The sequence below is a fragment of the Kocuria sp. GQ42 genome (assembly GCF_059758435.1).
In genome coordinates, this window is the sequence record NZ_JCAXEN010000002.1 from 281,224 (window position 1) to 396,566 (window position 115,343).

Sequence of the window (115,343 nt, forward strand, 5' to 3'; positions counted from 1 at the left end):
GACCTGGTCCCCAGTGGGATAAGCGCGGTATCTGTAACGCTTGAACACACTCAAACCATAGGCAGGGCCTCAGACATCTTTAATGCTGTATCGATAGCCCGGAGGACGCCTGAAGCTGCCGACGGGCTGAGCGTGCCCTACCGATGACCGACCGTCCCGATGACCGCCCGTCATCTCGCCGCGAACTGAGGAGGGGCGCCGCTACTGCTCGAGCTTTCGGACTACCCGGGCGCTCACCCGTTCACAGGAGCACTGATGGACGACAGCACCCAGTTCAACTGTTTCGGCGTGGAGGACATACAGGCTTGGCGCGAGCGTCGAACCGCCGTGGGCGTGCGCTTCGTGCAGGAGCCGACCGTGACGGGCCCGGTTACCACCGGGGTGCTCGACGACATCTGCGGCAACCTGATCCAGATCGCCCACCCGAACGACCCGGCGGCGGCCGAACAGTAGGTGCGGCGCAGTCCGCACAACGACGAAGGGGCGCCTCAGGCAGGAGGCGCCCCTTCGTCGTTCGAGCCGTCGTTCGGCCCGGGTCAGTGCCCCGTCGACGTGGACCCGGTGGAGGAGCCGGACCGGCCCCAGGCCTCAAGTCCGAAGGTCTCGTGCTCGGCAGAGCCCGGGACATCCGGCTGTTCGGCGGGCTTCGGCGCGGGTGCCGCATCCTCCGCCGACGGAGCCGTGGGCTCCTGCTGCGTCCGCGGCGTGGCCAGCGGCTGGGACTCAGCGGGCTCCGCTCGCAGCTCGGTGCCCCATGGCTGGTGCTTGCCGACCGGTGCGGGGACAACCGGCTGCGCGCCGGTCTTTGGCGCCGCCTTCTCGTCCGAGTTCGCGTAATAGGATTTGCCATAGTATCCGTAATAGCCGGCGTCCGCGCCGGTGGTGGGCACTCGGTTGAGCACCACGCCCAGCACGTTGCCGCGGACCTGGTGCAGGTTCTCCAGGGCCTTGGACAGCTCGTCCGTGGTGGTCTTCTGCGCGGTGGCCACGATCAGCGCACCGTCGGCGGAGGCCGTGAGCAGTGCGGCGTCGGTGACCGGCAGCAGCGGGGGAGCGTCCACCAGGACCAGGGCGTCCTCGGCGAGGGTCTCGAGCATGGTGTGCATGGCCTTCGAGGACAGCAGCTCCGTGGGGTTCGGTGCGGTCTTCCCAGCGCCGAGCACCTGCAGGTTGGGGAACGTGTCGTAGGTCTGGAGGACCTCCTCCACCTGCACCTGACCGGTCAGCACGTCGGTGACGCCCACGCCGGCCACGAGGCCGAAGAGGTCGGTCATCACTGGGCGGCGGAGATCGCCGTCCACGACGACGACGTTGCGCCCGGTCGAGGCGATGGCCACCGCCAGGTTCGCCGTGATCGAGGACTTGCCCTCACCCGGCAGGGACGAGGTCACCACGATCATCTTCGGCGGGTTGTCCACGGAGACGAAGCTGAGGTTGGTGCGCAGCTCGCGCAGGGCCTCGGCGAACTCGTGGTGGCCGCGGCCGGCGGAGATGCCGGTCTCGACGATCGCGCGGTGGTCGGACAGCCGGTCGTCGGTGGGGATGACACCGAGGACGGAGACGCCGAAGCCGTCGCGGATCTCCTCGACCGACTTGATGCGGCGGTCCATCTTGTACCGGGCGAAGGCGTAGAGCAGACCCAGCCCGAGGCCGCCCACGAAACCGAGGGCCAGGTTGAGCTTGAGGTTCGGCGAGGACGGCGCCAGCGGCAGCGAGGCGTTGCTCAGCGGCTGGACGGCCACGCGGTTGATCGCGTCCTCGTCGCCCTGGCTCTCGAGCTCCTGCACCTGACCGGCCAGTGCCACGACCCAGGCGTTGGCCAGATCGGCCGCCTCCGTCGGGTCCTCGGCGTCGGCGGTGATACGCAGCTCCGGAGTGTCCACGGGGACGTCCGTGGTGATGCGCGGCAGCACCTCCTCCGGCGTGGCGTCGAGATCGAGCTCGTCGATCACCGACTCGGCGACCGGCCGGGACGTGGCCAGGGACTCGTAGGAGACGGCCTTGGACTGCGCCAGGTTGTTGCCCGCCAGGGCGCTGGCCAGGTCCTGCTCACCGGTGGCGACGACCAGTCCGGACGCGGTGGCGGAATAGATCTTCGGCTGGATGAGCGTCCAGCCCAGTGCCAGCAGAGTGCACAACAGCGTGATCAGCGTGATGGCCCGCCAGTGCGTGCGCACGAGCCGGAGGAGGTCCCGTGCATCGAGAGCGGGGGCTTCCCGCTCTGCGTCAAGGTGCTCCATGGTTCTCCTCGGGATCGGCTCGGGGGTGGGGGGATGGTTAGAAGTCACTCGCGGATGCCGTCCTGGTGCTGTCTGAACCACTCGACGGTGGAGCGAAGGCCCTCGCTCAGGGGGATCCGGGCGGTCCAGCCGGCTGCGGCCAGTTTGGTGACGTCCATGAGCTTGCGGGGGGTGCCGTCGGGCTTCGACGTGTCCCACTCGATGCGGCCCTCGTAGCCCACGGCCTCAGCGACGAGGCCGGCGAGTTCCTTGATGGTGACGTCGGTGCCGGTGCCCACGTTGACGTGCTCGGGGCCGTCGTAGTGCTCGAGCAGGTGCAGGCATGCCTCCGCCATGTCGTCGACGTGCAGGAACTCCCGCAGCGGGGAGCCGGTGCCCCAGTTGGTCACCGACTCCGCGCCGGTAATGCGGGCTTCTTCGTAGCGGCGGATCATCGCGGGCAGGACGTGGGAGCCGGTGGGGGAGAAGTTGTCCCCGGGCCCGTAGAGGTTGGTGGGCATCGCGGAGATCCAGGGCAGCCCGTACTGACGGCGGACGGCCTGGATCTGGAGGATCCCGGCGATCTTGGCGATCGCATAGGCGTCGTTGGTGGGTTCCAGGTGCCCGGTGAGGAGGTACTCCTCCTTCAGCGGCTGAGGGGCCAGCTTCGGGTAGATGCAGGAGGACCCGAGGAACAGGACGCGTTCGACCCCGTGCTCGAGGGCGGCGTCGAGGACGTTGACCTGGATCCGCAGGTTCTCGGACAGGAAGTCCACCGGGTAGGTGTTGTTGGCGAGGATCCCGCCGACCTTCGCGGCGGCCAGCACCACGTAGCGGGGCTTGGTCTCGGCGAAGAACGCGAACACCGCGTCGCGGTCCTTCAGATCCAGCTCGGCGGAGGTGGCCCCGATGAGGTCGGTGAACCCCTCGGACTGGAGCCGGCGCCAGATCGCGGAGCCGACCAGGCCGCGGTGACCGGCCACGTAGAACGGGGCGGTGCGATCGAGCGGGCCGGGGGTGAACGACGTCGTCGAGTCGGTGGTCTTCTCGGTGGTGTCTGCTGTCATGATGCGGTCCTCCGTCACTTGGCCCAGGAGGCGAGGTCGACGGTGTCGATCCAGGCGTCGTTTTCGAGCAGGGCGATGTCGGCGTCGACCATGAGGCGGGCGAGCTCGGGGGCCTTGACGGTGGCCTCCCAGCCGAGCTTGTCCTTGGCCTTGGCGGGATCCCCGATCAGGGCGTCGACCTCGGTGGGGCGCAGGTAGCGCTCGTCGAACTCGACGTGCTCGCGCCAGTCGAGGCCGGCGTGGTCGAAGGAGATCTCCAGGAACTCCCGCACCGTGGTCGGGTGCCCGGTGGCCAGGACGAAGTCCTCGGGCTCGTCGGCCTGGAGCATTCGCCACATGCCCTCGACGTACTCGGCGGCGTAGCCCCAGTCGCGGATGGCCTGGAGGTTGCCCATGTAGAGCTTGTCCTGGGTGCCGGCCTTGATCGCGGCCACGGCCCGGGTGATCTTGCGGGTCACGAAGGTCTCGCCGCGGCGGGGGGACTCGTGGTTGAAGAGGATCCCGTTGACGGCGTACATGTCGTAGGCCTCGCGGTAGTTCTTGGTGATCCAGTAGGAGTAGATCTTCGCCGCCCCGTAGGGGGAACGGGGGTAGAAGGGGGTGTCCTCGGACTGCGGGGGCGGGGTGGCCCCGTAGAGCTCGGAGGTAGAGGCCTGGTAGTAGCGGGCGTCGACGTTGGCCAGGCGCATCGCCTCGAGCAGGCGCACGGTGCCGAGGCCGGTGGTGTCCCCGGTGTGCTCGGGCTCCTCGAAGGAGACCTTCACGTGGGACTGGGCGGCGAGGTTGTAGACCTCGTCGGGGCGGATCTGCGCCATCAGCGTCACGAGCCGGGACCCGTCGGAGAGGTCGCCGTAGTGCAGGAACAGCTTGGCGTCGGCCTCGTGCGGGTCCGTGTAGAGGTGGTCGATCCGGTGGGTGTTAAAGGTCGAGGCGCGGCGGATCAGCCCGTGGACCTCGTAGCCCTTGGCGAGCAGCAGCTCCGCCAGGTAGGAGCCGTCCTGACCGGTGATCCCGGTGATGAAAGCCTTCTTGGGGGTGGCGTGCATGATCGTCCTTCGGGGGGATGAGGCGTGGGCCGTTGAGGGGACAGCTTTATGCTAGTGAATGAACGGGCAAAGTCGGTGATCAGCGGCGGACATGTCGCGCCAAAGATCGAAGCCCCGTGGTCCCATCGTGCTTGGCCGCGTCTGCGGCGAGGTACTCCGCGAAAGGCTGAGGGCGGGGGCGACCGCGGCATTTGCCGGCCACGCCACACGCGGACAAGGCCTACGACAGCCGACAGGTGCGCCGCTACCTGCGTTGGCGCGGGATCACCGCTCACATTGCCGGGAACGGGCGTGGACTCCAGCGAACGTCTCGGCTGATATTAGCGGGTCGTCGAACGCACGATAGCAGTGGCTACTGCCCCTCCGCCGACTGGTTATTCGCTAGGACCTCAGGGCGGTCGCCATCGCCACCGTGCCCACCTTGGCATCCACGCCGAAGACGAGCGGCGCCCTACCACCGAGGGTCACGCCCGAATTGCGGCTGCTATGGCCGAATCTCTGCAATTCCGTATGCGCTAGGCCGCCACAACCGCCTCTCACGCTAGACGACCGAAGCAGTTGACCAGAAGTTTAAAGCGCCCGGGGCCGCGCGGGTACTGTGGCCGACGGTTTGTAGGTAGACGCCACTCTGCGCTTCGCCCCCGGAGCCGGCAAAGGCTGAGCCAATGAGTTACCGACTAGAACGCCAAGCGGGACCATCACGAATGGGTAGACGATCACGTTGTCGGTCAGCGCGGCGATGAGGACCCCGAGCAAGGCGACAACGGCGATCCAGTGGATCTGGTCGTCCGTGCGCCGCGCACGTACCCAGACACGGTGCAAGAGCATGAGCATCCCCACAGTGAAGAGCGCCGCCCCTACCATGCCAAAGTCGTGATATAGCCGCAGATAATCGTTGTGGGGGTGGGCGATGTTGTCGAACATGCCGCCGATGAGTTCGTTCGCGGATCCGGGGCCATGTCCAAGCCACGGGGCCTCAGTAGCCGATTCCGAAGTGATCTCCCACAGAGTGGATCGCCCCGAGGTGTTTAGCGCGATGCCGCCGATCGATACTGCCTGGTCGCCACCAAGGAAACGGGCCCGGAACGGGGCGTACGATGTTACCGCCCAGTACAGGCCCGCACCGACCACTCCGGCGAAGGTAGCCGCCCAGGCAAAGCGGTATCGCCGCCGGGAGCGCACAGCAGTGAAGACGAGAAGAGCCGCGGCAATGATGGCGGCGGTACGCGACAAGCTCAGGAAGATTGCTGCGACCACCAACACGGGGCCGACCTTGTAGACCAGGCGCTGTCCTCGGTAGGGGATAAGTATCGCGACGTAGATGAGCGCAGTAAGCGCGAACGCCCGCGGGTGGTAGAGGTTCACCCCTGCCACGATGGCGCAGATGAACACCAGCGGCATGAGAATCGCTACCAAGCGGAGCGCTCGAAGCATGGCTAGGACCTTCGACGGCGGTGCCCCCAATGTCAAAACACCGGCACCTGCGATGAACGCCGTGTAGACCGCGACGTTCTGAAAACCCTCTACGGACGGGTGCGCCCACAATCCCAGCCACGCCACTACTAGGAAGGCGGCTAGCGGCCAGGGCAGCGAAGCTGCTCGCCGCAACCGATGCGGCATGTTGCCCATTGTCCAAGTCGCAAGATATAGGAGCACAACTACCAGGACGAACCCAGCAGTTGTGATCGTGAGTGCCCCCGACAGGGACAGCGGGCCAATCGAGACCCGCCCTAGGGCGTCAACCACTATCAGCCAGACCAGAGCGATCACGGCGAAACGAGGCAAATGAAGTTGATGCATGGTGGGGGCCATGAGCCGATGGTATCGGTACGTTGGCCCCCGCCCCGCTCAGACGCCCCGGTATCCGCCGGCCCAGCTGATGTAACTGCAGTACGCGGCGAACGCCCAGTAGATTGTATGGAGATGCCTCTGGTCCTAAATCCGCATGGGGCCACCACAACAGGCGACGCCTACTCATTCAAAGCCCGAGCTACCCACGCCCCCAACGCGTTGGGCATCTTTTTGAGGGACCGGGAGCCGTGAACTCCCGTGCGCGGTACATAAGATCGCCCTTGACGGCGACAGGTACGCCAAGCCGCTCACGTACCGGTAAGACGTCTTGGTCCCGAACGACGCAACAGTGACCCACAGCGGATAAGCGGTCCATCCAAAGTGTGAACTCAGATCAATGATATTGCTTCCGTACGATGCCTACTCCGTAGCGCTGGTGGTGAAGTCGTGATCAAAGTACGTCGCAGCGCTGTCCAGCGACACGACGCGGAGACGCTTTACCATACGGGACTGCTGCAGGGATAGATGAAGCATGAACTGGCTCTCTCGCGTGGGCAGACGGAGTAATGACTTTCCGTCCTGGACCAGGAGCCCGCACCACCTCTCATCGACGAAAATGACAGGGGCCTACCAATAAACGCGACAATTGACGTTACTATAACCCCGCTCGCATCTCCCTAATGCACCGAATGATCCAATTGCGAATTCCTTGACGATAAATACTAAAGTTTTGTAGCGGAACGCTGGGTAGCTGTGCATCTGGCACGCCCTGGTTGCGAAGATTATTGCGACGAAGTGCCAAGTCGACATACATTTCGTTGCGAATCGCATACGTGATGGAAATGGGACGACTGGTGCGGTATTTTACCAAGGGTTCATCAATGCATTTGATCTGGGCGTTTTTCAACCTTAGGAACAAGGCAAAGTCCTGGGCTCGACGGCAGGCAGGATCGTACCCTCCCACCGCCTGCAAACAAGTTCTTCGAAACATAACTGATGGATGAGGAACAGGCATCTTATTGGCCAGTTGCCGTCGTCGTATAGACGCAACGTCTGTAGGCCACTTTCCCATTACGGGTCCACCCCAGTCTCCAAACTCCAGTACTTGGCTGCCAACCACGTCCGTGGACGGATCCCTATCGAATGCTTCAATTTGCAGTCGAAGGCGCTCGGGCAGGCATTCGTCGTCCGCATCCAGGACGGCAACATATTCACCTCTGGAACGAGATATGGCCATATTTCGACATGCACCCGAACCTGCATTCACGGCCATTCTGTGAACAAAAATGCGCGGATCTTTGTATGTATGTTGAACATAGTCGGCGGTGCCATCCGTTGAGGCGTCATCAACAATAATGAGTTCCCATGCTGAGAAAGTTTGTTGAATGACCGATTCAATGGCAGAACCGATGTCCTCAATGTTGTTATAACAAGGCATTATGACTGATACTCGAGGAAGCGGTCTACTTCGCCGCGATTCCGGTGTAATACGTTGGACGGTCATTATCTCAGTGTCCCTTCGCGAGCGATGCTTCGACGGCAGACCACATTTTCTCGATCTGGTGGACAGCCGATTTCTTGGCCGCAGAAAGTGTTGCCGCGGAATCAGCGCTCACAAGTTGATCCAAGTGACGTTCAATACCCTCGGTGAGATCGGGTTTCCGCAACCATGACGGCACTCCGAAAAGCGTCAGAACCTCTTGGTACTTGTGCGACCAAGAATGGGTCAGGACAGGAGTGTTCGTACTCAAAGCAGCGACCACAGCGTGGTATCGACCGGAAACCACGATAGTTGATCGAGCAATATAGCGTTTCGTCTCCCATCCAGTCGTAGACGCCTCTAGACGAATGTTCTCTATCAAACTCAACTGCTTGAGTACCTCTAAATCCTTTGAACCTTCGTGTAACAACCCGATAGGTTCAAGGCCGCGGGAACGGCCGTATCTTACCGCAGCGGTAAGGCTGTCGAGGTAGGCCGAGGAGGAAGCACCTCGTAACAAGTTCCAGTTCGGCACGATGAGCATCCGAGGGAGTCGTGGTGCTTCAACGTCGTCTGTCGTTTCAGCGATTGTGATATCAGGAGTTGTGTTGCCGATTCTGATGTTTCCGCCCAAGCCACGCAAATGAGCCGCGGACTCTAAATCTCGAGGGAAAACCAAAGAACAAAGTGACAGTGCATTCGAGACAGTAGCTCTCAACTGATCATTTTCGAACGTCCCATATGCCTGGGGGAGGGCGATTATGGGGATACCTGCCCGAGCCCACTGCTCATACTTTCGGTTGATCCATTTAGCGGTTTCCATGCCCCAAGCGTCGCCTAGCGCGAATCCAGATGCGTCTAGGACGCCATCGATGGATTTGATGGTTACATAGCGATTTCCCGAAGCTGTCGGCGTCCAACGATCCAGCGCCGTCAGACGAGGATTACCTATGTATTGAGTCAGTCCCAATTCCATGACCAAAGCTGGATCAACTTGGCCGAATGTAACAGCTGGTCGGTGCCCCATCGATCGAATTCGCGCTGCCGCAGTTCTAAGGAGCTGTTCGGCGCCACGGTTTCCCGTGTAGCGGTCTCGTACCTCAGCCCCAAGGATAAGTACGGTTTTCACTTCCACTCCCGGACCGAATCGACGTCGCGCTTATGGCTTCGGGGCACGAGCTGATCGGGTTCTCCGTAGCCAACAGCGATCATCATGACGGCACGTTCGTCGTCCTCCATCGGAACGAGGCCACGCAACTTCTGTTCCTTGTCGGCAAGGTCGGGCCAATTGATGCAGCAGGAGTTAAGTCCGGACGCCTCCAAGGCCAAGATGAACTGAGCTGCGAACAATCCGCCGTCGACGTAGATGGCGTGACGATCCCGGGGATGCTCGTAGCCCCTGTGCTGCCCGATGATCACAGCCAAGACCGGAATCTGGTATGCGAACCCTGCAGTGCCCATCGGGACCTTCGCCACCTGGGTCTTGAGCGGTTCGGTCTGAACCAACACGACACGAAAACTCTGACGGTTACAAGCACTGGGGGCAGTGAGGGCCACACTAATGGCCTCGTCCACGAGGCGCCGAGGCACTTCGCGTGCTGTGTACCAGCGGACAGAACGACGATGGCGTGCGAGAGCTGAAAAAGAAGCGCGAGTTTCATCAATGTTTTGGAGAGCGGGCTGGGGGAATGGCGCGAGCACCTCACCCTCTGAAGTCGGGTCCTGTTCGAGGCTCGACCACTGCTGTCTTGCACAAGAGATCTCTCGGTCAATGGAGTCGGCCGTAGCCTCGAAGTATCGATGCAACACGTCGTGAGCCCATTGAAGCTCGCCGGCGTCGGAAATTGGAACGCTCATAAGGCCGATATAGGTGCTGACGGTGGGCCCAATGTAATCTGTAGCGAAAGTGGAACGCATGGGTCGTGAGATCATGCCTTTCTCAAGGCGATGGATGGACCTCCGAAGGAACATGCGGCTTCCATGCGAGCTTTCACTGGCGTAATGAGTCCGAGCTCCAGCCATCACGGCCTTCTGTTCATTATTGAACGTGCCACTGATGCCGTAGAACAGGGGGCCGCCCAGAAAGCCCCCCAAGCGGTGCTCGGTGTCTCGGAGCATCTTCCGCTTAACTTTCCGTGCAAGAGAGCCAATCGATGGTTTATGCAAAAGCAATCTATGCATCCTTTCTGCTGGCGATTAGGAAACGGGTCGCACTGTCAAGGTGGTGTGATCGTACAATGATGCCTGCGTAGGCCAGAGCCAAGATGCGGCGCCCCTGTGGGTGTGGCAAAAACGAAATACACAGGCTGACCGGATGGGTGGCGACCGCCGCAATGGCGGCCCCGGATAGTCCCAAAGTGGGGATAAGAATAAGGTTCAGCAGAACGTTGACGCAGATGGTCGCCACATTGCTTACCAGGCTCAGACCATATAGTTGTTCGACTATAAGCAATCGGCTGATCAGCTGGCGCTGAAACAGGAATATAATGCTTGCGGCGTATATTGGAAGAACCTCGGCGGCCGTGCGGAACGACTCGCCATACAGGAGGACCAGTATGTATGGACCTCCGACTGACATGATGACCGCAATGGCTGCCGACGTCCAAAACACGGATTTGGCTGCTCGAACTGTACTCAGAGCGTAATCGACGGGAGCCTTACTGGAGCGAACAATAGGATTGAACAACACCGTGATCAGACTAGTAGCAACCACAATAGTGGCTTCTATAGGGCGGCTTGCAGTGGAGTACTGTCCTGTGGCGAGAACGCCCAACAACGCGGTGACGATGAACAGGTCGATACGTTGAGCGATGGCACTCACGATGCTCGAACCCCAGAGTGCTCTGAGTCGCCAAACCTGACGCAGTGCTGTGCGGAACTCCACGGTAAAAGCGGTCACAAACGACCGATTCATCCCGGATCCGGGGATCGCGACGATCTGCCATAAAGCAGTTTCGGCGGCCATGGCAAGCATTGTCGCTTCCAGGTCACCACTATAGGCAAACCCGAATTTGACTGGTGATGCTATCAATAGCAAGGCAACCCGTCGGCCCGCTAACGTGGTAAATCCGTTCCTCGACGTCCAGGAAAGGTCGCCCACATCAAAGGAGCCAACGGCGTATCCAGCAAGGAAAACCGCCAGGATGAGCCTATTAAGATCAGCTATTCCTGGCATAAACGTCACGGACAGTCCGCCCGCCACAAAGATTACAGGAATGAGAGTAATGCGTGCGTGTGAAATAAGGCGAAGTTCGCCTAAATGATTCTCATGCGAATTGATGAGCTTATGCACAGCTGCGCCTGCCAAGCCGGCCACTGACACCGCCTGCATAATCGAAGCCGCTGCGAGAGTCAGCGAAAAAACACCCAGCGGACCGGGGCCCAACGAACGCCCGATCAGAATGGTTGTGGCAAAAAGGCTCGCGAGGCGCAGTAAACTAGCAGTCGTCAGCAGGCTTGTAGAGGCCCAGGCGCGCTGGGCGGGCCTTGACCTATGTGACTTCTCGGTGCGAATCACTGACTGCTTCCGTGGATGGACGACGGTGTTTCATTGCCCCTCTTCGATGGAGCTGGCCGGCGAGGCAGCTCTCGCGCAGGATTGCCGACCATAATTGCGAAGGGAGGGACGTCGTGGGTAACGACCGCGCCGGCGCCGATCGATGAATGGTGTCCAACAGTGATTCCTCCGAGAAGAACCGCATTCGCCCCGACCTGCACATGATCCTCGAGAACCGGGCACGGACCATTGGGTGCCTTGTTTCCGATGACCACCCCATTTCGGAGGGTGACGTGACTTCCAAGTACGGCATGGTCATTGACCACGAGTCCGAATCCATGGTGAATGGTGAGCCCCCGGCCTACCCTGGTTTTCGGGCGCAGCTCTGTGCCGATCACAATCTCGGAAAAAATTCGGTACATCGCCTCGGTCACGTAGGAGCGATGCGGACCGCTACTCAGCCATTGAGCCAGACGGAAAGTGATAAGCATGACCCTGCTTTTGAGGTCGCCAACGTTCGCTTCCCAATCCTGGAATACATACTGCCGCATCGACTGCTTGGCCATTCTAGCCCGCCCTCCCATGTTCGATTCCGACCTACTGTACAGTTTGATAAACGTTCGTAATTTGCCGAAGCCAAACGCCCTTCGTGTACTGAGCGGCGAACCGTCGTCGCGCGTCTAGGCACAATTGTTCTCGATTGTCATTGGCATATTCTAATGCAGTATGTAAGCCTGATCGGTCTGCATACGTAAGGGATGGAGCCCATGACTGAATGTCGTCCGCTGCACTGTTTCCGATTCGAGAGACGACCGGTCGGGCTGAGGCTAGAGCTTCCAGATACACGCTGGGTAATCCTTCTGCCCAGAGGCTCGGTATCACAACGCCTCGCGCAGAACTCAGTTTGGCCAGTAGCGCAGGCCGATGAAGAGAGCCGACATAGTTTACGTTCTCCCTCTCCTTCACCATTGACTGCACTGTTTGCTCTTCCGGACCGACGCCCGCGATGTCAAGTCTTTCTTCGTCGGGCCATTGTTCAAGCAGCTCGAGTACTCCTTTTTCCTGCGTGAGTCGCCCCGCGTACAACCACATGTTCTCGTCGGTTTGTGCATGGGTGGTAAGGCGAGGGTCCTCGATAAAGTTCGGCACAATAGCGATCTTTTCCGGGTTAACGCCATACTTTGTGTATGTTTCGCGCGCTCGATCAGCAAGTACGATTATGCGATCCGCGCGCCTAACAATTGGGGATCGACCAATTCCGCCTTTCGTACTGTATGCGACCGGTGCCGTTGCGGACCGTGAGTCTTTATAGCATTTGTGGATGAGGGCGTTGTGCGACCCGCGGTCTGGACACAACGTGCAGGTCTGTCCGGCCCGGAAAAGAAGACCATTCGAACACAAGGGGCGGAAGTTGTGCATGGTCGCGACGATCGGGCCGGACCACTGCTTCAACCAATGCGTCGAGTAGTTCGGAAACAGGTTGTGTACATGCACGACCTCTGGCGCGAACTTCTGCAGGCTGTCGAGAGGGGAGAGGCCGTGGCCTGTGGCGACGGTTATGGCTGTTCGTGCCTTATACAGGACGTCGCGCTGAAGGTCGTCGGTCCGAAGAGCGATGAGTTGCACGTCATGGCCCGCTTCGGTCAGAGCCGCTACCTGGCTGTCCACCATGAAATTCTCGCCGCTGGGAGTGGCAGAGCTGTAATAGCTGTGAACGACCGAGATTTTCATCGACGCGCAACTTGTCGTGCCACGACCCTGAGGAAGGTCGTGTTTCCCCATAAGTACCGGCGCATGAGGCGGCGGGGCTCACTGAGGAGACGATGCAACCACTCGAGTCCAAGGTCTCGCACAATTTTTGGGGCCAGCGGCTTCAGGCCTGCGCTGAAGTCGAAGGCTGCTCCAACGGCGGCAGTGACGAAGCCTGCGTCAGCGAGTCGTCGAGCCTCATGATCTTGTTTCGGTGTGCCCAGGCCGACCCAAACGATGTCCGGTCGGGCGGACCTGATTTCTTTGTCTTGGAGGGCTTGTTCTTCTGCGGTCAGGGCGCGGAACGGGGGGCTCATCGTGCCGACGATCTGTGCACCCGGATACTTTGCGGCCAGGGCGTCTTTCAAAGCTGCCAGGGTTTCAGGCGTTGAGCCCAGCAAGTAGTGTCGCACTCCCTGTCCGCGTCCTGCGGCGATGACGTCCTCGAAGAAGGCGGGTCCACGTACTTGGTGGAGCTTTCCGCCGAACACTGTGCCGGATACCGCAACCGGCTTGCCGTCGGGAAAATTGAATGTTGCGCGCCTCACGCACGCCAGGTAATCGCTGTCCGTTTCGGCGAGGGCAACGCTGTAGGCATTGAGCAGATGGATATCTGCGCCCGTAGTTTTATCTGACTTCAGCAGCTCAAGTGTCATCTGGACTGCGGCTACCGGGTCAGCGCGGTTGAATGGAACTCCGGCAATGTGCGTCCGTTCATCCCTGGGCTCATGAGCGAAGGAGGGCGTGTTTAGCGGCTGCTGCGTCAAGAAACTTGCTCCTGGTAGTGGGGGGAGGGTCTGTCAGCATCCAGAGGATGCCATGTGGATCAGCGGTGCAAGGCGCGACTGCACTTTACCTCTGGCGACGGGGAGGGCGCGGGACAAAGGCCATGCGCACCAGGGGTGTCGGTGCTGGTCAGCGCGTCTAATAGGCGCCCTCCTTGGCCATAACGGCCTTAAAGGTGCGGACCAAGATCAGAATGTCCTGCACCGGGGACCAGTTCTCCACGTAGTAGAGATCCAGGCGCACCGACTGTTCCCAGTCCAGGTTTGATCGACCAGAGACCTGCCAGAGGCCCGTGATGCCGGGCTTCACGCGCAGCCGGCGGTGGACGTAGTCCTCGTACTGCTCGACCTCCGCGGGGAGCGGCGGGCGGGGTCCCACCAGGGACATCTGACCCTTGAGGACGTTGAGGAACTGGGGGAGCTCGTCCAGGCTGTAACGGCGCATCCACTTGCCAGGGCCGGTGATGCGGGGGTCGTCCTTCATCTTGAACAGCAGGCCGGCGCCCTCGTTCTGCTCCTTGAGCCGCTGCAGCACCTGTTCGGCGTCGGTGCGCATGCTGCGGAACTTCAGCATCTTGAAGCGGGAGCCGTCCTGACCGATGCGCTCCTGGGCGAAGAAGGCGGGGCCCTTGTCGTGCGTCTTGACGATCAGCGTCAGGGCGAGCAGGACGGGGGAGAGGACGAGCAGGGCGGCTCCGGAGCCGAGGATGTCCATGAGGCGCTTGGTCATGGCGCGGCTGCGGCTCAGTTTCGGGGTGGCCACGTGGATGAGGGGAAGACCGGCCACTTGCTGCATGTGGATGCGGGGGCCGGCGATGTCGGTGAGCCCGGTGTCCATGACCAGCCGGATGTGGGCGTCGGCGAGCTGCCAGCTGAGATGGCGGATCTCCGTGGTGCTCAGGGGGACGTTGGAGGACAGGACGACGGTCTCGATGTCGCGCTCGTGGCAGGCGTCGACGATGCCCTCCACGGTGGGGCGCGCACCCGGGGCGAGTGCGTTGGGTGGGAGGCTCATGCGCTGCAGCTCCGCGGGGACCGGCTTGCGGGTCTCGGGGACGTAGATGGCGGCCGCGTCGAGCCCGGAGGTCGGGTGCTGGCGCAGGGACTTGATGAGGTCGCACGTGCCGGCCAGCCGGCCCACCACCATGGTCTTGGACAGTGCCTCACCCTTGTAGCGGGCCTTGACCAGGCGGTCCCGCACGATGAAGCGGCCGAGGATCAGGAAGCCCAGGCCGAGGGGGAGGGCCAGCAGGACGTAGCTGCGGGCCGTGGGGAGGTCGAAGCCGAAGGAGATGATCGCGATGGCGCCGAAGAGGATGAGGCTCGAGTGCACCACCTGCCGGGTCTCCTCGAGGCCGTGGCCGATAAGGCGGACATCCCGGGCACCGCGGGCACCAAGGTGCATCCACCAGGTCAGGGCCAGGGCGATGCCCACGATCCAGTAGGGGACCGACAGGGGGCCGAGGTCGAGGCCGGCGTTCTCCAGCTGGAAGCGGAGCAGATGGGCGCCGATGAGGGTGACGATCAGGGCCAGGCCGTCGGCCCAGCGCATGCGGGTGAGGTAGGCGGAGCGCCAGCCGGAGCGGGACGCGGCGTCGCGAGCGGTGGTTCGTGTGCTGTTGAGCTGCGGACGCCGGTGGTCGTCCGCTCGGCTGATCTCGTTGACCTTGAGCATGGTGGTGCTCCCTCCCCGAAAAAGCACGCGGCCACCTGGGGCATCTCCTCCCAGCCCGTGGGGGAGACGGTGGACCGCGCGCTGCGTTGCACTTGTCGCCAGTTTAGTGGCGCAAATCGATGAATCCGGCTCTATGACGAACGATGTTTGCGTCTGCACTTGCCTGTGCCGAGAACTCGCGGGACGGCGTCGTACCTAGTGGTGACGGGGATCACGTCGTCGGGCGGGGAAGTCGACCCGACGGTGACGGTGCCAATTTCTGTCCCCCACTCGGGGGACGGCGGCATTGTGGTGCCGACCGCTCAGGCGGCGCGGGCCTCCGGCGCGGTGTGGCCGGCGGTGCGGAGGTGCTCGGCCTTGAGGCGGCGGAGGTTCAGGGCCAGGCAGCTGGGGGCGTAGGCCGGGCGGATCACCACGGGGGTGCCCTCGTGGCCGTGGGCGGCGAGGATCTCGCCGAGGGCGGCCTCGTGGCGCTCGAGGACCACGTGTCCGAAGTAGTGGTCGTTGAAGAGGTCGGCCAGTTCCAGGGCGTAGGCCCAGGTGGGGGTGCCGACCTCCATGGACGCCTTCGGGCAGTCCCAATCGCTCGGGGTGCCGGCGGTGCGCAGCTGGGTGCGCAGCACACGGTCGAGGGCCTCGGGGGTGAAGGCCAGGGTCAGCTCGGCGACGTCCTCGACGATGTCGAGCTCCAGGAGGGTGAGACCCGCGGGGGAGCAGGACTCGAGGTAGTGCTGGATGTCAGTGGCAAGGGGGGAGATGCGCATCGGATTCTCTCTTGTCCGTCGAGGGGTACGGATCTTCGGGTCCTCCGAGCGTATCGGGGCAACGGCCCTAGTGGGCGCCGATTCTTGTCCCCACATGGTCCCCATCGGACCGGACAAAAGTCTATTGTCAGCCCCTTGTTCCTATGCGGAGAGTGGTTCGGTGTAGACCATTGTCCAGGCGGTGTTTCCGGAGTGTGTCGGGGGTCACACGGGGTGCCCTGGCCGTCGGAGCAGGACTGCGTGAATTCATACGTGTACTGACTTCTTTTCGGGCGCGGATACGCTGGAACGGTGAATCCTGCTGAGCGAGCGCGGGGCGGTCCGTCTTCGTCCGGGGTGGTGCTCCTCACCGATCTGGTGCACGACATCGGCGGGACACTCGCTGTGGGTGACGTGCGCGAGGACCCGGTGGTGAGCCGGGTGGTGGAGGACCACCGCGAGGCCGGCCCGGGCGACCTCTTCGTTGCCCTGCAGGGCGGTCGCGGGCACGGCGTCCAGCACGCCGCGGCGGCGATCGGCGCCGGCGCGGTCGCGGTGCTCACCGACCGCCGCGGGGCGCAGCTGCTGGGTCGAGCGATCGAGGTGCCGGTGGTCGTCGTCGACGATCCGCGCGCCGCGCTGGGCCCGGTGGCGGCCCGGCTGCAGGGCCATCCGGCCGCGGATCTGACGATGCTGGGGATCACGGGCACCAACGGGAAGACCACCACCGCCTATCTCCTCGAGGCGGCCCTGGTCCGCCTGGGCCGCCGTCCCGGGCTGCTGAGCTCCCCGGAGACCGTGGTGGGTGACCAGCGCCGGCGCAGCGCGGTCACCACCCCCGCCGCCCCGCGACTGCAGGAGCTGCTGGCGCGGATGCGGGACGCGGGCAACGATTCCTGCGTCATGGAGGTCAGCAGCCACGCCCTGGACCAGCACCGGGTGGACGGCATCCACTACAGCGTGGTCGCCTTCACCAACCTCTCCCACGAGCACCTGGACTACCACGGGGACATGGCGTCATACTTCGCCGCCAAGGCCCGCCTCTTCACCCCCGAGTTCGCGTCCCGGGCCGTGGTGGTGGTCGACGACGACGGCGGCCGCCGTCTCCGCGACCTGGCCGGCCGCCGCGGGGTACCCGTGGTGGGTCTGGCCAACGATCCCGGGGCGGACGCGCAGTGGCACATCGTGGGGGAGCGGGGGGAGGACGCGTTCCTCCTCCACGGCCCGGCCGGCAGCCTCGCGCTGCGGACGCCGCTGCCCGGCGAGCACAACCGGACCGACACCGCGGCGGCCGCGCTGATGCTGCTCGAGCTCGGGGTGTCGCCGTCCGAGGTGACTGCTGCTCTGGACGGGCCGGTGAGCGTTCCCGGCCGGATGGAGCACGTGGACCTCGGCCCGGGATGGCCGATCGTCGTCGTCGACTTCGCCCACACCCCGGACGCGCTCGCGTCCTCGACGGCCGCACTGCGGGCGCGCACGCGCGGGCGGCTCGTGGTCACGGCGAGCTCCGGCGGGGACCGCGACCCCTCCAAACGGGAGCCTGCGGGAGTGGCGGCCGTGGAGTCCGGCGCCGACGTGGTCCTGGTGACGGACGACAATCCCCGCACGGAGGACCCTGCCGCCATTCGCACCGCGGTGATGCGGGGTGTCCGCCGAGCCGTGGCGGCGCGGCGGTCCGCCGGTCTGCCCGTGCCCGAGGTCGTCGAGCTGCCGACCCGGCGGGAGGCCATCCGGTTCGCCCTCGAGGCGGCCGGACCGGACGGCACGGTGGTGCTCAACGGCAGGGGGCACGAGGAGTGGATGGAGATCGGCCCGCGGGGGAGCCGGGTGCCGTTCGTGGACCGCGACGAGGTCCTCGCGGCCGCCGCCGCGATCCTCCGCGCTCGATGACCACGTCATAGCGCTGTGTCCCGGGGCGAGGACCCGGCCCCTTCCGTGCCGCGAGTGCGCCTCTGGTTAGAGTGCGGGGGTGGGAATGGCAATCGTGGGCGTCCTGGTGATCGTCCTGATGGTGGCGGTCACCGGCCTGTCGAAAAAGCTCGGTGTCGCCGCGCCTCTGCTCCTGGTGGTGGTGGGGCTGACGCTGTCCTACGCCCCTGGGGTGCCGGACATCGAGGTGCCCCACGAGTGGATCCTCACCGGAGTGCTTCCCCCGCTGCTGTACGCGGCCGCGATCAAGGTCCCGGTCATCGACTTCCGCCGCAACCTCGGGGCCATCACCAGCCTGTCCGTGGTCCTGGTGCTGGTGTCCGCCCTGATCACGGGGCTGGTGCTCTACGCCCTGCTCCCGGACCTGAACCTGGCCGCGGCCATCGCCCTGGGGGCCGTGGTCAGCCCGCCGGACGCGGTGGCGGCCACTTCGATCGGCAAGCGGCTGGGCCTGCCGCCGCGGCTGGTGACCGTGCTCGAGGGCGAGGGGCTGGTCAACGACGCCACCGCCCTCGTGCTGCTGCGCAGTGCCCTGGCCGTGGCGGCAGGGACGATGTCCGGTGTGTGGAGCGGGGTTGCCGACTTCGGCTACGCCGTGGTCGTCGCCGTGGCCGTGGGCCTGCTCGTCGGCGTGGTCACCGTCGCCGTGCGCGCCAGGATCGACGACCCCGTGCTGGACACGGCCCTGTCCTTCGTCGTGCCGTTCTTGGCCTTCATCCCCGCGGAGGAGCTCGGGGCCTCCGGGGTGCTGGCCGTGGTGGTGGCCGGACTGTGCACCGGTCACCGCGGCGCGGCCGTGCTGGGTGCCCAGGCCAGGATCGGCGACGACGTGAACTGGCGCACCGTGCAGTTCCTGCTCGAGAGCGCGGTGTTCCTGCTCATGGGCCTGGAGCTGCACGACCTGGTGGATGACATCGACCAGGACCTGCTGAGCATTCCCCACACGGCGCTGATCGGCCTGCTGGTCACGGCGGTGCTCATCGTGATCCGCGTCGCCTGGGTCTTTCCGCTGGTCTTCTTCCTGCGCCGGCGCGCCGGCCGCGCCGAGCGCCGGATCATGCGCCTGTGGCTGCGCCTGGAGCAGGTGCGCGAGCGCCCCGCCGACCCCCGGCAGCAGCGCCGGAGTCGTCTGCTCCGCCGCCTCTACGCCCAGCGGCGGGCCGACCTGGAGCAGGAACGCCGCGAAGGACTGGGCTGGCGGGGTGCCGTGGTCCTGGGCTGGTCCGGCATGCGCGGGGTGGTGACCCTGGCTGCGGCCCAGACCCTGCCCGCCTCCGTGCCCTACCGGGAACAGCTCGTGCTCATCGCCTTCACCGTGGCGGTCACCACCCTGCTGCTGCAGGGCGGCACGCTGCCTGCGCTCATCCGGGCTCTCGGCATCCGTGGCGTCGACACCAACGCGGATCTGCGGGAGTCCGCGGCCCTCTTCGACGAGATCGCCGACGCCGGGCTGCGGGTCCTCGACGCGCCGGGTGCGGTCCTGGGCGACGGCGCTGTCGTGGACCCCGACGTCGTCGAGCGCGTCCGCCAGGACACCTTCCTGCGCAGCGAGTCCGCCTGGGAGCGGGCCCACGCGCGCGAGGAGAAGGACGCCCCCACGCCCCACCACCAGTACCGGCAGCTGCGCCTGGCCGTGGTCCGTTCGGAGCGCGAGGCCCTGCTCGCCGCCCGCCGGGAAGGGAAATACCCCTCGAGGATCCTGGCCGACGCCCAGCGCGTCCTGGACGTCGAGGAGGCAAGGCTGCGACCGCGCTCCCCGGAGCACTAGCTGTGATGTTCAGGAAAATTGTTTCCCCTCCGCACGCCCAGCATCTCGCCGTGACCGCGGAGCTCCGTCGTCGTCGCCCCCTCGTGCTGCGCGTGACGCGGTGTCCTGCGGTGCGGGTCTACGCGACCAGAATGCAGAACGGGTGCCCTGCGGGATCGGCGAACACGTAGAACGATTCCTCCGGGTCGTCCGAGCGGTCGCGCAGCAGTTCGGCGCCCAGCTCGAGGGCCCGTTTCCGTTGGATCTCGAGCGCTTCCGAGTCCGGGACGGCCAGGTCCAGGTGCAGCTGCTGCGCCACACCGGAGGCGTCGGGCCACGTCACCCGGGGAAGGGCGGGGACCGCCTGGAATGCCAGCTTCCGTGCTCCGTGGGCGTCCGTGAGGACCAGCCACCGGTCGTTGTCGGCAGATCCGTCCGTGGGAGGCTCGTCCCGGGGCAGGTACCGCAGGCCCAGCAGCTTCCGGTAGAACTCCGCCAGCTCTCGCACGTTCGTCGCGTCCAGCACGATGGTCTGCAACTGCGGGTAATTGGTCATTGGTCATTCCTTACGCTCGTTCCCACGTCCCACGGTGAGCAGGGTTCGACCGTGACGGGGGCGTCCGCGGGGCAGAGCAGGGACCTCCGTCCGTGCAGCACCCGCCTTTGGGGTCAGTGCCGCGCCCGGCCGGCCGGTGACGCAGGAGCGCCCCACCCGCGCCACGGGTGGGGCGCTCCTGCGTCTCATGAGGGGAGCGCCCTGGCTGCCCCCGTCGTCCTGGTCTCAGTGCTTCCAGTCGTGAGCGTGGTGGTAGTCCTTCTCGTCCTTGTCCTCGTCCTCGTCGGCCTTCTCGTCCTTCTTCTCGTCCTCCTCATCCTCGTCGTCGTCGGCCTTGTCGTCGTACTCCCAGGTGTACTCGTGGTGGTACTTCTCGTCGTCGTCCTTGTCGCCGTTCTCGTTCTCGTCGTGGTACCAGTGCTTGCCGTCGTACTGCCAGACGTGCTCGTGGTGGTACTTCTCGTCGTCGTCCTTGTCGCCGTTCTCGTTCTCGTCGTGGTACCAGTTCTTGACGTCGTACTCGTCGTCGTCCTTCTCGTCGTCCTTTTCGTCCTTCTCGTGGTCATCACTGGATTTGCCTTCGTGATAACCCTTAGACTCGTGGTCATAGTCCCCGCCCGCGAACGCGGGCGTACCCAGTGAGCCTCCGAGGAGGGCGGCCGCGATGGCCGCACCGGCGAGAGTCTTGTTGAGATCGTTCATGGTGTCCCCTATAAAGGGCATGACGAAGAAGTCGCCATGCGCGCGAAAGAGAATGTGTGCAGGCCTGTGAGACAGGCCTTCCCTGTGAACCGGGTGACACCACGGTAGAAGGGGATTTGTGCGGGGTTCAAGAGTCCGACTAGGGCAAACGGCAATAAGGCACTGTTTCTTTGTGCCCTCTTCCTCCCTGGACGGGGTGGCATGGGTGGGTGATCACGCCGACCTGCACCCCAAGGCGCTCGCTGGCTAGTGACCGGTAAGTCACCCGTGTTCCTGCACGTCATCGCGGGGTTCGGGCCCGCTGGAACCATGGCTGACCCATCGGAGCCGACCCTCCCCGATGGTGTGACAGTCGGGCTCCATGGGTCCCACTGAGGACCCCGCCGACCATCAGTACTATGACGGTTCGGCGCTCTTTGTGACGGCGCCACTGGGTCCACCCGTGTTCCCACAAGCACTGATCCATGGGTTTCCAGCCCGATCGCCCGTGCAGGGCGCCGAAGGCACGGGAAGCTGGCAGGTGCGGGACACGCCCCTGTTACTCAGCTCACGGAGGCTGGGAGAGGGCAGGTGCCTCCGCCGGTCCACGCAGCGTCCCGGAAGGAACCCCACGATGACCGTGACCCTCAGCATCCTCACCGCTACCACTCCCGCCGGGGCGGTGGAGTGGGCACGCCTGTTCTCCTACCAGCTGCCCTCCGGCCACGACCCGGGCCTCGAGGCCGTGCTCGAGTCCATGACCGAGGGCCGGCGCGTCCCCGGGCACACCTACGTGTGGGCGGACTACCGGGTCCCGGTCGAGCTGGTCCCCGCCTGCCTGCTGGACACCGAGCACGAGGCGGAAATCAGTCGGGGACGGATCAGCGGGTTCCACGGCGTGGATCTCATGTCCGTGGTGGCCGACCGCGAAGTGGCCCGAGCGCTGCTGCGCGAGCCCGAGCGCCCTGGTGCGGCCGACGGGGCCTTGATTCCAGCCGCCTGAGCGGCCCGATGGCGGCCCCGACGCGCTAGCATTTGCGATGGTCACCTACCCCCGGGGTGGCGCCCCCCGCCGTCGGAAGAGCCCTGCCGTGGACCCCCTCGCAGCCCACCCCTCACCGGTCCCGTGGCAGTTCCACGACCTGTCCCTGCGCGGGCGGGTGGTGGTGAGCCAGATGCCCCAGGCCGTCACCACGTTCCTGCTCTTCCTGGTCCTGGCGGTTGTCCAGGCACCCCTGCTGACCGACCCCCTGGTGCGGTGGGCCGGCGGACTCACCCTCGCCCTGACCCTGGCGTGCGCCCTGGTGCCCTGGGACCGGCTGCCCTACCGGTCCTACCTGGTGATCCCGGTGCTGGACTTCGTGCCGATCGGTCTCCTGTTCGAGGGCCTGTTCCCGCAGGTCCTCGGGGTGCCGTTCCTGGCAGCCCTGCCGGTGCTCTGGCTGGTGGCCTCGGCCCAGCTGCCCCGGACGGCCGCCCCGCTGGGGGCGCTGCTGACCGTGGCGATGCTGTGGGTGCCGCTGCTGCTGCGCCCCGGACCCGTCACCCTCACGGCCCTGGGCAATCCTTTGCTGATTCCCCTGATGATGCTGGCCATCGGCATCATGGCCCAGATCCTGATCAACAGCGCCGAGGCCAAGGACGCGCAGCTGCGCCACCTGCTGGCCGCCGGCGCCCGTCGGGAGCGTCTGCTCAGCACCGTGCTGGACTCGGTGGACGTCGGGGTGCTGGCCCTGGACGAGGCCGGCCGTCCGCTGCTCACCAACAACGGGCACCTGCACGCCTACGCCCAGCAGCGCCTGGCGCGCACGTCGTCGTCCTCGGCGATCCCGGTGCTGTACGACGGGGCAGGCGCCCCCTTGTCGGCCACGGCCAGGCCGATCGCCCGCGCGGTGGCGGGGGAGTCCTTCTCCGCGGACCTGGTGCGGGTGGGAGAGCCTCCCGCTCAGCAGGTGCTGTCCGTGACCGCCCGCGCCATGCGCGACGAGCACGGGCAGGCGGAGGGATCCGCGCTGTCCTTCAGCGACGTCACCGAACTCGTGGACGCCCTCCAAGCCAAGGACGAGTTCGTGGCCGGCATCTCCCACGAGCTGCGCACCCCGCTGACGTCCATCCGCGGCTACACCGAGCTGCTGGCCATGGACGACCGGCTGCCCGGCTCCGCGCAGACCGGTCTGGAGGTGATCGAGCGCAACGCCGACCAGCTGCTGAGCCTGGTCGACGACCTCCTGAACTCCCACCGGGACGCCGCCGACCTGCACATCGTCCCGGCGGACCTCGTGGCGCTGCTCGAGCAGTCCGCCGAGGCCGCCCGGCCCCACGCCGACCGCGCCGGGATCACCGTGAAGGCCTGGGCACCGGACACCCTGGTGGTCGACTGCGACCCCGTGCGCATGCGCCAGGTGCTGGACAACCTCATCTCCAACGCCATCAAGTACTCGCCCGCCAACAGCACGGTGTTCGTGCTGGGCACCCAGTCGGGCGACTCCGCCCAGGTGCAGGTGATCGACCACGGCCACGGCATGTCCCCGGAGGAGGTCCGCCGGGTGTTCGAGAAGTTCTACCGCGGCGCCACCGCCCGGATGAGCACCACCCCGGGCCTGGGCATCGGGCTCGCCCTGAGCAAGGCCATCATCGAGCAGCACCGCGGAACCCTGACCTGCCACAGCACCCTGGGCGAGGGCACCGTGTTCACCCTGACGCTGCCGATGACCGCACCACAGGATGCGGTCCCGGAAGGCGCGATCGGACGACGCGGCGCCGACCGCAGCGCCGCCGCCGGATTGTGAGCTCCGGACCCGGCTGAGTCCCTGCGCCGAGAAAGGTCCCGCCGGTGTTCCGGCGGGACCTTGCTCGGGACTGACCGATGGATCAGTGCTTGTTGTCGACGTACTGGACCTTGTACCAGGTGTTGTGCTTCTTGTACTGGCAGACCTTGTACCAGTGCTTCACGTTGTGCTTCTCGACGTACTGGGCGTGCTTGTGCGCCCAGTCGTACTTGACGTGGCACTTGTCAGCGGCGTACTTCGCGGCCCAGTCGTGGTGGCTGTGCTTGTAGTGCTCCACGGCGTGCCACTTCTTGTACTTGTGGTCGTACTTCCAGTGGCTGACCTGGATGTACTTGTCATGCTTCTCGTACTTCTTCTCCGCCTTCTGGTCGGCGAGCGGCAGACTGGCTGCGGCGCCGACGGATGTGGTATCCGAAACCTCTGCCGATGCCGAAGCCGGTGCGACGAACGCTCCGGTCATGAGCGCGCCGGCCATCGTGGCGGCGGCGATCCTCCTGCGCAGATTCTTCATTTTTCCCCCCGATGAGTGGACACCATCGAGCCTACGCCGCTGGTCAGAGGCCACTTCGGGGCTGCGGTCAAGATCGGGCACCAGGTGCGTCACGAGTCGAAAATACCGGGACGTATGCGGTTCGATTGATGTCGCAGTACGTGCGAGCCGGCCTGACGGATGCCGTCAGTGCGCGCCTTCCTTGGCGACCACGGCCTTGACCGTGCGCAGCAGGATCACGAAGTCCTGGACCGGGGACCAGTTCTCCACGTAGTAGAGGTCCAGGCGCACGGCCTGCTCCCAGTCCAGGTCGTCGCGGCCCGAGACCTGCCACAGCCCGGTGATGCCGGGCTTGACCCGCAGCCGGCGGTGCACGTGCTCCTCGTACTGAGCGACCTCCGAGGGCAGCGGCGGGCGCGGGCCCACCAGGGACATCTCGCCCTTGAGGACGTTGAGGAACTGCGGCAGCTCGTCGAGGCTGTACTTGCGCATCCATCGCCCCGGGGTGGTGACCCGGGGGTCGTCGGCCATGAAGAACAGCACCCCGCCCTTGGCGTCGTTGGCGGCCATGAGCTCGGCCTTGCGCTCCTCGGCGTCGGTGTACATGGAGCGGAACTTCAGCATCCTGAAGGTCGTCCCGTCGAGGCCGGTGCGCTCCTGGGTGAACAGAACGGGCCCGCCGTCGTGCGCCTTGACGATCGCGGCGAGCACGAGCATCACGGGGGACAGGGCCACCAGCGCGGTGAGCGCGCCGACGATGTCGACCGAGCGCTTGAGCATCCGCCGGGAGCGGCTCAGCCGCGGGGTGGAGACGTGGATCAGGGGCAGGCCGGCCATCTGCTGGGTGTGGATGCGCGGGCCGGCGATGTCGGTGAGTCCGGTGTCGAGGACCAAGCGGATCCGCTCGTCGGCCAGGTACCAGGACAGGTGCCGGACCTCCTCCGAGCTCAGCGGCGCGGACGCGGCCATCACCAGGGTCTCGATCCGGTGGGTGCGGCACGCGGCCACGATCCCCTCCACGCTGGGCGCCTCCCCGGCCGGCAGCATGTTCTGGGGCATCGGTACCCGGGCCAGGTGGTGCGGCAGGACCCGGGACGACGACGGCGCGTAGACCGCCACCGGGTCGAAGCCCGCGGCCGGGTTCTGCTGCAGGGACTTGAGCATCTCCACAACCCCCGGCACGCGCCCGACCACCAGGGTCCGGGACATGGCCTCGCCGGCCATTCGGCGGCGGGTCAGCCCCCGCCGCACCAGGCCGCGTCCCGCCAGCAGCAGGAGCGTGCCCAGCGGCAGGGCGATCACCACGTAGCTGCGGGCCATCGGCACGTTCAGCACGTAGGACAGGATCGCCAGGGCGCCGAAGAGCACCAGCGTGGCGGAGACCACCTGCCGGTTCTCCTCCACGGCGTAGCCGATCAGGCGCACGTCGCGGGCGCCCCGCAGTTCCAGCCAGCCCCACCAGGCGGCACCCAGCACGGCGCCGACCAGCCAATAGGGCACGGTGAGCCGGCCGAGCTCCAGGGCCTCCTGGTCGAGGCCGAAGCGCATCAGTTGCGTCAGCACGAGCGTGGCCGCCAGGGCCAGCGCGTCCCCGCGACGCAGGCTGCTGATATGGGTCTCCCGCCAGGCGGCAGGTCGCACGGACATGTTCTTCTTGAGCACGTTGGTCACTCCCCCCGAGTGTGCGGGGGCCGGAACACTCCTCCTACGCCCCCCGGCGTGGTTCCGGCCCCCATCGATGACTTTACAAGTGCACATCGATGTAAACAGGTGCTTAACAGGGGACAGTCCCGAGGGGTTGATGCGCCACTGTCTTTGCTAGCGTAAATGCAAGCGCATGTTCGCCGGTCCCCAGGGCTGGTGGTCGCGAGACGTGCGCTGCAGGGGTGCCGGTCCGCCGGCGGGATCCGGGGGGATCCCGCCGCACCACGGACGGCGCTCCTTGTCCGAGAGGCCGGCCCGGTTCCCGGGTCCCGGCGGGGGAGCGAGGCGCCGCAGAGGCGCAGCACAGGGGGAGTTCGCATGTTGAAGCACCAGTCCCGTGACCGGAGCACGGACCCGATCGAGATCCCGGTCAGCGGTGTCCGCGTGACGCCGATGGACGCCGAGGAGCTGCACCGGTGGATCTCGGCCACGTGGCAGGAGCGGCGCAAGGCCGCCGTCCTCGCCCACAATCTGCACAGTCTCTACACCTGGGAGGTCAACCCGACCTTCCGCGCCTTCTACGAGAAGGCCGACGTGGTGCTGACGGACGGGTTCCCCGTCCTGAAGCTGGCCAAGTGGCGGTCCGGGCGCGACCTCAGCGCCAAGCGGCACCGCCTCGGCACCCTGGACTGGCTGCCCGGCCTGATGGGTCGCACCCCGGTGCGGCGCGTCGCCGTCGTCGGTGCGACCTCCGCCGGCAACGCCCGTACGGTTGACCTGCTCCGGCGGGACGCGTCCGCCGGGCGGATCGAGGGCTGGCCGGGGGAGGGGTGGAACCCCGTGCTGGAGGACCACATCGTCCGGTCCCTCCAGGAGTTCCGGCCGGACTTCGTGATCGTGGGCCTGGGCATGCCGCTGCAGGAGGAGTTCCTCAGCCGGCGCTGGGAGGAATTGCCCACGGCGATCTACGCGGCCGTCGGCGGCGGGATCGACGAGTACGCCGGCATCCAGAAGCCGCCGCCGCGCTGGCTCGGGCCGATCGGCCTGGAGTGGGCGTACCGGCTGGTGACACAGCCGAAGCGGCTGGGCCACCGGTACGTCGTCGAGCCGTGGATCCTGGCCTACCTGCTCGTGACCAAGGCGGTCCGGCGGGGTGCCGTCGCCTGAGCCGACCCGTCGTGAGGGCCCGGGACATCCGTCCGGGCCCGTCGGGTTCCGTGGGTCGTGCTAGCCTTGTGCGGTTGCCAAGGCGAGGGGACCCCTGCGGGTCCCGTGATCGACGACGGCTGGTTGAACGTTCCCGCCCCCACCGGCGCGGCGCCCCACAAGGCGCGCAGCCCGGAGTCCAGACGACGGGGGAGGGTCTGCGGCCGGTATCGCCTGGCCATTCAGACGACAGACCCGACTTCGAGGAGTTCCCATGGCTGACACCATCCGCATCCCGGCCACCACGCGCAGCGACTTCGGCAAGGGCTACGCCCGCCGCATCCGCAACAACGACCAGATCCCCGCGGTCGTCTACGGCCACGGCGCCGAGCCGCAGCACGTGATCATCCCCGGCCACGAGACCATGCTCGCCGTGCGCCACTCCAACGCCGTGCTCGAGCTCGACGTCGAGGGCAGCACGCAGCTGGTCATGGTCAAGGACATCCAGCGCCACGCCACCCGCCCCGAGATCCTGCACATCGACCTCCTCGCCGTGCGCCGCGGCGAGCGCGTCGAGGTCGAGATCCCCGTCCACGTCATCGGCGAGGTCGACCCGACCGCCGTGCACAACGTCGAGGAGAACACCCTCACCGTCGAGGCCGACGCCCTGAACGTGCCGGACTCCGTCACCATCAACCTCGACGGCCACGGCGTGGGTGACCACGTCTACGCCGCCGACGTCCGCCTGCCCGAGGGCGTGACCATGGTCTCCGACCCGGAGCTGCTGGTCATCAACGTCTCCGAGCCCCAGGCCCAGGACCTCGGCGACACCGAGGGCGAGACCGAGGCCCCCGAGGGCGACGTCGTCGCCGAGAACGAGGCCTGAGCCTCACCGCTCACCCGATCCACGTGATCCACGAAGTGCGGGGCGGCTTGCGAGCCGCCCCGCACTTCGCATGACCGCACTCTTCACCACTTCGATGGAGGCACCGATGTCCGACGCATGGCTGGTCGTGGGACTGGGCAACCCCGGGCCCGAGTACGCCCGGACCCGGCACAACGTGGGGCAGATGGTCCTCGACGAGCTCGCCTCCCGGCTCGGCGGGACCTTCAAGGTGCACAAGACCCGCGCCCAGGTCCTGGAGTCCCGGCTGCGCCCGGGCGGCCCGCGCGTGGTGCTGGCCAAGCCCATGACCTACATGAACACCTCCGGCGGACCCGTGGCCGGCCTCGCCAAGTTCTACGGCATCCCCGCCGAGCGGGTCATCGCCGTGCACGACGAGATCGACATCCCCTTCGCCGCCCTCAAGCTCAAGATCGGCGGGGGAGAGGGCGGGCACAACGGCCTGCGGGACATGTCCAAGGCCCTGTCCACCAAGGACTACTACCGCGTGCGCGTGGGCGTGGGCCGCCCGCCGGGCCGGATGGACGCCGCCTCCTACGTGCTCAAGCCGTTCTCCTCCACCGAGGGGAAAGAACTGCCCTTCCTGCTCGACGACGCCGCGGACGCGGTGGAGCACCTCGTCGAGAACGGACTCCTCGAGGCGCAGCAGAAGTTCCACGCGCGGTGATTCCCGCCCGGGTGCTGTGGAAGCGTGAGACCGCAGCGTCCCGGCCCGTGCGCATCGCCGGCGCGGTCATGGTGGTCAACGCCCTGCTGCTGACTGCGCACGTCCTCCATCGCAGCGGGTTCGTCCTGGACCCGGACGGCGGCTCGTTTTCTCTTTTCCGCTCGAGCGCCCTGTGGAACGGCGGGATCGACGGCTCCCTGATGGAGCTCTTCGGGCTGCTCCAGCTCGGCGCCGCCGCCGTCCTTCTTCTTCGCCTGTGTCTGCGGGACTCGGCACACCGGGTGCTCGCCGCGTGGGGCGGTATCTTCCTGCTGCTGATCGCCGACGACCTCTTCCGCATCCACGAGCGGGTGGGTGCCCGTCTCGCCCTGGACCGGCTGCTGCCCTCGCTGGGCGCGACCACCGCCCAGGAGCTCGGCGGACTGCTGTTCTGGGCGGTGTCCGGACTCGTGCTGGTGGGTGGTCTGATCCACCTGCACCGCCGGAGCGGAGCCCGCGCGCGCACCGAGTCCTGGGCGCTGCTGGCCACCGTGGTGCCCTTTGTACTCGTCGCCGTGGGCTACGTTCTGGTGGGCGCCGTCCGCCCCAGTCTGTTCGGCGGCCCCTGGGGCGAGGTGGCGGCGATGGTACGGATCACGGTGAAGCTGCTGACCATGACATGCCTGCTGGTCCGAGCCTTGCGGATCGCGGTTCCCACCCCCAGCAGACCCGCGCCTCCTCGAGGCGAGCCGAGCCCACGCGGCCAATAAGTCGTGTCAAAGAGCGACGCTTTCTAACGCATTCGCAATGAGAGCAGATGCTTGCGAGTCCTCGGTCCAGGAGACGGCGGCAGTTCAGGCCGCCGCCAGCCGCCTGTCCCCATATATGTGGGTATCTGCTGCCCTGAAGTGCGGCTTGACTGGCCCCGATGTGCAGCAGTACTCGCACGGGCCCGGGGGGGCACTTCGAGAACGTGGACGCGAGGAAGAGTCCTCCGATCGTCCACATTCTTCTCATCAAGGGGATCGGGGGATTCCAGATGCATCGGAAATCAGAACGTCCATCGGGAGAGCACAGAGGGGAGCTGCTCCTCCCGCCGCGCAGTGCACGTTCGCACAGCGAGGGCCTGTGGGGCCCGTATCGGAGAGACGCGGTGTTCTCCCGGTCCGTGTGGCTCGCAGCCTCGGTGATCTCGGGTTCAGCGGTCGTGCTGACGTCGACAGGATTCTCGGCCGCGCCGTCCTACATGCTTCCCATCGCACCGGCGGCCGAGCACGCCGCGGAAGTTGAGGAACTGGTCGCCAACGGCTCTCTGGCGGAGGGAGAAGGCACTCCGGACTGCTTCTTCTCGGCCGGTTGGGGCGACCGCACTGTGCAGGGCGGACTGTCCACCGATGTGCCGGCAGGAGCCGAGGCGGGTGCCCGGTCCTACTCCCTGCAGGTCAGCGGCTATGTCTCCGGTGATGCCAAGCTGCTGCAGGCGGAGACGGACGGGTGCGCACCAACGGTCACCGCAGGGCAGAGCTACGACCTGTCCATCGACTACAAGTCCACCAGCGACCGCAATTCGGTGACCGTGTTCGTGCACACGGCGGACGGGTGGCAGTACTACGCCGATCTGAAGATGCTCCCGGCCAGCACGGAGTGGACCACCGCCCAGGCCCGGATCGACAACCTCCCTGAGGGCGTCGACCGGGTGTCCTTCGGGATCTCCCTCTCGGGCGACGGCGAGCTGAAGACCACGAACTACTCCCTACATCAGACGCCGCCACCGCCTCCGCCTCCGGGCGACGGCGAGCTGATCGTCAACGGGGCCCTGGCCGTCGGCGACGAGATCCCGACCTGTTTCCTGCCGGCCGGCTGGGGGGACCGGACGCTTCAACGGGAACTCGACACCGATGTGCCGGCAGGAGCCGAGGCGGGTGCCCGGTCCTACTCCCTGCAGGTCAGCGGCTATGTCTCCGGTGATGCCAAGCTGCTGCAGGCGGAGACGGACGGGTGCGCACCAACGGTCACCGCAGGGCAGAGCTACGACCTGTCCATCGACTACAAGTCCACCAGCGACCGCAATTCGGTGACCGTGTTCGTGCACACGGCGGACGGGTGGCAGTACTACGCCGATCTGAAGATGCTCCCGGCCAGCACGGAGTGGACCACCGCCCAGGCCCGGATCGACAACCTCCCTGAGGGCGTCGACCGGGTGTCCTTCGGGATCTCCCTCTCGGGCGACGGCGAGCTGAAGACCACGAACTACTCCCTACGGCAAGTAGAGACCGAGCCGCCACCTCCACCGCAGTCACCCGAGCTGGCCGGTCAGTGGGATGTGCTCGAGAGCGAGCTGCCCATCCGGGCCATCCACACCACCCTGTTGCACGACGGACGGCTGCTGCTCATTGCGGGATCGGGCAACGATGGCAACCTGTTCGCAGCAGGGACTTTCCGTGCTGTCGTGTGGAATCCGGCCACGAACGACTTCCAGGAGGTCCCGGTGCCCTACGACATGTTCTGCGCCGGCCACGTGACGCTGCCGGACGGCAAGGTTCTGCTGGCCGGGGGCACGTTGGCCTTCCCCGAGGAGGACGAGGGCCCCAACACGTTCAAGGGATCCAAGGAGAGCTACTACTTCGACCCGGCGGACGACACGTTCCACAAGACCGGTGACATGACCGGTGCGCACTGGTACCCATCCCTGACGAAGCTGGGCAACGGGGACGTCTGGTCGGCCGGCGGTCTCGACGAGAAGGCCGAGGGGACCGTGCTCACCGAGATGTTCGACTACTCCTCGATGAGCTGGCTGCCACAGAACAGCGTCCCCCAGACCTGGAGCTATTGGGGTACCTACCCGCACATGTTCCTTCTGGATGACGGGAAGATGTTCTACACCGGCGCCCACACCTTCGGAAACGGCCTGCCGGGTACGGGTGCATCCATCTACGACTGGGAGGCCGCGGCGATCTGGGACGTTCCCGGACTGCGGGAGAAGGACCTGCGGGACCAGGCTGGTTCCGTCTTCATCGGGCCGGCCCAGGACCAGCGCATCATGATCGTCGGTGGTGGGAACACGGACACCAACCTGCCCGCGACGAACTTCGTCGACATCATCGACCTCAACCAGGAGACCCCGGCGTATGAACCGGGGCCCGATTTGCCAGGCCCCGGCAAGGCCTACGTGAACCTCGTGAACCTCCCCGACAGGACCGTGCTGGCCGCCAATGGCGCCCAGTACAACCGCAGCGGTGATGTGCTCACCGCCTCCCTGTTCGACCCGGAGGCCAACAGCTGGATGTCCATCGACCCGGACCCGGTGGGCCGCAACTACCACTCCACGTCCATCCTGCTGCCCGACGGCCGCGTCGCCGTATTCGGCTCGAACCCCGCCGACAATTCCTTCGACTTCAGGATCTCCGTCTACAGCCCGCCGTACCTGTTCCAGGGCTCCAGGCCCCAGGTCCTGCAAGCTCCGGAGTCTGCCGGGCACGGAGACGTCATTGAACTCGGAGTGGAGGGCGACGTGGTCTCCGCCTCCCTGATGGCGCCGATGTCCTCGACGCATCAGACCGATACCAACGCTCGACTCGTCGACCTGCCGCTGGCGGGCGAGGGGAACACCAGAACGGTGCAGGTGCCGGACAACCCGAATCTGGTGCCCCCTGGTCCGTACATGCTGACGGTGCTCGATGCGAGCGGCGTTCCCAGCGAAGCGAAGTGGGTGTGGATCTCATGAATACATGGAAGCGGGGAAGCGGTCGGCTGGTAGCGCTGACCGGAGCGGCGCTGGTGGTGCCGTTGGCAGTCGGTGCCGCGGTGGTCGCAGCCGAACCAGATGAGCCGGGTGCGACCAGGTCTCCCGTCGCCGCCGAACGTCGTCCGTCCACAGTGCCGGAAGTCGCATCCACCACGCCGCCAGTCGCGGATCAGGATACGGGCTCCGGGGACCAGGACGCCCCCGAGCCGACGAGCCCCGTGCCCGGCGACGAACGGAAGCAGCCGGCGTCGCCAGGACCGGATGCCGCTCCGGGTCAGCCTGGGAGCCTGACGGACGTGGCTGGTCGGAAGCCGCCGGCGTCACGCGTGAAGGCGCCCCAGAGCGGCGGCCTCGAACAGGCTGCAGGGCGAAAGCCCGAGAACGACCAGGGAGCGAGGGGCCGGTCCGATGAAGCGCGGGACAGGACCAAAGGTCTGACCAAGCGCTCTGCGGTGACGCCGGGAAAGGTACACGACGCGGACACCGCCCCAGGCGGTTGCCTTGCGGAGTACGGCGCCGACGGGCAGTGCCTGCCGACGATCCCGCCCAGCCTCGCCAAGCACGTCCAGGACATGAAGAAGGCGGGCCAGGACGTGAACTCCATGCCGCACAACTGGGACTGTGCCGAACTGCGGACCTATTTCCCGGACGGCATCACGGTCCGGCAGGCCGGCAAGGATCCACAGTCCTTGGACACCGACAAGGACGGCGTCGCCTGCGGTGCAGGCGACTGAGCGTTCCGCACGACACAGGAGGCCCGCGACCATTCCGGTCAGCGGGGCCTTCCTGTTGTGACGTGGCGGGTCGGCGGAGCACACCGCCGGCGGCTCCGAAGCCTGCGTGGCCGGAGTGGACCATTCTTGGCGGAAACCGCGCCCCGGCGTCACTCCTGGACGCGGTGCACGGTCCATTCGCCGAAGGTCTGCACCCGCACAGAGTTGTCCAGCGCACGCTGCGCGATGTCGAGTTCAAGATCCTCGATGGTCGACTCGGTGTAAGGGCCGAGCACGACCCACTCGATGCCCCGCCATCCGTCCGGGTGCTCCACACGGAACTGGGGGTCGAGGTCGGCCTTCTCGATCGCCACCACCTCCCACGGATCCTCACGCCCATCGGCATAGAGGTCCGGCCACAGGGCGTAGGGAACCAGCACGGTGTCCTCGCGGGGTACTTGGCGCTGCACCCATTCGAGGGTCGAGTGCCAGTCCGAGTTTCTTTCCTGGGTCAGCAGGACGCGGTTCTGCGCCGACCACTGCGGAACCAGGGTCAGCCCCACGACGGTCAGGAGGCTTACGACGGCCGCTCCTCGGGTGGCCGTCCGTACTCGGGGGGCCGCGGATGCTGTTGAGCGGTCCAACCAACCCCACAGCATCTCGAGAGCGGTCCCGATCGACAGGGCCAGGAACGGCACGGCACCGATGATGTACATCGCGGGAAGGTAGCCGTTCGGCAGGACGACGGGAAGGGAGAAGAACGCCATCGCCACTGCGAGCCAAGCACTGCTGCGGCGCGTCAGACAGGCGAGGCCTGCCAGCAGACCGGCGACGATGAGGAGTTTGTCGTAGTTCAGCCAACCCTCCAGCAAAGTGGCCCGACCAGAACCGCTCGTCCAGACAGCCCCGGACCCGTTGCGGTTCACCAGCTGGTGGGCCAGTGCGTCCTGGAGCGACACCCGGTCCGCGCTGGCCAGCAGCTCCCAGTTGAGGAGCGCCATCAGGGGATAGAAGCTGAGGACCAGGCCACCCACCACAAGAAATCCGACCACTGAGAACGCACGGTTCGACCAGGTGGGACGGTTGACCAGGGCGACCAGCAGTCCTGGGCCGAAGACCGCCATGGTCTCCTTCGACAGCACGGCCAGGGCGAAGAAGACGCCGGCACCGATGTGGTGCCACAAAGCCTTGCGCTCGTTCAGTGCCAGGTAGAAGGCCAGCAGGAGCCAGGGAACGGCGACGTTGTCGAGGTAGACCTGCCGTCCCAGGGACAGGGACAGAGGAGACAGCAACACCAGGGCAGCGGTCAGCACCGCCAAGGTCGAGCGGACCCGCATCCGCCGGGCAATCAGGTAGGTCAGGACGACGGTGGCCACGAAGAACGGGACGACGGCTAGACGGGTGGCTCCCACGTAAGTACCGTCGCCCAGTTCCAGTCCTTCGGGCAACCACGCCAGGGCACTCAGCTGGATCCAGCCCAGCGGAGGATGATCGTACAGGTAGGTGTACGGCGCCAGATCACCGTCCAGCACGCTGAAGGCCTGAGCGGTGTACGTCCCCTCGTCGTCCATGTAGGGCGAGGAACCCGTGAGGTTCCACGCACCGAGCACCGCTGCGGTGGTGCCGAGCACGACCAGAACGATGAGGTCGAACCACCCGATACGCCCGTCACCGGAGGTACGGATGTCGACCCGGTCGGGTTGTGCGGAGACGACGGACGTGAAGCCACCCGACAGGTGTTTCGAGGGTGCGGTCATCGTGGCAACGTGCCTGGCGCCATCAGATCGGCCGACCTCACGGGGCCCCCTCTGCGAGACGAGCGGTGGACGGTGCCATACCGGGTGCCCGTACCGCTCTCACCCGCCCGGCCGATGCCGGTGCCCGGTCGACGACCGGAGGAACCTCCCGGTAGACCACACGCGCATGGTAGAGGTACCGCAGAAGGAAAGCCCCCACGAGCGTGCCGGCCTGGGCGACCAGGCTGGGGACGCCAATGAGTTCCACGATCAACCACAGCAGTGGCAGGCGAAGGGCCGCGTCGACGTTGTTGAACCCGAAGGACTGCAGAAACCGCCGGCGCAGTGGGCCCGCGTGTTGCCGATCGGCATGGAAGACCACCCGTTCCTGCATCAGGAAGTTGGTCAAAATCGTGATTTCCGCCGCAACGATTGCGGCGACGAGATAGTGCACACCGAGGGTCATGAGCACCCCCATGATCAACAGGTTCAGCACCGCCCCAAGGCCGCCCACCATTCCGAAGCCCGCGATCTTGCCGAAGCGCAACCCGGCCAGTTGATGCAGGAAACGGAATCCCTCCTTCAGCGTGGCCTTGGACTCTCCCGCGAACCGTGCGCCGAAGACGAACGGCACCTCCACCACGCTGAGCCGATGACGGCAGAGGATCTCCAGCAAGATCTTGAAGCCCGTTGGTTTGAGCCGTTCGGTCCGGACCGCGGCCCGCCGGAACCCGAAGAAACCGGTCATGGGGTCGCTGCAGTGCATGAGACGTCCGGGGAACATCGTCTGCGACAGCACCGTCGCCCCGGATGAGACCAATCGCCGCGCCCCGTTCGCCAATCCACTGGCGCTACCGCCGTTGCCGCAGTACCGCGAAGCGACGACGACCTCGGCGTCGGATTCCCGTAGACGGTCGAGGATCAGCGGAATCATTTCCGGAGGATGTTGCAGATCCGCGTCCATGACGAGGGCGTACACGGCATTGCTGGAGCGGACGCCTTCGATGACAGCACCGCTCAGCCCTCCCACGGGTTCGTCACGGCGGATCAGGCGCACCGGGACGGCGCTCCCCGCGGCGGACGCCTTGATGACCTCGGGCGTGTCATCCCGGGAGTCATCCACGAAGACGATCTCGGCACTGATGCCTTTGCAGGCCAGCTCTACCCTGCGCACGAGCTCGGCGACGTTGGGCGCCTCGTTGTAGGTCGGCACGATGACGGTCAGCTCCATGGCCTTGTTCCCCCTGATGGTCTCGCTGCTGCGTGAGGCGGGCGTGTGGTCTCCGCCGGCCGGATCTACTGGTTCTGCACGCGGTGGACGCTCCAACCGCCGAAGGTCTGCACCGGAACGGAGTTCTCGAGCGCGTCCCCGGCCATGGTGAGTCCGAGCTGATCAATGTTCGCCTGCACGAAGGGGCCGACGATGACCCAGTCGATCGCTTCTACCCCGTCCGGGTGCTCGCTCAGGAACTCGGGGTCCAGATCCGCCTTCTCGGTCGCGACGACGGTCCAGGCGTCGGCCCACCCACTGGCCCTGAGGTCCTGCCACATCGAGTACGGCGCCAGGATCGTGTCATCCCGGGGGACGTTGTTCTCGGTCCACTCCAGAGCGGAATGCCAGTCGTGATTGGTCTGCTGCGTCAGCAGGGTCTTGTTCTGGCCGACCCAATGCGGAACAACCGTGGTCATGAGCCCGAAGACGATTGCCACCGCGCCCACGACCCGTAGCACTGGTCGAACGGCCGGTCCCTGGCGCTTGGCGAACCTCTCCAGCCAACCCCAGACCATGTTGAGGCTGCATCCGATGGCAAGGGCGAGGAATGGCAGAATGCCGATGATGTACATGGCGGGCAGGTAGCCCTCGCCCGTGACGATGGGCACGGAGAAGGACACGATGCCGACCGGGATCCACATCGTTCGTCGCTGCAGTAGGCAGAGCAGCGCGGTCGCGAGACCGACGACGATGAGAAAACGGTCGTAGAACAGCCAGCTCTGAAGCAGCTCCGCCCTGCTCGAGCCGGCCTCCCAAACCGATCCGGACCCCGATCGGGTGAGGAATTGGTACACCAGCGCATCCTGCAGGGAGACGTGACCGGGGCCGGAGAAAAACTCGCCTCGGAGCAATGCCAACAGCGGGTAGAAAGCCAGAGCTGCCCCCCCGACGACCAGAAAACCGACAACGGAGAAGGTGCGGTTCACCCACGAGGGCCGGTTCAGCAGGGCGAGCAACAGCGACGGCCCAAAAATGGCCAGCGTCTCCTTGGACAGCACCGCTACGGCGAAGAAAACACCGGCGCCGATGTGATGCCACAGAGCGTTGCGCGGAGAGAGCACCAAGTAGTAGGCCAGCAGCAACCACGTCACGCCGATGTTGTCGAGGTAGACCTGCCGGCCGATCGTCAGGGCCAGGGGAGAGAGCGCGAACAGTGCCGCCGCCAGCACCGCCAGCGGGCGTCGCACCTCCAGCCGGCGGGCGATCAGGTAGATCAGGGCTCCGGTGGCGACGAAGAACGGAGCGATGACCATTCGGGCCGCGCCGATATACGTATCTCCGCCCAGCCCGAGCAACTGTGGCAGCCAAATCAACGAACTCAGTTGGATCCAGCCCAAGGGCGGGTGGTCGTACCAGTAGGTGTAGGGGGCCAGTTCCCCGTCCTCCAACACGCTGAAAGCCTGCGCCGTGTAGGTGCCCTCGTCGTCCTGATAGACGGAGGACTCGGTGATGTTCCATACGCTCAGCACAGCCAGTGCCACAACCAGGGCCGCGAGAACCACGTGCTCGCGCGGGGCGCGCCGTGCGCTGTCCAGCATGCGAGCCCATTTTCCGAGATCAGTCCCGTCATGTGGCTGCGCCTGGGAAATGGTGACGGTTGTCACCCCAGTAGTTGCCGTGGAGTGACTCATGCTCCAACAACCTTTCTTGCGCCCTGGACGTAGGCGAGGTGAGCTCCCGAGTGAGCCGTCTTCTCCCACCGAAAGTCGCCGCGGTAGAACTTGACCAGCGCACGCACGGCCGCGAACGCCAGAACCACTTGGTAGAACGGAGTGCTCACCACTAGTCGTACGTAGTCGTACGGGCCGACCTGGTAGTGGTGGTCACGACCGAACTCGTGCAGCATGCAGACGTCGAACGCGACAGTGGCCAGCGTCGGGACCAGCGGAAGAAAGGCAATGAGAGTCACCGCCACCGGGAACTGGCCCCAGACGGCGGCCACGATCGCAATGGGAATGACCACCCCGGCGAAAGCCATGAAGTGCTGTTGCATAAGGGTCCACCAGGCCAGCGCACGCCGGCGGCGGGTGGGCAGTTGCTTCCAGTCGCCCTTGGCGTACACCTGCATGAAGCCCAAGGACCAGCGCGTGCGCTGCTTGATCAGGCTCTTGAGAGAGTCCGGGGTCTCTTCCCGGGTGACGAGGTCCGCGGAGTAGGCCACGACGATCTCCCTACCCAGCGTGGACAACCGTACGCCCATGTCGCAGTCCTCGGCGAGGCAGTTGGTGTCCCATCCCCCGACCTCGTTCAGCACGTCCCGCTTGATGAAAACGGTGTTGCCGCCGAGGGGGATGAAGCCCTTGTTGGCGTGCGCGTGCAGCCGCGACCGGAACCACGTGAAGTACTCGAGGCAGTTGCGCAACGAGTACCAGGTGTCCTTGAAGTTGATCAGCTGGACGGCGCCCTGGACCACGTCCGCGTTGCGTGCCACGAAGCAACTGTCGATGTTGCGCAAAAGGTCCGGGGCCGCGATGGACTCGGCGTCGAACACCCCGACGATGTCGTTGCGGCAGATGGTGAGTGCCGCGTTGAGCTGGAGAGGTTTGTTCTTCACGGCGCTGCCCTCCACGCTCACCCGGACCTTATCCGCGTGCTCCGAGGCGAGTTGATGGGCGATGTTTACCGTCTTGGGGTCGTCGTGCCCCACAGAGATGATGATCTCGACATCCCGGTGCGTTTGGTTGAGCAAAGCATTGAGAGTCGCCCGCATGACGGGTTCCTGTTCGTGGCGGCAGGGCATGATGAGGGAGAACGAATTGTGCTCCTCCTGCAACAGCCCTCCGTAAAAGGTCCGTTCCTGCGTCTTGGGATCCCACCAGGCATAGGTGTTCAAGTACAACGTGGATGTCGCAATTGCGAAAAGCGCTACGGCGATCATCACGATCAGGCCGGACAGCAGTACAGCGAGCATAGTTCTCCCCCCGGAGATGCTGAATACATGCGTGATCTACCGAGGGCGGCAACGCGGCCCGTCGGTGGTCGCCGATTGGCGACGCTCAGAATTCCTGGGCGGATTGTCCCCAGTCCGAAACGCTCGAGCTGGTGGCGTCAGTGACTGCAACAGTCGAACTCGCACCTGTCATGCGGTCCGCTCCACCCACCATCGATGCATGCATTGCGGCTCCCCCTTGAAAACCGAGTCGATCTTGGTAGCACTCGACTGATGAACAGCCAGCACGCCGCATGATCCTGTCGAATCCCTGGTTCGTCCCCCAGCCAGCTGTGCCGACTGTTCCCCTGACGATCCAAGTGAGCTTAGGTTCTCAGCTCGACCAGCGGGTCTGCTAATTGCCACATTTCTACATATATCTGCTTGAAGTTGAGAAGGCATGCATTTGCAGTGATATCGCAGGTCAGAGGTGCCTGATGGGACGCTGGAGTTGACGTCCGGTGAATCGGCCGTGTCGGTCGAAATGGGGACGAAACTTAAATCGGCGCCCCCATAACGGTCTACAAGGAGACTGTGCTCGCTGATCGTTCGTGACCGTGTGTTGCACTCGGCCCGGATCAGGCTAGGGCACAGGCCTGTCCTAGATCCGTGGCCAGCCGTGGTGCCCAGCACACCGCTAGCGATCGATCCGAATTCGCGTCCGGAAAGATCTAGTCGCGTACCCGTGGAGGTGCCCGGTTACCTCGGCAAGGGTGGATATGCGTTCTGCACTAGATCGAGTGCCTGTTCGCCGAACCATTTTCCTGCTGGGGGAGGAACCGTGCCCCAGGCCGGATCCGTCGCCCCGGTCTCCAGCCCGCGGTCACAGGTGCCGTCGGATTCGCCCGGAATCTTGATCCACAGGAAGGCGTCAGCGAGTTCGTTCCCGGTGTTGGTCGTAGGCATTCGACCGAGGCCTCGTCCGGGAGGATTGCACCATGTCTGCGGATCCGGGTAGGCCCGGTCCGGCGTCCAGGGCCCCTGACCGTTTCGGCTCGTATCGATGACAAAGTGCGCAAGATCCCGGCTCTCCGGGGAGTCACCCGTTGCGGTGTCGACGTGCCGGGCATACCAGGCGTCCGTTCGTGCCCAGGTCGAGAAGTCGTCGGAGCGCGCGGGATAGTACTGGTTGGCGCACCGGTCGAAGGCGCCCGCTTCGATGGTCGTGCCATAGTGGATGCATTTCGAGACCCACGTTCCGTACGCAAGTTGTTCGTCGGTTCGCTCGTAGTTGGCGACGTTGAGGGCGAAGCCGTCCGCTTTTTGCACGCCGGCCAGCGCCAAGCGTTGCGCAGCATCGCCCACGGCGAGCCAGCCGCTGTGCGTTCCGTCGAGGTACACGCGGGTGTTGGGCAGCGCTTTCAGCCTCTCCACGGCATAGTTGAGCATCTCGAACCGGTCCTCGGCGGCGGTCACGGGGTTCCCTCCGGTCGGCCGGCACGAGTCCAGCTCACCGCTGACGCCGGTGTACCACGGAATCATGCCGAGCGAATCGGGCTCCAGGATCAGCATGACTCCTCGGTCTTGGATGCCTTCGGCGATGCCATCGATCCACGACCTGTAGTGCTCCGCAGTGGCAGAGCCTCCCGATGAATACAGCGAGCAGTCACGGAACGGCAGGTTGTAGGCAACCAGTACCGGAACCCGATTCTCGTCTGCCGCGCGACGAATGGATTGGCGCACCTGTTGCCGTACATCGTTCGGCTGACTGGAAGTCAACCAATCGGCCTGGGGGGTCGATGCCAATGTGCGCAACCCCGCTGCGGCCACCTCGTTGCCAGAGGCCTCCAGCCTGGCCGCCTGCTCCAGGGCTTCGAGGACATGACTCGGCCGCTGGTGGGGAAACGTCATCCCGTCCATGATACCGACCGCTGCTGGCAAGCCGGCGAGGCCGGCCACGGCGACAAGGCCCACAGCGACGACGACACCCGATTGGGACAGCAGGGAAGGGCGTCGTCCGAACATGGGGGGTCCTCTGAACTGTCACTGGGCGTGGGGGCGCACCTCGAAGGCACAGGATCGGTCCCGGCCCAGCGCCTCGAGTGCCAGTCTCATCAGTGGCGCCGGAGGCGTCAATGGACCAAAGTCTGGTAATCAGCTGCCGCCTCGCGGGAGTGGCGTCTGACGTCCAAGAAGCCGGTTAGCAATCCCCTCATCCGTCGATCAGGACGGTCGAGACCGTCATCGGCGAAGCTGTGAAGGAGATCGTCCCGTTCCGGTAAGAACCGGAGGCGACCCCGACGGGGTCCTTCCACTGGGCACCGGTGGGGTCGCCAGGTGCCATGCCCTGAACGGTCTGCCACATCTCATATCTCCCCGCAGCAGGAGTGCCGCGGACGACGAGCATCACATCGTGTGCCCGACTCAGCGCCTTGTTGACAACAACGACGTTTTTCTTGCCGGTGGAGGCGAAGACCTCCACCTCCGCCAGGGCAGTGGTGCAAGTGGCCATAGACCCCGTCGGCCGACGGAACAGGTTGCCGCCGGTCCACATCTTGAGGCCGTAGTACGAGGGCGTTGGCAGTCGGTGTCCGGTGGGTGCGCCGTCGGTCCCACCGCCGGGGCGGATCAATCCGAGCGCCCCGTTGTTGTCGGAGTACTGATAGGCCCGGCCTCCCCGCTCGACGATGCGGCCGATGATGCAGGCCCCGGCCACCGTATTGCGGGAGGTGTAGAACTGAGCCGCGCCATGTCGGGGCTCCTCGTAGTGCCACATCCAGTTGTACTCGCCCAACTGCACATCCACCCGTCCGCTCGTGCTGGGCCGGGACGCGACGGCCTGTTGGAGGCCCGTCATCGCGTCCGAATAGCGGGTGAGATTCGCGCCGTCGTACATGTGGAAAGAGACGACGTCCACATCGTCACCGCATGAGTCGAGGAAGGCGTCGTAGAGGTCTTCGTTCCAGGATGCATAGGTGACCAGTGAGGGGCCGGCAATCTCCAGTGCGCGGCCCGTGGCCGCGCGCATCGCGTCCACGATGGTGTTGAACCCGGAGCTGCCCTTGCCACCGTGGATATAGGCGTACATGCCGAACGCGGCTTCACCGCCGTTGTCCGGTTCGTTGCCGATGATCCAGTGATCGACGGGGCCACCGTTCTGCCCGCTGTGGTCGTTGAAGAAGCGAACGAGCGCGGCAGCATCCGAGGCGAGGATGTCGTTGTCCCCGGAGGTGCCGCCGACGACTACCACGGGGATGCCGCCGATGGACCTGATGGCCGAAACATATTCGCCAGCGTCACCAAAGGTACGCGCGCCCCCGGCCGAGGATCCAGGGCGGCCGGCGTTCCAGGCCAGCGGAATGCGCCAAGCCAGCGGACCAAGCTCGCCGAGCGTGGTGCGCCAAGCGGCCGACTCGGTGGCAGTGCCCTTGATGATGTTGACGTTCTCACTGTCGCCGGAGTAGGTCGAGATGCACGACCCGAACGAGAGCGGGCTCAACTCCGATCCCTTGAGAATGGCGGAGAAGTCCACTGAGACGTTCGCGTGGACCGGCGTGCAGCCGGCCAGCGTTGCCGTCAGCGCGGCCTGGCCGGCGCTCGCAAGTATGGCGCGACGGGTAGTCATCCGTTGGGATGGCTTTTCAACCGGACGGCGACCATCGCAAAGATGGACGAATTGCCGGGATCAGAGACCTCGTGCACGCACCAAAGGTATCGGACCGGCACGAGACCGGCCATTGTTCTTGATCGGACGGTCATGATGGAGCCGCCAATGAGCGCGGCCATCGCCGAGCCGCTGGCGAAGCCGTGGTTGATCGCCAGCACGAAGCGCAAAAGGTCCGAGCCGACCAGGCCCATCCATCGAGGACGTGTCGAAGTGATCAACGTCCGCGCGCTCGTCGCTCGACGCCAGGACATCGGGTCCGGCCCGCGCGACCGGGTGCCCCATAGAGGCGGCTCGTCCCCAGGCGCGGCTCCCGGGGCTTGGACTCAGCGGCTCGCGAGCCAGGCCTCCGCCTCCTGGGACTGCAGGGACAGGGCTTTGCCGATGAACGGCTCGGCGGCCTCGGCGACCATCTTGCCCACGAACGGGATGTTGGCCTTGACCACGCAGTGCACGTGCACGTCGGTGGACCCGCCCTGCGGGGTGAGGGTCTGGGTCGCGGAGCCCGAGACCGGAAGGGCGCCCACGGAGATCTCGGTGCGCACGATCCGGATCCCGTCGGCGTCGGCGGTGTGGTAGGTGTCCACCTGGGTGAGCTGCACCGAGGAGCCCACGAACTTCCGGGCCATCTCCGGCAGCCGGTCCGCCGCCATGGTCCGCACCGTGGTCACGGCGAACTGCGCCTCGACGTCCCCAGCAACCTCCACCGAGTCCAGGGTGGCCCCGGCGCGGTGGGTCACGTGCCGGATGAACTCCTCGTCGGTGAAGGTCACCACGACCTGGTCGAGGGGAGCGGGGACGGTGGTGGAGGCGGTGACGGCCATGGAGGACTCCTCGGTAGCGGCGGATCGGCAGCGGCGGTTGCGTGCTCCCATGGTAGGCGGGCGCCCGCGGCCGGGGCTGTGGCCTGGGCTGTGGGTCCGGGACGGGGCCCTGTCGGGGCCCGGGAGTAAGCTGGGACCCGCGAACGTTGGCTCCGACAGCCTCTGTGCTCCACCAGCACCCCACTCAGCGTCCCAGGAGACTGCTCACCCATGACCTTGTCCGGACTGCTCGCCGCCCTCGGGGCGGAGCGCTCCTTCGCCAATCTCCGCACCCAGGCCGGCCTGCCGCCGGGGGAGCGCAGCGCCGAGACCGTGATCAGCGCCCCGGACGGGATGCGCGCGGTGCTCACGGCCCAGCTGCGCGGCGCCCTCGACGACGCCCCGGCCCCGGCCGGCTCCCGCGCCCCGGTGCTGCTGGCCGTGACCGCGACCGGCCGCGAGTCCGAGGACCTCGCCGCCGCCCTGGGGGCGTACCTGCCGGCCGAGGAGGTCGCGGAGTTCCCGGCGTGGGAGACCCTGCCGCACGAACGGCTCTCGCCCCGCTCCGACACCGTGGGCCGCCGCCTGGACGTGCTGCGCCGGCTGGCCGGCAAGGACGCCGAGCGCCCGCTGCGGGTGGTCACGGCCCCGGTCCGCTCCGTGCTCCAGCCCGTCGTCGAAGGCCTGGGGGACATGGCCCCGGTGCGCTTCGCCCGGGGCGAGGAGCTCGACTTCGACGCCGCCGTGACCTCGCTCGCCGAGGCCGCCTACGCCCGGGTGGACATGGTGACCCGGCGCGGGGAGTTCGCCGTGCGCGGCGGGATCATCGACGTCTTCTCGCCGGTCGAGGACCACCCGGTGCGGATCGAGTTCTTCGGCGACGAGGTCGACGAGCTGCGCTGGTTCGCCGTGGCCGACCAGCGCACTCTGACCACCGGGGACCACCCGGAGCGGCTCGTGGCCCCGCCGTGCCGCGAGGTGCTCATCACCCCGTCCGTGATGTCCCGGGCCGCGAAGCTCAAGAACTCCCTGCCCGGCGCGGAGTCGATGCTCGAGCGGATCGCCGGCGGCATCTACGTGGAGGGCATGGAGTCCCTCGCGCCGCTGCTGGTGGACGGCCTGGTGCCCATGCTGTCCCTGCTCCCGCCCGGCTCGCTCGTGGTGGTCATGGAGCCGGAGAAGGTCCGCACCCGCGCCCACGACCTCGTGGCCACCAACGAGGAGTTCCTCCTCGCCGCGTGGGACTCCGCCTCGGACGGGCAGTCCGCGCCCATCGACATCACCTCCGCCGAGCACGTCGTCCGGAACGACGACGGCGAGGGCCGCACCCTGGCCTCCGGGTCCTTCCAGACCCTCGCCGAGGCCCGGGCCACCGCGCTGGGGACCGGCCTCGGCTGGTGGGCCGTCACCGCCCTCAACGTCAACGCGGTGGCCGGTCAGGACGTGGACGCGGACACCGCCGCGGAGGACATCGCCCTCATCGACTCGGACGCCGACACCCTCACCGTGGCCGCTCGGGACCCGCTCGGCTTCCACGGGGACGTCGAGGCGATGCTCGAGTTCTTGCAGGGGCGGGTGGCCGACGGCTGGCGCGTCGTCGCCGTCACCGAGGGCCCGGGCCCGCTGACCCGGATCGCGGAGCTGCTGCACGAGGCCGGGATCCCCGCCGCCCGCCGCGAGACCCTCGCCGAGCAGCCGCAGCCCGGGATCGTGGAGCTCACCACCGCCGTGGCCGGCAAGGGCTTCGCCCTGGACGGCCCGAAGATCGTGCTGCTCACCGAGGCGGACCTGCTGGGCAAGGCCAGCCCCTACACCACCAAGGACATGCGCAAGCTCCCGGTGCGGCGCAAGCGCAACGCCGTGGACCCCCTGGCGCTGAGCCAGGGCGACTTCGTGGTGCACGAGCAGCACGGCATCGGCCAGTTCGTGGAGCTCATCCAGCGGCCCATCGCCGGGGCGATGATCAAGCCCGGCCAGCCGAAGCCCGTGCGCGAGTACCTGGTGCTCGAGTACGCGCCCTCCAAGCGCAACGGTCCGCGGGACCGCCTGTTCGTGCCCACCGACCAGCTGGACCAGGTCACCAACTACGTGGGCGGCGAGACCCCCACCCTGTCCAAGATGGGCGGGACGGACTGGAACAAGACCAAGCGCGCCGCCAAGAAGGCCGTCCGGGACATCGCCAACGAGCTGATCCGCCTGTACTCGGCGCGGATGGCCTCCCGCGGGCACGCCTTCGCGGAGGACACCCCGTGGCAGCGCGAGCTCGAGGAGGCGTTCCCCTACATCGAGACGCCGGACCAGCTGACCACCATCGACGAGGTCAAGGCGGACATGGAGCGGGAGGTCCCCATGGACCGGCTGATCTCCGGGGACGTGGGCTACGGCAAGACCGAGGTGGCGGTGCGCGCGGCGTTCAAGGCCGTGCAGGACGGCAAGCAGGTCGCCGTGCTCGTGCCCACCACGCTGCTCGCTCAGCAGCACGCCGAGACGTTCACCGAGCGCTTCTCCGGCTTCCCGGTGCGCCTGGCCGCGCTCTCCCGGTTCCAGACCGCCAAGGAGACCAAGGAGACGCTCGCCGGGCTGAAGGACGGGACCGTGGACGTGGTGATCGGCACCCACCGGCTGCTGTCCAAGGAGGTCCAGTTCAAGGACCTCGGCCTCGTGGTCATCGACGAGGAGCAGCGCTTCGGCGTGGAGCACAAGGAGAAGCTCAAGGCGATGCGGACCAACGTGGACGTCCTGGCGATGTCCGCGACGCCCATCCCGCGCACCCTGGAGATGTCCCTGACCGGCATCCGCGAGACCTCCACCCTGGCCACCCCGCCGGAGGAGCGCCACCCCGTGCTCACCTACGTGGGCGCCTACACCGACAAGCAGGTCTCCGCCGCCGTCCGGCGCGAGCTCATGCGCGAGGGCCAGGTCTTCTACATCCACAACCGGGTCTCCTCGATCGAGCGCAAGGCCAAGGAGCTCGCCGAGCTCGTGCCCGAGGCGCGGATCGCCGTGGCGCACGGGCAGATGTCCGAGTCCCGGCTCGAGCAGATCATCGTGGACTTCTGGGAGAAGAAGTTCGACGTCCTGGTGTGCACCACCATCGTGGAGACCGGCCTGGACATCGCCAACGCCAACACCCTGATCGTCGACGGCGCGGACCGCTACGGCCTCTCGCAGCTCCACCAGCTGCGCGGGCGCGTGGGCCGCGGCCGGGAGCGGGCCTACGCCTACTTCCTGTTCCAGGCCGAGAAGCCGCTCTCCGAGACGGCGTTGGAGCGGCTCAAGGCCGTCGCCGCCCACAACGAGCTCGGCGCCGGCATGCAGCTGGCCGTCAAGGACCTCGAGATCCGCGGCGCCGGCAACCTGCTGGGCGGGGAGCAGTCCGGGCACATCGCCGGGGTGGGCTTCGACATGTACCTGCGCCTGGTGGGCGAGGCCGTCGCCGAGTACCGCGGCGAGGAGGACGAGCGCCCCACCGAGATGAAGATCGAGCTGCCCGTCAACGCCTACCTGCCGCACGACTACGTCCCGGGGGAGCGGCTGCGCCTGGAGGCCTACCGCAACCTCGCCAACGCCGCCACGGAGGAGGCGATCCAGGAGGTCGCCGACGAGCTCGTGGACCGCTACGGCGAGGTGCCCGAGCCCGTGCAGAACCTGCTCGAGGTCGCCCGCTTCCGGGTGACTGCCCGCGCCGCCGGCCTCACCGACGTCGCGGCGCAGGGAAACATGGTCCGCTTCGCCCCGGCCGACCTCCCCGAGTCCCGGCAGATGCGGCTCACCCGCCTCTACCCGGGCGCGCAGGTCAAGGCGGTGCCCGGCACCGACACCTTTCAGGTGCTCATCCCCAAGCCCAAGACCGAGCGGATCGGCGGCAAGGACCTCGTGGACGGCGCGGTGCTCGCCTGGGCGCGCGGCGTGGTCGAGGCGGTCTTCGCGAAGGAGCCGGCCACGGCCTGATCCGTCGGCGCGGCCTCCGCAATCCGGTCCACCGGGCACGGAAAAGGTCCCCTCCCGCGGTGGGAGGGGACCTTTGCGGTGCGAGCGGTCGTCGGGTCGTCGTCGTCGGACCCGGCGCGGCCCTACTCGACGTTCTTGCCGTACTTGTCGCCGTGGTGGACGGCCGCGGTCTTGGCGTCGCGCTCGCGGGCGTCGCGGGGGCCGTCGTCGAAGGCGGCGGCGGTGCGGCCCTGGCCCATGGCGGGGACCTCGGTCGAGGAGGGGACATCCATGAGGACCGTGCGGCCGCCGAAGGCCTTCTTGGCGGTGCTGTTCTGCAGGATGCCCACCGGGATGAGCAGGGCCAGGGTGTAGAGACCCAGGCCGAGGATCCAGATCAGCGGGCTGTTCGGGTAGCTGGCGAAGGCGATGAAGCTGCCGATCATGATGGCCATGCACAGCGCGAGGAACACGAAGTTGTTGACCGTGCGTCCCTGACCGGAGTGCGAGCGCACGGTGGCGCCGCCGCTGCGGCCGGTCGACGCGTCCGCCGAGGCGCTGGTGGAGGACTGGGCTCTGTTGGCCATGGATCTAACCCTTCTGGCGGTGGGAGGCGGCCGGTCACAGGCGGCCGCGAAGCATTCTCGGCCAGTCTAGTCGCACCGACCGACGCCCGGCCGCTCCGCGCGACCGCCTCGTCCGGAACGCCGACGGCCCCCTGCCGCGGGTGCGGAGGGGGCCGTCGGTCGTTGTGCGGGACGGGCTACTGGGTCGCCTTGCCCAGGGTGTCGTTCTTGTGCTCGGCGCGGACCTCGGCGTCCCGGGTGCCGATGTTGCGGGGCGGGTCCGGGAAGGCCGCCGCGGTGGTCGGCTCGCCGGCGACCTCCGTGCTCGGCGGGACGTGCATGAGGATGGTGCGCCCGCCTTCGGCCTTCTTCGCGGTGCTGTTCTGCAGGAGGCTCACGGGGATCAGCAGCGCCAGGGCGTAGAGGCCCAGGCCGATGAACCAGATCAGCGGGCTGTTGGGGTAGCTGGCGAAGGCGATGAAGCTGCCGATCATGATCGCCATGCACAGCACGAGGAACACGAAGTTGTTGACCGTGCGTCCCTGGCCCGAGTGGGAGCGGACGGTGGCGCCGCCGCTGCGGCCGCTGGGCGTCGCGTCCGCCGCGGTGCTGGTGGACGACTGGGCTCGGTTGGCCATGGATCCAATCCTTCTGACGGTGGGAGCGGCCGGCCACGGCGGCCGCGGGGCGTTCGGGGCCAGTCTAGTCGCTCGGACGCGGCCCACGGCGGTGCCCGGTGGAGGGCGCGGCGGGCCCAGTAGAGAGCGCGGTGGAGCCGGGTCGCTGCGGCCGGCCGAACGTGGCCGGAGCGCCCCGCCGAGCAGGCTCCGACGCGCTCGGCCGACCAGCGGGTGCCAGACTCAGCCGAGGAGGGCGGGACCGCTGCTGGCGCCGATCCGGGAGGCGCCGGCCTCGATCATCGCCAGGGCGTCCTCGCGGGTGCGGATCCCGCCGGAGGCCTTGACGCCGATGTCCGGCCCCACGGTGGCGCGCATCAGCCGGACGTCCGCCACGGTGGCCCCGGCGGTCGAGAAGCCCGTGGAGGTCTTCACGTAGTCCGCGCCGGCGGCCACGGCGGCCTCACAGGCCAGGACCTTCTGCTCATCGGTCAGCAGGCACGTCTCGATGATCGCCTTGAGCCGGGCCCCGCCCTGGTGGGCGGCCTCGGCGACGGCGCGCACATCGGCCTCGACCCGCTCGCGCTCGCCGGCGCGGGCGGCGGCGATGTCGATGACCATGTCGATCTCGTCGGCCCCGGCGGCCACGGCCGTAGCGGTCTCGAACGCCTTGACCTCCGTGTCGGACGCGCCCAGCGGGAAGCCGACCACGGCACAGGTCAGCACGTCGCTGCCCGCGAGCTGCTCCCGCACGAACGGCGTCCACAGCGGGTTGGTGCACACCGAGGCGAAGCCGTACTGCCTGGCCTCCGCGCACAGGGTGGCGATCTGCTCGCGGGACGCCTCCGGCTTGAGCAGCGTGTGGTCGACGTATGAGGCGAGCTGGGGGGTGGTCACGGGCGGCCTTTCGACAGGACGGGCGGGTCGCGCCCAGCCTACCGGCCGCCGCCTGGAGACCCCGAGGATGCCCCCGCGGCGGCTCCGGTTCACGGCTCGGTGGAAGACCGTGCGGAGGGGTGGCGGCACGGTCGGACCGGGGGCCGTGACCTTTCCGAAACAATTACATCAGGAAAGTGTTCGCTAATCCGGTGTGATCTGCTACATTCGGTGCACGGCGAACAAAATGTCCGCCTGACCTGCGGCCTTGGCGGTTGCCGAGCGGTCGCAGGGGTGCGTCGGGATACCCCCGGTTCCCCTGACCCCCGTCCTGGCGCGCCCCCGCAATCGTCCCGCGCCCGCCCAGGCGCCGGGTTCGCCCGCGGTCGGAGCGCCTACCGCCCGTCGTCGTCGGGCTGTGCGCCGGACAGGGCGTCGGTGAGCTGCTTGAGCATCGCGCCCATCCGGAAGCGCTCCGGCACGAGCGGCTCGATCCCGAGCTCCAGCAGCGGCGCGGCCGTCACGGGCCCCACGGTCGCGGCGAGCATCCCGCCGCGGAACGCCGCCAGCAGCTCCTCGTGCAGCCCCAGCTCCTCGGCCGTGCTGAACAGCGCGTCCACGGCCGGGGCGGCGGTGAACGTCACGGCGTCCACCCGCCCGGCGGCGGCCTCGCGCACGAGCACGGGCACCTGCCCGGCGTCGTCGGCGGAGGCCCACCGGTAGGGCGTGACGGTGAGCACGCGGGCCCCGGCGTCGGTGAGCCGGCGGCGCTGGACCACGTCGGCGATCCCGTGCAGCTGCAGGCCGATGGTGCGCCCGGTGAGGTCCCCGCCGTGCTCGGCCAGGACGAGGTCCACGAGCCCGGCGGTGGTCTCGTCCGCGGACATCCCGGCGTCCTCCAGGCCCAGGCCGCGCACCGCGCCCCGGCCCTTGGGCCCGCGCACGTAGACGGCGGCCTCGCGCAGGCACAGCAGCAGGTCCGCGTCGAAGCCCTGGGCCACGGCGGCGTCGTGCCAGCGGCGCAGGCCGTAGCCGGTGGTCAGCAGCACCAGGTCCGGGCGGGCCTCGAACATCGCCCGGGAGGCGGCCGCGAGCCCGGCGTCCTCGCCGACCGGCTCCACGCGCAGGGCGGGGGCGTGCAGCACGCGGGCGCCGCGGCGCTCGAGGGCCGCGATCTGGTCCTCGGAGCGGCGGTGCGCGGTCACGCCCACCACCCGGCCGGCCAGCGGCAGGTCCTCAGCAGCCATGGGCGGTGACCTCCGCGAGGAACGCGTCCCGCTCGGCGGTCGCCAGGCGGACCACGGGACCGACGACGACGACGGCGGGCGAGCCGCAGCCCGCCGCCGCGGTGTCCGCGACCGCGGTGGCCAGCGTGCTGATGGTGGAGCGCTGCCGGTCGGTGAAGCCGCGCTCCACCACGGCCAGCGGGGTCTTCGGATCGGCGCCGTTCCGGACCAGGCCGGCCACGAGGTGGGGGAGGGTGGCCACACCCATGAGCACCACGAGGGTGCCCCCGCCGGCGCCGAGGCCGGCGAAGTGGGCGAGCTCCGCCTCGGAGAACGGCACGTGCCCGGAGGCGACCGTGAACATCCGGGAGACCTCGCGGAAGGTCACGGGGATCCCGGCCGCGCCCGGCACGGAGACCGCGCTGGTGATCCCCGGGACCACGTCCACGGGGATGCCGTGGGCGGCGCACGCGGCGAGCTCCTCGGCGCCGCGCCCGAAGACGTAGGGGTCCCCGCCCTTGAGCCGGACGACCGAGCGGCCGGCCAGGGCGTGCTCCACCATGAGGTCCTGGATCTGCGACTGCGGGACCGGGTGGTGGCCGGGGGTCTTGCCGACGGGGACGATCTCGGCGCCGGGGGCCGCGGCGGCCACCGCGCCCGCGGGGGCGAGGCGGTCGACGAACACCACGTCCGCGTCCTGCAGGGCCGCCACGGCGCGCACGGTGAGCAGGTCGTCCGCGCCGGGGCCGCCGCCGACCAGGGTCACCCGGCCGCCGGTGCGGGCCGCGGGCTCCTGCACCACGGGAACGCGGGCGCGGGCCGCGGCCAGGGCCTCGCGCCAGCGCTGCGCCGCCGGGCCCACGACCACGGCGAGCGCGACGCCCGCGAGGTCCGCCGGGCTGAGCAGTGCGGGCTCGGCCACGGCACGGACGGCGGCGCCGGCCGCCTCGTAACGGCGCCGGGTGCGGCGGGCGTCGTCCGGGGCGCCGAGGACGAGCACCGGGACTCCGGTGAGGTCGGCGGTCAACAGCATGCGGTCCTCCAGGGGGAGAGCGGGGGTCGAGGCGGGCCGGCCGCCACTACCAGGATGCGGTACGCGTGTTACAGCACGGTTGCCCCCGTGACGTCGCGTGACGCCGGCGACCGCCGCGGGCCGTCTTTCGTAGGCTGGGAGCCATGACGACCTCCGACGCCCCCGTCCTGCTCGCCTGCGCCCACGGCACCAGCTCCCCGTCCGGGCGCACCGCCGTGCAGCGCCTCGTGGACGCCGTCGCCGCCGAGCTGCCGGACGTCGAGGTGGTGCCCACCTGGGTGGACGTGCAGACCCCCGACCTGGCCGAGCGCACCGAGCAGTACGCCGGGCGCCCCGCGGTGGTGGTGCCGCTGCTGCTCTCCGCCGGCTACCACGTCTACGTGGACGTGGCCGAGGCGGTCGCCGCCGACGACCTCCACCGGGTCTCGGCCGCCCTGGGCCCCGACCGGGCGCTCGCCCGGCTGCTCGCCCGGCGGGTGCACGAGGCCTGCACGGCCGCCGGGGCCCCGCTGGGGGAGCACGACGCCGTGGTGCTGGCCACCGCCGGGTCCTCCGACCACCGCGCGGTGGTGGACTGCGCCGCGGTGGCGGACCTGCTGGCCGAGGAGCTGGGACGGCCCGTGACCGTGTCCTACCTGGCCGCCGCCCGTCCGCGCGTGGCCGAGGCGGTGTCCTCCGCCCGGGCCGGCCTGGCGGACGGGGGGCGCGTCGTCGTCGTCAACTACCTGCTGGCGCCCGGCTACTTCTTGGACCTCTCCCGGAAGGCCGGCGCGGACGTGGACACCGACCCGCTGGCCGTGCCGGAGGGAGAGGTCCCCGCCGAGCTGGTGGACGTGGTGGTCTCCCGCTACCTCTCGGTGGCCTGAGGTCTCCCCCGCTTCGGCCACCCGGTGCGCCGAGCCCCCAATGCGGGCGCGTTTTCCCACATCAAGTCTGGGGAATTGCACCCGAATTGGGGGCTCGGCGGAAATAGCGCCCGGAGTGTGGGGACTCGGCGGGGCGAGTGGGGCAGGGCGAGGGTCAGACGCGCGGGCGGGTGAGGTCGGCGTCCTCGTAGCGGACCATCGTCGAACCGGTGACCAGCTTGTGGCCGAACCACAGGGCCAGGAACAGCGGCAGGCCGATGTAGGCGGTCAGGGCGGCCATGAGGTCCATGTCGCCGATGAAGGCCTGGTAGTTCTGCCCGAGGATCACCACCGCGCACAGCACGAGCGCCACCAGGGGTCCCAGCGGGAAGAAGCGTGCCCGGTAGGGCAGGTCGGCGAGGTCGTGGCCCTGGGTGGTGTACGCCTTGCGGAAGCGGTAGTGGCTCCAGGCGATGCCCATCCACACGATGAACCCGGCCAGACCGGAGGCGCTGACCAGCCACACGTAGGCGTCCCCGTCCCCGATGAAGGTGGTGAGGAAGGACGCCCCGCCCACCAGGGTGGTGGCGATCAGCGCGTTCATGGGCACGCCGCGGCGGTTCACCTTGGCGAGGAAGCGCGGGGCCTTGCCGCTGTCGGCCAGCGCCCAGAGCATGCGGGTGGAGGCGTAGAGCCCGGAGTTGCCGGCGGAGAGGATGGCGGTGAGGATCACCGCGTTCATCACGGAGGCCGCCGCCAGCACGCCCGCGTTCTGGAAGACCAGGGTGAACGGGGAGATCGAGATGTCCTCGACGCCGTTCGTGAGCAGGTTGGGGCTGGTGTAGGGGATGAGGAAGCCGATCACGGTGATCGCGCCCACGTAGAAGAGCAGGATGCGCACGAACACGGTGCGGATGGCGCGCGGGACGTTCTTCTCGGGGTTCTCCGCCTCGCCGGCGGCGACGCCCACGAGCTCGGTGCCCTGGAAGGAGAAGCCGGCCACCATGAAGATCGCCAGGATGCCGAGGCCGCCGCCCACGAAGGGCGCCTCCCCGGTGGTCCAGTTCTCGAAGCCGGGCGACTCCCCGCCCAGGATGCCGACGATCATCAGGATCCCGAGCCCCAGGAAGAGCACGATCGTGACGACCTTGACGAGGGAGAACCAGAACTCGCTCTCGCCGTAGGCCCGGGCGCTCAGCGCGTTGAGGGCGAACAGGATGGCCAGGAAGGACCCGGACCAGATCCAGGAGGGCGAGTCGGGGAACCAGTAGCGCATGATCAGCGCGGCGGCCACGAGCTCGGCGGCCACGGTGATCGCCCAGTTGTACCAGTAGTTCCAGCCGATGGCGAAGCCGAAGGACGGGCTCACGAAGCGGGTCGAGTACTCCTCGAACGCGCCCGAGACCGGCAGATAGGTGGCCATCTCGCCGAGGCTCTGCATCAGCAGGAAGACCATGAACCCGATGACCACGTAGGCCAGCAGCGCCCCTCCCGGCCCGGCGGTGGCGATGGTATTGCCGGAGGCCACGAACAGGCCGGTGCCGATGGCCCCGCCCATCGCGATCATGGTCAGGTGGCGGGGCTTGAGGCTGCGGCGCAGCCTCTCCTGGGCCGGCGGCTGCTCCTGGATCTCAGGAGCGCTCTGCTCGGCCTGCGAGCGTGCGGTGATGGTCACGCGGAATCTTCTCCTCTGCTGCGGTGGACGGACCACGGAAGGAGGAAGTGGGGGGCGCCGTCCCCCCGAACGGTCCTGGCCGATTATGGGGGAACGATTGCAAAACGGAAATTCGGCGGGAGGCCGTTGCCGGTGCGTGCCCCTAGGATGGACGGGTGAAAACGCATGCGGATCCGGGGCAGGCCGCGCCGCGCCGCGGATCCCGCTGGGTCGTGGATGTGGCCATTCTCACCGGTGCCCTGCTGGCCCTGGTCGCCGCGACGCTCGCCGTCCGGTGGGCGTGGACGCCGGCCCCGGGGCCGGAGGAGCAGGTCTCCTGCGCCCCCTACGGCCTCGAGGACGTGAGCACCGCCCCGCGCGGCGGAGCCCGCCCGCTCAGCACCGGTCCGGTGCTCCCCGGCGGACTGCGCTGGGCGGAGGGGACCTCGGACCGGCTCGACGTGGCCTTCGAGCACGACGGCACGACCAGCAGCTACCACGTCTTCGCCGACGGCATCGACTGGAGCGAGCCGGTCGGCGTGGTCTTCCGCCTGCACGGGGACGGGGCCTACGAGTACGAGCACCCGGGGCACAAGGTGTCCTGCCTCGCGGAGGTGGCGCGCTCGCACAACGCGGTGCTCGTGGCCCCCCGCACCGCGGACCGGCAGGGCGAGCCCACCTGGTGGGAGGACCTCGACGGCAACGCCGAGTGGTTCCTGGCCCTGGCCGAGCAGCGGATCTTCGCCGAGTACGACGTCGACCGCTCCCGCACGTGGCTGCACGGCTACTCCGGGGGCGCCGAGTTCATCAGCTACGAACTGCTGGCCGACCGCGCGGACTTCCTGCAGGGCGGCGGCGCGGTGCTCTCCGGGGGCGGCGGGGCGCCGTCCACCGGGACCTCGGATCCGACGGACGAGCAGCTCGAGCAGCTCGTCCTGCACTGGGACGTGGGCCTCGAGGACGACGGCTCCGACCCCTACGCCCCGTTCGACGCACTCTCCGCGGCGGCCGCCGGGCACGCCTGGTACGAGGACGCCGGCTGGGCGCGGACCAGCGTGCGCTACCGCGAGGGCGTGGACCACTTCGAGCTGCCCGAGGCCCGGGTGCTCGACGCCGCGATGACCGCCGGGGAGTCCCCGGGGGAGCGTTCGGCGGAGCTCTCACCCGATCCCTCGGCAGAGCCCTCGGGAGGGGCCCCGAGCGGCGGACGTGACTGATCTCTCGTCGTCGTCCCACGTCAGTGGGAAATCGGCGGAATGGCGCGGCGCACTGGACGGGGCGGGGGACCCGGGACAGCGCAGCGACACCCCGTTCGGCTTGCATATGCAATAGCACCGACCGTACGGTGCAGTAAGCAAAGCTGGCAGGGGAGCCGGCTCAGGGGGAAGGCCGATGCGGGGGCATCACGGCCGAACACACACTCTCGGCACCGCGCTGATCCGGCGCGCGTGCCTCCGGGGTGCCTTCCGTCCGGTCCGTCCGGTCCCTGGGCCCGTCCTTCCTGTCGGCACCGGCCGCTGTGCAGATCCGCAGCGGCAGAGAAGTCGATGGGGGATTCAATGACAGTGCGCCCGACCACGCGCAGCGGCTCGACTCGCCAAGGAGGCGGTCGGCACCTGCTCGAGGACCGCTACCCGGAGCAGGACCCGATGGAGGACGGCGAGGTCCTCGACCGCGCCCTGCACACGCAGCCCATGCCGCAGGTCCCGGGCCGCGCCGTCTTCCCCGTCTCGCCCGCGCCGGCCCCGCGCACGCTCGTGGACATCGTCATGGACACCGTCTCGCGCCACCCGGACGCGGTGGCCCTCGACGACGGGACCACCGTGCTCAGCTACGCCGAGTTCCTCGAGCGCGTCGAGGCCCAGGCCCAGCGCCTGTGGGACCTCGACATCGGCCGCGGGGACCGCGTGGGCATCCGCGTCCCCTCCGGGACCGTGGACCTCTACGTGGCCGTCCTCGGCACGATCTTCGCCGGCGCCGCCTACGTCCCGGTCGACTTCGACGACCCGGACGAGCGGGCGAACACGGTCTGGGAGGAGGCCTCGGTGTGCGCCGTCTACGGCGCGGACCTGTCCCTCCGGCCCCGCACCGGCGTCCGCGCGGGAGCGGACTGCCAGCAGCCCGGCACGGGCGACGACGCCTGGATCATCTTCACCTCCGGGTCCACCGGCAAGCCCAAGGGCGTGGCGATCAGCCACCTCTCGGCCGCCGCCCTCGTGGACGCCGAGGCCGAGCTCTACCTGCCCCGGCGCCCCCTCGGCCCGGGCGACCGCGTGATGGCGGGGCTCTCCGTGGCCTTCGACGCCTCGTGCGAGGAGATGTGGCTGGCCTGGCGCTCCGGCGCCGCCCTGGTCCCCGCCCCCCGCGCCGTGGTGCGCTCGGGCACCGACCTCGGTCCGTGGCTCGTCGAGCGGGACATCACCGCCGTCTCCACGGTGCCCACGCTCGCGTCGATGTGGCCGGCCGAGGCGCTGAGCCGCATCCGCCTGCTCATCTTCGGCGGGGAGGCGTGCCCCAACGAGCTCGCCGCCCGCCTGGTGCACCCCGGCCGCGAGGTCTGGAACACCTACGGCCCCACCGAGGCCACGGTCATCGCGACCGGCGCCGTGCTCACCGGCGAGCCGCCGGTGCGCATCGGCCTGCCGCTGCCCGGGTGGGAGCTGGCGATCGTCGACACCTCCGGCAACCCCGTGCGCTGGGGCGAGGAGGGCGAGCTGATCATCGGCGGCGTGGGACTGGGCCGCTACCTGGACCCCGCCAAGGACGCCGAGAAGTTCGCGCCCATGGACACCCTGGGCTGGGAGCGGGCCTACCGCTCCGGGGACCTGGTGCGCGCCGACCCCGAGGGCATCGTCTTCGTGGGCCGCGCCGACGACCAGGTCAAGATCTCCGGCCGGCGCGTGGAGATGGGCGAGATCGACGAGCAGATGTCACGGTTGCCCGGCGTGCAGGCCGGCGCCGCCGCCGTGCACACCACCCCGGCCGGCAACCAGGTCCTCGTGGGCTACCTCGTGGCCGAGGCCCCGGGCTCGGTGGACCTCGCCGACGCCCGCCGCCTGCTCGCCGACCGGCTGCCGGGCCAGATGGTGCCCGCGCTGACCCTGATGGACGAGCTGCCCCTGAAGACCTCCGGCAAGGTGGACCGCAAGGCCCTGCCCTGGCCGCTGCCCTCCGCCGGCGCCGCCGCGGAGGCCTCGCAGATCGACGCCGAGCTCGAGTGGCTCGCCGCCCTGTGGGCGGACCAGCTCGGCCCCCTGCCCATCGACGAGGACAGCGACTTCTTCGTCCTCGGCGGCACGTCCGTGGCGGTGGCCAAGCTCGTCTCCGAGATCCGCCGCACCTACCCGGACGCCGCGATCGCCGAGATCTACCGGCACCCCACGCTCGCCGGGATGCACGAGTACCTGACCACGCTGGCGCCCGTCGACGTCGTCGCCCAGGACGCCGCGCGCGAGCGCCGGGTGGCGGACGTCCCCCGCTGGAACGGCCTCGTGCAGGTCCCCTTCCTCACGGCCCTCTACGCCGTCTCGGGGCTGCGCTACGTCCTGGGCGCCTCGATCGTCGTGTGGCTGCTCTTCAACGTGCTGGGCGCGGGCTGGGTCCCGAACCCCCCGCTGCTGCCCCTGGTTCTCGGCTGGCTCGTGCTCTTCGCCCTGCCCGGCCGGCTGGTGCTCACCGCGCTGTTCATCCGGCTGCTGACCTTCCGGCTGCGTCCCGGCGCCCACGCCCGCGGCTCCTGGACCCACCTGCGGGTCTGGATGGCCGAGCGGGTGCTGATCTTCAACAAGTTCGAGCCCCTCATGGGCGCCCCCGTGATGGTGCTGTTCTTCCGGCTGCTCGGCAACCGGGTGGGCCGGCACGCCCACCTCGACACGATGCCTCCCGTCAGCGGCATGGCCCGGATCGGCGACGGCGCGGCGATCGAGCACGAGGTGGACCTCTCCGGCTACTGGCTCGAGGGCGACGTCTTCCACCTCGGCGGCGTGACCGTGGGCGAGAACGCCCGGGTCGGCACCCGCACGCTCCTGAGCCCGGGCGCGGTGGTCGAGGCCGGCGCGGAGGTCGACCCCGGTTCCCACGTCACCGGCACCGTCCCCGCCGGCCGCCTGCAGGGCGGCTCCCCGCTCGTGGACCTCGGCCCCGCTGGGGAGTCCTGGCTCGAGTGGGCCCCCGGCCGCAGCAACCGGTTCCTGACCGGGCTGCTCTACGCCCTGGGTCTCGGCACGGTCGGCATCCTGCCCGTGCTGGCAGTGGTCCCCGGCGCGCTGATCGTCTTCACCCAGGTGCGCGGGCTCGAGCTCTACGAGCTCGTCTTCCCCGTCATGGCCCTGTGGGTGCCCGTCTTCGCCGTGCTCACGGTCCTCGTCTACCTCGCCCTGCTCGTGCTGGTCGTGCGCGCGCTCGCCCTGCTGATCCGCCCGGGCCACCACCCCGCCGACGGGACCGTGGGCTGGGCCGTGTGGCTCACGGGCGTGCTGCTGCAGAAGAGCCTCGTCTCCACCTACCCGGTCTACGCCTCCATCGCCACGCCGTTCTTCCTGCGGCTGCTGGGCGCCCGGGTGGGCAGCCAGGTGGAGATCTCCACCGTGGAGACCCTGCCGCACCTCACCACCTTCGAGTCCGGGTCCTTCATGGCCGACCACTCGATGGTCAGCTCCGCCCGGACCGGCTTCGGCTGGATCCACGTGGGCCCCTCGACCGTGGGGGAGCGCTCCTTCGTGGGCAACTCCGCGATCGTGGGCCCGGACCGGGACGTGCCTAAGGACTCCCTGGTCGCCGTGCTCTCCTCCGCCCCGGCCGACGCCGAGCGCGGCACCTCCTGGCTGGGCCGGCTGCCCGAGCCGATCAGCCGCGTCACCGACACCGCGGACGAGGCCGTCACCTACCGGCCCCGCCGGCGCCTGGTCGTGGCCCGCACGCTCGTCGAGGCCCTGCGCGCCGTGCCCTTCATGGTCACCGCGTGGATCGACCTCGCGATCGTCTTCGTGCTCACCACCGTGTACATGCGGGCCGGGGGAGGCCTCGACGGCATCGTCTCGGCGCTGCTGTGGGCCACGCCCGTGGTGCTCGCCGCCGGCGTGGTGGCCGCCCTCATCCCCGTGCTGGTCAAGTGGGCCCTCATGGGCCGCTTCCGCGAGGGCGAGCGCCCGCTGTTCAGCTCCTTCGTGTGGCGCAACGAGCTCGCCGACACCTTCGCGGAGTCCCTGGCCGTGCCCGGCCTGATCCGGCTGGCCGTCGGCTCCCCGGTGTTCAACGCCTGGGCCCGGCTGATGGGCGCGAAGATCGAGCGCGGCGTGTGGTGCGAGACCTGGTGGCTGCCCGAGTTCGACCTCGTCCACCTGGGCCGTGGCGTGTCCGTCAACCGCGGGACCGTGCTCCAGACCCACCTGTTCCACGACCGCATCATGCGGCTGCAGCCGGTGTCGATGGAGGCGGGCTCCACCCTGGGGCCCAACAGCTTCGTCCTGCCCGGCAGCACCGTGGAGGCCGGCGCCACGGTGGGCCCCGGCTCCCTGGTCATGGCCCAGGAGACCGTGCCCGCCGGCAGCACCTGGGGCGGCAACCCGATCCGCCCGCTGCACGCCGAGGCCCTTCCCGCCGGAGGTGCGACCCGTGAGCGCTGAGCACGCGGCCGCCACGCGCGGCGGGGGCACCGCGGTGCTCAACGTCCCCGGCGCCTCCGGGCGGCGCACCCGGCGGCGGCTGGTCGGCGTGGACGCCGCCCGGGGCTTCGCCCTGCTCGGGATGGTCGCCGTGCACACCCTGCCCGTCTGGGACGCGGAGAACGAGCGCGCCTCCCTGGCCTGGTCCCTGTTCGCCGGGCACTCGGCCGCCCTCTTCGCGACCCTGGCCGGGGTGAGCCTCGCGTTCCTCTCCGGGGGCCGCACCCCGCACACGGGCCGGCGCCTGGCCGGGGACCGGGCGGGACTGGTGGGCCGCGCCGCGGTGATCGCCCTCGTCGGGTTCCTCGTGGGCTTCGTGGCCCTGCCGGTGGACAACATCCTCATCTACTACGGGATGTTCTTCCTGCTCGCCATCCCGTTCCTGGGCCTGCGCATCCGGCACCTGCTGATCAGCGCGGCGGCGTTCACCGTGCTGGCCCCGTTCCTGATGCAGTGGGCCGTGGACGTCCTGCCCGCCCACGTGTACGGCAACCCCACCCTGTGGAACCTGGTCACCGACCCGGTCACCGTGCTCTCCCAGCTGCTGCTGACCGGCACCTACCCGGCGCTGCCGTACATGGCCTACCTGTGCGCGGGGATCGCCCTGGGCCGGATGAACCTCACCAGCCGGCGGGTGCAGCTGTGGCTCGTGGGCGCTGGCGCGGCGCTGGCCCTGCTCTCCTGGACGGTGTCCATGGGGGCGCTGCTGGCCCTCGGCGTCTACGACCGGATCTGGGAGGCCACTCCGTGGCTGACCGAGGAGCAGATCGACGAGATCCTCGTCTTCGGCCCGGACCCGTCCCTGCCGACCACCACCCTGTGGTGGCTGATGGTGCCCGCCCCGCACAGCAACACGCCCGTGGCGCTGCTCCTGAGCCTCGGCATGGCCGCGTTCGCCCTCGGGGCGTTCCTGCTGCTGGCCCGGCTGATCGGCAAGGCGCTCACGCCGCTGGCGGCCGCCGGGTCCATGACGTTCACGCTCTACACCCTGCACCTGCTGTTCCTCGGCACCGAGGTCTACGACCTGCACCCGGGGTTCTGGTTCTGGATGCAGGTGGCCGTGTTCGGCCTCCTGGCCGTCGCGTGGCAGCGCGCCGTGGGCCAGGGCCCGCTCGAGAAGCTGGTGGCCCGCACCTCGAAGCGCATCGCCGGGAGGGTCGCCGCCCGCTGACCTGTGACCCCGGCCCCCCTCGCGGCGCCGGCCCCGCGGCCGAGCCGTGACCGTCGAGTCCCCCATGTGTGCGCAGATCCCCAGTTCGATCCTGGGGAAACGCGCACACATGGGGGACTCGGTGCGTGAGAGGGCCGGGGGCTGGGGACTCAGCGTGGCACGGGGCGCATGAGGGCGCCCGGGGACCTCACACGGGCGTCCCGGCGCTGTGAGTGGAAGTGCATCGAGGCGTTACTCCCGCCGTCGGGGACCGAAACACGGGGTTCGTAGCGTGGGAGCACCGCACGCCGCCGTCGCCGTGCTCCGCCCCGCTCGCCCAGGAGGTCACCCGTGAGCTCAGAACTGCATCCCGACCCGGCCACCACGGCAACCGGCACCCCGGCGCCCCCGCCGCTCGCCCTGCGCGAGCGCCCCGGCCGCTGGTTGGACGGCTACCGCCCCGAGGACCCCGAGTTCTGGGAGTCCGCCGGCCGGCCGATCGCGCGCACCAACCTCAAGTGGTCGATCTTCGCGGAGTTCCTCGGCTTCGCCGTGTGGCAGCTCTGGGCCATCACGGTGATCTACCTGCCGGCGGCGGGCTTCGCCTTCAGCGACTCCCAGATCTTCTGGCTGATCTCCATCCCGTCCCTGGTGGGCGCCACGCTGCGCATCCCCTACACCTTCATGGTGGGCCGGTTCGGCGGCCGGAACTGGACCATCGTCTCGGCCCTGCTGCTGCTGGTCCCCACGGTGGGCCTGGCCCTGGCGGTCGGCAACCCGGAGACGCCGTTCGCGGTCATGCTGCTCCTGGCGGCCACGGCCGGCTTCGGCGGCGGCAACTTCGCGTCCTCGATGGCCAACATCACCTACTTCTACCCGGTGCGGGAGAAGGGGTGGGCGCTGGGGCTCAACGCCGCCGGTGGCAACCTCGGCACGGCCGTGGCCCAGCTGCTCGTCCCGATCGCGGTCACCGTCCTCGCGGCGGGGGCGCTGGACCTCCCGCTGGCCGGGTGGATCTGGGTGCCGTTCATCCTGCTCGCGGCGTGGGGCGCCCGGAAGCACATGCACAACCTCTCCCACGCCAAGGGGGACGTCGCGGGGTCCCTGGCCACGGTCCGGGAGCCGCACTTCTGGATCATGTCCTTCCTCTACGTGGGCACCTTCGGCTCCTTCATCGGCTTCTCCAGCGTGTTCCCCAAGCTGATCGCCGATACCTTCCCGGAGTTCTCGTCCTTCAGCGTGGGCGCCGCTGCGCTGTCCCTGGCGTTCCTCGGCCCCCTGGTGGGCTCGGTCTCCCGCCCCTACGGCGGCCGGCTCGCGGACCGCTTCGGCGGCGCCCCGATGACGGTCGCGGTGTTCGCGGTGATGGCGCTGCTCGCGCTCGCCGTGGTGCTCACCCTGCCCCTGGCCAACTTCTGGCTGTTCCTGGGCCTGTTCCTGCTGCTGTTCACCGCGGCGGGCATGGGCAACGGCTCCACCTACCGGATGATCCCCTCGATCTACCGGGTGCTGGGGCTGCGGCAGCAGCAGGACGCGGCGGTCTCCACCGAGCGCAAGGCCTCGGCCGCCCTCGGGCTGATCGGCGCGGTCGGCGCGTACGGCGGCTTCATGATCCCGCAGGCGCTCAACCTCTCGAACAGCACCACCGGGGCCTACAGCGCGGCGTTCTACGGCTTCGTGGCCTTCTACGTGGTGGCGCTCGCGGTCACCTGGTGCTGCTACCTGCGCAAGGGCACCGAGATGGGCGACAGCCACATCTGAAGCCCGCAGCCCCGCCCCGTCCCGCCGACCCCAGGAGGAACCGCCCGCATGAGCACCACGGCCACCCACTGCCCGTACTGCGCCCTCCAGTGCGCCATGACCCTGGACACCGGATCGGCGGCCGCCGCGGCGCAGGGCTACCCGGAGGTCGCCGCCCGGCAGTTCCCCACCAACCGGGGCGGGATGTGCCGGAAGGGCTGGACGTCGGCGGAGCTGCTCGCCGACCCCGCACGGCTCACCGCGCCCCTTCTGCGCGGGGCGGACGGCGTCTTCCAGGAGGTGTCCTGGGACGCGGCTCTGGACCGGATGGCCGCGGAGTTCCGGGCCGCCCAGGAGCGGCACGGCCGGGACGGGGTGGGAATCTTCGGCGGCGGGTCGCTGACCAACGAGAAGGCCTACCAGCTGGGGAAGTTCGCGCGGGTGGCCCTGCGGACCTCGCGGATCGACTACAACGGCCGGTTCTGCATGTCCTCCGCCGCGGCCGCCGCCAACCGGTCCCTCGGCCTGGACCGCGGCCTGCCGTTCCCCGTGACGGACCTCGACGATGCCCACACCGTCCTGCTGCTGGGCACGAACCCCGCCGAGACCATGCCCCCGTTCGTCCAGCACCTGCAGCACGCCCGGCAGCACGGGGGCCTCGTCGTCGTCGACCCCCGCCGTTCCGCCACGGCCCGGATGACCGACGACGACGGCGGACTGCACCTGCAGCCCACCCCCGGCTCCGACCTCGTGCTGCTGCTGGGGCTGGCCCACGTGGTCCTGCACGAGGGCCTCGCGGACCGGGAGTACCTCGAGCGGCGCACCACCGGCTCGGAGGCCTTCACGACGAGCATCAACGCGTGGTGGCCCGAGCGGGTCGAGCAGGTCACCGGCGTCCCGGCGGAGCGGATCCGCCGGGCCGCCCGCCTGCTGGCCCGGGCGCGGAAGGGGACCTACGTCCTGACCGGGCGCGGCGTGGAGCAGCACGTCGACGGCACCGACACCGCGACCGCCGCGATCAACCTGGCCCTGCTCCTCGGGCTGCCCGGGCGCGAGGGCTCCGGCTGGGGCACCCTGACCGGGCAGGGCAACGGGCAGGGCGGCCGGGAGCACGGGCAGAAGGCCGACCAGCTGCCCGGCTACCGCAGCATCACGGACCCCGCCGCCCGCGCGCACGTGGCCGGGGTGTGGGGCGTGGACCCCGCCGAGCTGCCCGGCGCCGGGATCCCGGCCGCGGAGATGCTGACCACCCTCGGCACCGATCACGGCGTCCGCTGCCTGTGGGTCAACGGCTCCAATGTGGTGATCGGCGCCCCGGACACCGACGCCGTGGTCCGCGGGCTGCAGGCCCTGGACTTCCTGGTGGTCTGCGACTTCTTCTTCTCCGAGACCGCCGAGTTCGCCGACCTCGTCCTGCCGGTGCTGCAGTGGGCCGAGGAGGAGGGCACCATGACGAACCTCGAGGGCCGGGTGCTGCGCCGCCGCCGCGCGCTCGACCCGCCGCCCGGGGCGAGGGACGAGCTGTGGATCATGGCCGAGCTCGCCCGGCGGCTCGAGGCCCCGGGCACGTTCAGCCCCGACCCGGAGGAGGTCTTCGAGGAGCTCCGCCGGGCCTCGGCCGGCGGGAAGGCCGACTACTCGGGGATCGGCTGGGCCGCCCTGGACGCGGGCGAGGCCTGCTGGTGGCCGCACCCCGCCGGCAATTCCGCGGGCACGCCGCGGGTCTTCCTCGAGCGCTTCGGCCACCCGGACGGACGGGCGGTGCTCGTCCCGGTCCGCCCGCGCGCCGCCGGCCGGGCCGTGGACCCGAGCCCGCGCGGGCACCGGCGGGAGCCCCTGCACACCGCGGGGACCCTCACCCTGACCACCGGCCGCTGGCTGGAGCACTACCAGTCCGGCAACCAGACCCGCCGCGTGCCCTCGCTGCACGCGGCCCGCCCCGCGGCGCGGCTGCAGATCCACCCCGCGACCGCGGCCTCCCTCGGCATCCGGGACGGTGCCGCGGTGGAGCTGACCAGCGCCCGCGGCCGGGCCGTGGCCCGCGCCGAGCTGAGCACCGACATCCGCCCGGACACGGTGTTCCTGCCCTTCCACTACGCCGGGAACCAGACCGCCAACAAGCTCGTGTCCTCGGACGCCGTGGACCCGATCTCGTCCATGCCCGAGTTCAAGGCCGGCTCCGTGACCGTCCGGGCGATCGACGCCGAGGAGACGACCCGATGACCGTGCACCGTCCCACCCGTGCCCACGGCACCCCGATGCGGTCCGGCGAGCACGTCGTCGTCATCGGCTTCGGCCCCGTGGCCGCCCGCTTCGTCGACGACGTCGCCGACCTCGCCGCCGCGGGCACGATCCGGCTGACCGTGATCGGCGGGGAGACCGACCCCGCCTACAATCGGGTGCTCGTGGGCGAGCACGCCATGGGCCGCGCGGAGCGCGCCACGATGGCCCTGACCGACCCCGAGCTCCTGGCCCGCTCCGGGATCGACGTGCTGCTCGGCACGCAGGTCACCCGGATCGACCGCTCCCGCCGGGTCCTGCGCCTCACCGACGGGCCGACGGGGGAGGCCCGTGAGCTCGGCTACGACCGCCTGGTCCTGGCCACCGGGGCCCGCCCGAATCTGCCCGTGCTGCGCGGGATCAACCCGGACCCCGGCGCCTACGAGCACCTGCCCGTCGGGGTCACGGCGCTGCGCGACCTGCGCGACGCCCGGGCCGTGCGCGCCGTCGTCGAACGGCGGGGCCGCGTGGTGGTCCTGGGCGGTGGCGTGCTCGGGCTCGAGGCCGCGCTGGCGGCGAGCGAGGCCGGCTGCCCGGTCACCGTGGTCCACCACGCGGCGTGGGTGCTGACCCGCTCCCTCGACGCCCCCGGCGGCGCGCTGCTGGGCCGCGCGCTCGCCGACGCCGGCGTGGAGGTGGTCTCCGGCGCCCAGGCGCGCGAGGTCTCCCTCGACGAGGACCGCTCCTTCCGCGGGCTCGTGCTCGAGGACGGCCGGACCCTGCCGGGTGACCTGCTGCTGCTGTCGATCGGCGTCACGGCGCGCACGGAGCTCGCCGAGGGCGCCGGGCTGCGCACGGCCCGCGGGATCGTGGTCAACCACGAGCTCGAGGCCGACGTGGAGCGGCGGGTCTTCGCGGTGGGGGACTGCGCCGAGGTGCTGTGCAAGGACCTGTCCTGCCGGGTCTGCCCCGGACGGGACGGCATGGGCCCGTCCGGTCTGATCGGTCCCGGCTGGCGGCAGGCCGAGTGGCTGGCCGCCCGGATCCGCGCCGAGCTGGACGCCGTGGCCGAGGGCGGGACGGCCGTGCTCGCCCCCCTCACCACCGGTCCCGCCGGCGCGGTGCGGCTCAAGGCCCACCAGGTGGAGCTCGCCTGCGCCGGGACGGTCGGGGGCCTGCCCTGGGAGCCCCGCCCGGACGGCGGGACCGTGGTGCAGTGGGCGGACGGCTCGGCCGGCAGCTACGCACAGCTCGTGTTGCGCCCCGACCGCACGCTCGAGGGCTACATCGTGCTCGGCCTGCCCCGCGCCGCCGCCGAGATCGGGCTCCTCCACGACCGCGGCGAGCCCGTGCCCGAGGACCCCGGTGTCCTGCTGCGCCTCGACGGCCCGGACGCCGGGACGCAGCAGGAGACCCGGCTGACGCCCGAGTCAACGGTCTGCCACTGCGCCGGCGTCACGATGGGCCGGATCACCGACGCCGTGGGGCAGGGCGCCGCCACCCTCGAGGAGGTCAGCTGCGCCACCCGCGCCTCGACCGGCTGCGGGGGCTGCACGGACACGGTGCGCCGGCTCGTCGAGGAGCACGCCGCCGCGGTGTGAGGGATTCCCGCGCCGCCGGAGGGCCGCCGCACCGGCGTGTGCTTTCGCACAAGGGTGGACAGCGTCACCGGCCCGTCACGATTGGCCGGGGTGCCCCGGGGTGCGAAGATGGTCGCGCCCGCCGCCCGACCGCGCGGACCTGCACCGACGAACAGGACGACCATCCATGAGGGAGCGCCCCACCGAGCACCGGCCCGCGGCGGCCGCGTCCCGCGGCGCCGCACCGCGGCCCTCGAGGCGCCTCGTGGGCCTCGACGCCGCCCGCGGGCTGGCGCTCGTGGCCATCATGTGCGTGCACATCCTGCCTGTGTCCTACGCCGCCACGGGCCGGCCCACGGTGACGTGGATCCTGTTCCCCGGCGACTCACCGGCCCTGTTCGCTCTGCTGGCCGGCACGGGGCTGGCGCTCACATCCGGCGGGCGCCGCCCGCTCCGCGGCCGCGAGATGACGGCCGCCCGGGCCGGCATCGCGGTGCGCGCGCTGCTGCTGCTGATCCTGGGGCTGGTCATCGGCCACCTCATGCCGCCGGAGCCCCCGGCGTACAACATCCTGATCTACTTCGCCGCGTACTTCCTGCTCGCCCTGCCCTTCCTGGGGCTCGGGCCGCGGGCCCTGTTCCTCGGCGCGGGCGTCGCCCTGGTGGCCGGCCCGCTGCTGCTCCACCTCGCCGGGGACGCGCTGCCGGGCTTCTCCTCCTACAACCCGACCTTCGTCACCCTGGTCACCGAGCCGCTCGCGGTGCTCGGCCAGCTGCTCCTGACGGGGACCTATCCCGCCCTGCCGTACCTGGCCTACCTGCTGGCGGGCCTGGCCATCGGCCGGCTCAACCTGCGCCGCCGCGACGTCCAGGTCCGGCTGGTCGTGGTGGGCACGGTCCTGGCGGTGACCGCGAAGCTGGTGTCGCGGCAGCTGCTCTACGCCGGGGACGTCTACACGAGGCTGCTGTTCAGCGACCCGGACCTCACCGTGGCGCAGCTCGAGAGCCTGCTGACCTACGGCCCCGAGGACACGCTGCCGACGACCTCGCCGTGGTGGCTCGTGCTCACCACCCCGGACGTCAACACCCCGTTCTCCGTGGCGTGGAGCCTCGGGGTGAGCCTGGCCGTCGTCGGGACCTGCCTGCTCCTGGCCCGCCGGCACAGCGCCTGGCTGCTGCCCGTGACGGCCCTGGGCGCCATGAGCCTCACCCTGTACACGGCGCACCTCGTGTTCCTGTCCTTCGAGGTCTTCCACACCGCGCCCCTGCTCTGGCTGATCGCGAGCCTGGTGCTCTCCGTGCTGTTCGCCCTCGCCTGGCAGCGGGCCTTCGGGCGGGGCCCGCTGGAGCGGGCGATGAACGCGGTGGTCCGGCCGGTCCGCCGGGCCGTGGCTCAGGGGTCCAGGCGGTAGCCGCGCTTGATCACGGTGGCGACCAGGGGAGCGGGCAGGATCCGGCGCAGCCGGGAGATCACCATCTCCAGGGCGTGCTCGGTCTCCAGGCCCGGCACCGCGGACAGCAGTTGCCCCCGGGAGACCACCGCCCCCGGGTGCGCCGCGAGCGCCCGCAGCACCGCGACCTGGGCGTCGGAGAGCGGGACGAACACGTTCTCCAGGGCGGCGCCGGTGCTCATCAGCCGCAGCGTCCCGTGCCGGGTGGGCACCACCAGGGTGCGCTCCTCGACCGCGTGGGTGCACACCGCCCGGACCAGGGCCCCCAGCCGGTAGCGCTCCGGCACGAGCGGCTCCACCCCGACCTCCAGCAGGGGCCCGGCGCACACGGGTCCCACCGCGGCGGCCGTGACGTCCGTGCGCAGGGCGTCCACGAGGTCCTCGTAGCGGCCCATCTCCTGAGCGGTGCTGAACATGGAGTCCACGGCGGGGGCTGCGGTGAAGGTCAGCACGTCCAGGCGGCGCTCGCAGACGTCGCGGATCAGGCCGGGCAGGCGCTCGCCGTCGTCGGCGGAGAGCCACCGATAGGGGGAGACCGTGTCCACCTGCGCCCCGGCGGCCACGAGCCGCTCCAGCTGGATCTGGTCCGTCAGCCCGTGCAACTGGACGGCCACGCGGGCGCCGGCCACGCCGTCGGCCAGGAGCCGGTCGACCACCGACGAGGTCCGCTCGTCCTCGGAGACCTCCGCGTCCTCGAGCTCCAGGGAGAGCACCTGGCCCCGGGCCTTCGCCCCGCGGGTGAGCACCCGGGCGGCCCGGAAGGCGTCCCGCAGGTCCTCCCCGAGACCCGCGGCGTCCGCGGCCTCGAACCACCGGCGCAGCCCGTAGGCGGTGGTCACCACGATGATCCCGGGCCGGTGGGCGAGCAGCGTGCGCGTGTCCTCGACCACCCGGGTGTCCTCGGCCACGGGGGAGATCATCAGGGCGGGCGCATGCACCACCTGCGCGCCGCGGCGCTCCAGGGCGGCGATGAAGTCCGTGGCGCGGCGGTGGGCCGTCACGCCGACGCGGAACCCGGTCAGTTCCCCGGGCGCGCCGTGGTCACCGGGTGCGGGGGCGGTGGGTGCGGCGGTCATGCCCCGAGCGTAGGTCGGTCCTGTGACCACGGTGTTACCCCAGGTTTCCGATTCCGCACCGCCTGCCCCGCGGACGCGGTGCAGCGACAGCGGCGTGCCGGACGTCCCGCTGACGTGCACGGCGGGGCCCGCAGACTTCACGGAATCGTGAGGTGTGCGCAACGGGAGCGCCACGTGCAGCAGAGATCCTGGGTCCGGAAGGGTCCCGGAGTTCATGGGCCCTCGGATACGGCTCGGGCCCTGGGAGTGCCGGGGCGGGCCCAGGAGGACGGGGGAGTCATGAGGTGGACGTCCGGAACGGAGCGCTCCGCCCCGGTCGATGCCACGGGCGGTGCCCGCAGGTCCCCGGCGTGGTGGACGGGCCTCGACGCGGGCCGCGGGCTGGCGCTGATCGGGCTGATGGCGGTGCAGATCTTGCCCGGCCACAACACCCGGACCCCGGCACCGGCCTGGCCGCACCTCCTCCTCGCGGAGGCCTCGGCGGCACTGTTCATCCTGCTGGCCGGGGTGGGACTGGCGCTCGGTTCCGGGGGGCGGTTCCCGCACCGGGGCCGATGGCTGGCCGCCGATCGGGCGGGGCTGGCCGTGCGGGCGGTGCTGCTCGCCGTGGTGGGGCTGGGTATCGGGGCGCTGATGCCCGAGGACGCCCCGGCGGACAACCTCCTGGTCTGCTGCGGGGTGCTCTTCGTGCTGGCCATCCCGTTCCTGCGCCTGTCCGCGACGGCGCTGTTCGTCTGCGCGGCGGTCCTCTGGATGGTGGGCCCGTTGCTGGTGCAGGGCGTGACGGACGTCCTCCCGGCCCTCGCCTCCGCCCACCCCGCGTTCGCCGACGTGCCGGCGGAGCCGGGCGGGACGGTATCCCGGCTGCTGGCGACCGGCACCTACCCGGCCCTGCCGTACCTGAGCTGTCTGCTGGTCGGGCTGGGGGTGGGGCGGATGAACCTGCGCGACACGGGGATCCAGGTCCGGCTGCTGGCGGCGGGGGCGGGGCTGGTCGTCCTCGCCCGGACCGCCGACCCCTTCGGACCGTACGTCTTCGGCGGTCACGGCCGGGTGCCGGCGACCGGCGGGCCGGGCGCGGACGAGCTGGCCGAGGTGCTGGTGGGGGGCCCGGACCCGTGGCCCGTCGACGGCGTGTGGGCGGTCGCCGCCGGTCTGGGCGTGGCGCTCCTGGTGCTGGGGAGCTGCCTGCTAATTTCCCGCAGATCCGGGGCGTGGTTGCTGCGGCTGTCGGCCGTGGGGGCGACGGGCCTGAGCGTGTACACCGCCCACCTGGTGGCGCTGTCCGTCGAGGTCCGGTACGACCTCCCCGTCATCTGGTCCCTCGTCCTCCTGGGGGCGGCGGTCCTGCTCGCCGTCGGCTGGCACCGGGCACGGGGCCGGGGGCCCATGGAGCGGGTCCTCGACGCCGGCGGGGACGCCGGCCGCCGCACCGTGCTCCACCGGCACCGCCGGCTCCACCGGACGTGACCCCCGGCGCCGCGGCCACCTCCGGCCCGGGTCCGGTTCCGGCCGGGAGCCCGATCCGGGCCCGGGCGCATCTCCCCGGCGGCCCCGGGCCGCATCAGGCCCCGTGGGTCGCGGCGCCCTCGCGCACCGGGATGCGCGGACCGGTCAGCAGCACGGGGCCGTCGCCGGCCTCGGCGGCGGCGCGCTCGGCGTCGGTCGCGGGGCGGCGCTGACCGCGCTCGAGCACGTAGTCCTGGGAGTCGTCCGGGGCGGCGTCGTTGACGAAGGAGCGGAAGCGGCGCAGCCGCTCGGGGTCCTTCAGCGTCGCGGCCCACTCGTCCTCGTAGCGGTCCACGTGCCGGGCCATCGCGGCCTCGAGCTCCTCGCCGATGCCCAGGGAGTCCTCGACGACGACGGCGCGCGCGTGGTCGATCCCGCCGTCGAGCTCCTCCTGCCACCGGGCCGTGCGCTGCATCCGGTCCGCGGTGCGGATGTAGTACATGAGGTACCGGTCGATGTACCGGACCAGGGTCTCGTCGTCCAGGCCCTGGGCCAGCAGCTGGGCGTGAGCGGGGTTCGCGCCGCCGTTGCCGCCGGTGTAGAGGTTCCAGCCGTCGGTCGTGGAGATGATGCCCACGTCCTTGCCGCGGGCCTCGGCGCACTCGCGGGCGCAGCCCGAGACGCCCATCTTGAACTTGTGGGGGGAGCGCAGCCCCCGGTAGCGCAGCTCCAGCCGCACGGCCATGCCCACGGAGTCCTGCACCCCGTAGCGGCACCACGTGGAGCCCACGCAGGACTTCACGTTGCGCAGCGCCTTGCCGTAGGCCTGTCCGGACTCGAAGCCGGCGTCCACGAGTTCCCGCCAGATCTCCGGCAGCTGCTCGAGCCGGGCCCCGAACATGTCCACGCGCAGGGCCCCGGTGATCTTGGTGTAGAGCCCGTACTTCCGGGCCACCTCGCCGAGCACGATGAGCTTCTCCGGGGTGATCTCCCCGGCGGGCACGCGCGGGACCACGGAGTACGTGCCGTCCTTCTGCATGTTGGCCAGCGCCCGGTCGTTGGTGTCCTGCAGGGCGCCCCGGCCGGAGTCGAGCACGTACTCGTCGCGCTGGGAGGCGAGCACGGAGGCGACCACGGGTTTGCAGATGTCGCAGCCCAGGCCGGTGCCGAAGCGGGCGACGACCTCGTCCCAGGAGGACAGGTCCAGGGCGCGCACGGCCTCGAAGAGCTCGGCGCGGGAGAGCTCGAAGTGCTCGCACAGCGCCCTGGAGACCTCCACGCCGGCCTTCGCCAGCTCCAGGTCCAGGGTCTTCTTGAGCATCGGGACGCAGGACCCGCACTGCGTGCCGGCCCGGGAGCACTTCTTGAGCTCGCCGATCTCGTGCACACCGCAGGAGATCTGCTCCCGCACGGCCCCGGTCGTGACGTTGTTGCAGGAGCAGATCACGGCGTCGTCGGGCAGGTCCCCGGCCGGGGCGTCCACGCCGGAGGCGGAGAGGTAGGCGCCGGGCTCACCGGGCAGCTCCCGGCCCAGCAGCGGGCGCAGGGCGTTGTACGGCTCGGCGTCCCCCACGAACACCCCGCCCAGCAGGGTCCGCGCGTCCTGGGTGACCACGACCTTCTGGTACATCCCGCGGGCGGGGTCCGCGTAGACGACCTCGAGGCAGTCCTCGGTCTCGCCGTAGGCGTCGCCGAAGGACGCCACGTCCACGCCGGAGAGCTTGAGCTTGGTCGCGGTGTCGAAGCCGTCGAAGGTGGAGCGCCCGCCGGCCAGCCGGTCGGCGACGATCTCCGCCATGGTGTTCGCCGGGGCCACGAGCCCCAGGCACTCCCCGTTCCAGGAGGCGACCTCGCCGATCGCCCACACGTGCTCCGCGGAGGTGCGGCAGGCCTCGTCGATGACCACGCCGCCGCGCGGGGCCGTCTCGACGCCCGCGTTGAAGGCCAGCCGGTCCCGGGCCCGGATGCCGGTGGCCACGATGACCAGGTCCGCCTCGAGGTCGGCGGAGTCCCGGAACTCGACGGCGCACACCTCGCCGTCGGACTTGCGCAGCCCCACGCCGGAGGGGCGCTCGCCCAGGTGCAGGCGCACGCCGCGCGCGGTGATGAGGGCGTTGAGGGAGCGGCCGGCGCCCTCGTCGAGCTGCGCGTTCATCAGCCACTTGCGGGAGTGCACCACCGTGGCCTCCGCGCCGAGCTCCTGGAGCCCGCCCGCGGCCTCGAGGCCCAGCAGACCGCCGCCGATGACCACGCCGCGCGGGGTGCGCCCGTATCGGGCGCGCAGCCGCTCGACCTCGGCGCGGATGGCCGCGACGTCGTCGAGGGTGCGGTAGACGAAGGCGTGGTGGGCGCCGGGGACGTCCAGGCGCGCGGCGTCGGAGCCGGTGGCCAGGACGAGCTCGTCGTAGCCGGTCACGGTCCCGTCCGCCGCGGCGACCGTGCGGGCCGCGGGGTCGATCTCCCGGGCCTTCACGCCCTGGCGCAGGTCCACCCGCGGGTCCTGCCACACCGTGCCCCCGCCCAGGGTGAGGTCGACCGCACCCGCGGGGCCCATCAGCGCCTTGGACAGCTGGACGCGGTCGTAGGGGACCCACGGCTCGTCGGCGAACACGGTGAGGCGCACGTGGTGGTCCTCCGCGGACAGCACCGCCTCGGCGAAGCGGTGGGCGGCGGGGCCGCCGCCGACCACGACGACGTGCTGGGGGGACTGCGGGGAGAAGGGGGAGCGCGGCACGGGGACCTCCGGGAGCTGGCGGGCGGCTGGGGCGTTGTTCCGACTCTAGGGAGACGGGATTGCCCCGCCGTTGCCCCGCCGTTCCGGTCGCTTTTCGCTTCCCTCACCGGGGCCCCGGCTCCGCGTGAGCGGGCTTTGACCGGGGCGAAACGGCCCCGGAGCACGTCCGTCATCCGCCCCGCCTAACGTCGAGCACGACGTTCCGCCGAGCCGCAGGAGGCCCCTCATGACGACCCTCACCCCGACCACGACCGCGACCGCGGTGGACGCGGCGAGCCGTGCCGCCGGCACCGCGTGGCACGACGTGTGCGCTCTGACGGACCTCGAGCCCCTGTGGGGCGAGGCCGCCCGGGTGGCGGGCCGCCAGGTGGCGCTGTACCGGGTGGACGCCACCACGGTGCTCGCGGCCGACCACCGCGATCCCCGCACCGGGGCCTGCGTCATGGCCCGCGGCATCCTCGGCTCCCGCGGCTCGGCCGTCACGGTCGCCTCGCCGCTGCACAAGGAGGTCTACGACCTCGCGACCGGGCTGTGCCTCACCGGCGACGGGCCCGCCCTGCCGGTGCACCCGGCCGAGGTGCGCGACGGGCGGGTGCTCGTCGGGCTGCCCCGCTGACGGCACGTCGTCGGGGTTCTCCCAGGTACTCCTTCGTAAGATGACCGGGTGACACGACAACACCCTCGGAGCGGTCCCCGGTGGCCCTGGTCCTGGCTGCCGCACCGGCACCGCCACCGCGGTGCGACGTCCCGGGGTGCCCGGCGTCGGCTGCGCCTGCTCGGGGCCGGCGCCCTGGCGCTGGTGCTCCTGCTCGTCACGACCGTGGCGCTCCTGGTCGGCCGGGACGAAAAGACCCCGGAGGCCGAGGCCCCCGAAACCGTCTCGTGCGCCCGCTACGGCCTCGACGGCGTCCGGGTCACGGCCCGCGGCCCCGGCGGACCCACGGACGGGGCCGTGCTGGACGCGCGCGTGTTCGGCCCGGGGGAGGAGCGGGAGGACCGCTTCCAGCTCGAGCACGAGCACGACGGGATCACCAGCGCCTACCACGTCTTCGCCGAGGACCTGGACTGGGACCGGCCGGTGGGCGTCGTGTACCACTTCCACGGGGACGGCGCCTTCGAGTACGAGAGCCCCCAGTACACCGCCTCCTGCCTGGCGGAGGTCGCGCGGGAGCACAACATGCTGCTGGTGGTCCCGCGGACCCCCGATCGTGCGGGGGAGATCACCTGGTGGGAGGAGCGGGACCTCAACGCGCAGTGGTTCCTCTCGCTCGTCGAGGAGCGGCTCGAGCCCGAGTACGACATCGACCGCTCCCGCACCTGGCTGACCGGCTACTCCGGCGGGGCCCAGTTCATCAGCCAGGAGCTGCTGGCCGACCACGTCGACCTCGTCCCGGGCGGCGGCGCGATCATGATGGGCGGCGGACAGGCCCCGGACCGGCCCTCCGCGGAACCCACCTCCGAACAGCTGCAGGAGCTGCGCCTGCGCTGGGACGTGGGCACGGAGGACGACGGGACCGACCCGCAGGCAGAGTTCGACGCCCTGTCCGCGGCCTGGGACGGGCACCACTGGTACGAGGAGCAGGGCTTCGAGCGCGCCCGCATCCGGTACCGGGACGGCGTGGACCACTTCGGGCTGCCGTACGCCCGCATCCTCCAGCGCGCGCTGAACGCGGCCGAGGAGGACTCCCAGGAGCAGTCCTGACGTGCCCCGTCGCCCTGGGTCCCGGGTTTTTCTCGGGCCGGAGGCCCGCTCCGCGTTTGCTCTAGTAAGCTGAGGTGCGCACCAGTGCGCCGCGAGCCCGTCGTCCACGACAGGCGGGCGGGCGCCGGGCTCCGTGCCGGGGGGGCGCGGACGGGGCCGGGACCGGCACGGGTGCCCGAACCGATCGATCCGTGGGGGAACCGCATGTCCGCAGAACGCACGCCGCCGGCCGGGACGGCCACCGCCACCGGTGTCCCGACGGAAGGACCCGGTGGCGACGTCGCCGGGGCCCCCCGGACGACCCGCCGCCTCCTCGGGGTCGACGCCGCCCGCGGCCTGGCCCTGTTCGGCATGGTCGCCGTGCACACGCTGCCCTCGTGGGACGAGCGGACGGGCGAGGCGACCCTGTCCTGGACCCTGTTCGCCGGCCACTCGGCCGCACTGTTCGCCACCCTGGCCGGGGTGAGTCTGGCCTTCGCCTCCGGCGGGCGCACCCCTCGCACGGGGCTGCGGATGACGGCTTCCCGGTGGGCCCTGGCCGCACGGGCGGGGGTGATCGCCCTGGTCGGCTTCCTCCTCGGCTTCCTCGAGCTGCCGGTGAGCAACATCCTCATCTACTACGGGATGCTCTTCCTGCTCGCCGTGCCCTTCCTGCGCCTGCGGACCCGGTCCCTCCTGGTGTGCGCCGCGCTCTTCGCGCTCGTCGCGCCCTTCCTCATGCAGTGGTCCGTCGACGTGCTGCCCGGCCTCGAGTACGAGAACCCGAGCCTCGTGGACCTGGTCGTCGACCCGGGCACCGTGCTCTCCCAGCTGCTCCTGACCGGCGTCTACCCCGCCCTGCCCTGGATGGCGTTCCTGCTGGCCGGACTCGCCGTGGGACGCACGGACCTCACCAGCCGGAAGGTGCAGACCCTCCTCGCGACGGTCGGGGCGGCGGTCGCGCTGCTCGTGTGGTCGTCCTCCGCCCTCGCGCTGCAGGTGCTCGGCGGCTACGAGGCCATCGCCGAGGGGACACCCTGGATGGACGAGTCGGAGATCGACGAGGTGCTCGTCTTCGGCGGTGACCCCACGCTGCCCACCGACACCCTGTGGTGGTTGCTGATCTCTACCCCGCACACGAACACGCCGTTCTTCCTGGCGCTCAACGTGGGCCTGGCACTGTCCGTCCTCGGCGTCTGCCTGCTCCTGGAGCGCGTGGCCGGCAGGGTCCTCGCGCCGCTCGCCGCGGCGGGCGCGATGACGTTCACGCTCTACACGGCCCACCTGCTCATCCTCTGGCCCGAGTACTACGACCTCGCGCCCGCCGCGTGGACCGCCGGCCAGATCGTGGCGTTCACCGTGTTCGCCCTGCTGTGGCGGCGGGCCCTGGGCCAGGGCCCGCTGGAGAAGGTGGTCACCCGGTCGACCAAGGCCGTCTCGCGCCGGGTCCTCGCCCGGGGCGGGGACGGGGTCCGGCCGCCGGCCACCTGAGCCCGTGCGCCGTCAGAGGCCCAGTGCGGCCTCGAGCTCGGCGCGGATCCGCCCGAGCCGCTCCTGCGCCTCGGCCCGGGCGGCGGGCAGCGCGGCCCGGCCGGCCACCGGGGCGACCACCTCGAGGTAGCACTTGAGCTTCGGCTCCGTCCCGGAGGGACGCACGATCACCCGGGTGCCGTCCGCGGTGAGCAGGCGCAGTCCCTCGGTGGGCGGCAGACCCGTGCCCGGGGTGGCGAGGTCCGCGACCTCGACCACCTCGGAGCCGCCCAACGCCGCGGGCGGGGCGTCCCGCAGGGCGGCCGCCATGACCGGGATGCGGCTCAGGTCCGCCACCCGGATGCTCAGCTGGTCGGTCGCGTACAGCCCGTGGGCCAGGGCGAGGTCGTCCAGCACGTCCAGCAGGGTCCGGCCCTGCGCGCGCAGCTCGTCGGCGAGCACCGCCACCGCCACGGCCGCACTGATCCCGTCCTTGTCCCTGACCACCTCCGGCGCCACGCAGTAGCCCAGCGCCTCCTCGTAGCCGAACGCGAGCCCCGGGACGCGGGCGATCCACTTGAAGCCGGTCAGCGTCTCCTGGTGCGCGATCCCCGCCGCGGCGGCGATCCGCCCCAGCAGACGGGAGGAGACGATGGAGTTCGCGAACACGGCGCCTTCGCGGCCCGCGCACCGGGCCGCCGCGGCGTGGCCGAGCAGCGCGCCGACCTCGTCGCCGCGCAGCATCCGCCAGCCCTGCGCCAAATCCTCGACGTCGGCCCCGGGCACCGGGACCGCCACGGCCACCCGGTCCGCGTCGGGGTCGTTGGCCAGGACGAGGTCCGCGCCCACGGCGCGGGCCGTGGCCAGGGCCAGGTCCAGGGCGCCGGGCTCCTCGGGATTGGGGAACGCGACCGTGGGGAAGTCCGGGTCCGGCTCCGCCTGCTCCGGGACCACGTGCACGTCGGCGAGACCGGCCCGCCGCAGGGCCTCCGTCGTCGTGCGCCCGCCCACCCCGTGCAACGGGGTGAGGACGACCCGCAGGGGACGTTCGGCGCCCGCGGCGGCGGTGACCACGGCCGGGAGCACGGCGTCGAGGTAGTCCTGCTCGACGCTCGCGGGCAGGACGGTCCACCCGTCCTGCGCCCGGGGGATGTCCTCGACGGGGCCGACGGCCGCGATCCGCTCGGCGATCATCCGGTCGTGCGGCGCCACGATCTGGCAGCCGCGGGCCGCCGACTCCACGGCCCGGCCGCCGAGGTAGACCTTGTAGCCGTTGTCCGCCGGCGGGTTGTGGCTGGCGGTGACCATGACGCCCACCTCTGCCTCGAGGGCCCGCACCGCCCACGCCAGGACGGGGGTGGGCAGCGGCGCGGGCAGCAGCAGCGTCTCGATGCCGGCGGCCGTGAACACCGCGGCGGTGTCCCGGGCGAAGACCTCGGAGCCGTGCCGGGCGTCGTAACCGACCACCGCGCGGGGGCGCCGGGCGGAGCCCGCCGCACCGTCCGCCGGGGTCTGCACGGCCAGGACGTGGGCGGCCAGCCCCGCCGCGGCGCGCAGCACCACCACCCGGTTCATCCGCATCGGCCCGGCGCCCAGGGCCGCCCGCAGCCCGGCGGTGCCGAACTGGAGGGTGCCCGAGAAGCGGTCGGCCAGCTCCGCCCGTGCTGCGGCGTCACCGGCGGCGGCCGCCTCGACGAGCGCTGCCAGCTCGGCGCGGGTGGCGGGGTCCGGGTCGGCGGCGCCCCACGCGCGCGCGGCGTCGAGCAGCTGCGGGTCGGTGCGGGGGTCGGTGGTCATGGCGCGGCCTCCTGGGGGCGTCCGGTGCGCCGGGGTGCCGGGCCGGGAACCCGTCCTGGCCCGGGGCCGGTCAGAGCTGGGCGACGATGCGGGCGAGCAGTCCGGAGATCCGGGCGCCCGCGGCGCGCCCGGCCTCGAGGACCTCCTCGTGGGAGAGCGGGGTCGCGGAGATCCCGGCCGCCTGGTTGGTCACGAGGGAGATCCCGAAGACCTCCATCCCGGCGTGCCGGGCGGCGATGGCCTCCAGTGCGGTCGACATCCCGACGAGGTCAGCCCCGAGCACCCCGGCCATCCGCACCTCCGCCGGCGTCTCGTAGTGCGGGCCGGGGAACTGCGCGTAGACCCCCTCGTCGAGGGTGGGGTCCACCCCGCGGGCCAGCTCGCGCAGCCGCGGGGAGTACAGGTCGGTGAGATCCACGAACGTGGCGCCCTCGAGCGGGGACCGGCCCGTGAGGTTGAGGTGGTCGCTGATGAGCACCGGGGTGCCGGGGCCCCAGGACGGGTTCAGCCCGCCGCAGCCGTTGGTGAGGATCATGGTGCGGGCCCCGGCGGCGGCCGCGGTGCGCACGCCGTGCACCACGGGGCGCACGCCCCGGCCCTCGTAGTAGTGGGTGCGGGCACCGATCACCAGCGCGTGCCGGCCCGCGGCGGTGCGCACCGAGCGCAGCGTGCCCACGTGGCCCTCGAGGGCGGGCGGGGTGAAGCCGGGGATCTCCGCGGCCGGGATCTCGGCGACGGTCTCGCCGATCAGCTCGGCGGCCTGGCCCCAGCCGGAGCCGAGGGTCAGGGCGATCTCGTGCGTGTCGACCCCGGTGGCCCGGCGGAGGGCGTCCGCGGCCTCCTGGGCGAGCTCGAAGGGGTCGGCCCGGTCAGCGCTGTGCTCTGTGTCCACCCGCCCCAAGCTACCGCATGGTCCCGGGCCGCCCGGCGCGGCCGGGCCGGTTCCGCCGCCGGAGCGGCACCTGCAAGAATGGCCGGGTGACTGCACACAGCGAATTCTCCATCCAGAAGCTCGTCATCATCGGGGGCGGTCCGGGAGGTTATGAGGCCGCCCTGGTCGCCGCCAGCCTCGGCGCGGACGTGACCATCGTCGAGCGCCAGGGCCTGGGCGGCTCCGCGGTGCTGACGGACGTGGTCCCCTCCAAGACGCTCATCGCCTCCGCCGACGCGATGACCCGCTTCGCCGAGGCCGCGGACCTGGGGGTGCACGTGCGCGGGGGCAGCAAGGACGGCGACGAGATCAACGACCTCGCCGTGGACCTTGAGAAGGTCAACACCCGGCTCCTGCGCCTCGCGGCGTCCCAGTCCCGGGACATCAAGCGCGGGCTCGAGCGGGTGGGGGTGCGCGTGATCGCGGGCACCGGCCGGCTGCTCAGCCCCACCAGCGTGCAGGTCACCACCGACGACGGGCTGGAGTACACCCTCGACGCGCAGGCCGTGCTGCTCGCCGTCGGGGCCTATCCCCGGGAGCTGCCGTCCGCGAAGCCGGACGGGGAGCGGATCTTCAACTGGAAACAGGTCTACCACCTCACCGAGGTCCCCGAGCACATGATCGTGGTGGGCTCCGGCGTGACCGGCGCGGAGTTCGCCTCGGCCTACCGGGGCCTCGGGGCCGAGGTCACGCTCGTCTCCTCCCGGGACCAGGTCCTGCCCGGCGAGGACGAGGACGCCGCGGCCGTGCTCGAGAGCGTCTTCGAGCGCCGCGGCATGAACGTGCTCAGCCGCTCCCGCGCCGACTCCGTGGAGCGCAGCGAGAACGGGGTGGTCGTCACGCTCTCCGACGGGCGCAAGATCGCCGGCTCGCACTGCCTCGTCGCGGTCGGCGCGATCCCGGCCACCGACGACCTCGGGCTCGAGGAGGTCGGGGTGGCCCGCGCCGAGTCCGGGCACATCAAGGTGGACGGCGTCTCCCGCACCACCGTGCCGGGCGTCTACGCCGTGGGCGACTGCACGGGCGTGCTCCCGCTCGCCTCGGTGGCGGCGATGCAGGGCCGGATCGCCGTGGCGCACCTCATGGGCGACGCCGTCAAGCCGCTGCGCACCCACCTGGTGGCCTCCAACATCTTCACCTCGCCGGAGATCGCGTCCGTGGGCGTGAGCGAGAAGTCCATCGAGGACGGCACCTACCAGGCGGACACCATCATGCTGAAGCTCTCCACCAACCCGCGCGCCAAGATGATGGCCGTCGAGGACGGGTTCGTGAAGATCTTCTCCCGCAAGGGCTCCGGCACGGTGATCGGGGGAGTGGTGGTGGGTCCCCGCGCGTCCGAGCTGATCTTCCCGATCTCCCTGGCCGTGACGCACAAGCTGCACGTCGACGACCTCGCCGACACCTTCACGATCTACCCGTCCCTCACCGGGTCGATCTCGGAGGCGGCCCGGCGCCTGCACGTGCACGTCTGATCCCCGCCGGCACGCGCAACGGCCGCATCCCCGCAGCGGGGGATGCGGCCGTTGCGCGTGCTGCTCCGGCGGGAGCGGGTCAGCGGCGGGTGACGACGTTCTCCATGTCGACGTCCTTGGTCTCCGGGGAGAACCAGAGGGCCACGAGGGTCAGCACGGCGCCGAACGCCAGGTAGAGGCCGACGGAGCCCACGCCGTAGCTCGCGTTGAGGGTGACGGCGACGTACGGGGTGATGGCGGCACCGAGAATCGACGCCGTGTTGTACGCGACGCCGGAGCCGGTGTAGCGCACGTTCGTGGGGAACAGCTCGGGCAGGATCGCCGACATCGAGCCGAAGGTCAGGCCCATCAGGGTCATGCCGACCACGAGGAAGAACAGCACGCGGCCCGTGCTGACGTCCTCACCGGTGCCGACCGCGGCCGGGTCCATGAGCAGGCCGAAGCTCAGCCCGAAGAGCAGGATCACCGAGGTGATGACCAGCTGCGAGCTGCGCCGGCCGAAGCGGTCCGCGACCCACCCGGAGACGGGCACCATGGCGGCGAACAGCAGCACGGCGAGCAGCTGCAGCACCAGGAAGTCTCGGTAGGGGATGCCGAGGCCGCCGTTGGCGGGGCTGCCGATGCCGTAGGAGAGGATCCACGCGGTCATCAGGTAGAAGAGCATGTAGGTGGCGAGCATGATGAACGTGCCCTGGATCATCTGCAGCCACGACCCCCGGAACGCCTCGACGAGCGGAGTCTGGACCTTCTCGCCCTGGTCCAGCGCCTTCTGGAAGACCGGGGTCTCCTCGAGCTTGAACCGCACGTACAGGCCGACGACCACCATCACCACGGAGGCCAGGAACGGCACGCGCCAGCCCCACGTCAGGAACGGGTGGTCGGTGCCCTGCTCGGCGACCGAGACGAAGCCCATCACGATGGTCAGCACCAGGAAGAAGCCGTTGGCCAGGATGAAGCCGAACGGGGCGCCCAGCTGAGGCCACATGGCGGCGCGCGCCCGCTTGCCCTCCTCGGCGTACTCGGTGGCCAGCAGGGCCGCGCCGGACCACTCGCCGCCCAGGCCCAGGCCCTGGCAGAAGCGCAGGATCGTCAGGATGAGCGGGGCCCAGATGCCGATCGAGTAGTACGTGGGCAGCAGGCCGATGAGGAACGTGGCGACGCCCATGGTCAGCAGGGCGCCGATCAGGGTGGCCTTGCGGCCGATCCGGTCGCCGAAGTGCCCGAAGATCACGGAGCCGATCGGACGGGCCACGAAGGCCGCGGCGAAGGTCGCCATGGAGGCGAGCAGCTTGGCCGTCTCGTCCTCGCCCGTGAAGAACAAGGCCGGGAACACGGCCACGGCCGCGGTGGCGTAGACGTAGAAGTCATAGAACTCGATCGTGGTGCCCACGAGGGAGGCCAGGATCACCCGGCTGCGGGGCACGCGGTCGGACAGGGGGAGCGAGGGGGAGGACGCGCCGGTGGCGTCCTGCCCGGTCACCGGAGAGGACATGGGGAAACCTCGGTCGTAGCAGTGGGTGGGGACAAGATCCCGATAGTACGCCGGGCCGTCCGCATGGCGGGTGGCCCGTCTCACATCCTGGAACGACGACGAGGTCGGGGACGCGCTAGACGACGACGCCCCTCCCGGGTGTGGCCGGCCCGGCGGACCCGGCCGGTCGACACCCGGGAGGCGGCCGTCACCCGTACCGACGCACCTCGTGGAAGAAGGAGTCGATGGTGTGCAGGCCGCCGGTGCCGGCGACCGTGTCGTAGACGTGCTTGCCCACCGCGAGGTCGAGCACTCCCAGGCCGAACGGCGAGAAGACCACGGTCCGGTCCGCCGGCACCTCCACGGCGCCGGTCATGACGTCGTACAGCGTGCCGGCGAGGAAGTCCCGCGAGCCGGTGAGCTGCTCGGTGAGGTGCACGGACGTCTGGGCCTTGAGGCAGTGCTCCACGTCGTCGACGATGTTCGTGGCGGCGAGGACCACCTCGGGCCCGAGGTCGCGCAGCGAGATGTGGAGCACGAGCGGGTGGTGCTCGAACCACGACGGGTCGGTGACGTGCGGCTCTCCCGCCGTCGTCGCGAACACGACCAGGTCGCTCGAGCGGATCAGCGACTCGGCGTCCTCGTGGACGGTGACCGTGCTCTCGGGCGCGGTGCGCTCGAGGTAGCCGCGGAAGCCCTCGCAGCTGCCCGGCAGCAGGTCGAACACCCCCACCTCGTCGAAGCCCCACCCGGTGTCCGCCAGGAACGCGTGGACGAAGCGGGCGATGAGCCCGACGCCGAAGAAGCCCACTCGTGTGGGACGCCCCCGCTCCCGGCTGAGCCAGTCCGCGGCCAGGGCCGCGGAGGCGGCGGTCCGGGAGGCGCTGATGATGGAGCTCTCCAGGCAGGCGAAGGGATAGCCGGTGTCCGGATCGTTGAGGATCAGCACGGCGGAGGCCCTCGGGATGCCGAACTCCACGTTGGTGGGGAAGCTGGAGATCCACTTCAGGCCGTCCACGGCACGGGGTCCCCCCAGGGAGGCGGGCAGCGCGATGATCCGTCCGGTCGGGCGGTCCGGGAACCGCAGGAAGTACGAAGGCGGGTTCACCGTCTGGCCGGCGCCGTGCAGCCGGTAGGTGTCCTCCACCAGCGCGACGATCTCGGCCCGGTGCCCCTGCAGCACCTGGTCGACCTCCGCGCCGGAGATGACCGCGAAGGACGGGATGGTCGGTTGCCGTCCGGGGGCGTCCTGCCTGTGGTCCGTGCCGGGTCCGCTGGTCAGTGTCATCGTCCCTCCTCCTCCGAGGCCGTGCCCTGGAGCGACACCGGGTCGCTCATGGCGACGAGGATCTCCCGCTCGCCCTCGTACGGTTCGCGGCTGTGCGCCGTCCGGACGTTGTCGACGAGCATCAGGTCGCCGGCGCGCCACGGTTCGCGCAGCGTGTGCGACTCGTAGATCTCGTTCAGCATGGCCACGACGTCCTCGCCGATGGGGTCGCCGTTGCCGAACGCCGTCGTGAACGGGAGGCCGTCCTCCTCGTACATGTCCACGAGGTACTCGCGGACCTCCGGGTCGATCGTCCACTCGCTGAGGAAGGCGACCTGGTTGAACCAGCAGCGCTCCCCGGTGACGGGGTGACGGACGATCGCGGCGCGGCGCTGACGCGTGCGCAGGCCGCCGTCGGGCTGCCACTCGAGCTCGATCCGGTTCTCCGCGCAGTAGCGTTCGACCGCGGCGCGGTCGTCCGTGCCGAAGGCGTCCGCGACGGAGGCGCCGATCTCGTCGTTGTAGTTGCGGATCAGCATCCAGCCGTCGCGCTCGAACCGCGCGGCCAGGTCCGCGGGAAGGGCGCGCAGCACCGCCTGGGAGTCCGCGACACCGGTCACGCCGCCGGCGGCCGGGGCGGTGAGGCAGGCGAGGAGCAGCAGTCCGGGGGCGTGGAGCGTGTAGCTCAGCTCGTGGTGCATGCACATGGGCTGGTTCGCCGGCCAGGTGGCCGAGGAGTACACGCCGGGCGCATAGGAACTGCGGGCGGCGAAGGCCTCGCGCTCGGTCATCAGCTCCGGGCTGACGGCCCGGAACACGGCGGCGACCTGGTCGGGGTGGGACAGCCCGAGGCCGCGCACGAGGACGGCCCCGTGCCGGGCAACGGTTGCCCGCAGCGCGTCACGGTGCTGCTGGGCCCAGGACACCGGGTCGCCCGGGGGAGAGACCAGGGCGGTGGCCGGCGCACCCGGGCGCGCGTCGACGTCGAGCTCCGGAGGTGCGGAGGTGGCGGACATGGTGGTTCCTTCCGGTGGGATCACGGTTGGGCGGGTGAGCCGGCCGCGGCGGACCTGGAGTCCAGCTCCGTGGCGAGGTCGGTGAGGACCGGGTGGCTGAGGAGGTCCTTGAGCGAGACCTTCCGGTCCAGGGCGATGGCGAGCCGGACGGCGGTGAGCGACGTGCCGCCGCGCTCGAAGAAGTGGTCACGGCGGTCGATCCCGTCCTCCGGCACGGCGAGCACGCGCGACCACGCCGCCGCCAGCCACTGCTCGGTGGGGGTGCGCGGAGGCTCGAGCGAGCGGCCTTCGGGCTCGACGTCCGCGGCCAGCGCGGTGAGGCGCTTGCGGTCGATCTTGCCGTTGGCCGTCAGCGGGAGGGCCGGCTGCCACTGGAACACCTGCGGGACCATATACCCGGGCAGCGACTGCGCCAGTCGCTCGCGCAGCGTGCCGGAGTCCAGCGGCTCGGGCGCGTGGTAGAAGGCGACCAGGTGCTTGCCCCGGTCCGGTCGCTCCGCCACGACGACCGCCCCGTCGCGGACTCCGGGAACCCGCAGGAGGGCGTTCTCGATGTCGCCGATCTCGATCCGGAACCCGGAGATCTTGACCTGGTTGTCCCGCCGGCCCAGGTACTCCAGCCTGCCGTCCGGCGACCAGCGACCGTAGTCGCCCGCCCGGTAGAGCCGCGCGCCGTCCACATGGGGATCGGCGGAGTAGACCTGTGCCGTCCGCTCCGGGTCGTTGACGTACCCGCGGCCCACGCACACCCCGGAGAAGGCGATCTCGCCCGGTGCTCCGAGCGGGACGAGCCGCTGCCGCTCATCGAGGAGGTGGATCCGCACGTTCGGGACCGGCCGGCCCAATGGCACGTGATCTCCCGCCGGCGCGGCGCTCATCACCTCGTGGTTCGTGTCGTCCGAGGTCTCCGTCAGTCCGTAGGCGTTGACGAGCTTGACGTCGGGCAGCACGTCGAACCAGCGGCGGACCAGCTCCTGCTTCAGGGCCTCCCCGGTCGCCGAGACGCTGCGAAGGGAGGGCAGGTCGCGCGGCCTGCCCTCCAGGTAGGCCACCACCGCGTCCAGGTACGAGGGGACGACCTGGAAGACGGCGACCTGGCCCTGTTCCACCGTGTCGACGAACCGCTCGACGTCGAGGATCCGGTCCTGGCCGACGATGAGGGTGCGGCCGCCGACGAGCAGGGCCGAGACCAGCTGCCACAGGGAGATGTCGAAGCACTGGGGGGCGCTCTGGGCCACGACGTCGCCGGGGCCGATCCCCAGGTCCTCGATCTTGGCGTACAGGTGGTTCAGCATCCCGTCGTGCTCGCACATCGCGCCCTTCGGCTCACCCGTGGAGCCCGAGGTGAAGTAGATGTACGCGAGCTGGTCCGGACGCACCGCCAGGCCGAGGTCGAGGGCGGCGTGTCCTTCGGCCTCGACGTCCTCGACGCGGAGTGTCGTCACGGCCGGCATCCCGGCGAGCGCCCCGTCCAGCGAGGTGGTGCTGCCGTCCTCGGTCAGCACCGTCCGGCACCCGGCCCGGGTGAGCGTCTTCGCGATCCGGTCGGGTGGGAAGTGCGGTTCGAGCGGCAGGTACGCGCCGCCGGCCTTGAGGATGCCGATGACGGCGGCCATCCACTCCAGGTTCCGCTCGGCGACGACCGCCACGACGTCCTCCGCCTGCAGTCCGCGTGCGAGCAGGGCGCGGGCGATCCGGTTGGCGCGGGCGTTGAGCTCCGCGTACGTCCACTGTCGCGTGTCCTGGACGGCCGCGAGGCGCTCGGGATGCTGCCGGACGCGCTCCTCGAAGAGCTCGTGGAAGCGTTGCCGGGGCCGGGGCCGCACGGGCCCGGCCAGCTGCTCGAGCTGGAGGCGCCGCTCGTCCGGGGCGACCAGGTCGGCGTCCGCGGGCTCCGCGTCAGGGTCGGTCACCAGGTGGCGGAGTGCGGTCAGGTGGTAGCCGGCGATCCTCAGGGCGGCACCGGCGTCGAGGACGTCCTGTCGGTACCGCAGGCGGAGCACCTCGCCCCCGGTCACCTGCCGGGGGGAGACGCCGAGCACGACGCCCTCCGGCAGCTCGGCACCGGCGTCCTGGCCGGTGTCGAGGACCACCTCGTACCCCGCGGGAGCCGCCCGGTGCGGAGCCTGCCCGCGCCCGGACTGCTCGGCGCGGGCCTGGGTCTGCCTGACGTGCGTCTCGCGGACCAGGGCCCGCCAGGACGGCCGGCCCAGATCCAGGGTGCACGGCCAGGTGCCCGTCGCGTCTCTGCAGCCGGTGGTGATCTCCTGCTCGCCGGACAGGGCCTGGAGGACTCTCGCGTGGGCTGCCAGCCAGATCGAGCCCGGTGCCACCTCCCAGTCGCGGGCCAGGGACCGCACGGCGGTGCGCAGCTCCTCGGGCACCGCCACCTCGATCTGTGCCTGGCCCGGCCGGCGGTCCTGTGTCCACCGGGGGATCTGCGTCGGTGCGGTCCCGGGGAGGGCGGGACGGTCGTGGGGCGGTTCCGGCGAGTGCTCGGCGACGGCCCGGCAGGTGAGCGCACGGGTGGTGGTCATGACAGGGGCCTTTCCAGGGCGACGGGGGACGTGGTGGCGGCCCGGGCCTCGACGGCCGGGTTGCCGCCCCACAGGGATCCCCGGGTGAGGGTCTCCCCTTTCATCACGAAGGTGTCGGCGGCGATGACCACACCGTCCTCGATGGTCACGCCGTAGTGGACGAGGGCGCCGACGCCGAGCGTGATGTCGTCACCGATGACGTCGTGATCGGACTTGAACATGCCGTCCTCCTGGGAGTGGCACATGATCGAGGTGCCGGTGTTCAGCGTGCAGCGGGAGCCGATGGTCACCAGGCTCCGCTCGACGAACTCGCAGCCGTCGTCGAAGACTCGGCTCCCGATCCGCACGCCGAGCAGACGCCAGAGCAGCGGTTTGAACGGCGTCCCGTTGAGGAGGGTCATGCGCCGGCTCTGGACCTGGAGCTTCCAGTACCGCTCGTGCCACCAGAAGTAGGGGTTGTAGATCGAGCAGAGCTGGGGCCGGAGCCCCCGGAACCCCGTCACGAGGTGCTCGATGCCGATGGGGACCAGGAAGCCCACCAGCAGCATCACGACGAACGACGCGGAGAGGGCGAGGAAACCGAACCGGTCGGACAGCTCGAGGGCGGAGAACAGGGCCAGCATGCCCAGCGACGTCTCGAGCCACCGGACGAGCATCAGGAGGGCCATCGTGCGCAGGTTGTGCTTGTTCTTGGCCGAGAGGACCCGGCGGAACCGGGCGGGGTCCGCATGCTCCTCGAGCGGGGCGTCCCGCAGGACCGAGCGGGGGATCTCGAAGGCCGGTGACCCGAGCAGACCCACGTCGTGGCGCACCGGTCCGTCGAGGGGGACCATCACCTTGGTGGCGAGCAGACAGTTGTCCCCGGTCCTGGCCCTGGCCGGGTAGAGCACATGGTTTCCGAGGAAGTTGTGCGCGCCGATCGCCACGCGGCTGACCCGGAACGACGTCGGCGAGTAGTCGGTGTTCATGAATGACACCCCGTCGGCGATCATCGTGCCGGTGCCGATCGTCGACAGGAACGGGTTGTCGTGCTTGAAGTTCGTGCCCAGGTTCGAGCCGGTCTGCTGGAGGTGCGGCTGGTCGTACCCGAGGGCCCGTGCGTAGTTCACGACGTACGAGCTGTCGCCGAACAGCTGTCCCATCAACTGGCTGTTGGTCAGCCGCTCCACCGCGCGCTCCGCCGCGTGCCGCAGCCCGAACAGGGGATACACCGTGTCGGGCTTCAGCAAGAGCTGGAGCACCCGCGGCACGGTCGTCATGACGACCAGTCCCACGACCGTTCCGCCGAAAACGCCCACGCCGGCGAACGCGACGGCGTCGGCGTAGAAGACCCAGTTGGTGAACGCGTGCGGATGCGACTCCAGGAGCGCGGCCACGCGCGGGAACGCCAGGACGGTCAGGATGATCGCGAGGCTCAGAATGATGCGCCCCAGCCCGAGCACGGCCACGAGCTCGTACGCGGCGAACAGTCCTCGACGCCACGGCCGGTAGGGTGTGGCGTCGACCTCGCTGAAGTCCGTCTCCGTGCGCCTGCCCGGCGAACCGTGCCAGTGCTCGCCCTCGGGCACGACCTGGCCGGTGTACAGGCTGGACCGGTGGCCCAGCTGCGCGCCGTCGCCCATCGTGGTGCCGATGTCCAGGACGCTGCCCTCGCCGACGATCACGTCCCGGCCGAGCGTCACCGTACCGAGCTGGATCACACCGCCGTAGGCGCGATAGCCGTTGGCCAGCGCCTCCTTGCGGATCACCGTCCCCTCCCCGATCGTGATCAGGTCGGTGCAGACCGGCAGGTGGGTGGTCAGGATCGTGACGTTGCGGCCCACCTTGGCCCCCATGGCCCGGAGGTATAAGGGCGTCAGCGGGGAACCGGTCATCCGCGAGAGGGGCGAGGTCCGCATGAGGGTCTTGACCAGCCAGAACCGGAAGTAGCCCATGCTCCAGATGCGGATCTCCCCGGGCCGGAAGCGCCCGATGAGGATCCACTTCCCCACCACGGGCAGGATGCACAGCAGCACGAACGTCGCCGCGGCGAGGACGACCGACCGCAGATAGAGCTCCCCGAAGCCCATCCCGTGGCCCACCCAGTGGTGGTTGCCCGGCCCGGCGGCCGGGAACACCCACTGGTAGCCGACGACCGCGACCGCGCCGGCGAGCAGGCCGTAGCCGAGGTAGACGAGCACCTGCAGGGCGCCACAGGTGACGTACTCCCACGTCCGCGCGTCCATGGGTGGCGGCGTCCCCGGCACGGAGGCCACGAGCGGATCCGGCTCCTGCGGTCGGTCCTGCTGCGGTCGGTCCTGCTGCGAGGCGCCGTTCAGCGCCGCGGCGAGGGCGGAGACACTGGGATTGCTGTAGACGTCCTTCATGGACACCGCCGGCAGGTCCGGCTGCTTGCGCACCCGGGCGCAGAACCGCGCCATCACCATGGAGTCCGCGCCCAGGTCGGCGAAGAAGTCGGCGTCCACCGGCACCCGGTCCACGCCCAGCACCCCGGTCAGCACCTCGGCCAGCCGGTCTCGCACCGCCGCCGGCACCGGCTCCGGCGGCGCCAGAGCCCCGGCCAGCGCCGTGATCGTCGGGTGCTGGTAGACGTCCTTCATGGACACCGCCGGCAGGTCCGGCTGCTTGCGCACCCGGGCGCAGAACCGCGCCATCACCATGGAGTCCGCACCCAGGTCGGCGAAGAAGTCGGCGTCCACGGAGACGTCGTCCTGCTGCACCACCGAGGCGAGAAGATCCGCCAACCGGCGCTCGAGCGGCAGGTCCGCGCCGGTCCCCTCGAGGGCCGGTGCGGACGGGGGCTCGCGCCTGGTGGGGACCGAGATCGGGGGGAGGGGAGACGCCGGGGGGGCGTCGGCGAGCTTCTTCACTGCGAGAGACTCCTCGGCGAGGAGGTGGCCGCGGATTCGGTCACCGGTGTAGTTGCCGCCTGCCGACGCCATGACACCTGGTGAGGCGGTCGGGCCAGAGCGGCAGTCGAGTCGGAGCCGGCGAGCGCCTCGGCCCCGAAGTGGTCGAGGACCCAGTCCGGCTGGTAGATGGTGTCCAGGTACGGGCGGCCCAGGTCCGGGGAGATGGCCACCGCGGTGACGTCCTCGGCGTGGTGGGCCGCGAGCCACGTCATGGCGCCGTGGACCACTGTCCCGGTGGAGCCGCCGAGCAGGAACCCGCGCCCGGCCAGGCGGTGGCAGGTGCGCACCGTGTCCAGCTCCTCGACCATCACCACGTCGTCGATCAGGGACTCGTCGAGCTGGGGCGGCCGCACGCTCATGCCGAGCCCGGGGATGAGACGGGTGGCCGGCGGGCGACCGAACGAGACCGAGCCGGCGGCGTCCACCGCGACGATCCGGACGTCGGGCCGGTGCTCCTTGAAGTAGCGCGCGCAGCCCATCAGCGTGCCCGTGGTCCCGGCCCCCACGAACAGCACCTCGAGCTCGGGGAACTGGGCCTCGATCTCGGGGGCGGTCCAGCGGTAGTGCGCTCCCCAGTTGCCGGGGCTGGTGTACTGGTTGAGCCAGACGTACCGCTCGTCGGACCGGCACAGCTCCTTGACGTGATTGAGGCGGGCGCCGAGGAAACCGTCGACGGGGTCCGGCTCGGTGACCAGGTCGACGTGCGCCCCGAGCGACTCCATGAGCTGCCGGGTCGCAGGGTTGCAGCGCGGGTCGATCACGCACACGAAGCTGTACCCCTTGCTGGCGGCGATCATGCTGAGTGCGACGCCGAGGTTCCCGGAGGAGGACTCCACGAGCACGGAGCCGGGGCCGACCCTCCCTTCCCGCTCGGCTCGCTCGACCATCTCCCTGGCGGGCTTGAGCTTGATCGAGCCGGCGAAGTTGAACCCTTCGATCTTCAGGTAGAGGTGGCGGCTCAGCACGCCCTCCAGATCGATGAACAGACTCTCCTCGTTGAACAGGTGCGGAGCCTTGATGATGGACATAGTGTTCCTCGTTCTCTCGCCGTGCGCTCGGTCCGTGAGGAGGGCGCGGGGACGGCTTTTCGCATTCGGGTCGGCTCGTAGCTCGGCTGACGGGCACCGCAAGGACCCTCTTCTCGGCGTGCCGATCGACGAGGGCTCCGTCCTGCGGGGCGCGGCCCCGACGGATCGGTGCAACGCTGCGCTGTGAGCCCGGAGCGATCGACGGCTGTGAGTCCCCCACTCGCGGCAGGAGCCGCAGGACAGTGGTGCCAGCCGCGAAGGCGGCGGTCGTGACTGCTCAGGTGGTTCTTCTCATGGGTCTGTCCCATCCGGTGGAGAAGCGAGATCCGCTTCGCGACTGGTGCCGGCCGGTGGCGCGTTCCCCCGAACGCCCGTTGGGCCCTGTGTATGGTTCGACGTCACCAAAGTAATCCCAGGTCAGGGGGCCTCGAGCAACATTTGCGAAGATGACGGACACGATTCGGACACGGCCCCGCTGGGGGCCCGGCCGATCGCGGAACCGGCTCTCCTCGTCAGCGCGGGTATCCGGGTGCTGACAACTGCACGTGACGGATGATCCTGACGTGATGGAGTGCTGGGTCCGGAAGGTGCTCCGCTCCGGGATCTCGAGCAAGCACGGCACAGGGCGAGTGAGTTGTTCGCCGCTCCCGCCGGACCCTGTTCCCCGAAGGGGGCCCGACATGCTTCAAGGATGACCGACAGGTCAGACGTTGTAGTCCGCCTCCGGATGGAGAAATCCTGTCCACCGGTGGTTGTACGCGGTGACGGTCACGGGACGCGGACGGTCAGCGCCGCCCGCGACTCCGCGCGGACCGAACCGGGGTCCGGTGGAAGAGCCAGGTCCAGGATCCGCCACCCGGCCACGGGCCGTCCCGGGACGGGGCCCGCCCCGACCTCGTCGACGGAGGGCTCGCGGAACAGGCCCGAGCCCATGGCCTTGAGCAGGGACTCCTTGCGCGCCCACACCGTGGTCACGGCGGCCGGCCGGTCCGCGGCGGGCAGGGCCCGCAGGGCAATGATCTCGGCGGGGTGGAGCAGGGGGATCACCTGCTCGGCGGCGACCGGGTCCTGGAGGTGCTCGACGTCTACCCCCACCTCGCGCTCGGCGGTGGCCACGAGCACCTGGTCGCCGCTGTGCGAGAGGGAGAAGCACAGGGCGTGGTCCTCGAGCCGCGGCTTGGGCCGGGGCCCCACGGCGGGAACGGACGGTCCCAGGCGCAGCGAGGCCGGGGATGCGCCGGTGCGGGCGGCGAGCTCGTGGCGCAGCACGCAGTGGGCGACCACGAACCGCCGCCGGTCGCTCTCGTGGCGGAACGCCGCGGCCCGGGCCTGCTCGTCCTCGTCCAGGCAGTCCCGGACCGACTCCGCCCAGCCGGCCAGCGGGGCCACGCGGGCGAGCACCACCCGTACGTCCGCGGGGGCGCCCGGCACCGGCAGCTCGACCGCGCCGGGCACGCTCGGCGGGACCGTCGTCACGACGACGGGCTCAGCGGGACCGGCCGGGCGCGGCGCACGCCTCGAGGTCCTCGAGCAGGCGGTGCCTGTTCTCCGCGAGCGGGTGGTGGCCGCCGGGGTACTCGCGCCGCTGCACGGTCCCGGTGCTGACGGGACGCCAGGCGTCCATGCCGGCGGCGTCCACCGTGTGGTCCTCGGTGCCGCGCAGCAGCAGCAGGGGCGCCCCGACCGGGGCGGGGAGCCGGTCGTGGGCCATCGAAATCCGCAGGTCCGCGCGCAGGGCGGGCAGCTGCAGGGCCAGCAGCTCGGGGTTCGCCAGCACCGCCTCGGGGGTGCCGCCGAGCCGCCGCAGCCACCGGGCGAGCGCCTCGTCCGCGCCCGGGTCCTGGGGGTCGAGTCCGGCCCGCAGGTCCTCGTCCCCGTCGTCCGCCGCGTCCACGGCGCCCGGGGCGGTCTTCGCGGACAGCGCGAGCAGCGACACCCGGATCCCCTGCCGGTGCTCGAGGAGCGAGGCGAGCTCGGCCGCGACGGAGGCGCCCATGCTGTGGCCCAGGACCACGAGCGGGACGTCCGAGGCCGCCCACGGCGCGCCGGCGACGGCCTCGGCCGCCTCCGCGGCGAGGGCGGCGACCGAGGGCGCCGGCGGCTCCCGGAAGCGGTTCTCCCGGCCGGGGTACTGGACGCCGAGGACGTGCACGTCCTCGCGGACCAGGAACCGCCAGTACCCGGCGGCCGCGCCCGAGGGCGGGCAGCAGAGCACGCGCAGGCGGGGCGTCCGGGCGGGGGCGCCGCTGCGCAGCCGGTCCTGTGCGGAGAGGTCCACGAGGCAGCGCCCGGGGGCGCCGGTCGGTCGGGTGCTCATCGGGGCCGGTCCGCCCGCCTCAGGAGATGGTCGCCAGGACGGCGCCGGCGGAGACGGTGTCCCCGGGGCTCACGGAGAGCCCCGAGACCGTGCCCGACTTGTGGGCGGTCAGCGGCTGCTCCATCTTCATGGCCTCGAGCACCAGCACGAGATCGCCCTCGGCCACCTCGTCCCCGTTGTCCACCGCGATCTTCACGATGGTCCCCTGCATCGGGGAGCTCAGGCTGTCGCCGCTCGCCGCGGCGGTGCCGCCGCCGCGGGCGGAGCGGGACTTGCGGGGCTTGGCCGCGGTCCCGTTGGGCTTGACCGTGCCGGGCAGGGCGGGCAGGACCACCTCGAGGCGCTTGCCGGAGACCTCGACGACGATCGCCTGGCGCTCCTCGGCCTCGGGCCCGGCCTGCGGGACGCCCTCGAAGGGCGGGATGGTGTTGTCGAACTCCGTCTCGATCCACCGCGTGTGCACGGAGAACGGGGCGCCGTCCGCGGGGGCGAACGCGGGATCGGCGACGACGGCGCGGTGGAAGGGGACCACGGTGGGCATGCCCTCGATGCGCAGCTCCGCCAGCGCCCGGCGGGAGCGCTCGAGCGCCTGCTGCCGGGTGGCCCCGGTGACGATGAGCTTGGCGAGCATGGAGTCGAAGTTCCCGCCCACGGTCTCGCCGGCCTGCACGCCGGAGTCCACGCGCACGCCGGGACCGCCGGGCAGGTCGAGGACGGCGATGGTGCCGGGGGAGGGCATGAAGTGCCGTCCCGGGTCCTCGCCGTTGATGCGGAACTCGATCGAGTGGCCACGGACCTCGGGGTCGTCGTAGCCGAGGGCCTCGCCGCGGGCCAGCCGGAACTGCTCGCGCACCAGGTCGATGCCCGTGACCTCCTCGGACACGGGGTGCTCCACCTGCAGGCGGGTGTTGACCTCCAGGAACGTGATCGTGCCGTCCTGGCCCACCAGGAACTCGCACGTGCCCGCGCCCTGGTAGCCGGCCTCGCGCAGGATCGCCTTCGAGGAGGCGTAGAGCAGGCGGTTCTGCTCCTCGGACAGGAACGGCGCCGGCGCCTCCTCCACGAGCTTCTGGTTGCGCCGCTGCAGGGAGCAGTCGCGGGTGGAGACGACCACCACGTTGCCGTGGGCGTCGGCCAGGCACTGGGTCTCGACGTGCCGCGGAGCGTCCAGGAAGCGCTCCACGAAGCAGTCGCCGCGGCCGAACGCCGCGGTGGCCTCGCGCACGGCGGACTCGTAGAGCTCCGGGATGTCGTCGCGGTTGCGGACCACCTTGATGCCGCGGCCGCCGCCGCCGAAGGCGGCCTTGATGGCCAGGGGCAGCCCGTGCTCGTCGGCGAACGCGAGGACCTCCTCGGCGGAGCCGACCGGGTCGGTGGTGCCGGGGACCTGCGGGGCGCCGACCTTCTCCGCGATGTGGCGGGCGGCCACCTTGTCGCCGAGCTTGGCGATGGCCGCGGGCGGGGGTCCGATCCAGGTCAGCCCGGCCTCGAGCACGGCGAGGGCGAACTCGGCGTTCTCGGACAGGAAGCCGTAGCCGGGGTGCACGGCGTCGGCGCCCGAGCGGGCGGCGACGTCGAGGATCTTGTCGATCACCAGGTACGAGTCCGCGGCGGTGGACCCGCCGAGCCCGTACGCCTCGTCCGCCGTGCGGGCGTGCAGGGCGTCCCGGTCCGGGTCGGCGTACACGGCCACGGAGGCGATGCCCTCGTCGCGGGCGGCGCGGATCACGCGCACCGCGATCTCGCCGCGGTTGGCGACGAGCACCTTGGTGATGGGGCGGATGGCGCCGTCCGCGGGGTTCTTACCGGTCACGTCTCACTCCTTGTCGAATCCTCCGATGCACTGTATTCCCCGTCGTGAGCAATCGCCCAACCACCCGGCGGCGGACCGGAAATGCGACGCCGTTTCTGTAGGAGTCCTACAAAGCGCAGACCGGTTCCGGCGGGGAGCGGTCCTCAGCGGCCGGCGGTCCACAGCTCGGGCACGCCGACGCCCGCCCGGCCGAGCAGCGTGCGCAGGGTGCTGACGCTCAGGCCGACGACGGCGTGCACGTCGCCCTCCACCCGCTCCACGAACGCCGCGCCGAGCGAGTCGATGGTGAAGGACCCGGCCACCTCCAGGGGCTCGCCGGTGGCCACGTAGGCCGCGACCTCGTCGTCGGACATCTGCGCGAAGAACACCTCGGCGCTGGCGGGCGCGCCGCCGCTCCAGCCGGTCCCGCCGTCCGCCGGGCTCCGCGTGTCCACGAGCCAGTGGCCGGTGTGGAGCACCCCCGAGCGCCCGCGCATGGCCCGGATCCGGGCGGTCGCCGTCGCGGCGTCCAGGGGCTTGCCGTGCACCTCGCCGTCGAGCTCGAAGACCGAGTCGCAGCCCACCACGAGGGCGCCGGCGGCCTCGGGCAGCGCCGCCACGGCCTCCGCCTTGGCCCGGGCCAGGACCATCGCGGTCTCCTCGGCGCCGGTCACCCCGCGCTCCCGGACCACGGCGTCTTCGTCCACGTCGGAGACGAGCCGGTCGTGGCCGATCCCGGCGTCGGCCAGCAGCTTGGTGCGGGCGGGGGAGCGGGAGGCGAGGACGAGGCGGGGAGTCACCGTCCCAGGATACGCAGGCCGCACGTGAAGGGTCGCGATCGGCCATGCCCACGCGCGAGGGGCCGCGTCCTGTTGGTGAGACGTTCTCCCACCGACAGGACGCGACCCCTCGCGATCACCCGGGACAGGACGCGACCCCTCGCGTCCGCCCGGCTCAGTACTCGACGACCACGCGGCCCTCGATCTTGCCCTTCTCCATCTCGTCGAGGATCGCGTTGACGTCCTCGAGCGGACGGGTGCTGTAGGTCGGGTGGATCAGACCGCGCGCGTAGAAGTCGAGGGCCTCGACCATGTCCTGGCGCGTGCCCACGATGGACCCGCGGATGGTCAGGCCCTTGAGCACGATGTCGAAGATCGGCGCCGGGAAGTCCCCGGGCGGCAGGCCGTTGAACACGATCGTCCCGCCGCGGCGGACCATGCCGATCGCCTGGCCGAACGCGGCCGGGTGCACGGCGGTCACCAGCACGGCGTCCGCGCCGCCCGGGATCTGCGCGAGCACGGACTCGGCCGGGTCCTCCGCGAACGCGTTGACGGTGATCTCCGCCCCGTGCTTGCGGGCGAGGGCCAGCTTGTCGTCGGCGACGTCGACCGCCGCGACCCGCAGGCCCATGGCCACCGCGTACTGCACGGCCAGGTGCCCCAGGCCGCCGATGCCGGAGATCACCACCCATTCCCCGGGCCGCGCCTCGGTCATCTTCAGGCCCTTGTAGACGGTGACCCCGGCGCACAGCACCGGCGCCACCTCGTACGGGTCGGCGCCCGCGGGGATCTGCGCGGCGAAGCGGGCGTCCACCAGCATGTACTGGCCGAAGGACCCGTCGATGCTGTAGCCGCCGTTGACCTGCTCCTCGCACAGCGTCTCCCAGCCGGTGCGGCAGTTGCGGCAGTGCCCGCACGCCGAGGCCAGCCAGGCGTTGCCCACGAGGTCGCCCTCCTGCACCTCCGTGACCCCCGGGCCGAGGGCCACGACCGTGCCCACGCCCTCGTGGCCCGGGACGAAGGGCGGGGTGGGCTGGACCGGCCAGTCGCCGTGGGCGGCGTGCAGGTCGGTGTGGCACACACCGGTCGAGATCAGCTTGACGAGGACCTGGCCGGGGCCGGGCTCGGGGACCGGGAGGTCCTTGACCTCCAGGGGCTGCCCGAAGGCGGTGACGACGGCGGCGGTCATGGTGCCGGGGACCGCGGTGGCCGCGGACTCCTGGACGGTCGGGGCTTGCTGGGCGTTCATGGTGCTCCTCCTGGAACGGGACGGACGGTCGGGACGGGTGAGGGCGGTTTAGAAGAAGCCCTGGGCGTCCTCGGAGTAGGAGACCAGCAGGTTCTTGGTCTGCTGGTAGTGGCCCAGCATCATGAGGTGGTTCTCGCGGCCGATGCCCGAGGACTTGTAGCCGCCGAACGCGGAGTGGGCGGGGTAGTTGTGGTACTGGTTCACCCACACGCGCCCGGCCTGGATGTCGCGGCCGGCGCGGTAGGCCAGGTTGCCGTTGCGGGCCCAGACCCCGGCGCCGAGGCCGTAGAGGGTGTCGTTGGCGGTGGCCATGGCGTCGGCGTAGTCGGTGAAGCGGGTGACCGACAGGACGGGCCCGAAGATCTCCTCCTGGAAGATGCGCATCGAGTTCTCGCCCTCGAACACCGTGGGGGAGACGTAGAAGCCCTCGGCGAGGTCCCCGTCCAGCACGTTGCGCTCACCGCCCACGAGGACCTTCGCGCCCTCCTGCCGGCCGATGTCGATGTAGGAGAGGATCTTCTGCAGCTGGTCGTTGGAGGCCTGCGCCCCGACCTGGGTGTCGAGGTCCAGCGGGTTGCCCTGGACCATGCCCTTGACCCGCTCGACGCCGTCCGCGAGCAGCCGGTCGTAGATCGAGCCCTGGATCAGGGCCCGCGAGGGGCAGGTGCAGACCTCGCCCTGGTTGAGGGCGAAGAACGCGAAGCCCTCCAGCGCCTTGTCGTAGAAGGAGTCCTGGGCCGCGGCGACGTCCTCGAAGAAGATGTTCGGGGACTTCCCGCCCAGCTCGAGGGTCACCGGGATGATGTTCTGGGACGCGTACTGCATGATGAGCCGGCCGGTGGTGGTCTCGCCGGTGAAGGCGATCTTGCGGATCCGCGGGCTCGAGGCCAGCGGCTTGCCGGCCTCCACGCCGAAGCCGTTGACCACGTTGACCACGCCCGGGGGCAGGATGTCCGCGAGCAGCTCCATGAGCACCATGATCGAGGCCGGGGTCTGCTCGGCCGGCTTGAGCACCACGGCGTTGCCCGCGGCCAGGGCCGGGGCGAGCTTCCACACGCCCATGAGGATCGGGAAGTTCCAGGGGATGATCTGCCCGACCACGCCGAGGGGCTCGTGGAAGTGGTAGGACGTGGTGTTGTCGTCGAGCTGGGAGAGGGTGCCCTCCTGGGCGCGGATGGCTCCGGCGAAGTAGCGGAAGTGGTCGATGGCCAGGGCGATGTCCGCGTTGATGGTCTCGCGCACCGGCTTGCCGTTGTCCCAGGTCTCGGCCACGGCGAGCATCTCGAGGTTCTGCTCCATCCGGTCGGCGACCCGGTGGAGCACCAGCGCCCGCTCCGCGACCGGGGTCTTCCCCCAGGCCGGGGCGGCGGCCCACGCGGCGTCGAGCGCGGCGTCGATGTCCTCGGCGGTGCCGCGGGCCACCTCCGTGAAGGGCTTGCCGTTGACCGGGGAGATGTTCTCGAAGTACCGGCCCTGCACGGGCGGGACCCACTGTCCGCCGATCCAGTGCTCGTAGCGGGGCTTGAAGGTGACCTTCGAGCCCTCGGTGCCCGGCTGCGCGTAGACGGTGGTGAGGGACTGGGTTTCAACGCTCATGGTGACCTGCTCCTGGTGCGTGACGGTGCGTGCGGCACGGGTGCGGACCGCCTCGTCCGCACCATCGTGTGATGCGGATCACGCTACGGGGGTCCACGTTGCACGCACGTTGCACGCACGGTGCGGCGGGCGCCGGGGCCGGTCAGCGGCGCAGCCGCTCCAGCTCGAGCACGGCCTCGGCGCGGGCGGGGGAGCGGGCCGGCAGGAGGCGCAGCAGCAGCGCCCACGCCTCGGCGTCGTCGGCGGCCTCCGGCAGGGTGAGGTACTCGCGCACGGCCTCGGCCGAGCCGTCGGTGAGCACGGCCTCGCGCAGGAGTCCGGTGAGGCGGTGGCGCAGGGCCACGAGGGACGGCGCCTCGGAGTGCGGCAGCAGCGCCCCGGTGTACTCGCGCAGCGCCCGGCGGTGCGAGCCCCGGGCGAGCAGCTCGAGCACCCGGCCCGCGTCCGAGGGCAGCGGGGTCTCGAGCCGGTAGGGGCGGGAGGCGATCGCCGGCCCGCCCCGGGACTCGAGCAGCCGGCGCAGCCGCAGGACCTCGGCGCGCACCGTGGTCTCCTGCGCCCGGCCGGCCCACAGCTGCTCCGAGAGCTCCGCGGTGCACAGACCGTTGCCGGCGCGGGACAGGGCCAGGAGGATCTCGGCGTGGCGCTCGGTGAGCTCCAGGGCCTGCCCGTCCAGCACCAGCGCCGGCGGGGCGTCGCCGAGCACGCGCAGGAACGCGCCGTGGGCGGGGGCGGCGGCCGGTGCCGCCGCGGCGTTCTCGGAGCGGCGGGCGGAGCGCAGGGCGAGGGCGAGCTCGGCCCGGGCGGCGCGCACCGCCGCACCGACCAGCGCCCGGGTGGCGGGGGCCGCGGCGGCGTCCCCGCCCGTCAGGTCCACGGCCCCCAGCAGCGCCCCCGTGACGGGGTGCAGCAGCGGGGCGGCCGTGCAGGTCCAGGGCCGGGCCTCGGGGTAGAAGTGCTGCTCGCGGTGCACGGTCACGGGCCGGCGCAGGACCAGGGCGGTGCCCGGGGCGTTGGTGCCGACGGCCGGCTCGGACCAGTCGGCGCCCTCGACGAAGCCCATGGACTCGGCCCGCCGCCGGGTCGCGGCGCTGCCCCGGACCCGCAGGATCACGCCGCCGGGGTCCGTGACGGCCACGACCAGCCCGGTGTCCTCGGCCAGCGGGGTGAGCAGCTCGTCGAGCACGGGCATCAGCAGCCGCAGCGGGGAGCGGGCCTCCCGGACGTCGGAGCCGTCCAGCACGACCCGCGGGGTGCAGCGCTCGGGCGCCGAGAGGTGGTCCAGCGACCGGGCCCAGGACAGTCGCAGCAGCGGGTCCGTCGTCGTCGGTCCGTCCGCCGGTGCGCCCACGCGCCGCCTCCTGTCCCGTGCTGTGACCCAGCTCTCATGCCCGTCCCAGGGTAGCCCGTGACGCGTCCAGGAACAGCGAGGGGCGGGGAACTGCCGGAATGCGTCGAGCATTCTCGCAGTTCCCCGCCCCTCGCGTTGGGGACGGCGGCGCCGGGGCTCAGCGGGCCGCGGTCGCCGCGGCCTCCTCGGGGCGCGGCTCCGAGCCGGACCCGGTGCCGGATTCCGTGGCCTCGGGGGTGGCGTCCTGAGGAGTGGCGTCCTCGGGGACGAAGGGGTCGCCGGAGCGCGGGGCGTCGTAGAGCTCCCGGTCCAGCAGCCCCTCGCGGTGGGCGACGATCGTGGGCACCAGGGCCTGGCCCGCCACGTTGAGCGCGGTGCGGCCCATGTCGATGATCGGGTCCACGGCCAGCAGGAGGCCCACGCCGTCGAGCGGCAGGCCCAGCGTGGACAGCGTCAGGGTGAGCATCACGGTGGCGCCCGTGGTGCCGGCGGTCGCCGCGGAGCCCAGCACGGACACGAGCGCGATGAGCACGTAGTGCGTGACGTCCAGCTCGATCCCGTAGAACTGCGCGACGAACAGGGCGGCGATCGCGGGGTAGACCGCGGCGCAGCCGTCCATCTTGGTGGTCGCCCCGAGCGGCACGGCGAAGGACGCGTAGGCGCGGGGCACGCCGAGGCTGCGCTCGGTGACGCGCTGCGTCAGGGGCATGGTGCCCACCGAGGAGCGCGAGACGAAGCCCAGCTGCACGGCCGGCCACACGCCGGAGAAGTACTGCCGGACGGAGAGCCCGTGCGCCTTGACCAGGGCCGGGTAGACCACGAACGCCACGACCAGCAGGCCGGCGTAGACGGTCGCGACGAACGCCAGGAGCCCGCCCATCGAGGTCCAGCCGTACTCGAACACGGCCCGGCCGATCAGCCCGAGGGTGCCCAGCGGGGCGAGGCGGATGATCCACCAGACCACCTTCTGCACCACGGCGAGCGCGGCCCGGACCACGGCCAGGAAGGGCTCGGCGGGGGCGCCCACCTTGAGCGCCGCGATGCCGACGGCGGCCGAGACCACGAGCACCTGCAGCACGTTGAAGCCGAGGGAGGTCTGGACGGTCTCCGGGTCCACCACGGAGGAGGAGACCTGCAGGCCCAGGAAGTTGGCGGGGACCAGGCCGGTGAGGAAGCCCAGCCACGAGCCCTGCGTCCCGGTGTACGCCTGGGCGGGCGCGGCCGCGCCGCTGCCGGCGCCGGGCTGGACGATCAGGCCGAGCACCAGGCCGACCGTCACGGCGATCAGGGCCGTGATCCCGAACCACAGCAGCGTCTTCCACGCGAGCCGGGCGGCGTTGGAGACCTCCCGCAGGTTGGCGATGGAGGAGATCACCGCGGTCACGATGAGCGGGACCACGGCGGCCTTGAGCAGGCTGACGTAGCTGGTGCCGATGGTGTCCAGGGCGGTCATCAGCCAGTTGGGGTCCGTGTCGGGGTCGCCGCCGAGGGCGTCGGCCACGGTGCCCAGGACCACGCCCAGGAGGAGGGCGAGCACGATCTGCGGGCCGAAGGAGGTCATCCACCGGGGCAGCCGTCGAGTGCTTTCTGCGGAAATCATATGGCCACGATAGGGCGCGGAAATATACAACACCGAATGACGGTGACGAAATGTGACGCGGGAATGACAGAGGTCACAGGGCGAGCGCGTACCGCAGGGTGTCCAGGCCCACCGAGCCGACCCGCAGCGCGCGGGTGTGGAAGTCCTTGAGCAGGAACTCCGGGCCCGCCGCGGCGCGGGCCGCCTCCCGCGCCTGCTCCCACAGCTGCTGGCCCACCTTGTAGGACGGCGCCTGTCCGGGCCAGCCCATGTAGCGCATCCACTCGAAGCGCAGCATCGGGTCCGCCATCACGATGTTCGAGCGCAGGAACTGCCAGCCGTCCTCGGGCGTCCAGACCTCGCCGGGGCGGGCCCCGCCGAGGGCGTCCCCGAGCTCCGCGGGGATCCGGTAGCCGCAGTGGAAGCCGACGTCGAACACCACCCGCGCCGCCCGCAGCCGCTGGGCGTCCAGCATCCCCATCCGGTCCCCGGGGTCCTGCAGGTGGCCCAGCTCGTCCATGAGCCGCTCGGCGTACAGCGCCCAGCCCTCCCCGTGGCCCGAGACCCACACGCCCATCCGCCGCCACCGGTTGAGCTCGCCCGAGTTGGCGAGCGCGGTGGCGAACTGCAGGTGGTGGCCGGGAACGCCCTCGTGGTAGACGGTCGTGGTCTCCTCCCACGTGGTGAAGGTCCGGGTGCCCTCGGGCACGGACCACCACATGCGCCCGGGGCGGGAGAAGTCGGCGCTGGGCATCGAGTACCAGATCCCGCCGTCGTGGGTCGGGGCGATGCGGCACTCGAGCCGGCGCATGGGACCGGTGAGCTCGAAGTGCGTGTCCGCGAGGGCGTCCACGGCGGCGTCGGAGAGGTCCTGCATCCACGCCTGCAGCGCGTCGGTGCCGTGCAGCTGCCGCGCCGGGTCCGCGTCCAGGGCCGCCATGGCCTCGGCCACCGTGGCGCCGGGGGCGATCCGGCGGGCGAGCTGCTCCTGCTCCGCCACGATCGTGCGCAGCTGCTCCACGCCCCACGCGTAGACCGTGGCCGGGTCCAGGACGGCGCCGAGGAACTCCTGCAGGCGCAGCGTGTACACGTCCGGCCCCACCGCGTCCGTGCGGGGCGCGTCCGCGGCGAGCTCCTTGCCCAGCACGGCGGCGAGGCCCCGGTAGGCGTGCCGCGCCGCCTCGGCCGCCTCCCCGACCTGCTGCCGCAGCGCCTCGGGGACGCCGGGGCTGCGCGCCAGCCGGTCGAAGAAGCCGTGGCGCGCCGCGTAGCCGGTGCACTGCCGGGCCGCGTTGCGCAGCTGCGCCGCGGAGGCCGAGCGGCCGAGGGAGCGGGCGTGCCGCAGGCCCAGGACGTAGGAGTCCACGGCGGCGGGCACGGCGCGCAGCCGGCCGGCGAGGTGCGCCCAGTCCTCGGCGGTGCTCCGGGGCAGGTCGTCGAAGACCTCCCGGATCTCCTGCACCGGGGAGGAGATGTTGTTGACCTCCCAGCCCCGCAGCCCCTCCTCGTGCAGGAGCAGGTCCAGGCCCAGGCGCTCGCGCAGGGCGTGGCCGGTGATCCGGTCGACGTCGTCGACCGGGGCCGCGCGCTCGAGCTCCGCCAGCGTCCGGCGGGCGGCGTCGGCGTGGGCCTCCTGGCTCTCGGGTCCGAAGTCGCGGTACTCGGTCTCGTGCCCGGGGAAGCCGTGCACGGTGGCCTGGGCCGGGTCCAGCTCCATGGTGCGCGCGAACCAGCGCTCGGCCACGGCGTCCACGTCCGTGGGCTCGCGCCGCCCCGTGCCGAGGGGTGCGGGGCCGGCGCCGGTCAGGGGGTCGGGCCGTTGATCGGTCATGCACGTCACAGTAGCGCCGGGCGCTCCCTAGACTGCGGAGCATGTCCGCTCCTGCGCCGCGCGCGAACTCCGCGCCCCCCGCGACCGTCCCGGCCGGGCCCTCGGGGACCGCCGGGACCGGGCCCGCCCTGCTCGTGGTGGTCGCGGGGGTGGTGGGCGCCCTGCACGTGTGGAAGCTGGCCCCGGCGCTGCCCGTGCTCTCCGCCGAGCTCGGCCTGAGCCTGGTGCAGGGCGGGTTCCTGCTCTCCACCGTGCAGGTGGCCGGCATGCTGCTGGGCGTGGTGGTGGGTCTGTCCGGGGACCGGATCGGCCTGCGCCGGGGCCTGGTGCTCGGGCTGGGCCTGCTCACCGCGGGCTCCGTGACAGGACTGCTCTCCACGGGGTACGGACCGCTGCTGGGCTCCCGGGTGCTGGAGGGCGTGGGGTTCATGCTCGTGTCGATCTGTGCTCCGGCCCTGATCCGGCGCACCGTGGCCCCGGCCCGCGTGTCCCTGCTGGTGGGGCTGTGGGGCTGCCACATCCCGGTCGCCGCGGCACTCTCCCTGCTGCTCGGCGGGCTCCTCAGCGAGGCCCTCGGCTGGCGCACCTGGTGGGCGGCCGCCGCGGCCGGCTCCGCGCTCCTGGGCGTGCTGGTGCTCGCCGTGCTCCCGCCGGACCCGGCCCACACGGTGGTGCACGGGGTGCGGCAGCGCCTCGGGCTGACCCTGCGCGCACCGGGGCCGTGGCTCGTGGCCGCGGTCTTCGGGCTCTACACCGCCCAGTGGAACGGGGTGGTGCAGTTCCTGCCCTCCATGTACGCCGAGGCCGGGATCGCGGCGGGCGCCGCCGCGGGGCTCAGCGCGTTCGCCGCGGGGGTCAACGTGGTGGGCAACCTGGGCGCGGGCCGGGCCCTGCAGCGCGGGGTGCGACCCGTGGTGCTGTGGTGCACGGGCTTCGCCGTGCTGGGACTGGCCGCCGTGGTCGCGTTCGGGATCGCCCCGCTGCTGGACGAGGGCGTGCGCTTCGGCGCCCGGTACGGCGCGGTCCTGGTGTTCTCCGCGGTGGGGGGAGTGGTGCCGACCACGGCGATCGCGAGCCTCATGCGCGTCGCGCCGACCCCCACCACGGTGGCCACCACGCTGGGCCTGGGCCAGCAGTTCAACGCCCTGGGCCAGTTCGCCGGCCCGCCCGCGGTCGCCTCGGTCGCGCAGGCGACCGGCTCCTGGGACCTGACGTGGGCGGTGACGGCGGTGCTCGCCCTCGCGGGCATCGCGGTGGCGCTCGTCGTCTCCCGGCGGATCCCCCGGGAGCCGTGACCGGGCTCCACCCGGGTCACGGCGTGCGGGTCAGGGTGTGCGGGTCACTCCTCCGGCCGGGTCCGCCGCCACGCGCCGCGGCCCGGGCGCAGCTTCAGGCCCAGCCGCATCCGGCGGAACTGGTCCCGGCGCCCCGGGGAGCCCTTCGCGTCGTCCTCGCCCGCGTGCCGGCGCGCGAGCAGGACGGCCGTGACGGCGGCGATCTCCTCCGGCGTGGGGCTGCCGGCCGTGAAGCGCAGGGACGGGGTGCCCTCGGCGGGCTCACGGGGGGTCACAGCGGGATGTTCCCGTGCTTCTTGGTGGGCATCGACGCGCGCTTGTCGCGCAGGGCCCGCAGGGCCTTGAGCACCTGCACCCGGGTCTCGGACGGGGAGATCACCGCGTCCACGTAGCCCAGCTCGGCGGCCTGGTAGGGGTTGAGCAGGCTCTCCTCGTACTTGCGCACCAGCTCGGCGCGCAGCGCCTCGACGTCCTCGTCGTTGTCCGCGGCGGCCTTGAGGTCCCGGCGGTAGAGGATCTCCACGGCGCCCTGGGCGCCCATCACGCCGATCTGCGCGGTGGGCCAGGCCAGGTTGACGTCCGCGCCGAGCTTCTTGGAGCCCATGACGATGTAGGCCCCGCCGTAGGCCTTGCGGGTGATCAGGGTGACCAGCGGGACGGTCGCCTCGGCGTAGGCGTAGAGCAGCTTGGCGCCGCGCCGGATGATGCCGTTGAACTCCTGGTCGGTGCCGGGCAGGAACCCGGGCACGTCCACGAGGGTGAGGATCGGGACGTTGAACGCGTCGCAGTGGCGGACGAACCGGGCCGCCTTCTCGGAGGCCGCGATGTCCAGGGTGCCGGCGAACTGCATGGGCTGGTTCGCCACGACGCCCACGGTGTGCCCCTCGACCCGGGCGTAGCCGATCATCACGTTGGGGGCGTAGAGGGCCTGCATCTCCAGGAAGTGACCGTCGTCCACGATCGCCTCGACCACCGCGCGCATGTCGTAGGGCTGGTTCGCGGAGTCGGGGACCAGCACGTCCAGGGCGAGGTCCTGGTCGGTGACCTCGTCCTCCTGGTCGTGGTCCACCAGGGGCGCCTCCTGCAGGTTGTTCGCAGGGAGGAACTCGAGCAGCTCGTGCACGAAGTCCAGCGCGTCCTGCTCGTCATCGGCGAGGTACGTGGCCGTGCCGGTCGTCGCGTTGTGCTGGCGCGCCCCGCCCAGGGTCTCCATGTCCACCGTCTCGCCCGTGACCGTCTTGATGACGTCCGGGCCGGTGATGAACATGTGCGAGGTCTTGTCGACCATCACGATGTAGTCGGTCAGGGCGGGGGAGTAGGCCGCCCCGCCCGCGCACGGGCCCATGATCAGCGAGATCTGCGGGACCACCCCGGAGGAGCGGACGTTCATGTTGAAGATGTCCGCGAACATGGCCAGGGAGGCCACGCCCTCCTGGATCCGCGCCCCGCCGCCGTCGTTGATCCCGATGACCGGGCAGCCGTTGCGCAGGGCGAACTTCTGGACCTTGACGATCTTTTCCCCGTTGACCTGGGACAGCGACCCGCCGAAGACCGCGAAGTCCTGGGAGTAGACCGCCACCAGGCGCCCGTCCACCGTGCCGTAGCCGCTGACCACGCCGTCGCCGGGCAGCTTCTTCGACGCCATCCCGAAGGCGGTCGAGCGGTGGGTCGCGAGGGCGTCGAACTCCACGAACGAGTCCTCGTCCAGGAGCATCTCCACGCGCTCGCGGGCGGTGTTCTTCCCGCGGGCGTGCTGCTTCTCGACCGCCGCCTGCCCCGCGGGCACCTCGGAGCGGGCCCTGCGGTCGTGGAAGTCGGCGATCTTGCCGGCGGTGGTCGTCAGGTCGTGGGTCACAGGCACCTCGTGGTCTGGTACGCGGCCGGCCCGGCGGGCCGATCGGTCCGGTCCGGGGTGGTCAGGGGACCTGCTCACTCTAGTCCGCGGCCGCGGGGGCCTCTGTTGTAGAACTCCTACAAAATCCGTGCCCGGGTCCGGGGGACACGGGACGGTGCTCAGCCGACGCTGCCGAGGACCACCTTCCAGGGGCGGACGGTCCGCTCGGTGACCACCCCGTGGCGCACCAGCGGGTCCTCGTCGGTGAGCCGCTCGACCGCCCCGGCGTCCTCGGCGGCGAAGACCAGCAGCGCGCCGGGCGCGCCGTCGTCGTCGAAGGGGCCGGACGCGAGCAGGTGCCCCTGCTCCACGAGCCCGCCGAGGTACTCGCGGTGCTCCGGCCGGCGCGCGGCCAGGACGTCGGCGGGCCCGCCGTAGACGTAGGTGACGGCGAAGGTCGTGCGGTTCTCGGCTGCGCTCACGGTGGCTCTCCCGGGGGTCGTGCCGCGGCCCCGCCCGGCCGGACGAGACCGTCCAGCCGGTTCCCGGGGAACGGGGCTACTACTGTGGATGTGGTCCGAACACTACGCGGACGGCGCCCGGCCGGACAGCACCGACCGCCCCGGCCCGCGAGGACCCGCCCGTGACGACCGATCCGTGACGACCGACCCGAGGAGCACCGTGCCCGACCCCTGCGCCGCCGACCTGCGCGAGCCCGCCCTGCTCGCGGCCCTGGCGGACCTCGGCCTGGGGCGGATCGACGTCCTCGACGAGGTCGGCTCCACGAACGAGCACCTGACCGCCGCCGTCGCCCGGCAGGCGCGCGGGCCCCGCCCGGACCGGCCGTGGACCGACCTCTCCCTCGTGCTCACCGGCCACCAGAGCGCCGGGCGCGGCCGGCTGGACCGGGTGTGGACCACCGAGCCCGGCACCGCGCTGACCTTCAGCCTCCTGCTGCGCCCGGCCGACGCGCGCGGCCGCCCGCTGCCCACCCAGCACTTCCCGTGGCTGACCCTGCTGATGGCCGCGGCCGTCGTCGACGCCCTGGACGGGCTCGCGGCGGCCGGCGCACGGATCAAGTGGCCCAACGACGTCCTGGTGGACGGACGCAAGGCGGCCGGCCTGCTCGCAGGCCTCGTGCTGGACGAGAAGCACCCGCCGGCGGTGGTCCTGGGCACGGGCATCAACGTCGCCCAGCAGGAGCTGCCCGTGGACACGGCCACGTCCGTCCGGCGCGCCACCGGCCGCGAGGTCGAGCGCGCAGCCGTCCTGCGGGCCGTGCTGGGCGCGTTCGTCCCCGTCTACCGGCAGTTCTGCGCGGACCCGGAGGCCGCAGTGCGCCCGGGCGGGCCGCTGCGCGCCCGGATCACCGAGCGGATGGAGACCATCGGCCGCCCGGTGCGCGCCGAGCTGCCCGGCGGGGCCGCCCCCGTCACGGGCACCGCGACGGGCCTCGGCGAGCACGGGGGCCTGCTGGTGCGCGAGGACGGCGGCGCCGAGCGCGAGGTGACGGCCGGCGACGTGGTGCACCTGCGCCCGGCCCCGGACGCCCCCGGGACGGTCTGAGCGTGCCCGCCCGCCCCGCCCTGCAGCCCGGGGAGCGCGTGCTCGTGTCCACGCGGGCCCACGGCGCCCGGCTGACCCGGCCCTTCCTGGTGCTGCTGCTCACGGTGTTCGCGCTCTCCTTCGCCCAGCGGGCCCTCGAGCTGCGCTGGCGCCCCGTGGCGGAGCCGTGGACCACGGTGCACGCCGGGGTGGAGCTCACCCTGCTCGTCGCGGCCGGCTGGGTGGTGCTCCGCAGCTGCCTGCGCCCGCTGGTGCGGTGGTGGCGCACCCGCTACGTGCTCACCACCCGCCATCTCGTGCTGCTGCGCCCCGGCGGGGCCCGCAGGACCGTGTCGCTGCCCCTGCACCAGCTGCGCCGGGTCTCGGTGGAGCGCCGGCGCGGTCCGGCCCTGGGCCGGCACGACGGGCGCGTCGTGGCCGACTTCGGGCCCTTCGGCGGTCTGCGCCTGGAGCACGCCCCGGAGGCGCAGCGCCTGGCCGGGCTGATCCGCCGGGCCGCCGAGGACGAGTGGGCGGCGGGCGGCGGCGCCGGCCGGGCGGGGGATCCCGGTTCCGGTGGGGGTGCGCCGTGGCTCCGTCCCACTAGAGTGGACCGCGACGCGGTCGTGGCACCACGCCCGGGCCCGTCCGGCGCCCCGCGCCGACCGTGGAGCCGGCGGGCCGTCCACCAGGAACAGGAGTGACGTGTGGCGAGTGAGGACCCGGAGAACCAGGGCGAGCCGGAGCTCGGCCCCCAGACGGCACAGCTGAACCTGAACCTGCACAACCCCGTCCAGGCCAACCTGTACCGCTCGGACGAGTCCAAGGCCGCCGTGCAGGCCCTCGAGCAGACCCTCCTGGGCTCCGAGCGCGACCTGCGCCGCCGGGAGGCCGCGCGCCGGGGCGGGCTGTCCCTGCTGTCCGCGCGGAAGGTGTGGCGGGCCCTGGGCTTCCCGAACCTCACCGACGACGACCTCTGGTTCACCGAGCAGGACTCCGAGGCCCTCCGGGTGCTGTCCACCATGGTCCTCGAGGAGAAGGTCACCGAGGAGGCGGCGCTGTCCCTGGTGCGCTCGATCGGGCAGATGACCGACCGCATGGTCGTGTGGCAGGTCGAGGCGCTCGTCGAGGACATGGTCGTCCACCGGGGCATGACCGACGCCGCCGCCCGGCGGCAGCTGCTGCACCTGCTGCCCGACCTCATCGACGCGATCGAGAACCTCCTCGTCTACTCGTGGCGGCGGCAGATGAACGCCGCCGTGCAGCGGCTCGCGATGCGCGTGGAGCGCCCGGACGGCTCGACCGCCACCGGCCCCACGTCCGACGACGGGGCGTCCTCCAGCCTCCCGCTGGCGCGCGGGGTGGGCTTCGCGGACCTGGTCTCCTACACCTCGCTGTCTCGGCAGATGAACGAACGGACGCTGGCGAACCTCGTGCAGCGCTTCGAGAACCGCTGCGCCGAGGTGATCGCCGTGGGCGGCGGCCGGCTCATCAAGACCATCGGGGACGAGGTCATGTTCCTCGCCGAGACCCCCGAGGGCGGGGCCCAGATCTCCCTGGCCCTGGCCCGCGCCATCCGGGACGACCCCGAGCTCCCGCAGGCGCGCGTGGCCTTCGTCTGGGGTCGCGTGCTGCCGCGGCTCGGGGACATCTACGGGCCCACGGTGAACCTCGCCTCCCGGCTCGTGTCGCTGACCGAGCCGGGCGCCGTGCTCGTGGACGCCTCGACCGCCGCGGTGCTCTCCGGCGACGACCGCTTCATCCTCCTGCCGCAGCCCACCCGCAACGTGCGGGGCTTCGGCGACGTCCAGCCCGTCGCGCTCTCCCAGGGCGCCGGTCCCGGGCTGGAGGTCGACTTCGAATGAGCGCACCCCTCGTCATCCGCGCGGGCGCGTCCACGGACCGGGGCCTGCGCCGGGAGTCCAACGAGGACGCCCTGGTGGTCACGGCCGCGATGTGCGCCGTGGCGGACGGGATGGGCGGGCACGAGGCCGGCGAGGTGGCGAGCGCCCTGTGCGTGCGCACCCTCGGAGCGTCCCCCCTGTTCCAGCTGGAGGACTTCCGCTCCTTCGAGGTCCTCGAGCCGGAGCCGCCCCGGGACATCGCCCGGTTCCGCGCCGTCGTGGAGCGCGAGCTGCGCCTGGATCCGGAGATCCCCGACGACGCGATCGAGGCCGTCCGCCGGGTCCGCTCCGTGCTGTGGCAGGCGGACCAGCACATCCAGCACGCCGTGGAGGGCCGGGCGGGCACCACCGTCACCGGCGTGTGGCTGCTGCGCATCGACGGGCGCATGCTGTGGGTCGTGTTCAACACGGGCGACTCCCGGACCTACCGGCTGGTCTCGCCCCAGCCCGGGGGGGGGGCCGGCGAGGGCGAGGGCGGGCCGCGGATCGAGCAGCTGACCGTGGACCACTCCGAGGTGCAGTACCTCGTGTCGATCGGGCAGCTCACCGCCTCCCAGGCGCTCGTGCACCCGCGCCGCAACGTGATCACCCGCGCCCTGGGCACCGGCCAGGTGTGGGAGCCGGACGTGTGGGTGCTCCCGGCCCGGCACGGGGACCGGCTGATGCTGTGCTCGGACGGGCTGACCAACGAGCTGAGCCCCGCCCACATGGCCCGGGTGCTCGCCTCGGTGCCCCACCCGAAGGAGGCGGCCGACGTCCTGCTGCAGGCCGCGCTGCGCACCGGGGGGCGGGACAACGTCACCGTGATCGTGGCCGACGCCGTGCGGCCGGGGGAGTACGCCCCCGGTTTCTGAGCCGCGTGCACGCCGCGTCCCCCGAAGTGGGGGGCATCATGATCCGTCACAACGGCACCGCTCCCACCAGGCCTGTTTACCTTTGAGAACATGGTTCTCTCGCGCCGCTCGTTCGTCCTCTCCGGCCTGGTGCTCGCCGCCTCCGGGGCCTTCGGGGGCGCCCTGGCGGAGCCCTCCGCCGGCCGGCGGCCGTTCGTGCTGTGGGGCTCCTCCTCGGCGGCCAGCGCCCTCCACCGGGACCGCCCGCGGGGCTTCCCCGCGGTGCGCATCGACGACCTGCTCTCGCAGCTGCTGGAGGTGCCCGGGACCTCGCGCGCGGTCAGCGGCGACCGGTCGTGGCAGACCCTGGCGATGCGCAGCAGCGCCCACCCCTACCTGCCCCGGCTGGGCTCCGGCTACGGGGTGGGGCGGATCCCGGCCCACGGATCGCTGGTCGTGCCCACCGTGGACGGCCGGGTGCCCAGCGTCCACCTCGCGATCCCGGGCACCGTCTCCGGTCTGCCGTGCACGATCCAGGCCGTGGGGCGGGACGAGGGGGACGTGGTGCTGCGCCGGGCGGTCCCGGGGGCCGAGCTCGAGGTGGCGCCCGCGTCGGAGGCCCGCTGGCGCACGGCGCTGGAGGGGGAGCACCGGGGCCACGTCCACCTGCTGTGGACGGGCAAGAACAACATCGAGGACCCGGACCAGGTGCTCTCCGACACCCGTGCCGCGTGGGGGGTCGAGCCGGGCACGTCCGTGGTGATGGGCCACTGGCACACCGCGGCCGACCGTCCCGGCACCGCGGGGTGGGAGCAGGTGCGCGCGGTGAACGCGGCCCACCGGGCCGAGTACGGCGACCGGTTCTACGACACCATGGCCGATCTGCGCGATCCCGGTCTCTGGTCCCTGGCGGCGCTGCGGGCCCACCGGATCGGGGCCTCGCCCGCGGACCGCCGGTGGCTGGGTCTGGGGCTGCCCCCGCGCTCGGTGGTCGCCGCGGACCGCCGGCACCTGAACGCGCTGGGCAACACGATCGTGGCCCACGGTCTGCACCGCCACCTGACCGGCGCGGCGGGCCTCTACTGAGCGCTCCGCGGCCCCGGAGGTCACATCTGGTCCCGGGGCCCGGACCTCTTGCGCCGGGGCACCGGGCGCCCTAACATACAACCAAATGGTTGTACGAAATGAGCTGATGGACGACGAGGTCGACCGCATCTTCCAGGCCCTCGCGGACTCGACGCGACGGGACATCGTGGTGCGGGTGCTGCGGCAGGAGCAGTCGGTCTCCGCGCTGGCCGCGCACTACCGGATGAGCTTCGCCGCCGTGCAAAAGCACGTGGCGGTGCTCGAGCGGGCCTCGCTGGTCACCAAGGAGCGGCGCGGCCGGGAGCAGGTGGTGCACGCCGGCGTGGCCACGCTGCGCCGGGCGGCGGCGCTGCTGGCGGACTACGAGCAGATCTGGCGCGGGCGGGCCCGCGCCATCGAGGACCTCCTCGCCGAGGAGACGCCCCCGGGGGACCCGGGGGCCCAGGAGGAAGGGAGCATGACATGCCGGTCATCGACGTGCACAAGGACACCGAGGCACTGACCCTGACGTTCGTCGCGGAGTTCGCCGCGGACGTCGAGCGGGTCTGGCAGGTCTGGGCCGACCCGCGCCAGCTCGAGCGCTGGTGGGGCCCGCCCGAGTGGCCGGCCACCTTCGAGAAGCACGAGCTCTCCGAGGGTGGGCGGTGCCGCTACTACATGACCGGCCCCGGCGGGGAGAAGGCCCGGGGCTGGTGGACGGTCACCGCCGTGGACCGCCCGCACCGGCTGGAGTTCGACGACGGCTTCGCGAGCGAGGACGGCGAGCCCGACCCCGCGCTGGGGGCCACCCACGGCGTCGTGACGTTCGAGGCCGTCGACGGCGGGACGCGGATGACCACGGTCTCGACCTTCGAGAGCGCGGACCAGCTGGAGCAGATGTCCGCGATGGGCATGGAGGAGGGCATGCGGGAGGCCATGGGCCAGATCGACGGCCTCCTCGCCGGCGCCGTCCCCCGCTGAGCCGCCGGCGGCCCGGCCGCCGACGGCGCAGCCCTCCCCGGTCCTCGCCCGCGCCGCGGGACCGGACGACGACGCCGTCCCGGGGCCTCCGGGGCGGCGTCGTCACCGCCGGGCCCGCCGGCGGGTGCCGGCGGGCGACGGCGGGTCAGGCGTCCTGGGTCACGGCAGCGCCCTCGGCCGGCGCGGTGCCGGCGGCGGGCTCACGGCCTTCCGCCGGCTCTCGGCCCTCCGCGGACCTGCGGCCCGGCTCGGCTGCCCGCTGCGCGGACGCCGCGGCCCGCTGCGCCGCCTTCTTCAACGGCTTCAGCTCGAGCCGGCGCTCGTGCTTGCGCTCCGCCCGGCGCTCCGTGCGCCGCTCGGCCTGCTTCTCGGCGCGGCGCTCCCGCTTCGCCTCCTCCGGGGCCTTCTCGCCCGGTGCCCCGGCGGCGGGGGTGGCGGTCTCCCGGCGCGGGGCGCGCTCCTTGACCGGGGCGCTGCCCGAGGCGCGCAGCCGCCGGTAGTGCTCGGCCGCCTCCTCCTGGCGCCGGGCCTCGATCCCCGTGGCGATCTCGGCCCGCAGGTGCTCCGGCTCGAGCTCGAACGCGGCCACGAGGTCGAGGGCGTGCGGGCGCAGGCGGGCGAGCAGCCGGTCGATGTACTCGTCGAGGCTGCGCCCGCGCCGCATGGACAGCCGCCCGTAGGAGAGGTACCACGCGAGGTTCTTCTCGATGAGCCGCAGCCCGAAGACGTCGCGCAGCCAGGTGAGCACGGTGCGGGTGCCCGGGTCCTCGACCTGCTCCAGACCGCGGGTGAAGGCCTCCCACTGCAGCAGCTCCGCGTGGGCGCGCGCCGCGGCGATGATCTTGTGCTGGTTCTCGTTGAACAGCGCCGCGGCCTCCGCGCGGGGGAGCTTGGCGCTGGGCCGCAGGTTCTCCGCGATCTCGGCGACCATGGTCTGCACCCGGTCCGTGAGCAGCGCGCGCTGCGCGGACTCCTCGCGCAGGGCGTTGACGGAGCGGCGGACGTCCCCGGTGTCCCGGAAGGCCTGGCCGAGCTTGCGCAGCCCCGACCGGTGGTAGGTGGCCTCGGTGGCCCGGCCCGCCACGTAGCGGGCCATCACGCCCACGTCGACGTGCTTGAACTCGTCCGCCCAGTCGGAGAGCAGCCGCTTGGCCACGAGCTGCAGCAGCACCGTGTTGTCGCCCTCGAACGTCGCGTAGACGTCCAGGTCGTGGCGCAGGGAGGTGAGCCGGTTCTTGGTCAGGAACCCCGCCCCGCCGCAGGCCTCGCGGCACTCCTGGACGGTGTCGAGGGCGCTCCAGGTGGACAGCGCCTTCAGGGCCGCGGCGAGCGTCTCGAGGTCCTGCCGGTTCTCGTCGGTGTCCTCGCGGCCGGAGAAGACGTCGTCGTACTTGTGCAGCAGCTCCTGGTGGGCGAAGTGCATGGCGTAGGTCTCCGCCAGCCGGGGCAGCAGCCGCCGCTGGTGCTGCTGGTAGTCCATCAGCACCTCCTCCTGGACGTCGGAGGTCGCGTTGAACTGCCGGCGCTCGCTGCCGTAGCGGATCGCGATGCTCAGCGCGGCCTTGTTCGCCAGGACGGCCGCGCCGTCGAGGGAGACCCGGCCCTGCACCAGGGTGCCGATCATCGTGAAGAACCGGCGGCCCGGGCTCGCGATGGGCGAGCTGTAGGTGCCGTCCGGAGCCACGGCGCCGTACTTGTCCAGCAGGTGCGTGCGCGGGACCCGCACCCGGGTGAAGTGCAGCCGCCCGTTGTCGATCCCGTTGAGCCCGCCCTTGTGGCCGTCGTCCTCGCCGCCCACCCCGGGCAGGAAGTTCCCGTCCGCGTCCCGCAGGTCCACCCAGAACGCGTGCACGCCGTGGTTCACGCCGAGCGTGACGAGCTGGGCGAAGACCACGGCGGCGCGCCCGTGCACGGCGGCGTTGCCGAGGTAGTCCTTCCACGCCGCCGTGAAGGGGGTGTGGATCTCGAACTCCTCCGTGGCGGGGTCGTACGTGGCGGTGGTGCCGATCGAGGCGACGTCGGAGCCGTGGCCGATCTCGGTCATCGCGAACACGCCCGGGATCTTCAGGTCCCGGATGTCCGCGAGCCAGCGCCGGTGGTGCTCCTCGGTGCCGAGGTTGAGCACCGCGGAGCCGAACAGGCCCCACTGCACCCCGGCCTTGATCTGCATCGAGGGGTCCCCGAGCAGCAGCTCCTCGAAGCCCGAGACGTTGCCGCCCGGGTCGTTGTGCCCGCCGTACTCCTCCGGCAGCCCGCGGCTCATCGCCCCGTGCTCCACCAGCAGGTGCAGCTGGCCCAGCACCCGCTCGCGGTGCTCGTGGTGGGTGAGGCCCGGCTGCTGGTGCAGCCGCTCGTCGAGCAGCATCCGGCGGGTCTCGCGCCGGACCTCGGCCCAGCGCCCGAGCAGCACCTCGCCGAGGGCGGCGACGTCCACAACGGGCGCCGGGAGCCCGGCGCCGTCCGCGGTGGCGGGCCCGGCGGCGGAGCCGGCTGCGGCGGTGGTCGGTCGGTCGACGGTGGTGGTCATGTTCGCTCCTGTCGTGGGTGACCGGCGGTGGCCGGTGCGGTCACGGGGTGGTGGGGCCGGCCGGGGTCCGTGCCGGCCCGGGCGGTGG

The 115,343-nt window shown here is 70.6% G+C and carries 88 protein-coding genes and 1 pseudogene (1 of these 89 running past the window's edge); 34 read left to right on the top strand and 55 right to left on the bottom strand.

The window, feature by feature from the left end; translation table 11 throughout:
• On the bottom strand, positions 1 to 48 hold the 5' end (the start) of the coding sequence (locus AC6CH6_RS06820; protein ID WP_498254546.1) for an RNA-guided endonuclease InsQ/TnpB family protein. It extends 1,194 nt beyond the left edge of the window; the window shows 48 of its 1,242 coding nt (coding positions 1-48); the start codon lies at positions 46 to 48; the stop codon falls past the left edge of the window.
• A 156-nt stretch (positions 49 to 204) separates the two neighbouring features.
• Here AC6CH6_RS06820 and AC6CH6_RS06825 point away from each other — a divergent pair, with 156 nt between their 5' ends.
• Positions 205 to 453, top strand: a complete 249-nt coding sequence (locus tag AC6CH6_RS06825; protein ID WP_498254712.1) for a VOC family protein — start codon at positions 205 to 207, stop codon at positions 451 to 453.
• Between the two features lie 83 nt (positions 454 to 536).
• Here the strand turns inward: AC6CH6_RS06825 and AC6CH6_RS06830 are convergent, their stop codons facing one another.
• From AC6CH6_RS06830 to gmd, 3 genes are read right to left on the bottom strand one after another with little or no spacing between them, the layout of a single operon-like run.
• The gene (locus tag AC6CH6_RS06830) at positions 537 to 2,240 is read right to left on the bottom strand and encodes a tyrosine-protein kinase domain-containing protein (protein ID WP_498254547.1); all 1,704 of its coding nucleotides are present in this window, start codon (positions 2,238 to 2,240) and stop codon (positions 537 to 539) included.
• A 44-nt stretch (positions 2,241 to 2,284) separates the two neighbouring features.
• Entirely contained in the window at positions 2,285 to 3,286 is a 1,002-nt protein-coding gene (locus tag AC6CH6_RS06835; protein WP_498254548.1) for a GDP-L-fucose synthase family protein, read from the bottom strand.
• Between the two features lie 14 nt (positions 3,287 to 3,300).
• The gene (gene gmd, locus AC6CH6_RS06840) at positions 3,301 to 4,332 is read right to left on the bottom strand and encodes a GDP-mannose 4,6-dehydratase (RefSeq protein WP_498254549.1); all 1,032 of its coding nucleotides are present in this window, start codon (positions 4,330 to 4,332) and stop codon (positions 3,301 to 3,303) included.
• A gap of 170 nt (positions 4,333 to 4,502) precedes the next feature.
• Here gmd and AC6CH6_RS06845 point away from each other — a divergent pair.
• Positions 4,503 to 4,647, top strand: a pseudogene (locus tag AC6CH6_RS06845) (IS5/IS1182 family transposase); the annotation flags it as partial.
• A 255-nt stretch (positions 4,648 to 4,902) separates the two neighbouring features.
• On the opposite strand, the gene AC6CH6_RS06850 reads toward AC6CH6_RS06845, so the two are convergent.
• The 10 genes from AC6CH6_RS06850 to AC6CH6_RS06895 all read right to left on the bottom strand — a co-directional run bounded on the left by AC6CH6_RS06850 (position 4,903) and on the right by AC6CH6_RS06895 (position 16,072).
• Entirely contained in the window at positions 4,903 to 5,766 is an 864-nt protein-coding gene (locus tag AC6CH6_RS06850) for an O-antigen ligase family protein (protein WP_498254550.1), read from the bottom strand.
• A 1,012-nt stretch (positions 5,767 to 6,778) separates the two neighbouring features.
• On the bottom strand, positions 6,779 to 7,627 hold the full coding sequence (locus AC6CH6_RS06855) for a glycosyltransferase family 2 protein (RefSeq protein WP_498254551.1): 849 nt from the start codon (positions 7,625 to 7,627) through the stop codon (positions 6,779 to 6,781).
• A 4-nt stretch (positions 7,628 to 7,631) separates the two neighbouring features.
• Positions 7,632 to 8,732 (bottom strand): polysaccharide pyruvyl transferase family protein, encoded by a 1,101-nt coding sequence (locus tag AC6CH6_RS06860; RefSeq protein ID WP_498254552.1) that lies wholly within the window; start codon positions 8,730 to 8,732, stop codon positions 7,632 to 7,634.
• Complete coding sequence (locus AC6CH6_RS06865) at positions 8,729 to 9,535, bottom strand: nitroreductase family protein (protein ID WP_498254553.1); 807 nt, start codon at positions 9,533 to 9,535, stop codon at positions 8,729 to 8,731. The genes AC6CH6_RS06860 and AC6CH6_RS06865 overlap by 4 nt, the downstream gene beginning before the upstream one ends.
• 241 nt (positions 9,536 to 9,776) lie before the next feature.
• Complete coding sequence (locus AC6CH6_RS06870; protein ID WP_498254554.1) at positions 9,777 to 11,120, bottom strand: MATE family efflux transporter; 1,344 nt, start codon at positions 11,118 to 11,120, stop codon at positions 9,777 to 9,779.
• Entirely contained in the window at positions 11,117 to 11,665 is a 549-nt protein-coding gene (locus tag AC6CH6_RS06875; protein WP_498254555.1) for a serine O-acetyltransferase, read from the bottom strand. The genes AC6CH6_RS06870 and AC6CH6_RS06875 overlap by 4 nt, the downstream gene beginning before the upstream one ends.
• A gap of 31 nt (positions 11,666 to 11,696) precedes the next feature.
• The gene (locus AC6CH6_RS06880; protein ID WP_498254556.1) at positions 11,697 to 12,830 is read right to left on the bottom strand and encodes a glycosyltransferase family 4 protein; all 1,134 of its coding nucleotides are present in this window, start codon (positions 12,828 to 12,830) and stop codon (positions 11,697 to 11,699) included.
• Positions 12,827 to 13,615, bottom strand: a complete 789-nt coding sequence (locus AC6CH6_RS06885; RefSeq protein WP_498254557.1) for a WecB/TagA/CpsF family glycosyltransferase — start codon at positions 13,613 to 13,615, stop codon at positions 12,827 to 12,829. The genes AC6CH6_RS06880 and AC6CH6_RS06885 overlap by 4 nt, the downstream gene beginning before the upstream one ends.
• 157 nt (positions 13,616 to 13,772) lie before the next feature.
• On the bottom strand, positions 13,773 to 15,308 hold the full coding sequence (locus tag AC6CH6_RS06890) for a sugar transferase (protein WP_498254558.1): 1,536 nt from the start codon (positions 15,306 to 15,308) through the stop codon (positions 13,773 to 13,775).
• A 302-nt stretch (positions 15,309 to 15,610) separates the two neighbouring features.
• The gene (locus AC6CH6_RS06895; protein WP_498254559.1) at positions 15,611 to 16,072 is read right to left on the bottom strand and encodes a hypothetical protein; all 462 of its coding nucleotides are present in this window, start codon (positions 16,070 to 16,072) and stop codon (positions 15,611 to 15,613) included.
• 384 nt (positions 16,073 to 16,456) lie between these two features.
• Between AC6CH6_RS06895 and AC6CH6_RS06900 the strand changes: the two genes are divergently transcribed.
• Both AC6CH6_RS06900 and AC6CH6_RS06905 read left to right on the top strand, forming a co-directional pair.
• The gene (locus AC6CH6_RS06900; protein ID WP_498254560.1) at positions 16,457 to 17,941 is read left to right on the top strand and encodes a Mur ligase family protein; all 1,485 of its coding nucleotides are present in this window, start codon (positions 16,457 to 16,459) and stop codon (positions 17,939 to 17,941) included.
• A gap of 85 nt (positions 17,942 to 18,026) precedes the next feature.
• Positions 18,027 to 19,748 (top strand): cation:proton antiporter, encoded by a 1,722-nt coding sequence (locus AC6CH6_RS06905; RefSeq protein WP_498254561.1) that lies wholly within the window; start codon positions 18,027 to 18,029, stop codon positions 19,746 to 19,748.
• A gap of 118 nt (positions 19,749 to 19,866) precedes the next feature.
• Here the strand turns inward: AC6CH6_RS06905 and AC6CH6_RS06910 are convergent, their stop codons facing one another.
• The gene (locus AC6CH6_RS06910) at positions 19,867 to 20,283 is read right to left on the bottom strand and encodes a VOC family protein (protein WP_498254562.1); all 417 of its coding nucleotides are present in this window, start codon (positions 20,281 to 20,283) and stop codon (positions 19,867 to 19,869) included.
• A gap of 225 nt (positions 20,284 to 20,508) precedes the next feature.
• Complete coding sequence (locus AC6CH6_RS06915) at positions 20,509 to 20,985, bottom strand: hypothetical protein (protein ID WP_498254563.1); 477 nt, start codon at positions 20,983 to 20,985, stop codon at positions 20,509 to 20,511.
• 613 nt (positions 20,986 to 21,598) lie between these two features.
• On the opposite strand from AC6CH6_RS06915, the gene AC6CH6_RS06920 reads away from it, so the two are divergent.
• Positions 21,599 to 21,967 (top strand): hypothetical protein, encoded by a 369-nt coding sequence (locus AC6CH6_RS06920; RefSeq protein WP_498254564.1) that lies wholly within the window; start codon positions 21,599 to 21,601, stop codon positions 21,965 to 21,967.
• A gap of 88 nt (positions 21,968 to 22,055) precedes the next feature.
• Positions 22,056 to 23,753: a sensor histidine kinase gene (locus AC6CH6_RS06925; protein WP_498254565.1), complete on the top strand. Its 1,698-nt coding sequence runs from the start codon at positions 22,056 to 22,058 to the stop codon at positions 23,751 to 23,753.
• 82 nt (positions 23,754 to 23,835) lie between these two features.
• Here the strand turns inward: AC6CH6_RS06925 and AC6CH6_RS06930 are convergent, their stop codons facing one another.
• Together AC6CH6_RS06930 and AC6CH6_RS06935 are read right to left on the bottom strand one after the other, a co-directional pair.
• Entirely contained in the window at positions 23,836 to 24,264 is a 429-nt protein-coding gene (locus AC6CH6_RS06930) for a hypothetical protein (RefSeq protein ID WP_498254566.1), read from the bottom strand.
• Positions 24,265 to 24,429: 165 nt separating this feature from the next.
• Positions 24,430 to 25,890: a sugar transferase gene (locus AC6CH6_RS06935; RefSeq protein ID WP_498254567.1), complete on the bottom strand. Its 1,461-nt coding sequence runs from the start codon at positions 25,888 to 25,890 to the stop codon at positions 24,430 to 24,432.
• A gap of 375 nt (positions 25,891 to 26,265) precedes the next feature.
• Between AC6CH6_RS06935 and AC6CH6_RS06940 the strand changes: the two genes are divergently transcribed.
• From AC6CH6_RS06940 to AC6CH6_RS06965, 6 genes are all read left to right on the top strand, one after another.
• A complete protein-coding gene (locus AC6CH6_RS06940; RefSeq protein ID WP_498254568.1) occupies positions 26,266 to 27,054 on the top strand; it encodes a WecB/TagA/CpsF family glycosyltransferase in 789 nt (262 codons plus the stop codon).
• A gap of 253 nt (positions 27,055 to 27,307) precedes the next feature.
• On the top strand, positions 27,308 to 27,919 hold the full coding sequence (locus tag AC6CH6_RS06945; RefSeq protein ID WP_109222321.1) for a 50S ribosomal protein L25/general stress protein Ctc: 612 nt from the start codon (positions 27,308 to 27,310) through the stop codon (positions 27,917 to 27,919).
• 106 nt (positions 27,920 to 28,025) lie between these two features.
• Positions 28,026 to 28,604: an aminoacyl-tRNA hydrolase gene (gene pth / locus AC6CH6_RS06950; protein WP_095651441.1), complete on the top strand. Its 579-nt coding sequence runs from the start codon at positions 28,026 to 28,028 to the stop codon at positions 28,602 to 28,604.
• 11 nt (positions 28,605 to 28,615) lie between these two features.
• Entirely contained in the window at positions 28,616 to 29,353 is a 738-nt protein-coding gene (locus tag AC6CH6_RS06955) for a DUF8692 domain-containing protein (RefSeq protein WP_498254569.1), read from the top strand.
• 383 nt (positions 29,354 to 29,736) lie between these two features.
• Positions 29,737 to 32,307, top strand: coding sequence for a galactose oxidase early set domain-containing protein (locus AC6CH6_RS06960; protein ID WP_498254570.1), 2,571 nt, complete (start codon positions 29,737 to 29,739; stop codon positions 32,305 to 32,307).
• A complete protein-coding gene (locus AC6CH6_RS06965) occupies positions 32,304 to 33,062 on the top strand; it encodes a hypothetical protein (protein ID WP_498254571.1) in 759 nt (252 codons plus the stop codon). The genes AC6CH6_RS06960 and AC6CH6_RS06965 overlap by 4 nt, the downstream gene beginning before the upstream one ends.
• A gap of 149 nt (positions 33,063 to 33,211) precedes the next feature.
• Here AC6CH6_RS06965 and AC6CH6_RS06970 read toward each other — a convergent pair whose 3' ends face one another.
• The 8 genes from AC6CH6_RS06970 to AC6CH6_RS07005 form a co-directional block, all read right to left on the bottom strand.
• Positions 33,212 to 34,798 carry a glycosyltransferase family 39 protein gene (locus tag AC6CH6_RS06970; RefSeq protein ID WP_498254572.1) on the bottom strand — a complete coding sequence of 529 codons (1,587 nt, stop codon included), beginning with the start codon at positions 34,796 to 34,798 and terminating at the stop codon, positions 33,212 to 33,214.
• Positions 34,799 to 34,835: 37 nt separating this feature from the next.
• Positions 34,836 to 36,008, bottom strand: a complete 1,173-nt coding sequence (locus AC6CH6_RS06975; RefSeq protein ID WP_498254573.1) for a glycosyltransferase — start codon at positions 36,006 to 36,008, stop codon at positions 34,836 to 34,838.
• Between the two features lie 65 nt (positions 36,009 to 36,073).
• Positions 36,074 to 37,681: an ArnT family glycosyltransferase gene (locus AC6CH6_RS06980; protein ID WP_498254574.1), complete on the bottom strand. Its 1,608-nt coding sequence runs from the start codon at positions 37,679 to 37,681 to the stop codon at positions 36,074 to 36,076.
• Positions 37,678 to 38,961, bottom strand: a complete 1,284-nt coding sequence (locus tag AC6CH6_RS06985; protein WP_498254575.1) for a glycosyltransferase — start codon at positions 38,959 to 38,961, stop codon at positions 37,678 to 37,680. Before AC6CH6_RS06985 ends, AC6CH6_RS06980 begins: the two co-directional genes overlap by 4 nt.
• A gap of 717 nt (positions 38,962 to 39,678) precedes the next feature.
• Positions 39,679 to 40,944, bottom strand: a complete 1,266-nt coding sequence (locus AC6CH6_RS06990; protein ID WP_498254576.1) for a glycoside hydrolase family 6 protein — start codon at positions 40,942 to 40,944, stop codon at positions 39,679 to 39,681.
• A 187-nt stretch (positions 40,945 to 41,131) separates the two neighbouring features.
• Entirely contained in the window at positions 41,132 to 42,544 is a 1,413-nt protein-coding gene (locus AC6CH6_RS06995) for a hypothetical protein (RefSeq protein WP_498254577.1), read from the bottom strand.
• Positions 42,541 to 42,777, bottom strand: a complete 237-nt coding sequence (locus tag AC6CH6_RS07000) for a hypothetical protein (RefSeq protein WP_498254578.1) — start codon at positions 42,775 to 42,777, stop codon at positions 42,541 to 42,543. Before AC6CH6_RS07000 ends, AC6CH6_RS06995 begins: the two co-directional genes overlap by 4 nt.
• Positions 42,778 to 42,909: 132 nt before the next feature.
• Positions 42,910 to 43,407: a DUF2505 domain-containing protein gene (locus tag AC6CH6_RS07005; protein WP_498254579.1), complete on the bottom strand. Its 498-nt coding sequence runs from the start codon at positions 43,405 to 43,407 to the stop codon at positions 42,910 to 42,912.
• Positions 43,408 to 43,617: 210 nt separating this feature from the next.
• On the opposite strand from AC6CH6_RS07005, the gene mfd reads away from it, so the two are divergent.
• The gene (gene mfd / locus AC6CH6_RS07010; RefSeq protein ID WP_498254580.1) at positions 43,618 to 47,337 is read left to right on the top strand and encodes a transcription-repair coupling factor; all 3,720 of its coding nucleotides are present in this window, start codon (positions 43,618 to 43,620) and stop codon (positions 47,335 to 47,337) included.
• Positions 47,338 to 47,459: 122 nt separating this feature from the next.
• Here the strand turns inward: mfd and AC6CH6_RS07015 are convergent, their stop codons facing one another.
• From AC6CH6_RS07015 to cobA, 5 genes are all read right to left on the bottom strand, one after another.
• Positions 47,460 to 47,903 (bottom strand): hypothetical protein, encoded by a 444-nt coding sequence (locus AC6CH6_RS07015; protein WP_498254581.1) that lies wholly within the window; start codon positions 47,901 to 47,903, stop codon positions 47,460 to 47,462.
• Positions 47,904 to 48,079: 176 nt separating this feature from the next.
• A complete protein-coding gene (locus AC6CH6_RS07020) occupies positions 48,080 to 48,520 on the bottom strand; it encodes a hypothetical protein (RefSeq protein WP_498254582.1) in 441 nt (146 codons plus the stop codon).
• Between the two features lie 222 nt (positions 48,521 to 48,742).
• The gene (gene deoC / locus AC6CH6_RS07025; RefSeq protein ID WP_498254583.1) at positions 48,743 to 49,396 is read right to left on the bottom strand and encodes a deoxyribose-phosphate aldolase; all 654 of its coding nucleotides are present in this window, start codon (positions 49,394 to 49,396) and stop codon (positions 48,743 to 48,745) included.
• Between the two features lie 374 nt (positions 49,397 to 49,770).
• Entirely contained in the window at positions 49,771 to 50,622 is an 852-nt protein-coding gene (locus AC6CH6_RS07030) for a uroporphyrinogen-III synthase (RefSeq protein WP_336650045.1), read from the bottom strand.
• A complete protein-coding gene (cobA, locus tag AC6CH6_RS07035) occupies positions 50,612 to 51,634 on the bottom strand; it encodes a uroporphyrinogen-III C-methyltransferase (RefSeq protein ID WP_498254584.1) in 1,023 nt (340 codons plus the stop codon). The genes AC6CH6_RS07030 and cobA overlap by 11 nt, the downstream gene beginning before the upstream one ends.
• A 143-nt stretch (positions 51,635 to 51,777) precedes the next feature.
• Here cobA and AC6CH6_RS07040 point away from each other — a divergent pair, with 143 nt between their 5' ends.
• Entirely contained in the window at positions 51,778 to 52,500 is a 723-nt protein-coding gene (locus AC6CH6_RS07040) for a sirohydrochlorin chelatase (RefSeq protein ID WP_498254585.1), read from the top strand.
• Between the two features lie 154 nt (positions 52,501 to 52,654).
• Here AC6CH6_RS07040 and AC6CH6_RS07045 read toward each other — a convergent pair whose 3' ends face one another.
• On the bottom strand, positions 52,655 to 54,148 hold the full coding sequence (locus AC6CH6_RS07045) for an amino acid permease (RefSeq protein WP_498254713.1): 1,494 nt from the start codon (positions 54,146 to 54,148) through the stop codon (positions 52,655 to 52,657).
• A gap of 224 nt (positions 54,149 to 54,372) precedes the next feature.
• On the opposite strand from AC6CH6_RS07045, the gene AC6CH6_RS07050 reads away from it, so the two are divergent.
• The 7 genes from AC6CH6_RS07050 to AC6CH6_RS07080 all read left to right on the top strand — a co-directional run bounded on the left by AC6CH6_RS07050 (position 54,373) and on the right by AC6CH6_RS07080 (position 67,897).
• Positions 54,373 to 55,350 (top strand): alpha/beta hydrolase family protein, encoded by a 978-nt coding sequence (locus AC6CH6_RS07050; protein ID WP_498254586.1) that lies wholly within the window; start codon positions 54,373 to 54,375, stop codon positions 55,348 to 55,350.
• Between the two features lie 432 nt (positions 55,351 to 55,782).
• Positions 55,783 to 59,757: a Pls/PosA family non-ribosomal peptide synthetase gene (locus AC6CH6_RS07055; RefSeq protein WP_498254714.1), complete on the top strand. Its 3,975-nt coding sequence runs from the start codon at positions 55,783 to 55,785 to the stop codon at positions 59,755 to 59,757.
• Positions 59,747 to 60,967, top strand: coding sequence for a heparan-alpha-glucosaminide N-acetyltransferase domain-containing protein (locus AC6CH6_RS07060; RefSeq protein ID WP_498254587.1), 1,221 nt, complete (start codon positions 59,747 to 59,749; stop codon positions 60,965 to 60,967). Before AC6CH6_RS07055 ends, AC6CH6_RS07060 begins: the two co-directional genes overlap by 11 nt.
• Positions 60,968 to 61,297: 330 nt before the next feature.
• Positions 61,298 to 62,707 (top strand): MFS transporter, encoded by a 1,410-nt coding sequence (locus tag AC6CH6_RS07065; RefSeq protein WP_498254588.1) that lies wholly within the window; start codon positions 61,298 to 61,300, stop codon positions 62,705 to 62,707.
• 48 nt (positions 62,708 to 62,755) lie between these two features.
• Entirely contained in the window at positions 62,756 to 64,909 is a 2,154-nt protein-coding gene (locus AC6CH6_RS07070; RefSeq protein WP_498254589.1) for a molybdopterin oxidoreductase family protein, read from the top strand.
• Positions 64,906 to 66,507: an FAD-dependent oxidoreductase gene (locus AC6CH6_RS07075; RefSeq protein ID WP_498254590.1), complete on the top strand. Its 1,602-nt coding sequence runs from the start codon at positions 64,906 to 64,908 to the stop codon at positions 66,505 to 66,507. Before AC6CH6_RS07070 ends, AC6CH6_RS07075 begins: the two co-directional genes overlap by 4 nt.
• Positions 66,508 to 66,673: 166 nt before the next feature.
• Positions 66,674 to 67,897 carry a heparan-alpha-glucosaminide N-acetyltransferase domain-containing protein gene (locus AC6CH6_RS07080; protein ID WP_498254591.1) on the top strand — a complete coding sequence of 408 codons (1,224 nt, stop codon included), beginning with the start codon at positions 66,674 to 66,676 and terminating at the stop codon, positions 67,895 to 67,897.
• Here the strand turns inward: AC6CH6_RS07080 and AC6CH6_RS07085 are convergent.
• The gene (locus AC6CH6_RS07085; RefSeq protein ID WP_498254592.1) at positions 67,879 to 69,012 is read right to left on the bottom strand and encodes a uroporphyrinogen-III synthase; all 1,134 of its coding nucleotides are present in this window, start codon (positions 69,010 to 69,012) and stop codon (positions 67,879 to 67,881) included. The genes AC6CH6_RS07080 and AC6CH6_RS07085 overlap by 19 nt on opposite strands.
• A 279-nt stretch (positions 69,013 to 69,291) precedes the next feature.
• Here AC6CH6_RS07085 and AC6CH6_RS07090 point away from each other — a divergent pair, with 279 nt between their 5' ends.
• Entirely contained in the window at positions 69,292 to 70,482 is a 1,191-nt protein-coding gene (locus tag AC6CH6_RS07090; RefSeq protein ID WP_498254593.1) for a heparan-alpha-glucosaminide N-acetyltransferase domain-containing protein, read from the top strand.
• Positions 70,483 to 70,576: 94 nt separating this feature from the next.
• On the opposite strand, the gene nirB is transcribed toward AC6CH6_RS07090, so the two are convergent.
• Entirely contained in the window at positions 70,577 to 73,195 is a 2,619-nt protein-coding gene (nirB, locus tag AC6CH6_RS07095) for a nitrite reductase large subunit NirB (RefSeq protein ID WP_498254594.1), read from the bottom strand.
• Positions 73,196 to 73,421: 226 nt separating this feature from the next.
• Here nirB and nirD point away from each other — a divergent pair, with 226 nt between their 5' ends.
• From nirD to AC6CH6_RS07110, 3 genes are all read left to right on the top strand, one after another.
• Entirely contained in the window at positions 73,422 to 73,811 is a 390-nt protein-coding gene (nirD, locus tag AC6CH6_RS07100; RefSeq protein ID WP_498254595.1) for a nitrite reductase small subunit NirD, read from the top strand.
• Between the two features lie 48 nt (positions 73,812 to 73,859).
• Positions 73,860 to 74,897: an alpha/beta hydrolase family protein gene (locus tag AC6CH6_RS07105; RefSeq protein ID WP_498254596.1), complete on the top strand. Its 1,038-nt coding sequence runs from the start codon at positions 73,860 to 73,862 to the stop codon at positions 74,895 to 74,897.
• 204 nt (positions 74,898 to 75,101) lie between these two features.
• A complete protein-coding gene (locus AC6CH6_RS07110) occupies positions 75,102 to 76,367 on the top strand; it encodes a heparan-alpha-glucosaminide N-acetyltransferase domain-containing protein (protein WP_498254597.1) in 1,266 nt (421 codons plus the stop codon).
• A gap of 12 nt (positions 76,368 to 76,379) precedes the next feature.
• On the opposite strand, the gene AC6CH6_RS07115 is transcribed toward AC6CH6_RS07110, so the two are convergent.
• Both AC6CH6_RS07115 and AC6CH6_RS07120 read right to left on the bottom strand, forming a co-directional pair.
• Entirely contained in the window at positions 76,380 to 78,143 is a 1,764-nt protein-coding gene (locus AC6CH6_RS07115; protein ID WP_498254598.1) for a phospho-sugar mutase, read from the bottom strand.
• 70 nt (positions 78,144 to 78,213) lie between these two features.
• Positions 78,214 to 79,035 (bottom strand): purine-nucleoside phosphorylase, encoded by an 822-nt coding sequence (locus AC6CH6_RS07120; protein ID WP_284562484.1) that lies wholly within the window; start codon positions 79,033 to 79,035, stop codon positions 78,214 to 78,216.
• Positions 79,036 to 79,121: 86 nt separating this feature from the next.
• Here AC6CH6_RS07120 and AC6CH6_RS07125 point away from each other — a divergent pair, with 86 nt between their 5' ends.
• On the top strand, positions 79,122 to 80,546 hold the full coding sequence (locus AC6CH6_RS07125; protein WP_498254599.1) for an NAD(P)H-quinone dehydrogenase: 1,425 nt from the start codon (positions 79,122 to 79,124) through the stop codon (positions 80,544 to 80,546).
• 79 nt (positions 80,547 to 80,625) lie between these two features.
• On the opposite strand, the gene AC6CH6_RS07130 is transcribed toward AC6CH6_RS07125, so the two are convergent.
• The 15 genes from AC6CH6_RS07130 to AC6CH6_RS07200 form a co-directional block, all read right to left on the bottom strand.
• Positions 80,626 to 82,038 carry an MFS transporter gene (locus AC6CH6_RS07130; protein WP_017834224.1) on the bottom strand — a complete coding sequence of 471 codons (1,413 nt, stop codon included), beginning with the start codon at positions 82,036 to 82,038 and terminating at the stop codon, positions 80,626 to 80,628.
• A 187-nt stretch (positions 82,039 to 82,225) separates the two neighbouring features.
• Complete coding sequence (sbnB, locus tag AC6CH6_RS07135; RefSeq protein WP_498254600.1) at positions 82,226 to 83,305, bottom strand: 2,3-diaminopropionate biosynthesis protein SbnB; 1,080 nt, start codon at positions 83,303 to 83,305, stop codon at positions 82,226 to 82,228.
• Complete coding sequence (locus tag AC6CH6_RS07140) at positions 83,302 to 84,300, bottom strand: TauD/TfdA family dioxygenase (protein ID WP_498254601.1); 999 nt, start codon at positions 84,298 to 84,300, stop codon at positions 83,302 to 83,304. The genes sbnB and AC6CH6_RS07140 overlap by 4 nt, the downstream gene beginning before the upstream one ends.
• A gap of 20 nt (positions 84,301 to 84,320) precedes the next feature.
• Positions 84,321 to 86,837 carry a non-ribosomal peptide synthetase gene (locus AC6CH6_RS07145; RefSeq protein WP_498254602.1) on the bottom strand — a complete coding sequence of 839 codons (2,517 nt, stop codon included), beginning with the start codon at positions 86,835 to 86,837 and terminating at the stop codon, positions 84,321 to 84,323.
• A complete protein-coding gene (locus AC6CH6_RS07150; protein ID WP_498254603.1) occupies positions 86,834 to 89,779 on the bottom strand; it encodes a Pls/PosA family non-ribosomal peptide synthetase in 2,946 nt (981 codons plus the stop codon). The genes AC6CH6_RS07145 and AC6CH6_RS07150 overlap by 4 nt, the downstream gene beginning before the upstream one ends.
• On the bottom strand, positions 89,704 to 90,777 hold the full coding sequence (sbnA, locus tag AC6CH6_RS07155) for a 2,3-diaminopropionate biosynthesis protein SbnA (RefSeq protein ID WP_498254604.1): 1,074 nt from the start codon (positions 90,775 to 90,777) through the stop codon (positions 89,704 to 89,706). The genes AC6CH6_RS07150 and sbnA overlap by 76 nt, the downstream gene beginning before the upstream one ends.
• Before the next feature lie 768 nt (positions 90,778 to 91,545).
• Entirely contained in the window at positions 91,546 to 92,253 is a 708-nt protein-coding gene (locus AC6CH6_RS07160) for a 4'-phosphopantetheinyl transferase family protein (protein WP_498254605.1), read from the bottom strand.
• Between the two features lie 10 nt (positions 92,254 to 92,263).
• Entirely contained in the window at positions 92,264 to 93,094 is an 831-nt protein-coding gene (locus AC6CH6_RS07165) for a thioesterase II family protein (RefSeq protein ID WP_498254606.1), read from the bottom strand.
• 19 nt (positions 93,095 to 93,113) lie between these two features.
• Positions 93,114 to 94,907 carry an acetyl/propionyl/methylcrotonyl-CoA carboxylase subunit alpha gene (locus AC6CH6_RS07170; RefSeq protein WP_498254607.1) on the bottom strand — a complete coding sequence of 598 codons (1,794 nt, stop codon included), beginning with the start codon at positions 94,905 to 94,907 and terminating at the stop codon, positions 93,114 to 93,116.
• Between the two features lie 143 nt (positions 94,908 to 95,050).
• Entirely contained in the window at positions 95,051 to 95,686 is a 636-nt protein-coding gene (locus AC6CH6_RS07175) for a Maf family protein (protein WP_498254608.1), read from the bottom strand.
• A gap of 154 nt (positions 95,687 to 95,840) precedes the next feature.
• Complete coding sequence (gene adhP / locus AC6CH6_RS07180) at positions 95,841 to 96,914, bottom strand: alcohol dehydrogenase AdhP (RefSeq protein WP_498254609.1); 1,074 nt, start codon at positions 96,912 to 96,914, stop codon at positions 95,841 to 95,843.
• 48 nt (positions 96,915 to 96,962) lie between these two features.
• Positions 96,963 to 98,510 (bottom strand): acetaldehyde dehydrogenase ExaC, encoded by a 1,548-nt coding sequence (exaC, locus tag AC6CH6_RS07185; protein WP_498254610.1) that lies wholly within the window; start codon positions 98,508 to 98,510, stop codon positions 96,963 to 96,965.
• Between the two features lie 142 nt (positions 98,511 to 98,652).
• A complete protein-coding gene (locus tag AC6CH6_RS07190; RefSeq protein ID WP_498254611.1) occupies positions 98,653 to 99,861 on the bottom strand; it encodes an AfsR/SARP family transcriptional regulator in 1,209 nt (402 codons plus the stop codon).
• Between the two features lie 157 nt (positions 99,862 to 100,018).
• Entirely contained in the window at positions 100,019 to 101,461 is a 1,443-nt protein-coding gene (locus AC6CH6_RS07195; RefSeq protein WP_498254612.1) for a dicarboxylate/amino acid:cation symporter, read from the bottom strand.
• Positions 101,462 to 101,534: 73 nt separating this feature from the next.
• Positions 101,535 to 103,271 carry a DUF885 domain-containing protein gene (locus AC6CH6_RS07200; RefSeq protein ID WP_498254613.1) on the bottom strand — a complete coding sequence of 579 codons (1,737 nt, stop codon included), beginning with the start codon at positions 103,269 to 103,271 and terminating at the stop codon, positions 101,535 to 101,537.
• 41 nt (positions 103,272 to 103,312) lie between these two features.
• Here AC6CH6_RS07200 and AC6CH6_RS07205 point away from each other — a divergent pair, with 41 nt between their 5' ends.
• Positions 103,313 to 104,566: an MFS transporter gene (locus AC6CH6_RS07205; RefSeq protein ID WP_498254614.1), complete on the top strand. Its 1,254-nt coding sequence runs from the start codon at positions 103,313 to 103,315 to the stop codon at positions 104,564 to 104,566.
• Between the two features lie 44 nt (positions 104,567 to 104,610).
• On the opposite strand, the gene AC6CH6_RS07210 is transcribed toward AC6CH6_RS07205, so the two are convergent.
• The 3 genes from AC6CH6_RS07210 to AC6CH6_RS07220 all read right to left on the bottom strand — a co-directional run bounded on the left by AC6CH6_RS07210 (position 104,611) and on the right by AC6CH6_RS07220 (position 106,882).
• Positions 104,611 to 104,841 (bottom strand): acyl-CoA carboxylase subunit epsilon, encoded by a 231-nt coding sequence (locus AC6CH6_RS07210; protein WP_136341520.1) that lies wholly within the window; start codon positions 104,839 to 104,841, stop codon positions 104,611 to 104,613.
• Positions 104,838 to 106,421 carry an acyl-CoA carboxylase subunit beta gene (locus AC6CH6_RS07215; RefSeq protein WP_498254615.1) on the bottom strand — a complete coding sequence of 528 codons (1,584 nt, stop codon included), beginning with the start codon at positions 106,419 to 106,421 and terminating at the stop codon, positions 104,838 to 104,840. The genes AC6CH6_RS07210 and AC6CH6_RS07215 overlap by 4 nt, the downstream gene beginning before the upstream one ends.
• A 158-nt stretch (positions 106,422 to 106,579) precedes the next feature.
• The gene (locus AC6CH6_RS07220) at positions 106,580 to 106,882 is read right to left on the bottom strand and encodes a YciI family protein (RefSeq protein WP_133410501.1); all 303 of its coding nucleotides are present in this window, start codon (positions 106,880 to 106,882) and stop codon (positions 106,580 to 106,582) included.
• A gap of 199 nt (positions 106,883 to 107,081) precedes the next feature.
• Here AC6CH6_RS07220 and AC6CH6_RS07225 point away from each other — a divergent pair, with 199 nt between their 5' ends.
• From AC6CH6_RS07225 to AC6CH6_RS07255, 7 genes are all read left to right on the top strand, one after another.
• Positions 107,082 to 107,966: a biotin--[acetyl-CoA-carboxylase] ligase gene (locus tag AC6CH6_RS07225; protein WP_498254616.1), complete on the top strand. Its 885-nt coding sequence runs from the start codon at positions 107,082 to 107,084 to the stop codon at positions 107,964 to 107,966.
• Positions 107,967 to 107,968: 2 nt separating this feature from the next.
• Positions 107,969 to 108,649, top strand: coding sequence for a hypothetical protein (locus AC6CH6_RS07230; RefSeq protein ID WP_498254617.1), 681 nt, complete (start codon positions 107,969 to 107,971; stop codon positions 108,647 to 108,649).
• Between the two features lie 3 nt (positions 108,650 to 108,652).
• A complete protein-coding gene (locus AC6CH6_RS07235; protein WP_498254618.1) occupies positions 108,653 to 109,810 on the top strand; it encodes an adenylate/guanylate cyclase domain-containing protein in 1,158 nt (385 codons plus the stop codon).
• Positions 109,807 to 110,703 (top strand): PP2C family protein-serine/threonine phosphatase, encoded by an 897-nt coding sequence (locus AC6CH6_RS07240; RefSeq protein ID WP_498254619.1) that lies wholly within the window; start codon positions 109,807 to 109,809, stop codon positions 110,701 to 110,703. Before AC6CH6_RS07235 ends, AC6CH6_RS07240 begins: the two co-directional genes overlap by 4 nt.
• A gap of 90 nt (positions 110,704 to 110,793) precedes the next feature.
• A complete protein-coding gene (locus tag AC6CH6_RS07245) occupies positions 110,794 to 111,768 on the top strand; it encodes a hypothetical protein (protein ID WP_498254620.1) in 975 nt (324 codons plus the stop codon).
• Positions 111,769 to 111,853: 85 nt separating this feature from the next.
• Positions 111,854 to 112,270, top strand: a complete 417-nt coding sequence (locus tag AC6CH6_RS07250; protein ID WP_498254621.1) for an ArsR/SmtB family transcription factor — start codon at positions 111,854 to 111,856, stop codon at positions 112,268 to 112,270.
• Positions 112,231 to 112,728: an SRPBCC family protein gene (locus AC6CH6_RS07255; protein ID WP_498254622.1), complete on the top strand. Its 498-nt coding sequence runs from the start codon at positions 112,231 to 112,233 to the stop codon at positions 112,726 to 112,728. Before AC6CH6_RS07250 ends, AC6CH6_RS07255 begins: the two co-directional genes overlap by 40 nt.
• Positions 112,729 to 112,873: 145 nt before the next feature.
• Here the strand turns inward: AC6CH6_RS07255 and AC6CH6_RS07260 are convergent, their stop codons facing one another.
• Entirely contained in the window at positions 112,874 to 115,255 is a 2,382-nt protein-coding gene (locus AC6CH6_RS07260) for an acyl-CoA dehydrogenase family protein (protein ID WP_498254623.1), read from the bottom strand.
• Positions 115,256 to 115,343: the final 88 nt, after the last annotated feature.

What these genes read in the sequence shown, in the direction of transcription:
- AC6CH6_RS06830 (WP_498254547.1), bottom strand. Translation starts at nt 2,240, where the DNA reads ATGGAGCACCTTGACGCAGAGCGGGAAGCCCCCGCTCTCGATGCACGG.
- AC6CH6_RS06835 (WP_498254548.1), bottom strand. Translation starts at nt 3,286, where the DNA reads ATGACAGCAGACACCACCGAGAAGACCACCGACTCGACGACGTCGTTC.
- gmd (WP_498254549.1), bottom strand. Translation starts at nt 4,332, where the DNA reads ATGCACGCCACCCCCAAGAAGGCTTTCATCACCGGGATCACCGGTCAG.
- AC6CH6_RS06850 (WP_498254550.1), bottom strand. Translation starts at nt 5,766, where the DNA reads ATGCTTCGAGCGCTCCGCTTGGTAGCGATTCTCATGCCGCTGGTGTTC.
- AC6CH6_RS06855 (WP_498254551.1), bottom strand. Translation starts at nt 7,627, where the DNA reads ATGACCGTCCAACGTATTACACCGGAATCGCGGCGAAGTAGACCGCTT.
- AC6CH6_RS06865 (WP_498254553.1), bottom strand. Translation starts at nt 9,535, where the DNA reads ATGATCTCACGACCCATGCGTTCCACTTTCGCTACAGATTACATTGGG.
- AC6CH6_RS06875 (WP_498254555.1), bottom strand. Translation starts at nt 11,665, where the DNA reads ATGGCCAAGCAGTCGATGCGGCAGTATGTATTCCAGGATTGGGAAGCG.
- AC6CH6_RS06880 (WP_498254556.1), bottom strand. Translation starts at nt 12,830, where the DNA reads ATGAAAATCTCGGTCGTTCACAGCTATTACAGCTCTGCCACTCCCAGC.
- AC6CH6_RS06890 (WP_498254558.1), bottom strand. Translation starts at nt 15,308, where the DNA reads ATGCTCAAGGTCAACGAGATCAGCCGAGCGGACGACCACCGGCGTCCG.
- AC6CH6_RS06895 (WP_498254559.1), bottom strand. Translation starts at nt 16,072, where the DNA reads ATGCGCATCTCCCCCCTTGCCACTGACATCCAGCACTACCTCGAGTCC.
- AC6CH6_RS06905 (WP_498254561.1), top strand. Translation starts at nt 18,027, where the DNA reads ATGGCAATCGTGGGCGTCCTGGTGATCGTCCTGATGGTGGCGGTCACC.
- AC6CH6_RS06910 (WP_498254562.1), bottom strand. Translation starts at nt 20,283, where the DNA reads ATGACCAATTACCCGCAGTTGCAGACCATCGTGCTGGACGCGACGAAC.
- AC6CH6_RS06915 (WP_498254563.1), bottom strand. Translation starts at nt 20,985, where the DNA reads ATGAACGATCTCAACAAGACTCTCGCCGGTGCGGCCATCGCGGCCGCC.
- AC6CH6_RS06920 (WP_498254564.1), top strand. Translation starts at nt 21,599, where the DNA reads ATGACCGTGACCCTCAGCATCCTCACCGCTACCACTCCCGCCGGGGCG.
- AC6CH6_RS06930 (WP_498254566.1), bottom strand. Translation starts at nt 24,264, where the DNA reads ATGAAGAATCTGCGCAGGAGGATCGCCGCCGCCACGATGGCCGGCGCG.
- AC6CH6_RS06935 (WP_498254567.1), bottom strand. Translation starts at nt 25,890, where the DNA reads ATGTCCGTGCGACCTGCCGCCTGGCGGGAGACCCATATCAGCAGCCTG.
- AC6CH6_RS06940 (WP_498254568.1), top strand. Translation starts at nt 26,266, where the DNA reads ATGTTGAAGCACCAGTCCCGTGACCGGAGCACGGACCCGATCGAGATC.
- AC6CH6_RS06945 (WP_109222321.1), top strand. Translation starts at nt 27,308, where the DNA reads ATGGCTGACACCATCCGCATCCCGGCCACCACGCGCAGCGACTTCGGC.
- pth (WP_095651441.1), top strand. Translation starts at nt 28,026, where the DNA reads ATGTCCGACGCATGGCTGGTCGTGGGACTGGGCAACCCCGGGCCCGAG.
- AC6CH6_RS06965 (WP_498254571.1), top strand. Translation starts at nt 32,304, where the DNA reads ATGAATACATGGAAGCGGGGAAGCGGTCGGCTGGTAGCGCTGACCGGA.
- AC6CH6_RS06970 (WP_498254572.1), bottom strand. Translation starts at nt 34,798, where the DNA reads ATGACCGCACCCTCGAAACACCTGTCGGGTGGCTTCACGTCCGTCGTC.
- AC6CH6_RS06975 (WP_498254573.1), bottom strand. Translation starts at nt 36,008, where the DNA reads ATGGAGCTGACCGTCATCGTGCCGACCTACAACGAGGCGCCCAACGTC.
- AC6CH6_RS06980 (WP_498254574.1), bottom strand. Translation starts at nt 37,681, where the DNA reads ATGAGTCACTCCACGGCAACTACTGGGGTGACAACCGTCACCATTTCC.
- AC6CH6_RS06985 (WP_498254575.1), bottom strand. Translation starts at nt 38,961, where the DNA reads ATGCTCGCTGTACTGCTGTCCGGCCTGATCGTGATGATCGCCGTAGCG.
- AC6CH6_RS06990 (WP_498254576.1), bottom strand. Translation starts at nt 40,944, where the DNA reads ATGTTCGGACGACGCCCTTCCCTGCTGTCCCAATCGGGTGTCGTCGTC.
- AC6CH6_RS06995 (WP_498254577.1), bottom strand. Translation starts at nt 42,544, where the DNA reads ATGACTACCCGTCGCGCCATACTTGCGAGCGCCGGCCAGGCCGCGCTG.
- AC6CH6_RS07000 (WP_498254578.1), bottom strand. Translation starts at nt 42,777, where the DNA reads ATGGGCCTGGTCGGCTCGGACCTTTTGCGCTTCGTGCTGGCGATCAAC.
- AC6CH6_RS07005 (WP_498254579.1), bottom strand. Translation starts at nt 43,407, where the DNA reads ATGGCCGTCACCGCCTCCACCACCGTCCCCGCTCCCCTCGACCAGGTC.
- mfd (WP_498254580.1), top strand. Translation starts at nt 43,618, where the DNA reads ATGACCTTGTCCGGACTGCTCGCCGCCCTCGGGGCGGAGCGCTCCTTC.
- AC6CH6_RS07015 (WP_498254581.1), bottom strand. Translation starts at nt 47,903, where the DNA reads ATGGCCAACAGAGCCCAGTCCTCCACCAGCGCCTCGGCGGACGCGTCG.
- AC6CH6_RS07020 (WP_498254582.1), bottom strand. Translation starts at nt 48,520, where the DNA reads ATGGCCAACCGAGCCCAGTCGTCCACCAGCACCGCGGCGGACGCGACG.
- AC6CH6_RS07030 (WP_336650045.1), bottom strand. Translation starts at nt 50,622, where the DNA reads ATGGCTGCTGAGGACCTGCCGCTGGCCGGCCGGGTGGTGGGCGTGACC.
- cobA (WP_498254584.1), bottom strand. Translation starts at nt 51,634, where the DNA reads ATGCTGTTGACCGCCGACCTCACCGGAGTCCCGGTGCTCGTCCTCGGC.
- AC6CH6_RS07040 (WP_498254585.1), top strand. Translation starts at nt 51,778, where the DNA reads ATGACGACCTCCGACGCCCCCGTCCTGCTCGCCTGCGCCCACGGCACC.
- AC6CH6_RS07055 (WP_498254714.1), top strand. Translation starts at nt 55,783, where the DNA reads ATGGAGGACGGCGAGGTCCTCGACCGCGCCCTGCACACGCAGCCCATG.
- AC6CH6_RS07070 (WP_498254589.1), top strand. Translation starts at nt 62,756, where the DNA reads ATGAGCACCACGGCCACCCACTGCCCGTACTGCGCCCTCCAGTGCGCC.
- AC6CH6_RS07075 (WP_498254590.1), top strand. Translation starts at nt 64,906, where the DNA reads ATGACCGTGCACCGTCCCACCCGTGCCCACGGCACCCCGATGCGGTCC.
- AC6CH6_RS07080 (WP_498254591.1), top strand. Translation starts at nt 66,674, where the DNA reads ATGAGGGAGCGCCCCACCGAGCACCGGCCCGCGGCGGCCGCGTCCCGC.
- AC6CH6_RS07085 (WP_498254592.1), bottom strand. Translation starts at nt 69,012, where the DNA reads ATGACCGCCGCACCCACCGCCCCCGCACCCGGTGACCACGGCGCGCCC.
- AC6CH6_RS07090 (WP_498254593.1), top strand. Translation starts at nt 69,292, where the DNA reads ATGAGGTGGACGTCCGGAACGGAGCGCTCCGCCCCGGTCGATGCCACG.
- nirD (WP_498254595.1), top strand. Translation starts at nt 73,422, where the DNA reads ATGACGACCCTCACCCCGACCACGACCGCGACCGCGGTGGACGCGGCG.
- AC6CH6_RS07110 (WP_498254597.1), top strand. Translation starts at nt 75,102, where the DNA reads ATGTCCGCAGAACGCACGCCGCCGGCCGGGACGGCCACCGCCACCGGT.
- AC6CH6_RS07115 (WP_498254598.1), bottom strand. Translation starts at nt 78,143, where the DNA reads ATGACCACCGACCCCCGCACCGACCCGCAGCTGCTCGACGCCGCGCGC.
- AC6CH6_RS07130 (WP_017834224.1), bottom strand. Translation starts at nt 82,038, where the DNA reads ATGTCCTCTCCGGTGACCGGGCAGGACGCCACCGGCGCGTCCTCCCCC.
- sbnB (WP_498254600.1), bottom strand. Translation starts at nt 83,305, where the DNA reads ATGACACTGACCAGCGGACCCGGCACGGACCACAGGCAGGACGCCCCC.
- AC6CH6_RS07140 (WP_498254601.1), bottom strand. Translation starts at nt 84,300, where the DNA reads ATGTCCGCCACCTCCGCACCTCCGGAGCTCGACGTCGACGCGCGCCCG.
- AC6CH6_RS07145 (WP_498254602.1), bottom strand. Translation starts at nt 86,837, where the DNA reads ATGACCACCACCCGTGCGCTCACCTGCCGGGCCGTCGCCGAGCACTCG.
- AC6CH6_RS07150 (WP_498254603.1), bottom strand. Translation starts at nt 89,779, where the DNA reads ATGGCGTCGGCAGGCGGCAACTACACCGGTGACCGAATCCGCGGCCAC.
- sbnA (WP_498254604.1), bottom strand. Translation starts at nt 90,777, where the DNA reads ATGTCCATCATCAAGGCTCCGCACCTGTTCAACGAGGAGAGTCTGTTC.
- AC6CH6_RS07165 (WP_498254606.1), bottom strand. Translation starts at nt 93,094, where the DNA reads ATGAGCACCCGACCGACCGGCGCCCCCGGGCGCTGCCTCGTGGACCTC.
- adhP (WP_498254609.1), bottom strand. Translation starts at nt 96,914, where the DNA reads ATGAACGCCCAGCAAGCCCCGACCGTCCAGGAGTCCGCGGCCACCGCG.
- exaC (WP_498254610.1), bottom strand. Translation starts at nt 98,510, where the DNA reads ATGAGCGTTGAAACCCAGTCCCTCACCACCGTCTACGCGCAGCCGGGC.
- AC6CH6_RS07195 (WP_498254612.1), bottom strand. Translation starts at nt 101,461, where the DNA reads ATGATTTCCGCAGAAAGCACTCGACGGCTGCCCCGGTGGATGACCTCC.
- AC6CH6_RS07200 (WP_498254613.1), bottom strand. Translation starts at nt 103,271, where the DNA reads ATGACCGATCAACGGCCCGACCCCCTGACCGGCGCCGGCCCCGCACCC.
- AC6CH6_RS07205 (WP_498254614.1), top strand. Translation starts at nt 103,313, where the DNA reads ATGTCCGCTCCTGCGCCGCGCGCGAACTCCGCGCCCCCCGCGACCGTC.
- AC6CH6_RS07240 (WP_498254619.1), top strand. Translation starts at nt 109,807, where the DNA reads ATGAGCGCACCCCTCGTCATCCGCGCGGGCGCGTCCACGGACCGGGGC.
- AC6CH6_RS07245 (WP_498254620.1), top strand. Translation starts at nt 110,794, where the DNA reads ATGGTTCTCTCGCGCCGCTCGTTCGTCCTCTCCGGCCTGGTGCTCGCC.
- AC6CH6_RS07250 (WP_498254621.1), top strand. Translation starts at nt 111,854, where the DNA reads ATGGTTGTACGAAATGAGCTGATGGACGACGAGGTCGACCGCATCTTC.
- AC6CH6_RS07255 (WP_498254622.1), top strand. Translation starts at nt 112,231, where the DNA reads ATGCCGGTCATCGACGTGCACAAGGACACCGAGGCACTGACCCTGACG.
- AC6CH6_RS07260 (WP_498254623.1), bottom strand. Translation starts at nt 115,255, where the DNA reads ATGACCACCACCGTCGACCGACCGACCACCGCCGCAGCCGGCTCCGCC.